Origin of the sequence: Streptomyces vilmorinianum, assembly GCF_005517195.1 — a bacterium.
GTDB lineage: Bacteria > Actinomycetota > Actinomycetes > Streptomycetales > Streptomycetaceae > Streptomyces > Streptomyces vilmorinianum.
Genome location: NZ_CP040244.1, coordinates 1,694,556 through 1,804,697, shown reverse-complemented (window position 1 = coordinate 1,804,697; position 110,142 = coordinate 1,694,556). Strand labels below are relative to the sequence as shown.

At 72.3% G+C, this 110,142-nt stretch carries 114 protein-coding genes, 1 other RNA gene, 4 pseudogenes and 1 riboswitch (2 of these 120 running past the window's edge); of the genes and pseudogenes, 66 read left to right on the top strand and 53 right to left on the bottom strand.

All coding sequences use genetic code 11. From position 1 onward, the window contains the following. The 3 genes from FDM97_RS08470 to FDM97_RS08460 form a co-directional block, all read left to right on the top strand. Positions 1–1,743: the 3' portion of a PIG-L family deacetylase gene (locus FDM97_RS08470; RefSeq protein ID WP_254705535.1), read on the top strand. Its footprint begins 288 nt before the window's first position; only the last 1,743 of its 2,031 coding nucleotides appear in the window; its start codon lies off the left edge, out of view; it ends in the stop codon at positions 1,741–1,743. 84 nt (positions 1,744–1,827) lie between these two features. Beyond that, entirely contained in the window at positions 1,828–2,328 is a 501-nt protein-coding gene (locus FDM97_RS08465) for a pyridoxamine 5'-phosphate oxidase family protein (RefSeq protein ID WP_137989638.1), read from the top strand. A 21-nt stretch (positions 2,329–2,349) separates the two neighbouring features. Beyond that, positions 2,350–2,781, top strand: a complete 432-nt coding sequence (locus tag FDM97_RS08460) for a VOC family protein (protein WP_137989636.1) — start codon at positions 2,350–2,352, stop codon at positions 2,779–2,781. A 19-nt stretch (positions 2,782–2,800) separates the two neighbouring features. Here FDM97_RS08460 and FDM97_RS08455 read toward each other — a convergent pair whose 3' ends face one another. From FDM97_RS08455 to FDM97_RS08445, 3 genes are all read right to left on the bottom strand, one after another. Further along, the gene (locus FDM97_RS08455; RefSeq protein WP_137989634.1) at positions 2,801–3,313 is read right to left on the bottom strand and encodes a GNAT family N-acetyltransferase; all 513 of its coding nucleotides are present in this window, start codon (positions 3,311–3,313) and stop codon (positions 2,801–2,803) included. A gap of 67 nt (positions 3,314–3,380) precedes the next feature. Continuing rightward, positions 3,381–4,100: a hypothetical protein gene (locus FDM97_RS08450; protein WP_137989632.1), complete on the bottom strand. Its 720-nt coding sequence runs from the start codon at positions 4,098–4,100 to the stop codon at positions 3,381–3,383. A 510-nt stretch (positions 4,101–4,610) separates the two neighbouring features. Further along, positions 4,611–5,972: a glutamine synthetase family protein gene (locus tag FDM97_RS08445; RefSeq protein ID WP_137989630.1), complete on the bottom strand. Its 1,362-nt coding sequence runs from the start codon at positions 5,970–5,972 to the stop codon at positions 4,611–4,613. Between the two features lie 212 nt (positions 5,973–6,184). Here FDM97_RS08445 and FDM97_RS08440 point away from each other — a divergent pair, with 212 nt between their 5' ends. The 5 genes from FDM97_RS08440 to FDM97_RS08420 all read left to right on the top strand — a co-directional run bounded on the left by FDM97_RS08440 (position 6,185) and on the right by FDM97_RS08420 (position 10,443). Beyond that, positions 6,185–6,565, top strand: a complete 381-nt coding sequence (locus FDM97_RS08440) for a hypothetical protein (protein WP_137989629.1) — start codon at positions 6,185–6,187, stop codon at positions 6,563–6,565. A 73-nt stretch (positions 6,566–6,638) separates the two neighbouring features. Beyond that, positions 6,639–7,292: a DUF3105 domain-containing protein gene (locus FDM97_RS08435; RefSeq protein ID WP_175439064.1), complete on the top strand. Its 654-nt coding sequence runs from the start codon at positions 6,639–6,641 to the stop codon at positions 7,290–7,292. Between the two features lie 2 nt (positions 7,293–7,294). Then, positions 7,295–7,969 carry a DUF305 domain-containing protein gene (locus FDM97_RS08430; RefSeq protein ID WP_137994727.1) on the top strand — a complete coding sequence of 225 codons (675 nt, stop codon included), beginning with the start codon at positions 7,295–7,297 and terminating at the stop codon, positions 7,967–7,969. A gap of 126 nt (positions 7,970–8,095) precedes the next feature. Further along, entirely contained in the window at positions 8,096–8,515 is a 420-nt protein-coding gene (locus FDM97_RS08425) for a CBS domain-containing protein (protein ID WP_137989627.1), read from the top strand. Between the two features lie 167 nt (positions 8,516–8,682). Continuing rightward, complete coding sequence (locus FDM97_RS08420; RefSeq protein ID WP_137989626.1) at positions 8,683–10,443, top strand: NAD+ synthase; 1,761 nt, start codon at positions 8,683–8,685, stop codon at positions 10,441–10,443. On the opposite strand, the pseudogene FDM97_RS36345 reads toward FDM97_RS08420, so the two are convergent. After that, positions 10,409–10,594: pseudogene (locus FDM97_RS36345) on the bottom strand (MFS transporter); the annotation flags it as partial. The gene FDM97_RS08420 and the pseudogene FDM97_RS36345 sit on opposite strands and share 35 nt — an antisense overlap. Positions 10,595–10,667: 73 nt before the next feature. Next, positions 10,668–11,714 carry an endonuclease/exonuclease/phosphatase family protein gene (locus FDM97_RS08410; RefSeq protein WP_137989625.1) on the bottom strand — a complete coding sequence of 349 codons (1,047 nt, stop codon included), beginning with the start codon at positions 11,712–11,714 and terminating at the stop codon, positions 10,668–10,670. Between the two features lie 307 nt (positions 11,715–12,021). On the opposite strand from FDM97_RS08410, the gene panB reads away from it, so the two are divergent. The 3 genes from panB to FDM97_RS08395 all read left to right on the top strand — a co-directional run bounded on the left by panB (position 12,022) and on the right by FDM97_RS08395 (position 14,912). Beyond that, entirely contained in the window at positions 12,022–12,885 is an 864-nt protein-coding gene (panB, locus tag FDM97_RS08405; protein WP_137989624.1) for a 3-methyl-2-oxobutanoate hydroxymethyltransferase, read from the top strand. 174 nt (positions 12,886–13,059) lie between these two features. Further along, positions 13,060–14,052: an ATP-binding cassette domain-containing protein gene (locus tag FDM97_RS08400; RefSeq protein ID WP_137989623.1), complete on the top strand. Its 993-nt coding sequence runs from the start codon at positions 13,060–13,062 to the stop codon at positions 14,050–14,052. After that, positions 14,049–14,912 (top strand): ABC transporter permease, encoded by an 864-nt coding sequence (locus FDM97_RS08395; protein WP_137989622.1) that lies wholly within the window; start codon positions 14,049–14,051, stop codon positions 14,910–14,912. The genes FDM97_RS08400 and FDM97_RS08395 overlap by 4 nt, the downstream gene beginning before the upstream one ends. Positions 14,913–14,925: 13 nt before the next feature. On the opposite strand, the gene FDM97_RS08390 is transcribed toward FDM97_RS08395, so the two are convergent. Then, the gene (locus tag FDM97_RS08390) at positions 14,926–18,930 is read right to left on the bottom strand and encodes a BTAD domain-containing putative transcriptional regulator (RefSeq protein WP_137989621.1); all 4,005 of its coding nucleotides are present in this window, start codon (positions 18,928–18,930) and stop codon (positions 14,926–14,928) included. 98 nt (positions 18,931–19,028) lie between these two features. Between FDM97_RS08390 and FDM97_RS08385 the strand changes: the two genes are divergently transcribed. Beyond that, entirely contained in the window at positions 19,029–19,823 is a 795-nt protein-coding gene (locus FDM97_RS08385) for a site-2 protease family protein (RefSeq protein WP_137989620.1), read from the top strand. 33 nt (positions 19,824–19,856) lie between these two features. On the opposite strand, the gene FDM97_RS08380 is transcribed toward FDM97_RS08385, so the two are convergent. Beyond that, positions 19,857–20,255, bottom strand: a complete 399-nt coding sequence (locus tag FDM97_RS08380; RefSeq protein WP_137989619.1) for a VOC family protein — start codon at positions 20,253–20,255, stop codon at positions 19,857–19,859. On the opposite strand from FDM97_RS08380, the pseudogene FDM97_RS08375 reads away from it, so the two are divergent. Continuing rightward, positions 20,255–21,088 (top strand): annotated as a pseudogene (locus tag FDM97_RS08375) (helix-turn-helix transcriptional regulator); the annotation flags it as partial. The gene FDM97_RS08380 and the pseudogene FDM97_RS08375 overlap by 1 nt on opposite strands. A 16-nt stretch (positions 21,089–21,104) precedes the next feature. Here FDM97_RS08375 and FDM97_RS08370 read toward each other — a convergent pair. Continuing rightward, complete coding sequence (locus FDM97_RS08370) at positions 21,105–21,524, bottom strand: MerR family transcriptional regulator (RefSeq protein ID WP_137989617.1); 420 nt, start codon at positions 21,522–21,524, stop codon at positions 21,105–21,107. Between the two features lie 123 nt (positions 21,525–21,647). Between FDM97_RS08370 and FDM97_RS08365 the strand changes: the two genes are divergently transcribed. Both FDM97_RS08365 and FDM97_RS36820 read left to right on the top strand, forming a co-directional pair. Beyond that, a complete protein-coding gene (locus tag FDM97_RS08365; RefSeq protein ID WP_137989616.1) occupies positions 21,648–22,364 on the top strand; it encodes an SDR family oxidoreductase in 717 nt (238 codons plus the stop codon). A gap of 76 nt (positions 22,365–22,440) precedes the next feature. Beyond that, a complete protein-coding gene (locus FDM97_RS36820; protein WP_284440285.1) occupies positions 22,441–22,575 on the top strand; it encodes a hypothetical protein in 135 nt (44 codons plus the stop codon). A 257-nt stretch (positions 22,576–22,832) separates the two neighbouring features. On the opposite strand, the gene FDM97_RS08360 is transcribed toward FDM97_RS36820, so the two are convergent. Both FDM97_RS08360 and npdG read right to left on the bottom strand, forming a co-directional pair. Beyond that, entirely contained in the window at positions 22,833–23,036 is a 204-nt protein-coding gene (locus tag FDM97_RS08360) for a hypothetical protein (RefSeq protein ID WP_137989615.1), read from the bottom strand. 65 nt (positions 23,037–23,101) lie between these two features. Then, a complete protein-coding gene (npdG, locus tag FDM97_RS08355; protein ID WP_137989614.1) occupies positions 23,102–23,800 on the bottom strand; it encodes an NADPH-dependent F420 reductase in 699 nt (232 codons plus the stop codon). A gap of 103 nt (positions 23,801–23,903) precedes the next feature. Between npdG and FDM97_RS08350 the strand changes: the two genes are divergently transcribed. Both FDM97_RS08350 and FDM97_RS08345 read left to right on the top strand, forming a co-directional pair. Further along, positions 23,904–24,506: a hypothetical protein gene (locus FDM97_RS08350; protein ID WP_137989613.1), complete on the top strand. Its 603-nt coding sequence runs from the start codon at positions 23,904–23,906 to the stop codon at positions 24,504–24,506. A gap of 62 nt (positions 24,507–24,568) precedes the next feature. Continuing rightward, a complete protein-coding gene (locus FDM97_RS08345) occupies positions 24,569–25,876 on the top strand; it encodes an MFS transporter (protein WP_137989612.1) in 1,308 nt (435 codons plus the stop codon). Positions 25,877–25,907: 31 nt separating this feature from the next. On the opposite strand, the gene FDM97_RS08340 is transcribed toward FDM97_RS08345, so the two are convergent. Both FDM97_RS08340 and FDM97_RS08335 read right to left on the bottom strand, forming a co-directional pair. After that, the gene (locus tag FDM97_RS08340) at positions 25,908–26,354 is read right to left on the bottom strand and encodes a hypothetical protein (protein ID WP_137989611.1); all 447 of its coding nucleotides are present in this window, start codon (positions 26,352–26,354) and stop codon (positions 25,908–25,910) included. Then, on the bottom strand, positions 26,344–26,895 hold the full coding sequence (locus tag FDM97_RS08335) for a copper-binding protein (RefSeq protein ID WP_254705534.1): 552 nt from the start codon (positions 26,893–26,895) through the stop codon (positions 26,344–26,346). The genes FDM97_RS08340 and FDM97_RS08335 overlap by 11 nt, the downstream gene beginning before the upstream one ends. 159 nt (positions 26,896–27,054) lie before the next feature. On the opposite strand from FDM97_RS08335, the gene FDM97_RS08330 reads away from it, so the two are divergent. Then, positions 27,055–27,636 (top strand): RNA polymerase sigma factor, encoded by a 582-nt coding sequence (locus tag FDM97_RS08330; RefSeq protein ID WP_137989610.1) that lies wholly within the window; start codon positions 27,055–27,057, stop codon positions 27,634–27,636. After that, positions 27,633–28,328, top strand: a complete 696-nt coding sequence (locus FDM97_RS08325; protein WP_137989609.1) for an anti-sigma factor family protein — start codon at positions 27,633–27,635, stop codon at positions 28,326–28,328. Before FDM97_RS08330 ends, FDM97_RS08325 begins: the two co-directional genes overlap by 4 nt. 10 nt (positions 28,329–28,338) lie before the next feature. Here the strand turns inward: FDM97_RS08325 and FDM97_RS08320 are convergent, their stop codons facing one another. After that, complete coding sequence (locus FDM97_RS08320; RefSeq protein ID WP_137989608.1) at positions 28,339–28,569, bottom strand: hypothetical protein; 231 nt, start codon at positions 28,567–28,569, stop codon at positions 28,339–28,341. A 58-nt stretch (positions 28,570–28,627) separates the two neighbouring features. Between FDM97_RS08320 and map the strand changes: the two genes are divergently transcribed. Next, positions 28,628–29,485, top strand: a complete 858-nt coding sequence (gene map, locus FDM97_RS08315) for a type I methionyl aminopeptidase (protein WP_137989607.1) — start codon at positions 28,628–28,630, stop codon at positions 29,483–29,485. A 115-nt stretch (positions 29,486–29,600) separates the two neighbouring features. Further along, complete coding sequence (locus FDM97_RS08310; protein ID WP_137989606.1) at positions 29,601–30,251, top strand: biliverdin-producing heme oxygenase; 651 nt, start codon at positions 29,601–29,603, stop codon at positions 30,249–30,251. On the opposite strand, the gene FDM97_RS08305 is transcribed toward FDM97_RS08310, so the two are convergent. From FDM97_RS08305 to FDM97_RS08290, 4 genes are all read right to left on the bottom strand, one after another. Continuing rightward, positions 30,241–30,957, bottom strand: a complete 717-nt coding sequence (locus tag FDM97_RS08305; protein WP_137989605.1) for a PhzF family phenazine biosynthesis protein — start codon at positions 30,955–30,957, stop codon at positions 30,241–30,243. The two genes, FDM97_RS08310 and FDM97_RS08305, sit on opposite strands and share 11 nt — an antisense overlap. Further along, positions 30,935–31,675: a hypothetical protein gene (locus FDM97_RS08300; RefSeq protein ID WP_137989604.1), complete on the bottom strand. Its 741-nt coding sequence runs from the start codon at positions 31,673–31,675 to the stop codon at positions 30,935–30,937. The genes FDM97_RS08305 and FDM97_RS08300 overlap by 23 nt, the downstream gene beginning before the upstream one ends. Before the next feature lie 80 nt (positions 31,676–31,755). Continuing rightward, complete coding sequence (locus FDM97_RS08295) at positions 31,756–33,291, bottom strand: HtaA domain-containing protein (RefSeq protein WP_137989603.1); 1,536 nt, start codon at positions 33,289–33,291, stop codon at positions 31,756–31,758. A gap of 33 nt (positions 33,292–33,324) precedes the next feature. Continuing rightward, complete coding sequence (locus tag FDM97_RS08290) at positions 33,325–34,725, bottom strand: HtaA domain-containing protein (protein WP_137989602.1); 1,401 nt, start codon at positions 34,723–34,725, stop codon at positions 33,325–33,327. Positions 34,726–34,867: 142 nt separating this feature from the next. Between FDM97_RS08290 and FDM97_RS08285 the strand changes: the two genes are divergently transcribed. The 7 genes from FDM97_RS08285 to FDM97_RS08255 all read left to right on the top strand — a co-directional run bounded on the left by FDM97_RS08285 (position 34,868) and on the right by FDM97_RS08255 (position 42,623). Then, positions 34,868–35,836, top strand: a complete 969-nt coding sequence (locus FDM97_RS08285; protein WP_137994725.1) for a heme/hemin ABC transporter substrate-binding protein — start codon at positions 34,868–34,870, stop codon at positions 35,834–35,836. A 359-nt stretch (positions 35,837–36,195) separates the two neighbouring features. Further along, the gene (locus FDM97_RS08280; protein ID WP_137994724.1) at positions 36,196–37,239 is read left to right on the top strand and encodes a FecCD family ABC transporter permease; all 1,044 of its coding nucleotides are present in this window, start codon (positions 36,196–36,198) and stop codon (positions 37,237–37,239) included. After that, positions 37,236–38,099 (top strand): heme ABC transporter ATP-binding protein, encoded by an 864-nt coding sequence (locus tag FDM97_RS08275; RefSeq protein WP_137989601.1) that lies wholly within the window; start codon positions 37,236–37,238, stop codon positions 38,097–38,099. The genes FDM97_RS08280 and FDM97_RS08275 overlap by 4 nt, the downstream gene beginning before the upstream one ends. A gap of 165 nt (positions 38,100–38,264) precedes the next feature. Continuing rightward, positions 38,265–39,419 carry an iron uptake system protein EfeO gene (gene efeO / locus FDM97_RS08270; RefSeq protein ID WP_137989600.1) on the top strand — a complete coding sequence of 385 codons (1,155 nt, stop codon included), beginning with the start codon at positions 38,265–38,267 and terminating at the stop codon, positions 39,417–39,419. Positions 39,420–39,433: 14 nt separating this feature from the next. Then, entirely contained in the window at positions 39,434–40,750 is a 1,317-nt protein-coding gene (gene efeB, locus FDM97_RS08265) for an iron uptake transporter deferrochelatase/peroxidase subunit (RefSeq protein WP_254705533.1), read from the top strand. A 27-nt stretch (positions 40,751–40,777) separates the two neighbouring features. Then, positions 40,778–41,758 carry an iron uptake transporter permease EfeU gene (efeU, locus tag FDM97_RS08260; RefSeq protein WP_137989599.1) on the top strand — a complete coding sequence of 327 codons (981 nt, stop codon included), beginning with the start codon at positions 40,778–40,780 and terminating at the stop codon, positions 41,756–41,758. Next, positions 41,661–42,623: an SCO2278 family lipoprotein gene (locus FDM97_RS08255; protein ID WP_137989598.1), complete on the top strand. Its 963-nt coding sequence runs from the start codon at positions 41,661–41,663 to the stop codon at positions 42,621–42,623. Before efeU ends, FDM97_RS08255 begins: the two co-directional genes overlap by 98 nt. 32 nt (positions 42,624–42,655) lie before the next feature. Here the strand turns inward: FDM97_RS08255 and FDM97_RS08250 are convergent, their stop codons facing one another. After that, positions 42,656–43,414, bottom strand: coding sequence for a bifunctional DNA primase/polymerase (locus FDM97_RS08250; RefSeq protein ID WP_137989597.1), 759 nt, complete (start codon positions 43,412–43,414; stop codon positions 42,656–42,658). Between the two features lie 115 nt (positions 43,415–43,529). Next, positions 43,530–44,195 (bottom strand): TetR/AcrR family transcriptional regulator, encoded by a 666-nt coding sequence (locus FDM97_RS08245; RefSeq protein ID WP_137989596.1) that lies wholly within the window; start codon positions 44,193–44,195, stop codon positions 43,530–43,532. 146 nt (positions 44,196–44,341) lie between these two features. Between FDM97_RS08245 and ddaH the strand changes: the two genes are divergently transcribed. After that, a complete protein-coding gene (gene ddaH / locus FDM97_RS08240; RefSeq protein ID WP_349775378.1) occupies positions 44,342–45,166 on the top strand; it encodes a dimethylargininase in 825 nt (274 codons plus the stop codon). A 33-nt stretch (positions 45,167–45,199) separates the two neighbouring features. On the opposite strand, the gene FDM97_RS08235 is transcribed toward ddaH, so the two are convergent. Together FDM97_RS08235 and FDM97_RS08230 are read right to left on the bottom strand one after the other, a co-directional pair. Beyond that, the gene (locus FDM97_RS08235; protein ID WP_137989595.1) at positions 45,200–46,183 is read right to left on the bottom strand and encodes a small ribosomal subunit Rsm22 family protein; all 984 of its coding nucleotides are present in this window, start codon (positions 46,181–46,183) and stop codon (positions 45,200–45,202) included. A 371-nt stretch (positions 46,184–46,554) separates the two neighbouring features. Then, positions 46,555–47,814, bottom strand: coding sequence for a Bcr/CflA family multidrug efflux MFS transporter (locus FDM97_RS08230; protein WP_137994721.1), 1,260 nt, complete (start codon positions 47,812–47,814; stop codon positions 46,555–46,557). 65 nt (positions 47,815–47,879) lie between these two features. Here FDM97_RS08230 and FDM97_RS08225 point away from each other — a divergent pair, with 65 nt between their 5' ends. Next, the gene (locus FDM97_RS08225) at positions 47,880–48,881 is read left to right on the top strand and encodes a Gfo/Idh/MocA family protein (protein WP_137989594.1); all 1,002 of its coding nucleotides are present in this window, start codon (positions 47,880–47,882) and stop codon (positions 48,879–48,881) included. Here the strand turns inward: FDM97_RS08225 and FDM97_RS08220 are convergent. Continuing rightward, complete coding sequence (locus FDM97_RS08220; protein ID WP_137989593.1) at positions 48,868–49,101, bottom strand: hypothetical protein; 234 nt, start codon at positions 49,099–49,101, stop codon at positions 48,868–48,870. The two genes, FDM97_RS08225 and FDM97_RS08220, sit on opposite strands and share 14 nt — an antisense overlap. A gap of 134 nt (positions 49,102–49,235) precedes the next feature. Between FDM97_RS08220 and FDM97_RS08215 the strand changes: the two genes are divergently transcribed. Next, entirely contained in the window at positions 49,236–49,991 is a 756-nt protein-coding gene (locus tag FDM97_RS08215; protein ID WP_175439063.1) for an SDR family oxidoreductase, read from the top strand. 89 nt (positions 49,992–50,080) lie between these two features. Here the strand turns inward: FDM97_RS08215 and FDM97_RS08210 are convergent, their stop codons facing one another. Together FDM97_RS08210 and FDM97_RS08205 are read right to left on the bottom strand one after the other, a co-directional pair. After that, a complete protein-coding gene (locus FDM97_RS08210) occupies positions 50,081–50,404 on the bottom strand; it encodes a nuclear transport factor 2 family protein (RefSeq protein ID WP_137989591.1) in 324 nt (107 codons plus the stop codon). A gap of 62 nt (positions 50,405–50,466) precedes the next feature. Continuing rightward, a complete protein-coding gene (locus FDM97_RS08205) occupies positions 50,467–51,258 on the bottom strand; it encodes a hypothetical protein (protein WP_137989590.1) in 792 nt (263 codons plus the stop codon). A 162-nt stretch (positions 51,259–51,420) separates the two neighbouring features. Here FDM97_RS08205 and FDM97_RS08200 point away from each other — a divergent pair, with 162 nt between their 5' ends. After that, entirely contained in the window at positions 51,421–51,735 is a 315-nt protein-coding gene (locus tag FDM97_RS08200) for a MazG-like family protein (protein ID WP_137989589.1), read from the top strand. 251 nt (positions 51,736–51,986) lie between these two features. Here FDM97_RS08200 and FDM97_RS08195 read toward each other — a convergent pair whose 3' ends face one another. Then, positions 51,987–52,340 (bottom strand): hypothetical protein, encoded by a 354-nt coding sequence (locus tag FDM97_RS08195; protein WP_137994720.1) that lies wholly within the window; start codon positions 52,338–52,340, stop codon positions 51,987–51,989. Between the two features lie 16 nt (positions 52,341–52,356). Further along, positions 52,357–53,613, bottom strand: coding sequence for a helix-turn-helix domain-containing protein (locus FDM97_RS08190; protein ID WP_137989588.1), 1,257 nt, complete (start codon positions 53,611–53,613; stop codon positions 52,357–52,359). A gap of 182 nt (positions 53,614–53,795) precedes the next feature. Between FDM97_RS08190 and FDM97_RS35710 the strand changes: the two genes are divergently transcribed. The 7 genes from FDM97_RS35710 (at position 53,796) to FDM97_RS08160 (ending at position 57,743) form a co-directional block, all read left to right on the top strand. After that, positions 53,796–53,963, top strand: coding sequence for a hypothetical protein (locus FDM97_RS35710; RefSeq protein ID WP_175439062.1), 168 nt, complete (start codon positions 53,796–53,798; stop codon positions 53,961–53,963). Next, complete coding sequence (locus FDM97_RS08185) at positions 53,960–54,166, top strand: hypothetical protein (RefSeq protein WP_121832497.1); 207 nt, start codon at positions 53,960–53,962, stop codon at positions 54,164–54,166. The genes FDM97_RS35710 and FDM97_RS08185 overlap by 4 nt, the downstream gene beginning before the upstream one ends. Before the next feature lie 79 nt (positions 54,167–54,245). Next, positions 54,246–54,506 carry a putative ATP-grasp-modified RiPP gene (gene tgmA, locus FDM97_RS08180; protein WP_137989587.1) on the top strand — a complete coding sequence of 87 codons (261 nt, stop codon included), beginning with the start codon at positions 54,246–54,248 and terminating at the stop codon, positions 54,504–54,506. Between the two features lie 5 nt (positions 54,507–54,511). Continuing rightward, complete coding sequence (tgmB, locus tag FDM97_RS08175; RefSeq protein WP_137989586.1) at positions 54,512–55,471, top strand: ATP-grasp ribosomal peptide maturase; 960 nt, start codon at positions 54,512–54,514, stop codon at positions 55,469–55,471. Beyond that, positions 55,468–56,631: an ATP-grasp peptide maturase system methyltransferase gene (tgmC, locus tag FDM97_RS08170; RefSeq protein ID WP_137989585.1), complete on the top strand. Its 1,164-nt coding sequence runs from the start codon at positions 55,468–55,470 to the stop codon at positions 56,629–56,631. Before tgmB ends, tgmC begins: the two co-directional genes overlap by 4 nt. A 17-nt stretch (positions 56,632–56,648) precedes the next feature. Further along, positions 56,649–56,942 carry a DUF6087 family protein gene (locus FDM97_RS08165; protein WP_137989584.1) on the top strand — a complete coding sequence of 98 codons (294 nt, stop codon included), beginning with the start codon at positions 56,649–56,651 and terminating at the stop codon, positions 56,940–56,942. An 84-nt stretch (positions 56,943–57,026) separates the two neighbouring features. Next, positions 57,027–57,743 (top strand): hypothetical protein, encoded by a 717-nt coding sequence (locus tag FDM97_RS08160; protein WP_137989583.1) that lies wholly within the window; start codon positions 57,027–57,029, stop codon positions 57,741–57,743. Positions 57,744–57,932: 189 nt separating this feature from the next. On the opposite strand, the gene rnpB is transcribed toward FDM97_RS08160, so the two are convergent. Beyond that, positions 57,933–58,337: RNase P RNA component class A (rnpB, locus tag FDM97_RS08155), an RNA gene on the bottom strand. Positions 58,338–58,366: 29 nt separating this feature from the next. Next, positions 58,367–58,564, bottom strand: a pseudogene (locus tag FDM97_RS08150) (Uma2 family endonuclease); the annotation flags it as partial. Between the two features lie 96 nt (positions 58,565–58,660). Here FDM97_RS08150 and FDM97_RS08145 point away from each other — a divergent pair. Further along, positions 58,661–59,425, top strand: coding sequence for a MerR family transcriptional regulator (locus tag FDM97_RS08145; protein WP_137989581.1), 765 nt, complete (start codon positions 58,661–58,663; stop codon positions 59,423–59,425). Next, positions 59,422–60,222, top strand: coding sequence for a hypothetical protein (locus tag FDM97_RS08140; RefSeq protein ID WP_137989580.1), 801 nt, complete (start codon positions 59,422–59,424; stop codon positions 60,220–60,222). The genes FDM97_RS08145 and FDM97_RS08140 overlap by 4 nt, the downstream gene beginning before the upstream one ends. 1 nt (position 60,223) lies before the next feature. Here FDM97_RS08140 and FDM97_RS08135 read toward each other — a convergent pair whose 3' ends face one another. Beyond that, positions 60,224–61,669 (bottom strand): ribonuclease catalytic domain-containing protein, encoded by a 1,446-nt coding sequence (locus FDM97_RS08135; protein ID WP_137989579.1) that lies wholly within the window; start codon positions 61,667–61,669, stop codon positions 60,224–60,226. 96 nt (positions 61,670–61,765) lie between these two features. Here FDM97_RS08135 and yaaA point away from each other — a divergent pair, with 96 nt between their 5' ends. Then, a complete protein-coding gene (gene yaaA, locus FDM97_RS08130) occupies positions 61,766–62,530 on the top strand; it encodes a peroxide stress protein YaaA (protein WP_137989578.1) in 765 nt (254 codons plus the stop codon). A gap of 182 nt (positions 62,531–62,712) precedes the next feature. Here the strand turns inward: yaaA and FDM97_RS08125 are convergent, their stop codons facing one another. After that, positions 62,713–63,120 (bottom strand): VOC family protein, encoded by a 408-nt coding sequence (locus FDM97_RS08125; RefSeq protein WP_137989577.1) that lies wholly within the window; start codon positions 63,118–63,120, stop codon positions 62,713–62,715. A gap of 126 nt (positions 63,121–63,246) precedes the next feature. Further along, positions 63,247–63,801 (bottom strand): ABATE domain-containing protein, encoded by a 555-nt coding sequence (locus FDM97_RS08120; RefSeq protein ID WP_137989576.1) that lies wholly within the window; start codon positions 63,799–63,801, stop codon positions 63,247–63,249. 103 nt (positions 63,802–63,904) lie between these two features. Between FDM97_RS08120 and FDM97_RS08115 the strand changes: the two genes are divergently transcribed. The 3 genes from FDM97_RS08115 to eda all read left to right on the top strand — a co-directional run bounded on the left by FDM97_RS08115 (position 63,905) and on the right by eda (position 66,051). Continuing rightward, positions 63,905–64,198, top strand: a complete 294-nt coding sequence (locus FDM97_RS08115; RefSeq protein ID WP_137989575.1) for a hypothetical protein — start codon at positions 63,905–63,907, stop codon at positions 64,196–64,198. 26 nt (positions 64,199–64,224) lie between these two features. Further along, positions 64,225–65,310 (top strand): DNA alkylation repair protein, encoded by a 1,086-nt coding sequence (locus FDM97_RS08110; protein WP_137989574.1) that lies wholly within the window; start codon positions 64,225–64,227, stop codon positions 65,308–65,310. Between the two features lie 72 nt (positions 65,311–65,382). Next, the gene (eda, locus tag FDM97_RS08105) at positions 65,383–66,051 is read left to right on the top strand and encodes a bifunctional 4-hydroxy-2-oxoglutarate aldolase/2-dehydro-3-deoxy-phosphogluconate aldolase (RefSeq protein ID WP_137989573.1); all 669 of its coding nucleotides are present in this window, start codon (positions 65,383–65,385) and stop codon (positions 66,049–66,051) included. Here eda and FDM97_RS08100 read toward each other — a convergent pair. The 6 genes from FDM97_RS08100 to FDM97_RS08075 all read right to left on the bottom strand — a co-directional run bounded on the left by FDM97_RS08100 (position 66,048) and on the right by FDM97_RS08075 (position 71,789). After that, a complete protein-coding gene (locus tag FDM97_RS08100; RefSeq protein ID WP_137989572.1) occupies positions 66,048–66,458 on the bottom strand; it encodes a WD40 repeat domain-containing protein in 411 nt (136 codons plus the stop codon). The genes eda and FDM97_RS08100 overlap by 4 nt on opposite strands. A gap of 201 nt (positions 66,459–66,659) precedes the next feature. Further along, complete coding sequence (locus tag FDM97_RS08095) at positions 66,660–67,517, bottom strand: GNAT family N-acetyltransferase (RefSeq protein WP_137989571.1); 858 nt, start codon at positions 67,515–67,517, stop codon at positions 66,660–66,662. A gap of 81 nt (positions 67,518–67,598) precedes the next feature. Next, a complete protein-coding gene (locus FDM97_RS08090) occupies positions 67,599–69,107 on the bottom strand; it encodes a bifunctional RNase H/acid phosphatase (protein WP_137989570.1) in 1,509 nt (502 codons plus the stop codon). Continuing rightward, positions 69,107–69,850, bottom strand: coding sequence for a zinc ribbon domain-containing protein (locus FDM97_RS08085; RefSeq protein ID WP_217510283.1), 744 nt, complete (start codon positions 69,848–69,850; stop codon positions 69,107–69,109). The genes FDM97_RS08090 and FDM97_RS08085 overlap by 1 nt, the downstream gene beginning before the upstream one ends. Beyond that, entirely contained in the window at positions 69,847–70,665 is an 819-nt protein-coding gene (locus tag FDM97_RS08080; protein ID WP_137989569.1) for a Nif3-like dinuclear metal center hexameric protein, read from the bottom strand. The genes FDM97_RS08085 and FDM97_RS08080 overlap by 4 nt, the downstream gene beginning before the upstream one ends. An 83-nt stretch (positions 70,666–70,748) precedes the next feature. After that, the gene (locus FDM97_RS08075; RefSeq protein WP_137989568.1) at positions 70,749–71,789 is read right to left on the bottom strand and encodes an ABC transporter substrate-binding protein; all 1,041 of its coding nucleotides are present in this window, start codon (positions 71,787–71,789) and stop codon (positions 70,749–70,751) included. 248 nt (positions 71,790–72,037) lie between these two features. On the opposite strand from FDM97_RS08075, the gene FDM97_RS08070 reads away from it, so the two are divergent. After that, the gene (locus tag FDM97_RS08070; protein ID WP_175439061.1) at positions 72,038–73,150 is read left to right on the top strand and encodes a hypothetical protein; all 1,113 of its coding nucleotides are present in this window, start codon (positions 72,038–72,040) and stop codon (positions 73,148–73,150) included. Between the two features lie 599 nt (positions 73,151–73,749). On the opposite strand, the gene FDM97_RS08060 is transcribed toward FDM97_RS08070, so the two are convergent. The 3 genes from FDM97_RS08060 to FDM97_RS08050 are packed head-to-tail and all read right to left on the bottom strand — an operon-like array spanning position 73,750 to position 76,656. Next, positions 73,750–74,697: a 3-oxoacyl-ACP reductase gene (locus FDM97_RS08060; RefSeq protein WP_137989565.1), complete on the bottom strand. Its 948-nt coding sequence runs from the start codon at positions 74,695–74,697 to the stop codon at positions 73,750–73,752. 14 nt (positions 74,698–74,711) lie between these two features. Continuing rightward, on the bottom strand, positions 74,712–75,788 hold the full coding sequence (locus tag FDM97_RS08055) for a Zn-dependent alcohol dehydrogenase (protein WP_137989564.1): 1,077 nt from the start codon (positions 75,786–75,788) through the stop codon (positions 74,712–74,714). Between the two features lie 13 nt (positions 75,789–75,801). Continuing rightward, entirely contained in the window at positions 75,802–76,656 is an 855-nt protein-coding gene (locus FDM97_RS08050; protein ID WP_137989563.1) for a MaoC/PaaZ C-terminal domain-containing protein, read from the bottom strand. Positions 76,657–76,933: 277 nt separating this feature from the next. Here FDM97_RS08050 and FDM97_RS08045 point away from each other — a divergent pair, with 277 nt between their 5' ends. The 4 genes from FDM97_RS08045 to FDM97_RS08030 are packed head-to-tail and all read left to right on the top strand — an operon-like array spanning position 76,934 to position 80,321. Beyond that, on the top strand, positions 76,934–77,845 hold the full coding sequence (locus FDM97_RS08045; protein WP_137989562.1) for an ABC transporter ATP-binding protein: 912 nt from the start codon (positions 76,934–76,936) through the stop codon (positions 77,843–77,845). Further along, positions 77,842–78,561: an ABC transporter permease gene (locus tag FDM97_RS08040; RefSeq protein WP_432816200.1), complete on the top strand. Its 720-nt coding sequence runs from the start codon at positions 77,842–77,844 to the stop codon at positions 78,559–78,561. Before FDM97_RS08045 ends, FDM97_RS08040 begins: the two co-directional genes overlap by 4 nt. Before the next feature lie 12 nt (positions 78,562–78,573). Next, positions 78,574–79,719 (top strand): sensor histidine kinase, encoded by a 1,146-nt coding sequence (locus FDM97_RS08035; RefSeq protein ID WP_137989561.1) that lies wholly within the window; start codon positions 78,574–78,576, stop codon positions 79,717–79,719. Beyond that, complete coding sequence (locus FDM97_RS08030) at positions 79,716–80,321, top strand: response regulator transcription factor (RefSeq protein WP_137989560.1); 606 nt, start codon at positions 79,716–79,718, stop codon at positions 80,319–80,321. The genes FDM97_RS08035 and FDM97_RS08030 overlap by 4 nt, the downstream gene beginning before the upstream one ends. Before the next feature lie 19 nt (positions 80,322–80,340). Here the strand turns inward: FDM97_RS08030 and FDM97_RS08025 are convergent, their stop codons facing one another. The 4 genes from FDM97_RS08025 to FDM97_RS08010 all read right to left on the bottom strand — a co-directional run bounded on the left by FDM97_RS08025 (position 80,341) and on the right by FDM97_RS08010 (position 85,775). Further along, complete coding sequence (locus FDM97_RS08025) at positions 80,341–81,774, bottom strand: MFS transporter (RefSeq protein ID WP_137989559.1); 1,434 nt, start codon at positions 81,772–81,774, stop codon at positions 80,341–80,343. A gap of 76 nt (positions 81,775–81,850) precedes the next feature. Continuing rightward, positions 81,851–83,041: a lipid-transfer protein gene (locus tag FDM97_RS08020; protein ID WP_137989558.1), complete on the bottom strand. Its 1,191-nt coding sequence runs from the start codon at positions 83,039–83,041 to the stop codon at positions 81,851–81,853. 15 nt (positions 83,042–83,056) lie between these two features. Next, the gene (locus FDM97_RS08015; protein WP_137989557.1) at positions 83,057–85,324 is read right to left on the bottom strand and encodes an acyl-CoA dehydrogenase; all 2,268 of its coding nucleotides are present in this window, start codon (positions 85,322–85,324) and stop codon (positions 83,057–83,059) included. A gap of 64 nt (positions 85,325–85,388) precedes the next feature. Beyond that, positions 85,389–85,775 carry a DoxX family protein gene (locus FDM97_RS08010; RefSeq protein ID WP_137989556.1) on the bottom strand — a complete coding sequence of 129 codons (387 nt, stop codon included), beginning with the start codon at positions 85,773–85,775 and terminating at the stop codon, positions 85,389–85,391. 194 nt (positions 85,776–85,969) lie between these two features. On the opposite strand from FDM97_RS08010, the gene sigJ reads away from it, so the two are divergent. Together sigJ and FDM97_RS08000 are read left to right on the top strand one after the other, a co-directional pair. Then, positions 85,970–86,902, top strand: coding sequence for an RNA polymerase sigma factor SigJ (sigJ, locus tag FDM97_RS08005; protein WP_137989555.1), 933 nt, complete (start codon positions 85,970–85,972; stop codon positions 86,900–86,902). A gap of 79 nt (positions 86,903–86,981) precedes the next feature. Then, entirely contained in the window at positions 86,982–87,431 is a 450-nt protein-coding gene (locus FDM97_RS08000) for a DUF4259 domain-containing protein (protein WP_137989554.1), read from the top strand. 7 nt (positions 87,432–87,438) lie between these two features. Here the strand turns inward: FDM97_RS08000 and FDM97_RS07995 are convergent, their stop codons facing one another. Next, positions 87,439–88,653 carry a glycosyltransferase gene (locus tag FDM97_RS07995; RefSeq protein WP_284440284.1) on the bottom strand — a complete coding sequence of 405 codons (1,215 nt, stop codon included), beginning with the start codon at positions 88,651–88,653 and terminating at the stop codon, positions 87,439–87,441. A gap of 235 nt (positions 88,654–88,888) precedes the next feature. On the opposite strand from FDM97_RS07995, the gene FDM97_RS07990 reads away from it, so the two are divergent. After that, a complete protein-coding gene (locus tag FDM97_RS07990) occupies positions 88,889–89,521 on the top strand; it encodes a class I SAM-dependent methyltransferase (RefSeq protein WP_137989553.1) in 633 nt (210 codons plus the stop codon). Here the strand turns inward: FDM97_RS07990 and FDM97_RS07985 are convergent. After that, entirely contained in the window at positions 89,443–90,354 is a 912-nt protein-coding gene (locus FDM97_RS07985; protein WP_254705532.1) for a globin domain-containing protein, read from the bottom strand. The two genes, FDM97_RS07990 and FDM97_RS07985, sit on opposite strands and share 79 nt — an antisense overlap. Before the next feature lie 230 nt (positions 90,355–90,584). Here FDM97_RS07985 and FDM97_RS07980 point away from each other — a divergent pair, with 230 nt between their 5' ends. From FDM97_RS07980 to FDM97_RS07960, 5 genes and pseudogenes are all read left to right on the top strand, one after another. Then, positions 90,585–91,496, top strand: a complete 912-nt coding sequence (locus tag FDM97_RS07980) for an N-acetylmuramoyl-L-alanine amidase (protein WP_137989552.1) — start codon at positions 90,585–90,587, stop codon at positions 91,494–91,496. Between the two features lie 90 nt (positions 91,497–91,586). Further along, positions 91,587–92,462, top strand: coding sequence for a DUF5336 domain-containing protein (locus FDM97_RS07975; RefSeq protein ID WP_137989551.1), 876 nt, complete (start codon positions 91,587–91,589; stop codon positions 92,460–92,462). Positions 92,463–92,567: 105 nt separating this feature from the next. Continuing rightward, positions 92,568–93,626, top strand: coding sequence for an LLM class F420-dependent oxidoreductase (locus FDM97_RS07970; RefSeq protein WP_137989550.1), 1,059 nt, complete (start codon positions 92,568–92,570; stop codon positions 93,624–93,626). A gap of 74 nt (positions 93,627–93,700) precedes the next feature. Continuing rightward, positions 93,701–93,973 (top strand): hypothetical protein, encoded by a 273-nt coding sequence (locus FDM97_RS07965; RefSeq protein WP_137989549.1) that lies wholly within the window; start codon positions 93,701–93,703, stop codon positions 93,971–93,973. Beyond that, positions 93,871–94,364, top strand: a pseudogene (locus tag FDM97_RS07960) (pectinesterase family protein); the annotation flags it as partial. The gene FDM97_RS07965 and the pseudogene FDM97_RS07960, both read left to right, overlap by 103 nt. Before the next feature lie 46 nt (positions 94,365–94,410). Here the strand turns inward: FDM97_RS07960 and FDM97_RS07955 are convergent. The 3 genes from FDM97_RS07955 to FDM97_RS07945 all read right to left on the bottom strand — a co-directional run bounded on the left by FDM97_RS07955 (position 94,411) and on the right by FDM97_RS07945 (position 97,608). Next, positions 94,411–95,487, bottom strand: a complete 1,077-nt coding sequence (locus FDM97_RS07955) for a prenyltransferase (protein WP_137989548.1) — start codon at positions 95,485–95,487, stop codon at positions 94,411–94,413. After that, a complete protein-coding gene (locus tag FDM97_RS07950) occupies positions 95,484–96,215 on the bottom strand; it encodes a class I SAM-dependent methyltransferase (RefSeq protein WP_137989547.1) in 732 nt (243 codons plus the stop codon). The genes FDM97_RS07955 and FDM97_RS07950 overlap by 4 nt, the downstream gene beginning before the upstream one ends. A gap of 67 nt (positions 96,216–96,282) precedes the next feature. Further along, a complete protein-coding gene (locus FDM97_RS07945) occupies positions 96,283–97,608 on the bottom strand; it encodes a glycosyltransferase family 4 protein (RefSeq protein ID WP_137989546.1) in 1,326 nt (441 codons plus the stop codon). A 229-nt stretch (positions 97,609–97,837) separates the two neighbouring features. On the opposite strand from FDM97_RS07945, the gene FDM97_RS07940 reads away from it, so the two are divergent. Continuing rightward, positions 97,838–98,464 carry a TetR family transcriptional regulator gene (locus FDM97_RS07940; protein ID WP_137989545.1) on the top strand — a complete coding sequence of 209 codons (627 nt, stop codon included), beginning with the start codon at positions 97,838–97,840 and terminating at the stop codon, positions 98,462–98,464. Positions 98,465–98,505: 41 nt separating this feature from the next. Here FDM97_RS07940 and FDM97_RS07935 read toward each other — a convergent pair whose 3' ends face one another. From FDM97_RS07935 to FDM97_RS07925, 3 genes are all read right to left on the bottom strand, one after another. After that, complete coding sequence (locus FDM97_RS07935) at positions 98,506–99,048, bottom strand: hypothetical protein (protein WP_254705905.1); 543 nt, start codon at positions 99,046–99,048, stop codon at positions 98,506–98,508. A gap of 83 nt (positions 99,049–99,131) precedes the next feature. After that, positions 99,132–99,365 (bottom strand): ferredoxin, encoded by a 234-nt coding sequence (locus FDM97_RS07930; RefSeq protein ID WP_137989543.1) that lies wholly within the window; start codon positions 99,363–99,365, stop codon positions 99,132–99,134. Further along, a complete protein-coding gene (locus tag FDM97_RS07925) occupies positions 99,365–100,834 on the bottom strand; it encodes an aldehyde dehydrogenase (RefSeq protein WP_137989542.1) in 1,470 nt (489 codons plus the stop codon). Before FDM97_RS07925 ends, FDM97_RS07930 begins: the two co-directional genes overlap by 1 nt. Positions 100,835–101,540: 706 nt before the next feature. Between FDM97_RS07925 and FDM97_RS07920 the strand changes: the two genes are divergently transcribed. The 7 genes from FDM97_RS07920 to FDM97_RS07890 all read left to right on the top strand — a co-directional run bounded on the left by FDM97_RS07920 (position 101,541) and on the right by FDM97_RS07890 (position 109,592). Then, a complete protein-coding gene (locus tag FDM97_RS07920) occupies positions 101,541–102,581 on the top strand; it encodes an MBL fold metallo-hydrolase (RefSeq protein ID WP_137989541.1) in 1,041 nt (346 codons plus the stop codon). A gap of 19 nt (positions 102,582–102,600) precedes the next feature. Beyond that, positions 102,601–102,759: riboswitch (cobalamin riboswitch) on the top strand. Positions 102,760–102,819: 60 nt separating this feature from the next. Continuing rightward, positions 102,820–104,079 carry a terpene cyclase/mutase family protein gene (locus tag FDM97_RS07915; RefSeq protein WP_175439060.1) on the top strand — a complete coding sequence of 420 codons (1,260 nt, stop codon included), beginning with the start codon at positions 102,820–102,822 and terminating at the stop codon, positions 104,077–104,079. After that, positions 104,076–104,750: an SCO2322 family protein gene (locus FDM97_RS07910; RefSeq protein ID WP_137989540.1), complete on the top strand. Its 675-nt coding sequence runs from the start codon at positions 104,076–104,078 to the stop codon at positions 104,748–104,750. The genes FDM97_RS07915 and FDM97_RS07910 overlap by 4 nt, the downstream gene beginning before the upstream one ends. After that, the gene (locus FDM97_RS07905; protein WP_137989539.1) at positions 104,747–105,838 is read left to right on the top strand and encodes an energy-coupling factor transporter transmembrane component T; all 1,092 of its coding nucleotides are present in this window, start codon (positions 104,747–104,749) and stop codon (positions 105,836–105,838) included. The genes FDM97_RS07910 and FDM97_RS07905 overlap by 4 nt, the downstream gene beginning before the upstream one ends. After that, the gene (locus tag FDM97_RS07900) at positions 105,835–108,045 is read left to right on the top strand and encodes an ATP-binding cassette domain-containing protein (protein ID WP_137989538.1); all 2,211 of its coding nucleotides are present in this window, start codon (positions 105,835–105,837) and stop codon (positions 108,043–108,045) included. The genes FDM97_RS07905 and FDM97_RS07900 overlap by 4 nt, the downstream gene beginning before the upstream one ends. After that, positions 108,042–108,884, top strand: coding sequence for an ECF transporter S component (locus tag FDM97_RS07895; RefSeq protein WP_254705531.1), 843 nt, complete (start codon positions 108,042–108,044; stop codon positions 108,882–108,884). Before FDM97_RS07900 ends, FDM97_RS07895 begins: the two co-directional genes overlap by 4 nt. A 306-nt stretch (positions 108,885–109,190) precedes the next feature. Continuing rightward, positions 109,191–109,592, top strand: coding sequence for an aggregation-promoting factor C-terminal-like domain-containing protein (locus FDM97_RS07890; protein WP_137989537.1), 402 nt, complete (start codon positions 109,191–109,193; stop codon positions 109,590–109,592). Between the two features lie 138 nt (positions 109,593–109,730). On the opposite strand, the gene FDM97_RS07885 is transcribed toward FDM97_RS07890, so the two are convergent. Further along, on the bottom strand, positions 109,731–110,142 hold the final stretch of the coding sequence (locus FDM97_RS07885) for a steroid 3-ketoacyl-CoA thiolase (protein WP_137989536.1). The gene runs 758 nt beyond the window's last position; 412 of the gene's 1,170 nt are visible here — the last part of the coding sequence; its start codon lies off the right edge, out of view — the gene reads right to left on this strand; the stop codon is at positions 109,731–109,733.

Genomic DNA, 110,142 nt, shown 5'->3' with positions numbered 1-110,142 from the left:
GACGGCATCAACGCCCGGTCGCACGCCCCCCACCGGCCCGCGCCCGACAAGGCCGGATTCGCCGCGGCCCGGCAGAACGGCATACGCGCCGCGTACGCCGAGATGGCCACCGGCAGCCGCACCAGCCCCTGGGATCGGATCTCCATCCCCACGGCCGGCGGCGGGGCGGCCGAGCTGGACGTCCTGCGCGCCAAGCCGCAGGTCAACCTCATCTGGCTGCAGATGCGCGAGGCGGGCGCCATCAGCGCCAACCGCCCGCACAGCCTGAACGGGCTGTGGAACGGCAGGGTCCCGGTGCTCGAGTCCCAGCGCGCCACGGGCACCCCCGTCGCCGCGGACTTCACGTACACCAGGGAGCAGGTGATCGACACCCTCGTCGGTCTCCTGGAGCGGATCCGTCCCACCTTCGTCCGCATGCAGGACCCGACCCCGGGCCGGAACCCGAAGACCGGGAAGTACACGGACCACCAGGACCACCTCTACGGCGCCCGGTTCGCGCAGGCGGCCCTCGCGCGGTACGCGGCGACCTCGGGACGCCCGCACTTCGGGGTCCAGAACTACCTCGGGTACCCCACCGGTTCGCTGCCGCACACCCTCGACCCCGCGTCCGCCGACGCCAAGCTGCGCACCCTGAAGACGTACGCCTGGATCGACGGCGTCAACGACTGCGCGGACCCGGCCGGGTGCGGCGACCTCAAGGTGTCCGGCCGCCCCTCCGGGCGCGGCTGGACCCAGACCGTCCGCTACGCCCGGGGCACCTCCACCTCCTGGGTGCAGCGCGACGCCACCGGGGGGCTGCACGCCTTCTCGGTGCTCGACGGGCGCCTCGCGGTGTGGACGAGGCCCGCGGGCTCGGCCTCGGAGTGGCAGGGTCCCGTGCTGCTCCAGGGCGAAGGGCTGGACAGCGGCGTGACCTCCGTACGGCTCCCGGACGGCCGGATCGCGGTGTTCGGCACGCGGACGACGATCGGCGACGGGCCCGAGGCGTACCGCCGTGAGGTGGTGACGACCGAGCAGTCCCTTCCGGGCGGCGCGTTCGGGCCGTGGCGCTCGCTCGGCACCCCGGAGAAGAACGACGCCCGCGGGACCTCCGACATCAGCGCCCCGGCGGTGGCGGTGGACGGGTCCGGCCGGATGACGGTGGTGCTGCGCGACAGCCGGCACCGGCTGACGGGGCGCGAGCAGCAGCGGGCCGGCGGCGACTGGGGCCCCTGGCGGGCGCTGGGCGGCACGAACGTGTACGGCGACCCGGTGGCCACCACGGACACGGCGGGCCGGGCCCATGTCTTCGCCGGCACCGCGAAGACCGTCCTCACCTGGTCGCAGCAGCGCGCCGGCGGGCCGCTGGCCGGGCCGCGGCAGACCGGTCTGCCCGCGACGACGCTGGCGCTGAGCGCGGGCCCCGCCCCGGACGGGCGGGGGATACGGCTCTGGTTCCGCAAGCCGGCCTCGGGCGACCTGCGCACGGCCGACCTCGCGGACGGCAGGGTCGTCTCCCCGGTCACCGAGCTGGCGGGCGGGGTCGCCGGCTTCGGCCCGGTGGTGAGCGGCGGCGACAAGGGAATGCTGGCGGTCCGCTCCCGTACGGGCGTCCTGGCGACGGCCCCGTCGCCGAACGGGGGCACCCGGCCGCTGTGGTCGCTGGAGAACTTCCTGTTCTCGGGCGCTCCCGGAGGGTCCGTGGACGGAGTGGCGGCGATGGGTCTGGACGGAAAGCTGCACTGGACGCCCGCGGTGCGATGAGTTCCGGGTCCGGGCAGGGTCTTCCTCACGGCACGGTTTTCCGCCGCACCTGAACCCGACCGACCGGACCGGAAGAGGACCGCCATGACCCCGGAGACCGCCCTGGACCCCCGCTACAGCGACCCGAAGGCCCAGCCGGCCGAGTGGTCAGCGGCCGCCGCCCGGCTGGCCGAGGCCGAGGTCTTCTGGCTGACCACCGTCCGCCCGGACGGCCGCCCCCACGTGACCCCGCTGATCGCGGTCTGGTCGCAGGGCGCACTGCACTTCTGCACCGGCCCCGACGAGCGCAAGGCACGCAATCTGGCGGAGAACCGGGAGGTGGTCCTCACCACCGGGACCGCCTCGCTCGGCGAGGGTTTCGACGTGGTGGTCGAGGGCGAGGCCGTCCGGGTGACGGACGAGGAACGGCTGCGCGCGCTGGCCGGGGCCTATGTCGACAAGTACGGGCCGGATTGGCGATTCGACGTGCGGGAGGGTGCGTTCGTGGGCGACGGTGGAACCGCCCTGGTGTTCGCCGTCGCGCCCCGTACGGCCTTCGGCTTCGCCAAGGGCGAGCCGTTCGGCCAGACCCGCTGGCGTTTCTGAGGCCCCCGGAGGAGACCCCCCATGAACCTGACGCTCGAAGTCGTGCTCGTGCCCGTGACCGACCTGGACCGGGCGAAGGAGTTCTACGGCGACAAGTGCGGCTTCAAGATCGACCTGGACGACGAGGTCGCGCCGGGCATCCGCATCATCCAGGCGACGCCGCCCGGCTCACGCTGCTCCATCGCGATGGAGAGCGGCATGCCGTCGATGCCCGGCACGAAGGCGATGGCCCCGGGCACGCTGCACGGCCTCCAGCTCTGCGTCACGGACATCGAGGCGGCCCGCAAGCAGCTGATCGAGCGGGGCGTGGACGTCACCCCGATCCGCCACGTCGGCGCGACGGGCTGGGAGGACGGCAAGGGCGACACCTGGAACTCGTTCATGTCCTTCGAGGACCCGGACGGCAACGGCTGGCTGGTCCAGGAGGCGCCTTCGGAGCTGTCGGAGCGCTGAGCGCGTGTGGGGACGGGCGTCAGGGCGTGAACTCCACCCGGTAGTACCTGACCCGCTCGTCCTCCCCCGCGTACCGCATCCCGACGGCCTCCATCACCTGCTGCGAGGCGACGTTCCCGAGGTCGGCGTCCCCCTTCGCGCCGGCGACCCCCTGCGCACGGGCCAGCCCGAGCAACGCCCGCAGCGCCTCGGTGGCGTACCCGCGCCCCCGTACGTCCGGAATCAGCCCATACCCCACGGTCACGAACCGCTCCCCGTCCGGCGGCCCGTGAAACCCGATCCCCCCGACGGCGACCCCGTCCTCCCGCCGCCGTATCTCGTACGCCCGGAACGCCCCGGGATCCCCATGCGCGACCCACCCGTCGAGAAACCCCCGCGCCCCGGCGACATCCCCATCGGTGGGATACCCCTGGGCCCACCGATCGCACGGCCCGGGGACCTGGGCGACGATCCGCCCGGCCTCGGCGACGGTCAGCGGGTGCAGCAGCAGCCGCTGGGTGACGAGGGGCGCGGCGGTGCCGGTGATCTCCATCGGGGCAGTCTCGGACGGCGGGGACGGAGCGTCAACGGGCTTTCCGGCCACCGCGCGAGCGCGCCGCTCAGCTCCGGCGCAGACGCTCGGCGACGGCGGCGCGGGCTGCCGCAGTGCGTATGCCTCGATAGTGCAGCCGCGACTTCTGCCGGTAGCGCCAGGGCAGGGCGTCCACCCACCCGTCCACCGCACGGAAATGCCGCAATGCCTCCTGGTGCCTTCCCTGTTCGTGCAGGCAGTAGGCGACAAGGTGCTGGACGCGGGGCAGGGCAGGGTGTCCCTCGGCATGCGCCATGTCCTCCAGCGCGGCGTCGACCATGGCCCGCACCCGCGGAGAGGCACAGCTGTACGAGTAGTCGTCGCCCAGGGTCGTCTCGTACCAGGCGAACAGGGGCAGCGCGGCCAGCAGCGTGCCCGGCGGTGCGCCGGCGGCGGCCTTCTCCGCGAACTCCCGCGCCAGCTTGTGCGAGCCCCGCCACTTCTGGCTCCAGTACTGGATCGCGCTGTAGTGGGCGTCGAAGTGGTGCGGTGCGCGCCGGGTGACCTCGTCCCAGAGGTCACGCATCATGTCGTGCGGGTACCCGAGACCGAGGGCGGGCCAGATCTCAACGGTGTGCGGAGTCGGGTCGTCGGGGTTGAGCCTGGCCGCGGTGGCCAGGTCCTCACGCGCCTTGAACAGCGCCCGGTGGAACAACCGGAACCGGTACTCCGCGGTCGCGCTCGCGAAGTAGGGGCCGCGCAGCCGCCATGCGTGGTGCACCCGGGCCTGCGCCCGTACGAGTGCCACATCCGGGTCGCCGGGGCGCGCGCTCCCATGCCCGCACCCACAGCGGCCACCACCAGCTCCCGGCCCGCGCCAGCCGCTGGGTGTAATGGGCGCGCCGCTCCCAGTCCTGTCCCGCCTCCGCCAACAGCCGCGCGGCCGGGCGCCAGATCCCGATGCCCGCGAGCACGACGGCCCGCCACAGGGCTGGGTCGGGCCCGGCGAGCAACTTGCTCTGCGGACGCAACGGGAACATCCCGAACCAGAGAGGCGTGCCTATGAAGAGCAGCGCGGTGCAGACATGGGCGAAGGTCACGCGTGGGTCCTGTCCAGTGAAACGGTTCTTGGAGCGGCGCGTTCCACCGGAACCGAATCGAGTGCCTCGGGACGAGCCGTGCGTGGGGGGGGTCAGGGGAGTATGCCGTAGGCAAGATCGGCGGAACAAGAGCGTTCCCGTCCGCCGACCTCGGCGGGACGCGAGAACGGGTCCGGTCCGCAGCGGACTGCCGCGGACCGGACCCGTTTCGACACCTACTACAGCACCGGCAGGTTCTTGCGCAGTTCGAAGGCCGTGACCTCGGAGCGGTACTCCTCCCACTCCTGCTTCTTGTTGCGGAGGAAGAAGTCGAAGACGTGCTCGCCCAGCGTCTCGGCGACCAGTTCGCTCTTCTCCATCAGGGCGATCGCCTCGCCCAGGTTCTGCGGCAGCGGCTCGATGCCCATCGCGCGGCGCTCCGCGTCCGAGAGCGCCCAGACGTCGTCGTCGGCGCCGGCCGGGAGTTCGTAGCCCTCCTCGATGCCCTTGAGGCCCGCCGCGAGCAGGACCGCGTAGGTCAGGTAGGGGTTGGCGCCGGAGTCGATGGAGCGGACCTCGACCCGGGAGGAGCCCGTCTTGCCCGGCTTGTACATCGGGACGCGGATCAGGGCCGAGCGGTTGTTGTGGCCCCAGCAGATGTACGAGGGGGCCTCGCCGCCCGCGCCCGCGCTGCGGGCCGAGCCGCCCCAGATGCGCTTGTAGGAGTTGACCCACTGGTTGGTGACGGCCGAGATCTCGGCGGCGTGCTTGAGCAGGCCGGCGATGAAGGAGCGGCCCACCTTGGAGAGCTGGTACTCCGCGCCCGACTCGTAGAACGCGTTGCGGTCGCCCTCGAAGAGGGAGAGGTGGGTGTGCATGCCCGAGCCCGGGTACTCCGAGAACGGCTTCGGCATGAACGTGGCCTGCACGCCCTGCTCCAGCGCGACCTGCTTCATGACCAGGCGGAAGGTCATGATGTTGTCGGCCGTGGACAGCGCGTCGGCGTAGCGCAGGTCGATCTCCTGCTGGCCAGGGGCGCCCTCGTGGTGGGAGAACTCCACCGAGATGCCCATCGACTCCAGCATGGTGATGGCCTGGCGCCGGAAGTCCATGCCCACGTTCTGCGGGGTGTGGTCGAAGTAGCCCGAGTTGTCGGCGGGGGTCGGCTTGGTGCCGTCCAGCGGCTTGTCCTTCAGCAGGAAGAACTCGATCTCGGGGTGGGTGTAGAAGGTGAAGCCCAGGTCCGAGGTCTTCGCGAGGATGCGCTTGAGGACGAAACGCGGGTCCGCGAAGGACGGGGAGCCGTCCGGCATGAGGATGTCGCAGAACATCCGGGCCGTGCCCGGGGCCTCCGCGCGCCAGGGCAGGATCTGGAAAGTGGCCGGATCCGGCTTGGCGATCATGTCTGATTCGTATACACGGGCGAAGCCCTCGATGGCGGAGCCGTCGAAGCCGATACCTTCGTCGAATGCCTGCTCAAGCTCGGCGGGGGCCACGGCCACCGACTTCAGGAAGCCGAGCACGTCGGTGAACCACAGGCGTACGAACCGGATGTCACGCTCCTCGAGCGTCCGGAGCACAAATTCCTGCTGCTTGTCCATTTCCACACCCATCTTTGCTGGTCAGGCCGCCTGTTCCCACCGCCTCGGGCATATCGGGGGGCACCTGAGCATCCCACCACATGGTTTCGCGCACGTTGCACACCCATAGTGCCTGCCCTGGTGTGACACAGGTAACGCGGGACGGGCCGATTCCGTGCGTGTGTTCCCCCGACTGTCCCCTCCCGGCCCTTCGGCCACTACGATCTCCGCTCATGGGGGGCCCTCCACTCGTACGCCTGTCCCGGCGCGCGCGTCCCATGGCACTGGCGAGTGCCGTGGCGACGCTCCTCGCCGCGCTCTTCGTCTGTCTGGGTGCCGGCTCCCCCGCCGCCGCCCACGACGAGGCCGAGCAGGCCCACCATCAGCGCACCGCCGGCGTGGCGGAGTACGCCTGCCCGTACGACCGTGGCGACTGCTCCCTGTTTCCCTCGCTCAGCCCGGCGGTGCTCACCGCGCCGCCGCTCGACCCCCCGCCGCACGCGGAGGGCCGGATCCCGGGCCTGGGAACCTCGTACGACACCGGCCGGGTGACCCGCCCCGGCGCGCAGCCCCGTGCGCCGGACCTGTACGTCCTTCAGGTCCTGAGGACATAGCCGCAGGACCGCCTCCGCTCCGCCCCCACGGCGCACGACGCGCCACCCCACATCCGAGAAGGACGACATCACCATGGCCGCCAACCGCTCCGCCACCGCCGACCGCCGCGCCCGAATAGAGGAGATGCGCCGCGCCGAGCAGGCCCGCGAGCGCCGCAACCGCATCCTCACGATCAGCATCTCCGCCGTGGTCGTGCTGAGCCTCGTCGGCTTCGGCGGTTACGTGCTCAACAAGCAGTCCGAGAAGAAGGAGCAGCAGGAGGCCGCCGCGAAGGCCCCCATCAAGGACGAGCAGTCCTGGGACGCCAAGAAGCTCGGCCGCAACCACGTGACGACCCCCGTCACGTACGAGATGAAGCCCCCGGTCGGCGGCGACCACGACCAGGTCTGGCAGAACTGCGACGGCGACGTCTACACGACGAAGATCGCCGAGATGAACGCCGTGCACTCCCTGGAGCACGGCGCGGTCTGGGTCACGTACAGCAAGCAGGCCGCCGAGGCCGATGTGAAGAAGCTGGCCGAGAAGGTCGGGAAGACCCCGTACACGCTGATGAGCCCGGTGGACGACCAGGCCGGCGCGATCATGCTGAGCGCCTGGGGCAAGCAGGTGTCCGTGGACAGCGCGAGCGACCCGCGCGTGGACGCGTTCTTCACCAAGTACGTGCAGGGCCCGCAGACCCCGGAGCCGGGCGCGGCCTGCACGGGTGGCGTCGGGGCCGCGCAGTGAAGCTGACCCGTACGCACGGGGCGTCGATCACGGCCGTCGTCCTCGCGCTGCTCTTCGCCGGGGGCGCGGTCACGTTCGCCTCCGCGGAGCGGGAGGAGGCACCGGCGGCGTCCGCGACGCCGGCCTCGGACTCGGCGGACGCGGGCTTCGCCCGTGACATGTCGGTCCACCACCAGCAGGCCGTCGAGATGTCGTTCATCGTCCGGGACCGCACCCAGGACGAGGAGGTGCGCCGGCTGGCGTACGACATCGCCAACACCCAGGCCAACCAGCGCGGCATGATGCTGGGCTGGCTGGACATGTGGGGGCTGCCGAAGGTCGTGTCCGGCGCCGAGCCGATGGCCTGGATGGGCGCGAGCGGGCACCACGGGGCTTCCGGGCACGGCGAGACCGGCGACGCCGCCGACCCCGCCGACACGGCGCTGATGCCGGGCATGGCGACCAAGTCGGAGCTGGAGCGGCTGCGCAAGGCGAGCGGCAAGGAGGCCGAGATCCTCTACCTCCAGCTGATGACCGACCACCACAAGGGCGGCGTCCATATGGCCCAGGGCTGTGTGGAGAAGTGCTCCGTGGTGCTGGAGCGGAACCTCGCGCAGGGCATGGTCGACGCCCAGGAGTCCGAGATCACGCTCATGACCGAGCTGCTGAGGAAGCGGGGCGCCACGCCGCGCGGCTGACGCCTCCGTCCGTACGGAGCGGCCCCCGTGACCCCAGCGGTCGCGGGGGCCGCTGCGTACGCGCACAATGGGTGACGCTCGGGGACGACGTACGTACGACGACGTTCTACGGAGGTACGACACCCCATGACCACGGCGAAGGACATCATGCACCCCGGGGCCAAGTGGATCCCCCGGCACGAGACCCTCGACCGCGCCGCGCAGATGATGCGCGAGCTCAATGTCGGCGCCCTGCCGATCGCGGACGAGAACGAACGGCTCTGCGGCATCATCACGGACCGCGACATCGTGGTCGGTTGTGTGGCCATGGGCCACGATCCGTCGAAGATCACCTGCGGGGAGATGGCGCAGGGCACGCCCCGGTGGATCGACGCGGGCGCGGACGTCGAGGCGGTCCTGGACGAGATGGAGAGCCACCAGATCCGCCGTCTGCCCGTCATCGAGAACAAGAAGCTCGTCGGCATGATCAGCGAGGCCGACCTCGCCCAGCATCTGTCGGACGAGCAGATCAAGGCGTTCTGCGCGAGCGTCTACGCGTCCTCCTGACCGAGACACCCGCAGCATCGTCGGACGGCCCGGCCGCTCGGACGCCCCGCGGAGGGCGCCGAGCCGCCGGGCCGTCCCCGCCGGGCCGCCGGGCCCTCTTCCTCGGAGCCGTACCGTACCCCTGAACCCCCAGGACATAGTGTCGGTCTGACGATTACACTGAGCGCGTGCCTCAACTACGCCTCGCTCTGAATCAGATCGACTCGACCGTCGGCGATCTCGCCGGAAACGCCGAGGCGATCGTCCACTGGACCCGGCACGCCGCCGAGCAGGGCGCGCATCTGGTCGCGTTCCCGGAGATGGTGCTGACCGGCTACCCCGTCGAGGACCTCGCGCTGCGCTCGTCCTTCGTCGAGGCGTCCCGGACCGCCCTGCGGGCGCTCGCGCGGCGCCTCGCCGCCGAGGGCTTCGGGGAGCTGCCGGTGATCGTCGGCTATCTCGACCGTTCGGACCACGCCGAACCGCGGCTCGGCCGGCCCGCCGGATCCCCCGAGAACGCGGCCGCCGTGCTCCACGGCGGCGAGGTGGTGCTGCGCTTCGCCAAGCACCACCTCCCCAACTACGGCGTCTTCGACGAGTTCCGCTACTTCGTCCAGGGCGACACCATGCCCGTCTTGCGGGTCCACGGCGTCGACGTGGCCCTCGCGATCTGCGAGGACCTGTGGCAGGAGGGCGGTCGCGTCCCGGCCGCCCGCAGCGCCGGCGCCGGGCTGCTGGTCTCGATCAACGCCTCGCCGTACGAGCAGAACAAGGACGACACCCGGCTCGAACTGGTCCGCAAGCGCGCCCAGGAGGCGGGCTGCACGACCGCCTATCTCGCGATGATCGGCGGCCAGGACGAGCTCGTCTTCGACGGCGACTCGATCGTCGTCGACGCGAACGGCGAGGTCGTCGCGCGCGCCCCGCAGTTCTCCGAGGGCAGTGTGCTCCTCGATCTCGACCTTCCGGCCGCCTCTCCCGACGCACCGGACGGCGTCGTGGACGACGGGCTGCGGATCGACCGGGTGGTCCTCTCCGAGGAGCCGCTGCCCGCGTACGAGGCGGAGCTGACCGGCGGGTACGCGGACCGGCTCGACGACGACGAGGAGGTGTACTCGGCGCTGGTCGTGGGCCTGCGCGCGTACGCCGCCAAGAACGGCTTCCGTTCCGTCCTCATCGGCCTGTCCGGCGGCATCGACTCGGCGCTCGTCGCCGCCATCGCCTGCGACGCGGTCGGCGCGCAGAACGTGTACGGCGTCTCGATGCCGTCCAAGTACTCCTCCGACCACTCGCGCGGCGACGCGGCCGAGCTGGCCCGGCGCACCGGGCTCAACTTCCGTACGGTCTCGATCGAGCCCATGTTCGACGCGTACATGGGCGCGCTCGGCCTCACCGGCCTCGCGGAGGAGAACCTGCAATCCCGGCTGCGCGGCACGATGCTGATGGCGATCTCCAACGAGGAGGGCCACATCGTCCTCGCGCCGGGCAACAAGTCCGAGCTGGCGGTGGGGTACTCCACGCTGTACGGCGACTCCGTCGGCGCGTACGGGCCCATCAAGGACGTCTACAAGTCGACCGTGTTCCGGCTCGCGCGCTGGCGCAACCGGGCGGCCGAGGAGCGCGGCCAGACCCCGCCGATCCCGGAGAGCTCGATCACCAAGCCGCCGAGCGCCGAGCTGCGCCCGGGGCAGGTCGACACCGACTCGCTGCCGGACTACGACGTGCTGGACCGGATCCTCGCGCTGTACGTCGACCGCGACCAGGGCAAGGACGCCATCGTCGCGGCCGGCTTCGACGAGGAGCTGGTGACGCGGACGCTGCGGATGGTGGACATGGCGGAGTACAAGCGGCGCCAGTACCCGCCGGGCACCAAGATCTCGGCGAAGGGCTTCGGCAAGGACCGCCGGCTGCCGATCACGAACCGCTGGCGCGAGACGACGAGCCACTGACCTCGCGCCCGTGCCCGTCCGCGAGGGGGCTTCCCGCCACGAGGCGGGAGGCCCCCTCCGGCGTACGGTCGAGCAGTCCTGCCACCGCGGCGATCGCCAGGCCGACGACGGCCAGACTCGCGCCGACGAGCGTCGGGGAGGTCCAGCCCCAGCGGCCAGCTCTCAGGTGGAGGGTGACCCCGGGCTACCCGGGGGTGACGGGGAGGTTTCGTCCCCTGCCCGATTCAGAGCCGGACGCGGGCCGCGATCGGCAGGTGGTCGCTCTTCGTCTCCGGCAGCGTCCACGACGAGACCGGCGCCACGCCCTTCACCATGATCTGGTCGATCCGCGCCATCGGGAACGAGGCCGGCCAGCTGAAGCCGAAGCCGTCGCCCGAGGCGCCCTGGGTGGAGCGCATCTGCGCGGTGACCGCGTTGAGCGAGCGGTCGTTCATGGTGCCGTTGAGGTCGCCGAGCAGGACGATCCGCTGGTGCCGGTCGTGCGCGATCGCCTCGCCCAGCGCGTTCGCGCTGTTGTCGCGCTGGTTGGCCGTGAAGCCCGCGTGCAGCCTGACCCGTACGGACGGCAGGTGGGCCACGTACACGGCCACGTCACCCTTGGGCGTGGCGACGGTGGCGCGCATGGCGCGGGTCCAGCCCATGCCGATGTCCACCGGCTGCGGGTCGGCCAGCGGGTACTTGCTCCACAGCCCGACCGTGCCCTGCACGGAGTGGTACCTGTACGTGCCGGCCAGGCCCCGCTCGTACACCGGGACCATCTCGCCCTTGAGCTCCTCAAGGGCCACCACGTCCGCGCCGGACGCGGCGATCTGACGGGCCGTGCCCTCGGGGTCGGGGTTGTCGGCGTTCACGTTGTGCGTGGCGACGGTGAGGTCGCCGCCGGAGCCCGACTTGTCGGTGATCAGCCCGCCGAAGAGGTTGAGCCAGACCACGGCCGGCAGGAGCAGGGCGATCAGCGCGGTCGCCGAGCGCCGCAGCAGCGCCAGGACGAGCAGGACCGGCACGAAGAGGCCCAGCCAGGGCAGGAAGGTCTCGGTGAGGCTGCCCAGGTTGCCGATCCGGTTGGGGATGTCGGCGTGGAGGACCATCAGCAGGGTGAGCAGCACCGCGCAGAAGGCCAGGACGATCCCGCGGCGCCAGATGCCCCGGTCGCCGCGCCAGCGCTCGAACACCGACCGGAACCGGGACCCGGGTCCGGACCCGGATCCGGACCCGGAGCGCTCGTTCTTCGCGCCGCCGTTCTCGGTCTCCGCCATGTCCACCCGCGCCATCGTTCCGTCCTCACTGCCTTGCTCCGCGACCCGGCATCGACCCTAGGTGATGCCTGACCCGCCGTACTGCCACGGGGGACGACACAGCGGCGCGGCGGGTTCCGGGAGGTGACGCGGGACCGGACAGCTGTGACAGAACGCGCACATTCGTACGTACGTATCCCCCGGTGTCCCGCCACCCATCCGCCGCCGCCGTGTGAACAGCGCCACTTCGGCCCACTTCCCCCGCCACAGCGGGAAGTGCCACCATGGACGTGGTCCGGGGACGCCGTCAGGGCGCCTCGAGATGACGAAGGAGCCGTTCACCATGACGCTTCAGCCTGCCCCGAAGCAGGCCCCCGACAGCAGCAAGGCGCTGTACGGAGGCAAGGGCACGCGCCGTATCACCGTCCACGACATCGCCGCCGCCAAGACGCGCGGCGAGAAGTGGCCCATGCTCACCGCCTACGACGCGATGACCGCGTCCGTCTTCGACGAGGCCGGCATCCCGGTCGTGCTCGTCGGCGACTCCATGGGCAACTGTCACCTCGGCTACGACACCACCGTGCCCGTCACGATGGACGAGATGACCCTCCTGTCGGCCGCCGTCGTACGGGGCACCAAGCGCGCCCTCGTCGTCGGCGACCTCCCCTTCGGCTCGTACCAGGAAGGGCCCGTCCAGGCCCTGCGCAACGCCACCCGGCTCGTCAAGGACGCGGGGGTCGGCGCGGTCAAGCTGGAGGGCGGCGAGCGTTCGCTGCCGCAGACCGAGCTGCTCGTCGAGGCCGGGATCCCGGTCATGTCCCACCTGGGTCTGACCCCGCAGTCCGTCAACACCATGGGCTACCGGGTGCAGGGCCGCAGCGACGAGGCCGCGCACCGGCTGCTCAGCGACGCCAAGGCGGCCCAGGACGCGGGCGCCTTCGCGCTCGTCCTCGAACTCGTACCGGCCGAGCTGGCCGCCGAGGTCACCCGCTCCCTGCACATCCCGACCATCGGCATCGGCGCCGGTCCCCACACCGACGCGCAGGTCCTCGTCTGGACCGACATGGCCGGTCTGACCGGCGGCAAGGTGCCGCGCTTCACCAAGCAGTACGCCAACCTCCGCGAGACGCTCGGCGACGCCGCGCGGGCCTTCGCCGAGGACGTCACCGGCGGGGCGTTCCCCGCCGAGGAGCACACCTTCCACTAGCCACAGTGGTACGGAACGACAGCCCGCCGACATCCCCCATCGGCGGGCTGTCGGTGTCTGTCCGCGCCTGTCGGTGGCCCCTGTCGGTCGTCTGTCGGTGTCTGTCCGCGCCTGTCGGTCGTCTGTCGGTCGGATGTCGGTGCGTTGTCGGTGGCGGCTGGTCTAGTGGGGGCCATGACGCGATCCGCACACAACGCCGTCGAGGTACGAGGCCTCGTGAAGCACTACGGCGAGACGAAGGCCCTCGACGGGGTCGACCTCGATGTCCGTGAGGGCACGGTGCTCGGGGTGCTCGGGCCCAACGGGGCCGGCAAGACCACCCTCGTCCGCTGCCTGTCCACCCTGATCGTCCCGGACTCCGGGACCGCCACCGTCGCCGGGTACGACGTGGTGAAGCAGCCCCGCCAGCTCCGCAGGACCATAGGGCTCACCGGCCAGTACGCCTCGGTCGACGAGAAGCTCTCCGGCTGGGAGAACCTCTACATGATCGGGCGGCTGCTCGACCTCTCCCGCAAGGACGCCCGGCGCCGCGCCGATGAGATGCTGGAGCGGTTCTCGCTCACCGAGGCCGCCAAGCGGCCCGTGATGAACTACTCCGGCGGTATGCGCCGCCGGCTCGACCTGGCCGCCTCGATGATCGGGCAGCCCGCCGTCCTGTATCTGGACGAGCCGACGACCGGCCTCGACCCGCGTACCCGCAACGAGGTCTGGGACGAGGTCAAGCGGATGGTCTCCGAGGGCGTGACCGTCCTGCTCACCACCCAGTACATGGAGGAGGCCGAGCAGCTGGCCTCCGAGCTGACCGTCGTCGACCGGGGCCGGGTCATCGCCAACGGCAAGGTCGACGAGCTCAAGGCCCGGGTCGGCGGCCGCACCCTGAAGGTCCGCCCCGTGGACCCGGCCGACCTGCCCGCCATGGCCGCGGCGCTGCGCGATTCCGGTCTTGACGGCATCGCCGGCTCGACGGTCGTGCCCGACGAGGGCGTGCTGTACGTGCCGATCCTCAGCGACGAGCAGCTGACCGCCGTCGTGGGCCTGCTGGGCGCGCGCGGCTTCGGCATCGCCCACATCGGCACGCATCTGCCCAGCCTGGACGAGGTGTTCCTGGCCATCACGGGCGAGAAGGCGTCCGTTTCCGACACGATCCCCGAGGAGGTCGCCGCATGAGCGCCACGACGACCGCACAGCTCACCAAGGTCCCCGCCGACGCGCCGGGGCCGTCCGGGCCGCAGCGCGCGCCCGGTGGCGAGGGCCGGATCGGCCTGCGGGCCAACCTCCGCCACATCGGCGCCCTGGTGCGGCGCAACGCGCTGCAGATCAAGCAGGACCCGGAGTCGATGTTCGACGCCGTCCTGATGCCGATCATCTTCGTCCTGCTGTTCGTGTACGTCTTCGGCGGCGCGATCTCCGGCAAGGGCAACAACGAGGCGTACGTCAACTACGTGGTCCCGGGCCTGATGGCGATGATGGGCATGAACATCGCCATGGCCGTCGGCACGGGTGTGAACGACGACTTCAAGAAGGGGGTCATGGACCGGTTCCGGACGATGCCGATCGCCCGGTCCTCCGTCCTCATCGCGAAGATCGTCGTCGAGATCGGCCGCATGCTGATCGCCACCGCGATCCTGCTCGGCATGGGCTTCCTGCTCGGTCTGGAGATCAAGACCTCGGTCCTGGACCTCTTCGCCGCGATCGGTCTGTCGATGGTGTTCGGCGCCTCGCTGATGTGGATCTTCATCCTGCTGGGGCTCGCCCTGAAGACGCCCCAGGCCGTCCAGGGAATGGCCATGCTCGTCCTGATGCCGCTGCAGTTCGGCTCCTCGATCTTCGCCCCGCCGACCTCGATGCCCGGCTGGCTGGAGAGCTTCACCGACTACAACCCGCTCTCGAACCTCGCCGACGCCGCCCGCAATCTGATCAACGGCGGCCCGGTCGCCGAGTCGGTGTGGTGGACCCTCGGCTGGGCCGTGGCGATCACGGTCGTCACGGCGCCGCTCGCGGTCGCCAGGTTCCGCAAGAAGACCTGAGCCGTACGGGGGTTCAGGACTCGGCGCGCCCGTTGATCGCGTCGGCGCTGTCGAGCAGGGCGGCGGCCTCCTCCAGGGAGAGGCCGCCGCCCTCGGCGTACGCGGCCTCGAACGCCTCGTCGCCGAGCACGGACCGGGACAGCCGGGTCGCCTCCTCGAAGGCCTCTCGCTCGAGCGGGGAGGGCAGATGCCCCTCCGGGAGCAGCCCCGGCCGGGCGCCGAGGAGGCGGGCCCCGATCACCGCGTCGGCGCCGCCGAGACCGCTCAACGCCCAGGCCGCGGTGACCAGATGGGCCGCCGGCATCTGCGGGGCGACCGCCGTCGACAGGGCGCCCCTCGAACGCTTCAGGGCCTCCCGCGCGTGCGGGAGCGCGGCGGCGTACCGCCCGTCCAGGTTGTCCAGCCAGGCCATGCTGCCGAGGGTGAACCCCTCGAAGATGGACAGGGTGACGGAGTCGAACTCCCGCATCAGCACGGTCAGATGTTCGCGCGCCTCTGCGGTACGGCCGGTGCGGCCGAGCAGGATCGCGAGGAAGATCCGGGCGGCGAGCATCGGCTCGTGCCCGGGGTGACCGGTCTCCAGGACCTCGCGCAGGATCGCCTCGCCCTCGTCGGGCCGGCCGAGCGCGGTGAGCATGTCGCCGTAGCGGGCGCGCAGCAGGGCCGTCTGGGACTGGGCGCCGATCCGCTCGGCGTAACCGATGGCGGCGGCGAAGTCCTCGGCCGCGCCCTCGAAGTCGCAGCGTTTCTCGCGGGCCTCGCCGCGCGAGGAGAGCGCCTCGGCGGCGCCCCAGTCGTCGTCGAGACGGACGAAGATCCTCAGGCTCTCGTCGGCGTCGGCGCTCGCCGCGCCGGCCGAGTCGGCCCGGTTGGCGAGCATGTTGGCGCGCAACTGGAGGGCGTTGGCGAGCTCCCAGTCGTATCCGTGGGTGCGGCACGCCTCGACGGTGGCGTCGAGGCACTCGCGCATCCGCCCCACGTCGCCGGTGAGCAGTACGGCGAAGACGGAGAAGAAGCCGGGCAGCCGGCAGGTCTGCGGCAGCCCCGGCCGGTACAGGGCGGTGATCCGGCGCAGCCGCTCGCCGCCCTCGGGGGTGGTCCACCGGCCGGTCTGGTAGTCCATGTTGAGCAGCTCGATCAGCCGCACCCCACGGCGGGCCTCCCACAGCTGCTCGTCGTCGAGCGGCGGCGGGGCGGCGGTGCAGGGCTCGAAGAGCGGGACGACGGGCGGCGCGTCCGGCCCGAAGGGGTCGGGGCCGAGGGCGGCGACGGCCTCGGCCCAGTGCAGGGCGTCGGCGCGCAGGTCACGCATCTGCCAGTACCAGAGGAGGCAGTGGACGAGCACGAGGGCCTCGTGCTCGTCGCGGGCGGCGACGGCGCGGCGCAGGGCGGTGCGCAGGTTCTCGTACTCGGTGCGGAACCGGGCGACGGCTGTGGCCTGCCGGGCGCCGCGGAGCTCGGGGTCGGTGGCGCGGGCGAGTTCGCGGTAGTGGACGAGGTGGCGGTGTTCGGCGGCGGCGCGGTCCCCGGCCTCGTCGAGGCGTTCGGCGGCGTACTCGGCGACGGTCTCCAGGAGGCGGTAGCGCATGTCACCGCCGTCGGCGGGTGCGGCGACGACGAGCGACTTGTCGACGAGGGAGCCGAGGACGTCGAGGACGCCGTGGGCGTCGTGGGCGTCGTGGGCGTCGTGGGCGTCGTGTGCGTCGGCGGCGCAGACGGCCTCGGCCGCCTCCAGGTCGCAGCCGCCCGAGAAGACCGACAGGCGGCGCAGGACGGCGCGTTCGGCGTCGTCGAGGAGGTCCCAGGACCAGTCGACGACGGCGCGCAGGGTCTGCTGGCGCGGCAGGACGGTCCGGGCTCCGGAGGTCAGCAGGCGGAAGCGGTCGTCGAGCCGGTCGGCGATCTGGCGCGGGGTGAGCATCCGCAGCCGGGCCGCCGCCAGTTCGATGGCGAGGGGAAGACCGTCCAGGCGGCGGCAGATCTCGTCGGCCGCTTCCGGGTCGTCCTCGATCCGGAAACCGGTTCTCGCGGCCGCCCCGCGGTCGGCCAGGAGACGCAGTGCGGTGTCCTGGGGCAGCGGCCCGAGCGGGCGGACCGACTCGCCCGGCACGCCCAGCGGTTCGCGGCTGGTCGCGAGCACCGTCACGCCCGGGCAGCGGGCCAGCAGGGTCTCCGCGAGCTCCGCCGCCGCGCCGACGACGTGCTCGCAGTTGTCGAGCAGCAGGAGCATCCGCCGGTGGGCGCAGTGGTCGACGAGCCGCTCCAACGGGTCGTCGGCGCTGCGCAGTTCCTCCGCTCCCGCGCCCCGCAGCACGGTCTCGCGCGCACCGACGGCGCCCAGCGCGGCCTCCGCCACCGCGTCCGGGTCGGTGACCGGCGCCAGCTCGGCCAGCCAGACCCCGTCGGGCCAGCTCCCGCCCACGGCTCCGCGCTCGGCCGCCTCCTGCGACAGCCGGGTCTTCCCGGCGCCGCCGGGCCCGAGAAGGGTGACGAGCCGGGCACGGCCCAGATCGTCACGGAGCGCGTCGAGGTCCTCCTCGCGCCCGACGAAACTCGTGAGCCGGGCACGGAGATTCCCGAGCGGCCGCCCTGGGACCCGCGCCGGCCCGCTGGGCGCGGGGGTGGCCGGGGCGGGGGTTGATCCGCCGGGAACGCCGAGTGCGGGCGCGGCGGGCGCGGTGGCCGGTCCACCGGGTACGGCGTCGGGCGCGGGGGCGGGTGCGGCGGCGCCGGGTACGGCGGCGGGCGCGGGGGCTGGTACGCCCGAGACGGCCGGCGTGGCCGATACGCCGGGAACGACAGGCGCGGGGGTGGTCGGCGCGGAGGTCGGTCCGCCGGCAGCAGCCGGCGCGGGCCCGGGCGGCGCGGAGGTCGGTACGCCGGAGACGCCCGGCGTGGCCGATACGCCGGGAACGACAGGCGCGGGGGTGGTCGGCGCGGAGGCCGGTCCGCCGGCAGCAGCCGACGCGGGCCCGGGCGGCGCGGAGGTCGGTACGCCGGAGACGCCCGGCGTGGCCGGTACGCCAGGGACGACAGGCCCGGGGGTGGTCGGCGCGGAGGTCGGTACGCCGGCAGCAGCCGACGCGGGCCCGGGCGGCGCGGAGGTCGGTACGCCGGAGACGCCCGGCGTGGCCGGTATGCCAGGGACGACAGGCCCGGGGGTGGTCGGCGCGGAGGTCGGTCCGCCGGCAGCAGCCGGCGCGGGCCCGGGCGGCGCGGCGGGTGCCGAGGGTGGTCCGTCGGGAGAAGCCGGGGCGGGACCGCCCGGCGTGGCAGGGGTCGGGGGGTGCGGGGTCAGGAGTTCCGTGTGGAGGGTGCGGAGGGCCGGAGAGGGGTCCGTGCCCAGGCGGGTCGCGAGGTTCCGGCGGAGCGTCTCGTACGCCAGCAGCGCCTCCGCCGCCCGCCCCGTGTCGCGCAGCGCCCGGATGCGCAGGGACTGGAGCGGTTCGTCCAGCGGGTGCGCCTCGCAGAGGGCGGCCAGCTCGGGGAGGACCGAGGCGCCCTCCCCCAGCGCGAGGGCGGCCGCGATGCGGGCGCGCCGGGCGTCCAGGCGGCGGGCCTCCCAGCGGGCGGCCTCCGCCGTACGGTCCGGGAGGTCGGCGAGCGCGGGCCCGCGCCACAGCTCCAGCGCCTCGTCGAGGAGCTTCGCCGCCCGCGCCGGGTCGCCCGCGTCGAGCGCCCGTACCCCCTCCTCCGCCAGCCGCTCGAACACGTACAGGTCCACGTCCTCGGGACCCGCCGCCAGCCGGTAGCCGCCCTGGGCGGAGATCACGGCCTCCCGGCCGAGCGCCCGCCTCAGCCGTCCGACCAGGGCCTGGAGCGCCGCGGCCCCGTCGGCCGGCGGTTCCCCGTCCCACACCTCGTCGACGAGGACGGCGACCGGGACGGTCCGCCCGGCCCGCAGCGCGAGGACGGCCAGCAGGGCCCGCAGCCGGGGACCCCCGAGGGCGACGGGGGTGCCGTCGGGACTGCCGCCGGGGGCGTGGGCCTGGGTGGGGCCGAGGACGGAATAGCGCACAGGCCCTATTCTCCGTGAGCCGGGGATCCTCGCAGGAACTCACCCCCGCCCCGGCACGTTCCCCGCACACACCCGCCGCGCCCCAGGGAGTCCCACCGATGTCGACGGCCACCGCACGCAGTCACGAGCGCAGGATCAGCCCGGTCTTCCTGGCGATCCTCGCCGTCATGGCGGTCACCGGCTGGGCGGTGTGGACCGGCTTCGCGGCCTCCCCCGGACTGGCGATCTTCCTCTTCGTGACCTCGGCGTGGGTCGTCTCGCTCTGTCTCCACGAGTACGCGCACGCCCGCACCGCCCTGCACGGCGGGGACATCACGGTCGGGGCGAAGGGCTATCTCACACTCAACCCGCTCGCCTACACCCACGCCGTGCTGAGCATCATCCTGCCGGTGCTCTTCGTGATCATGGGCGGTATCGGTCTGCCGGGCGGCGCGGTCTTCATCGAACAGGGCCGGATCCGGGGCCGCTGGAAGCACAGCCTGATCTCGGCGGCGGGCCCGCTCGCCAACGTCCTGTTCGCGATCGTGTGCACGGCGCCGTTCTGGCTGGACGCGCTGGACGGCGTCCCGCTCGCCTTCCGGTACGCGCTCGCCTTCCTGGCGTTCCTCCAGGTGACGGCCGCGCTCCTGAACTTCCTGCCGGTGCCGGGCCTCGACGGGTACGGGGTCATCGAGCCCTGGCTCTCGTACAAGGTGAAGCGGCAGATCGAGCCGTACGCGCCGTACGGCTTCTTCATCGTGATCGCGCTGCTCTTCGTCCCGGCGATCAACGGGGCGTTCTTCGACACGATCGACGCGCTGATGCGGGCGCTGGGCGTGCCGGAGCTGTCCCGCTACTGCGGCTCGAACCTCTACCGCTTCTGGCAGGAGCAGCCGGAGTTCTGCGAGCTCTAGGCCTGGGCCCCGCGTGAGCGGCTGTGCGTGGCGTCAGCGTGCGAACTTTTCGACGGCCGCCGGGGTGACGGGGGTGAAGAAGTTGACGAGGTTGCCGTCGGGGTCGCGGAACAACAGCGACCGGTTGCCCCAGGGCATCGTGGTGGGCTCGTTGACGAAGTCGGTGACGAAGCCGGTCAGGTTCTGGTGAACGCGGTCCACGTCGTCGACGAGGAACTCGGTGATCACGCTGTGGTTGTCCGCCGGGCGGGCAGAGCCCGGGGCGAACAGCGGGACGGTGTGGGTGCCGGCGATCGCGAGGGTGGCGCCCGCGGTCTTGAGTTCGGCGAAGTCCTCGGTGGCCCGTATCGCCTGCATCCCTGTGGCTCGCTCGTAGAACTCGACGAGGCGTGCGACGTCGCTGGTGATGATGCGGATCGAGACGAAGTCCATCGGTGCGCGGCCGCTACGGCGGGTACCGGCTGGCTCCCGGGTACCGCTTGCCTCCGCTCATGCTCAGCGACGACGAGGCGCTGGCCGTGCTGCTCGGCCTGGTCGCCGGCCGCCGGGCAGGGCTGACGACGGCGGAGCGCACGGCAAACGAGACGGCATCGGCGAAGATCCGGCGGGTGCTGCCCAAGCACATCGCCCGCCGGCTCGACGCACTCCTGGAGGCTCTCGACTTCACGGATCAGCCCGGCGAGTTGGACCACCCGGACGCTGGGGTCTTGCTCACGATCGCCGATGCAGTGCGCCACCGCCGACCGGTCTCGATCCGCTACACCGACCGCGACGGACGGCACAGCGAACGCACACTGCACGCCTACGGGATCGTCGCCCATGCGGGCCGGTGGTACGTCACGGGCAGGGACGCCGAGATCGGCGAGGACCGAACCTTGCGGCTCGATCGCATCGCAGACGCGAGGACCCTGCCCGGCTCATTCGAAGCGCCCGTGGGTCCCGGCCCGGCACAGCGCGTGTTGTCAGCGTTCACCACGGCCGAGTACCGGCATGAGGTGACCTTGCGGATCCACGGGACGGTTGAGCAGATCCGCGCCCACCTTCCCATCAGCGTCGCGAACCTGGAGGAGCACGAGTCCGCAGCCGGCGAGGACCCGGCGGCCGAGCGCTGGCTGCGCGTCGAGCTACGGGCGCAGCAGCTCGACTGGTTGCCTCGGATACTCGCCTCACTCGACCGGCCGTTCGTCATCGAGCGCCCCGACGAACTACGCGACCTCGTCATCGCGCTCGCCGATCGCCTCACGTCCTACGCCCGCCAAGCCTGACAGCGAGGAGCCAATGTCACGAGTGGGCGTTTTGTCCTACCCGCGCCCCACTCGTGTCCTGATCGAGCGAGGCCGGGCACGATTCGGTGTCGGGGTGCGGGTGCGTGGCGAGTCCGATCAGTACGTTGAGCCTTCGGCTCGCGGCCTGCAGCTCGGCGGTCTTCGCTTCGATGCGGGCGCGCTCGTGGAGCAAGCGGTCCAGTAGCTCTGGGCCCACCGAGCGGGCGTCGATGGCGGGCAGGAGTGTGGCGATCAGGCGGCTGCCGAGACCGGCGCTGTAGAGCTGCTGGATGAGCTTCACCCGGTCGACGGCCGCCTCGGGGTAGAAGCGCTGGCCGCCGGACGTGCGCTGGGGACTGAGCAGGAGTTGCTCCTCGTAGTAGCGAAGGGCCCGTGTGCTGACTCCGGCCCGATCGGCCAGTTCGCCGATGCGCATTGCGACTCCTTCCGCTCGTGCTGTCGCCGCCCGTCGACTTGCACTTCACGTCAACGTCAAGTTCTAGCGTAGGCGACACGGAGCGGGATTGGACCGTACGCCCGCCCGAGAAAGGGAATGACCATGGACATAGCCGGTTCCACCGCACTCGTGACCGGGGCCAACCGAGGAATCGGTCGGCGCTTCGTCGAGCATCTGCTGGAGCGCGGAGCCGAGAAGGTGTACGCGACCGCTCGCCGCCCGGAGTCGATCGGCATCCTGGACCCGCGGATCACGCCGCTTTACCTGGACCTGCTGGACGAGGAATCGATCTCAGCGGCGGCCGTAGCGGCGCGGGACGTCACGCTGCTGGTCAACAACGCCGGCATCAGCACCGGCGCGCACCTCCTCACCGATGACCTGGACATGGTCCGGCAGGACCTGGAGACACACCTTTTCGGCACCCTGAGAGTCATCCGCGCCTTCGCCCCGGCCCTGGCCTCCAACGGCGGGGGCGCGATCGTCAACATCCTCTCCGTGCTTTCGTGGGTGGCCACCGCCGAAGGGTCGGGCTCGTACTCGGTGGCCAAGGCTGCGGAGTGGAACATGACCAACGGCGTGCGCATCGAACTCGCCGGCCAGAAGACCCTCGTCCAGGGCGTACACCTGGGGGCTGCGGACACCGACATGATGGCGGGACGCGACGCACCCAAGATCGACCCTGCGGATGTCGCACGCGCCGCCCTCGACGGCGTACAGGCAGGAGCCATCGAGGTGCTGGTCGACGACCCCAGCCGCTTCGTCAAGTCCGCCCTCGCCGGCGACCCGGCGCTGCTGTACGGCCAGCCGTCGGGCAACTGACCGTACTCCGCCGGACCTGTCGTCGGACGATCGTTTGACGACAGGCAGGGCCCTTCCTCCACACGGAGGGGCCGCGGTGGCGAACCTGGTCCACAAGCACCTGTTCCACCTCGTCTGCCAGGCCGCCGTCGACGCCATGGAGACCGGCGACGAGGACATCACTCTCGAACGCCTCGCCAGCATCCGCGTCGGGCACAACGACGACATCTGACCGGTGCCCGCCCGAGACGGGCACGCTCATCACACGGGCCGATCGGGGGGCTCGGCGGTCAGCCGACCCAAGCCGCCGAAGGCCACCCCAGGCCGGTCGATGGCGGCCACCTGGGGGGAGCTACGTAGGTCACCCGTACGTCATCGACCCGCCGAGGCGTCGCTCCGGCCGGAATCGCAACCGCGGCACCAACCTCATGAGACGGCACAGCTAGGCCTGGGCCTAGCCCAGGGCCTGGGCCTGGCCCTGGCCCTGGGCTAGGCCTGGGGCTGCGCCTCGGCCTCGGCATCGGCCTCGGCTTCCACCTTGGCGCGGCGAATGTAGTACCAGGCCATGTTGGAGGAGAGGCCGGCGAGCAGCACCCAGATCACGCCGAGCCAGCTGCCCGCGGCGAAGGAGACGACGGCCGCGGCGACGGCGAGGGCGCAGACGACGAGGGCGTACAGAGCGAGGCGGGGCATGGGGGTCGGCTCCTGTCCGGGTACGGCTGATGTGCCCGTCCAGTGTCCCCCATGCCCGAGGGCTCCTATACGTCGGTGACCCGCAGGCCCGCGTGGGCCTTGTAGCGGCGGTTGACCGAGATCAGGTTGGCGACGAGCGACTCGACCTGGTGGGCGTTGCGCAGCCGGCCGGCGAAAACGCCGCGCATCCCGGGGATGCGGCCGGCGAGCGCCTGGACGATCTCGACGTCGGCGCGCTCCTCGCCGAGGACCATCACGTCCGTGTCGATCTCGTCGATCGAGGCGTCCTGGAGCAGGACGGCGGAGAGGTGGTGGAAGGCGGCGGCGACCCGGGACTCGGGCAGCAGGGCCGCGGCCTGCTCGGCGGCGGAGCCCTCCTCGGGCTTGAGGGCGTAGGCGCCCTTCTTGTCGAAGCCGAGCGGGTTGACGCAGTCGACGACGAGCTTGCCCGCGAGTTCGGCGCGCAGGGACTCCAGGGTCTTGGCGTGCCCGTCCCACGGGACGGCGACGATGACGATGTCGCTGCGGCGGGCGCACTCGGCGTTGTCGGCGCCCTCGACGCCGAGGCCCAGCTCGTCGGCGGCGGTCTGGGCGCGCTCGGCGGCGCGGGAGCCGATGATCACCTTCTGGCCGGCCTTCGCGAGGCGGTACGCGAGACCGCGGCCCTGGTCGCCGGTGCCGCCGAGGACGCCGACGACGAGACCGGACACGTCGGGGAGGTCCCAGGGGTCCCTGGGGGCGGGCTTGCTGTCAGTCGTAGTCATGGCCTCGACATTACTGGCCGGTCGTCTCCGTCCGTGTCCCGTACGGGTGGAACCTCGGCAACCGGCCTCGCGCGGGCGTCCGGCTGCGGCAGGATGCGGCCCCATGGATGCCGTACGGGTCGCGCTGCTGCGGGAAGTGCTCGCCGGGACGGAGTGGCCGCGGGCGGCCCGCCGCTTCGCGGGCTCCCTCCGGTCCTCCGTCGTGCCGCACGGGGGCGGGCTGCTCCTGGTGGGGACGGAGGGGTACGAGCCGTGGCATCTGGCGGCGCACCTCGTGGACGAGGCGGCCTGGTCGGGGCAGCCGGAACTGGCGCCGACGCTGGTGCGCCACCACGTGCGGCCGGGCGAGCCGGCCCACCTGGCGGTGGGGCTCGGCCGCCTGGAGTCGGCGCGGCGCGGGGCGACCCTGCTGATGGTGGCGCCGGAGCGGCCCGACGCCGGGCTCCTGGAGCGGGTCCACGACGCCCGCAGGGCGGGGGCGACGGTCCTCTCCCTGGACGACGGCGACCCGGAGGTCCACGGCCTGGCCCACGAGGCGCTGACGGTGGGCGCGGACGCGGAGGTCGACCTGGACACGGTCCAGCACCTGGTGAGCGCGGCGGCGGGCGAGAACAGCCTGCCGGGGCCGCGGGGCCGCAGTCGTTTCCGCGACCGTCTCTCCCGCCTGGCGGACCATCTGACGGCACCGCCACCGACGCGCTGGTAGCCGGGAGTCGGGGGCGAAATTCGCTTGCGGTGTGACCGGGCGCGATCGGAGCATGGCGCCTCGTGTCCTTGAAACTCTCCGCCGTTCTGCCCGATCTGGCGCCGTGGCGTTCGTCCCGTGACTTCCGGCTGCTCTGGGTCCAGGGGCTGGTCACCTACTTCTCCAGCGCCGTGGCGATGATCGCGCTGCCGCTGCAGATCAAGGAGATGACGGGGTCACCCCTCGCGGTCGGCGCGATGGGCGCCGTCGAGCTGGTCCCGCTCGTCGTCTTCGGGCTCTACGGCGGCGCGCTCGCCGACGCCGTCGACCGGCGCAGGGTGCTGATCGCCACGGAGGCCGGGCTCGGGCTGCTCGCCCTGCTCCTGCTGCTCAACTCGCTGCCGGCCGAGCCCATGCTCTGGCCGCTGTACGTCGTCGCGGCCGGTGTCTCCGCGCTCGCCGGTCTCCAGCGCCCCGCCCTGGACTCCCTGCTCGCCCGGATCGTGCCGCACGACCAGCAGACCGCCGCGGCCGCGCTCAACTCGCTGCGCTGGCAGATGGGCGCCATCGCGGGACCGGCGCTCGCGGGCCTGCTGGTGGCGTACGCCGGTCACGCCCCGGCGTACGCCGTGACGATCGCCGGCTTCCTCGTCTCCGTCCTGCTGTGTCTGCGGCTCGCCCCCGCGCCGCCGGCGCACGACGCGGACAAGCCGTCGCTGCGCGGGATCGTGGAGGGAGCGCGGTACGCCTGGTCGCGGCCGGTGCTGCTCGGTACGTACGTGATCGACCTCGCCGCCATGCTGTTCGCCTTCCCGAACACGATCTTCCCGTTCCTGGCGGACGAGCTGGACGCGGACTGGTCGCTGGGCCTGATGTACGCGGCGGGCTCGGTCGGCTCGCTCGTGCTCGGCCTGACCAGCGGCTGGACCTCGAAGGTCCGCAGGCACGGACTCCTGGTGGTGTTCGGGGCGGCGGCCTGGGGGCTCGCGATCGCGGCCGCGGGCTGGTTCTCGAACGTCTGGCTGGTGCTGCTCTGCCTGGGCTTCGCGGGCGCGGGCGACATGCTGAGCGGCCTGGGCCGCTCGACGATCTGGAACCAGACCATCCCGGAGGAGCTGCGCGGCCGGCTGGCCGGCATCGAGGTCCTCTCGTACAGCGTCGGGCCGCAGCTCGGCCAGGTCCGCGCGGGTGCCATGGCGGGCTGGACGGGGACGCGGGCGGCGATCTGGACGGGCGGCGTGGCCTGTGTCGCCTCGGTGGGGCTGCTGTGCGCCGCCCTCCCGAAGCTCCTCGGCTACGACTCCGCCACGGACGAGGACGCCCTGCGCCGCAAGGCGCAGCGGGAGGCGGAGGACGCACAGCAGTCCCGGGCGGTGCAGCCGTCGGCGTGACGCGCCGCGACTCCGCCGTCTCCACCGCCCCTCATGTCGGCGGGCGGCGCGGGAGGCCTGAGCGGCGCGGGAGGCGGACGCGGGCGAGCAGGGCGAGCGCCGTCAGGACGACGATGCCCGCCGACTCGACCACGAGGGTGGGCCGGACCAGTTCCGCGTCGAGCGTCTCCTCGAAGCCGAAGAGTCCGGTGGTGAGGCTGAGGACGAGCGCGGCCAGGGTGCCGGCCGTGAAGAGTGCGGTGAGGGCGGCCACCGCGCCGACGTGGCGGGCGGGCGCGACCAGCAGCGCCAGTGCCAGCAGGCAGCCGCCGATGCCGTTCAGCAGGAAGAGCACGCCGATGGTGGCCAGATCCCGGTAGCCGCCGTCCCAGAGGTGGAGGTGGATCGCGGCCATCGCGGCGGTCAGCCCGGCTCCGGTCAGGCGCAGGGCGATCGCGGCGACCGCGGAGACCCCGGAGACCGCGCGGTCAGTAGCCATTGCCCGGGGAAGGAGTCTCGTTCACGGGCGCTTCGGCACCGCCGACGGTGATCTCCGTCTTCATCCCCTGGTCCTTGTGCCCGTCGACGGGGCAGTAGACCTCGTACGTCCCCGACCGCAGGGTCACGCGGAGGGTGGCGGAGGCGCCGGGTTCGAGCGTCTCGGTGTGGTTCTCACCACCGGGGCCCACGATCTCCAGGGCGTGGTCGCGCCCACCGGTGTTCTTGGCGACGAAGTCGTAGACGCCCGGCTCGAACGTCTGCTGCGACAGCGTGACGCGGAAGTCGGCCAGATCCGCGTTCACCTGCGTCACTCCCGTCTCGGCGGTCCGGTCCGGGGGCGTGGGCGTGGGCGTGGTCGAGCCGTCACCGTCTCCTCCCCCGCCGCAGGCGGCGAGCACGGCGGTCAGGCCACCGGCCGCGAACCCGAGCACGATGCGGTGCCGGGTGCGGACGCGTGTCCCCGTCGTGGCTGTCGTGGCTGTCGTGGCTGTCGTGGCCGTCGTGGCTGTCGTGCCTGTCGTGGCCGTCGTGGCTGTCATGGCTCGGCCCTCCGCGGATGTTCCGTACGGCAGGGGATACGGATGAAACCCGCCGAGGGATTGCCGAAGGATCGCCCGGACGCGGAGGAGGAGAATGAGGACGTGACCTCCCGTCGGTCCGGGGCAATCCCTTCGGGGAGCCGGACCGTATCCACTGGTATGCAGCGCATGGGCCTCCCTCTCGGACGCGCACCGGACGAGGCGCTGCTCTCCGGCCTGACGACGGGCGATCCGGAGATCTCCGTGGCGTTCGTGCGCCGCTTCCAGCGCACCGTCTTCGGCGTCGCCATCGCCGTCGTCGGCGATCCCCAGCTCGCCGAGGACATCGCACAGCAGACCTTCGAGCGGGCGTGGCGGCATGCGCAGGTCTACGACTCCCGCCGCGGCTCCGTGAAGACCTGGCTGACGACCATCGCGCACAACCTCGCGATCGACGCGGTGCGCGCGCGGCGAGCCAGTCCGGTCGCGCCCGAGGACCTCGACACGCTGCTCGACATCGTGACCGACACCCCCGAGCAGCGGGCACTGGCCGACGAGACCGCCGACCGGATACGGACCGCGGTGGCGGCGCTGCCACGGGAACAGGCCCGCGCGCTGGTGATGGCGGGGATCTACGGGATGACCGCCCAGCAGATCGCCGACTTCGAGCACATTCCGCTGGGCACGGCGAAGACGCGGATCAGGACCGCGATGGGCAAGCTGCGGACGACCCTGAGCGCCGAGGGGACGGTCCGGCCATGAGCGACATGACCTGCGAGCGGCTGCGGGAGCTCGGCGCCGAGCTGGCGTTGGGGATCCTCCCTGCCCAGGAGCGGGCCCGGGCGGTCGCCCATCTGGACCGCTGCCCTGGCTGCCGGGAACACGTCGAGCAGCTCACGCTCGTCGGTGACGGCCTGCTCGGTCTGCTGCCCGGCACGGAGCCGCCGGTCGGCTTCGAGACCCGCGTCACGAAGCGGCTGGCCCCGTCCCGTCCGGAGCCGGGTCCTCGACCGTCGCGACGCCGGCGGCTCCGGCTCGCCGCCGCGGCGGCCGCCGCGGCCCTCGCGTTCGGCTTCGCCGGCTGGGCGGTCGGCACGGCTGTCGACGCCGGCCCCGCCCCCACCTCACAGGTCCAGGAGCAGGGGACGCTGCTGGAGGCCGCCCTCGTCTCGGGCGGCCACGAGGTGGGCCGGATCTTCACCCACTCCGGTTCGCCGGGCTGGGTCTACATGTCCGTCGACCTCGAAGGGGGCGGCGACGCCACGGTCCGCTGCCGCCTCGAACGCGCCGACGGCAGCACCATCGGAGTGGGCTCGTTCACGCTCGATGACGGGTACGGCCACTGGGGTGCGCCGGTCACCGGCGTGGACCCCACGACCGTGACCGGCGCCCAGCTGCTGGCCGCGGACGGTTCCGTCCTCGCCACCGCGCACTTCCCGCCCCCGAAGGGCTAGCGACAAGCCCCTAGTCCGGCGGCTCGTCCAGCTTCGGGGTGTCGTGCCACTTCGGGTCGGTCTCCCACTCCAGGTTGCGTTCCTCCGCCGTCTGCATCGCGTGGGACGCCTCCTCCCGGGTGGCGTACGGGCCGAAGCGGTCCTTGGCCGGGCACTCCGGGCCCTCCTCGACCTTCTTGTGCTGCAGGCAGTAGTACCACTCGCCGGGTTTGCCCACCGTGCGCTTCTTGAACAGGGCCATCGTCGGCTCCTTCCTCTGTCGCCATGCTGCCCCAGACGCGGTCGTTAGACTCGCTGACATGTCTGGCCAGTCGCTGCTCGTACCGGGGGAGCTCTCTCCCCACCGCTCCGTTCCGGGAGCCATCCGTCGTCCCGAGTACGTCGGGAAGCCCGCCCCCACCCCGTACACCGGGCCCGAGGTGCAGGACTCCGACACCATCGAGCGGATGCGGATCGCCGGCCGCATCGCCGCGCAGGCGATGGAGGAGGCCGCCAAGCACATCGCCCCGGGTGTCACCACGGACGAGCTGGACCGGGTCGCGCACGAGTTCATGTGCGACCACGGCGCGTACCCCTCCACCCTCGGCTACCGCGGCTTCCCGAAGTCGCTCTGCTCCTCGGTCAACGAGGTCATCTGCCACGGCATCCCCGACTCCACCGTCCTCAAGGACGGCGACATCGTGAACCTGGACGTCACGGCGTACATCAACGGGGTCCACGGCGACAACAACGCCACCTACCTGTGCGGGGACGTCGACGAGGAGTCCCGTCTCCTGGTGGAGCGCACCCGCGAATCTCTCAACCGGGCGATCAAGGCGGTCAAGCCGGGCCGTCAGATCAACATCATCGGCCGGGTCATCGAGTCGTACGCCAAGCGCTTCGGCTACGGCGTCGTACGCGACTTCACCGGGCACGGCATCAACTCCTCGTTCCACTCCGGCCTGATCATTCCGCACTACGACTCCCCGCACGCCACGACCGTGATCCAGCCCGGCATGACGTTCACCATCGAGCCGATGCTGACGCTGGGCACGCACGAGTACGACATGTGGGACGACGGCTGGACGGTCGTGACCAAGGACCGCAAGCGGACGGCGCAGTTCGAGCACACGCTCGTCGTGACGGACACCGGGGCCGACATTCTCACGTTGCCCTGAGCCCCGACCGGGGTAGCGTCTTTACCGACAGGTCGTCGGGAACCAGTTGACTTAGGTAAGCCTAAGTAGCAGGATCTCAGCAGGTTCCCGTCCCCCTCGGTCCCGGAGGCACGCCTTGGACACGCCTTTCTCGACGCTCATCCGCACCGCCTCGCACGAGCAGCACACCGAGGCCGAGACGTCGACCTTCATGAGCGACCTCCTCGGCGGGCGGCTGGCCGTGGACGCCTACACGCGGTACACGGAGCAGCTCTGGTTCGTGTACCGCGCCCTGGAGGAGGGCGCGGAGGCCCTGAAGAGCGACCCGGTCGCCGGGCCCTTCATACAGCCGGAGCTGTTCCGCACCACCGCCCTGGAGCAGGACCTCGCCCACCTCCGCGGTCCGGAGTGGCGCGCCGGGCTCTCCCCGCTGCCCGCCACGGCCGCGTACGCCGCGCGCGTGGCGGAGTGCGCGCGCGAGTGGCCGGCCGGCTATGTGGCGCACCACTACACCCGCTACCTCGGCGACCTGTCGGGCGGCCAGATCATCCGCGACAAGGCCGAGCGCACCTGGGGCTTCGCGCGCAAGGGCGACGGCGTCCGCTTCTACGTCTTCGAGGAGATCGCGAACCCGGCCGCGTTCAAGCGGGCGTACCGGGAGCTGCTCGACGGGGTCGACGCCGACGACCTGGAGAAGCAGCGGATCATCGACGAGTGCAAGCGCGCCTTCGACTTCAACGGCGCGGTGTTCAGGGAGCTGGGCGGCGAGTTCCCGCTCAGCGCGTGAGCGTCAGGGTCCGCTCAAGGCGGACCCGTCCGCCCAGCTCGATCACGCCGTCGGGGCCGGGGGCCGTCAGGATCTGCGAGCCCCGGCCCTGCGTGATGTTCAGGGCCCGGCCCAGCTCGGCGGTGAGCAGCAGGGCAGCCGCGCCCGTCGCCTCGTCCTCGTCGATACCGTCCCCGCGTCCCGGGAACGCCCGCGCCCGGATCCGGCCGGCCGCCTCGTCCTCCCAGGCCCAGGCGTAGATCCTCCCCCTAGGACTTCGTCCTGGGGGGACCCCCACGCCGGGCTCGGGCACGTCCAGCGCGTCGACCTCGGCAACCGAGTCGTACCGGCACAGGGGCCACGGCGGGGCCCACTCGGCGCGGGCCTCGATCCAGGTGAACTCGCCGTCCCCGCGCACCCAGACCTCGCCGGCCTGCGGGCAGATGACCTCCAGGTCGAGGAGCCAGGCCGCGCCGACCAGCGGATGACCGGCGAACGGCAGCCGCACACCGGGCGTGAAGATGTCGACGTCCCCGCGCTCCGGGTCGTCCACGAACACGGTCTCACTGAAGCCGAGTTCCTTGGCGAGAGCCTGCCGGGACGCCTCGTCGGGATGCGTGCGCCCGTCGCGTACGACGCCGAGGGCGTTGCCGTACCGGCCGTCGCCCGCGCAGAAGACCCGCAGGACGTCGATGTCGGTGGCTCTACTCGTCACGGTCGTGTTCATGGCGGAATTCAAGCATCCACCGGTCCCACTCGTCGGCCCCACCCGGAATCGGCCAGGCGAACGTGCGAGCTTCGTCGTACGGGAGGTCCACGACGGTCCAGCCGTACCGCTCCGCCACGTCGGCACGCTGCCGTTCGGGGTCGGGCCCGGCAAAGCCGCGTTCCGGCATCCCCTCGAAGTACGCGGTTGACCGAGGCGGTCGTCTCTGCCGGCGACTGCCCGTCCTCCGCGCGGGCCGGCACGGTCGTGCGCGGGTCCTGCCCCTCGGCGAGCGCGGCCGGCGCGCGGTCGTGGCCGTCGGGGTGACGCCGTTCCAGCTGTCGTTCCGGTCCAGCTGTCCGTCCGGCCACGCCGTCAGGAAGTCGCCGCGCCAGACGTACGGCGGGAACATCTCCCTGCGGCTCAGCACCCAACGCCCCGCGTGCAGCGCGCCTTCGTCGGCGGCCTCCAGCCAACCGGCGTACCGGCGGGGCCGGTCCGGCCCCCGCCGGGACTCGTCCGCGCGTATCGGCGGCAGCGGCGAGCGGTACCCGGCACGGTGGTGGAGCCGTACCCCGCCGCGGTCCTCGTCGACCCGCGCGAGCAGGACCGGCCGGTCGCCCTGGCGGAGCCGCATCCGGCGGCTGTCCGTCATCTCCGTGCGCAGCGGCGGCGGTTCGAGCGGGCCGTCGGCGCGCAGGGCGACGGGGCCGGGGAGGTCTTCTCGGCGCGGGCGCATGGTCCGCACGCCGGCCGGGCAAGCGGCAGGGCCGCACCGCCGTTTCCGGGGTGCGGCCCTGCCTGTGGGGGGTGGCTGTCTCAGGACTCCGTCGAGCGGCGCCGGACGGCGAGGACGACGGCCGCGCCCGCGAGGGCCGTGGCGCCGGCCGCGCCGAGCAGGGTGCCGGTCGGTACGCCCGCGCCGGTGGCGGCGAGGGAGCCGGAGCCGCCGACCGTGCCGCCGGTGGTGGTGGACGATCCGCCCGTGGTCGAGCTGCCACCGCTCGTCCCACCAGTCGTCGTCCCGCCGGTCGTGGTCGGCAGCGTGGCGTCCTCGTCCACGGAGAGGGCCACGGTCACCGGGTCGATGGCGGTGCCCGGCCGGTAGAAGGCCTCGCCGTTCGGGCCCGCGAACTGGGCCGCGCCGTCCTTCGTCAGCGTGGCCGGGATGTTCGCGAGGGTGACGACACCGTTCTTCGCCGTGTAGTCGGCCTTCGAGAGGTCGAGGTCGGCGAAGGTCACGTCGTTCTTCGTGCCCTTGGCGGTGGTGACGTCGGCGACGAGCGTGCCGGCCGAGCCGTCGGCCTTCACCTTCACGTCACCGACGCTCCAGTCGATGCCGTGCGCGGCGCACTCGAAGCGGAGGGTGCCGTCGAAGGCCGCGTCGGCCTTGCGGGTGTTCGCGTCGAGCCGGCCCGAGCCGAAGGCGAAGTCGTACACCGAGCCGTTCCTCGTCGCGCCGCCGGTCGCCGTCGCCGTGCCTCCGCAGGTGTCCACGACGTACGTGCGCCAGGACTCCTTGACGCCCCAGGTGAGCTTGCCGTTCACCACGGACGGGGTGCCCGTGGTCGGCTGGGCGGTGGGCTGCGTGGTGGGGGCGGTGGTCGGAGGCGCCGTGGTCCTCGTCGGAGTCGGCGTGGGGGTCGGGGTGGGGGTCGGGGTGGGAGTGGGGGTCTTCGTCGGCGTGGGGGTCGGGGTCGGCGTGGGGGTGGTGGTGCCGCCCGGCTTCACCGTCAGCGTCGCGGGGTCGAGCGCGTCGCCCTCCTTGTAGAAGCCCGCGAAGGCCTCCGCCCCGCCCTTGGTCAGCTTCGCCGGTATGTCCTTGAAGACCATCGCGCCGCCCGCGCCCTGGCCCGGTCGCACCCCGGTCATGTCGAGGGCGGCGATGGCGATGTCGTCGCGGGTGACGAACTTTCCGTCGTCGCCCCTGGTGACCACGTCGGCGGTGATCTCGCCGGTCGGCGCGGAGGCGCCCTTGGTGGTCAGCTTCACGTCGGAGAGCGTGATGTCGAGGACACCGCCGTGGGCCTCGAAGTGGACGCCGCCCTTGAAGGCGTTGGCGGTGGCGTGCGTCCCGGTGTCGTACGTACCGGTGCCGTCCACGAAGGTGAAGACGCCGTTGTCGGCCGCCTGCTTCGCGCCTCCCTCGACCGTGGTCCTCCCCTGGGCCATCGGCGAGGCGAGGTACCTGCGGAAGGACTCCTTGAAGCCCCAGTCCAGCGTCCCTTCCTTCAGCTCGATGACGGGGGCGCCGTCCGCCGCGAGGGCGGGCAGGGCGAAGACGCTCGCCCCGAGGGCCGCCGCGGTGGCGACGGCCGCGGCGAGGGTGAAGGGGCGGCGGGTGGGTGTGGCCATGGTGGGTGGTCTCCTGGGCGAGGCGGATCGGGGTCAGTGGGAGGGAGAGGTACGGCGACGGCGTACGGCGGCGAACACGGCGATCGCGGCGGCCAGAAGCACGCCCGCGCCGATGGCGAGGTACGTGACCGTGCCGGGCGAATCGCCCGCGGCGGCCGTCTTCGCGGCGGCCCCCGAAGCGGAAGCCGAAGCGGAGGCCGAAGCCGTGGCCGAGGGCGAGGGCTTGGCGTCGCTGCCCAGGTCCGGCAGCGCGGGCAGCTGGGCCTTCGCGTCGACGGCGACGGCCAGAGAGACGGGGTCCATCTCCGTCCCGGCCTTGTACATCCCGCCGAACGCCTTGGCGCCGCCCTCCGTGAGGGTCGCGGGCGCCTCGGTCAGTGCGGCGAGGCCGTTCCTTGGCGCGAAGTCCCCGGCGGCGAAGGTGATCAGGGGCACGGCTTTCTCGGTCGTGCCGCCACTGGTGACATCGGCGCTGAGCGTGCCCTTGCCGCCGGTCACCTCGACCGCGACCGCGCCGAGCGCGAGGTCGATGTGGGTACCGGTGAAGCGGACGGTGCCCGCGAAGGTGGCGGCGAGGGTCTGCTTCCTCGGGTCGTACGTGCCCTTCCCCTGCGGGAAGCGGAAGAGCGCGCCGCCGTCCTGGGCGCCGCCCGACAGGGTCCACTTGCCCTGGGCGACGGAGCCGGTGACGTACTCGCGGAAGGTGCGGCGCACGCCCCAGTCGACGGCGGCGTCCCGGAAGGTTCCGGAGGCGGCCGGTGAACTCGCCGACGGTTCGGGGGACTTGGTGGCCGTCGGCGCGGCGGCCGGCGCCTTGACGTCGACGGTGAGGCTGATCGGGTCGAGCGGCGTCCCGGCGGTGTAGTAGCCGGCGAAGGCCTGCGCGCCCCGCGAGGTCAGGGTCGCGGGCACGTGGGTGAGCGAGATCGGGCTGCCGCCGCCGCGCATGTCGATGCCGGACAGGTCGAGCGAGGCGAGCGGGACCTGGGCGGAGGTCGTGACCGTCCCCGTCTCCTTGGCCTTGCTCGCCATGTCGGCGTACAGCGTGCCGCGTCCGCCCTCGATCCGTACGCGGGGCCGGCTGATCGTCAGATCCAGTTCGTGGGTGCCGTCGGTCCTGCGGTGGCCGAGGAAGTGCACCCCGCCCGTGAAGCCGGCCTCGAAGGCGCCGCTCGCGGGGTCGTAGGAGCCCTGGGCGGAGTGGAAGCGGAACTGGCTGCCGCCGACGGTGGCGGCGCCTCCGGTGAGGTTCCAACTGCCGTGTGCGATGGGGCCCGTGACATAGCTCTGGAAGGAGGATTTTATTCCCCAGTCGAGTCTGCCACCCTGCACGGTACGGTCCGCGGCCTGGGCGGCGGCGGCCGGGAGCAGGGGCCCGAGGAGCGCCGCGAAGAGCGTGACGGCGAGCGCCCGGGCCGGTCTGGACAGCAGCATGAAAACCCCTCCGAGGGCCAACGCGGGCTAGCAAGTGAGGTAAGGCTAACCTAAGGTATCCAGAGCCGAAACGACAGACTGCTGCCCAGAACGAACAGGACGGTGCTTCCCCGTGCAGAGATCTCGCCTCGCGGGCGTGCTGATGCCGGCACTCGCCCTCGCCCTCGTGGCGACCGGCTGCGGCGACGGAAGCACCCCGCCCCGGAAGGCGCCCACGGCGCAGGCCGCCCCCGACCGCGTCGAGCCCCTCGCCGATGCCCCGGAGCCCCGACTGCCCGGCACCGTCGACTCGGCCGACGGCCGCAAGGTGACCGTCACCTCCACCGAGCGGATCGTCCCGCTGACCGGCTCCCTCAACGAGATCGTCTTCACCCTCGGCCTGGGCGAGCGGGTCGTCGCCCGCGACATCACCGCCACCTTCGAACAGGCCGCGAAACTCCCCGTGGTGACCCGCGCGCACGACGTCTCCGCCGAGAGCGTGCTCTCTCTGCGGCCGACCGTCGTCCTCGCCGACACCTCCACCGGGCCGGCCGAGGCGATCGAGCAGATCCGCGACGCGGGCGTCCCGCTGGTCGTCGTGGCGCCCGCGAAGCAGCTCGCGGACGTCTCCACCCGGATCGAGAAGGTCGCGGCGGCGCTCGGCGTACCGAAGTCGGGCAGCGCGCTGAAGCAGCGCACGCAGGACCGGATCGCCGCCGTGCGGAAGACGATTCCCGCGCACGGGGACAAGCCGCGCGTGGCCTTCCTCTACGTCCGCGGATCGGCGGCCGTCTACCTGCTCGGCGGGGCGGAGTCCGGGGCGAGCTCCCTCCTGGAGGCGGCCGGAGCGGTCGACGCGGGCAAGGAGTCCGGCCTGAAGAAGGACTTCACCCCGATCACCAGCGAGGCCCTGGCCGCCGCCGCGCCCGACGCGATCCTCGTCATGAGCAAGGGCCTCGCGTCGGTCGGCGGCGTCGACGGCCTGGTGAAGATCCCCGGCGTGGCCGAGACGCCGGCCGGGATGGATCGCCGGGTCGTCTCCGTCGAGGACGGCGTGCTCCTCAACTACGGCCCGCGGACCGACGAGGTGCTGCGCTCCCTGGTGACGCAGCTGTACGGGGCGTCGAAGTGACGGCGGTCGACGACTCGATGACGCCGGGTGGGGCGTCGCTGTCCGACGCCACGGACTCCGTGACGGGCGCACCGGACTCCCCCTCGGGGCCCACGTCGGACCGGGCGGACAACGCGCCCACGCTGCGGCCTCCGAGCCGGGGCGCCGGGGACACATCCACATCGGAGCGGGCGGTCGGGGACACGTCCGCACCGCAGGCTCCGAGCCGGGGCGCCGGGGACGAGTCCGCACCGGAGCTCCCGAGCCGGGGCGCCGGGGACGAGTCCGCACCGCAGGCTCCGGGCCGGGGCGCCGGGGAAGAGTCCGCACCGGAGCTCCCGGGCCGGGGCGCCGAAGACGGGGCCGGGGCCAGGGCCGCCATCCAAGGCCGCAGGCGGCGCGGCACAGCCGCCACCCTCACCCTCGTACTCCTCGCCGCCCTGCTGCTCCTCGCGCTGCTGTCCGCCGGGATCGGGGCGTACGAGATCCCGCTCGGGGACGTGCTCGCCTCCGTCCAGCACCGCCTCGGCCTCGGCGGCCACGCCCTGGAACGCTCCGCCGAGAGCGTCCTGTGGAACATCCGGCTGCCCCGGGTCGTCCTCGCGATCCTCGTCGGCGCCTCGCTCGGCTGCGCGGGCGCCCTGATGCAGGGCGTGTTCGGCAATCCGCTCGCCGAGCCCGGCGTGATCGGCATCTCGGCCGGCGCGGCCGTGGGCGCGGTCGGGGCGATCGCCCTCGGCCTCAGCTTCCTCGGCAACTGGACGGTGACCGTCTGCGCGTTCGCCGCCGGGCTCGCGACCGTGCTCCTCGTGTACGCGATGTCCCGTGCGGGCGGCCGTACGGAGGTGGTGACGCTGATCCTCACCGGTATCGCGGTGAACGCGTTCGCGGGGGCGCTCATCGGGCTGTTCATCTTCTTCGCGGACAACGCGCAGATCACCCAGATCACGTTCTGGCAGCTCGGTTCGCTCGCCCAGGCCACCTGGCCCAAGGTCCTCGCCGTCCTGCCCTGCGCTCTGGCCGGGCTGGCCGTCGCCCCGTTCCACGCCCGCAAGCTGGACCTCCTCGCGCTCGGCGAGCGGCCCGCCCGGCACCTGGGTGTCGACGTCGAGCGGCTGCGGATCGTCCTGATCCTGGTCGTGGCGCTGCTCACGGCCGCCGCGGTCGCGGTGGCGGGGATCATCACCTTCGTCGGCCTGCTGGTCCCGCATCTGCTGCGGATGGTGAACGGGCCGGGCCACCGCTTCCTGGTCCCGGGCAGCGCGCTCGGCGGCGCGGTGGTCCTCGCGGCCGGCGACCTGGCGGCCCGCACGGTCGCGGCCCCGGCCGAACTCCCCCTGGGCGTCCTGACCGCCCTCTTCGGCAGTCCCTTCTTCTTCTGGCTGCTGCGCAGGACCCGTCGTAGGCAAGGTGGTTGGGCATGAGCTCCGTTCTGTTCCGCGGTCTTCTGGGCCGGCGTACGCGCGAGCGCCCCGCGCCCGTGCCCGCCGGGGAGGTCGTCGCCGAGGCGCGGGAGCTGCATGTCGGGCTCGGTGGGCGGGAGGTGCTCGGCGGGGTGGACATCGGTGTACGGGCCGGTGAGGTGCTGGCCCTGGTCGGGCCCAACGGGGCCGGGAAGTCGACCCTGCTGGGCGCGCTCGCCGCCGATCTCGCACCCACCGGGGGCGAGGTGCGGATCTGCGGCCGGCCCGCCGCCGGCTGGTCCGCGCCCGAACTCGCCCTGCGCCGGGCCGTCCTGCCGCAGTCCGCCGCGCTCGCCTTCCCCTTCCCCGTCGCCGAGGTCGTCCGGATGGGCCGGGCGCCATGGGCCGGGACCGGGAGCGAGGACGAGGACGAGGCCGCCGTCGCCGAGGCGATGGCCGCCACCGAGGTGGAGGAGTTCGCCGCCCGCCCCTTCTCCGCCCTCTCCGGCGGCGAGCGCGCCCGCGTCGCCCTGGCCCGCGTACTCGCCCAGCGCACCCCGCTGCTCCTGCTCGACGAGCCGACCGCGGCGCTCGATCTGCGCCACCAGGAACTGGTGCTGCGCGTCTGCCGTGAGCGTGCGGCCGCCGGTGTCGCGGTCGTGGTCGTGCTGCACGACCTCGGTCTCGCCGCCGCGCACGCGGACCGTGTCGGGGTGCTGCACGGCGGCCGGATCGCCGCCGACGGGCCGCCGGTCGAGGTCTTCGACGAGGAGCTGCTGAGCCGGGTGTACCGGCAGCCGGTGGAGGTCCTTCCGCATCCCCGGACCGGCGCGCCCCTCGTCGTACCCCGAAGGGCGAAGCGGACAATTCCCCCCACTTGACCTGTCGTTGACCTCCCCATGGGTGGGTCATGAAGTCCCTGTGATCCCCCTGTGTCCCCCGCGCGGAACGTGAGAGCCGAATCACTGAACGGGCGGGTATGACCCAGGTAAGGCTCAGTTAAGTTAGGTCCGCCTCAGTCCGCCCCGCCCTTTCCTGGAGCCCCTATGCGAGCCGTCCGCCTCTCCGTCGCCACCGCCGCCGCCACCGCGGCGGCTCTGACCGCCGTCACCGGCTGCGCCGAGAAGAGCGACGCCAAGGGCGGCGACGGCGCCGTCCAGGTCGTCGCCAAGGACGACTCGTGCGAGGTCTCGAAGAAGGAGTTCCCCGCCGGGCACGTGAAGCTCGCCGTCGAGAACCGGGGGACGAAGGTCACCGAGGTCTACATCCTGTACCCGGACGACCGGATCGTGACCGAGCGCGAGAACATCGGCCCCGGCACCAAGGCCACCATCACCGCCGAGGTCAAGGCCGGTGCGTACGAGATCGCCTGCAAGCCCGGCATGAAGGGCGACGGCATCCGCCAGAAGGTCACCGTCACCGGTGGGGCCGCGGCCGCCGAGCGCTCCCCCGAGATGGACGCCGCCGTCGCCGCCTACCGCCAGTACGTGCAGGCGCAGGCGGACCAGACCCTGCCGAAGGTGAAGGTCTTCACCGACGCCGTGCGCGCCGGTGACATCGAGGCCGCGAAGAAGGCGTACGCCGACTCCCGTATCGGCTGGGAGCGCACCGAGCCGGTCGCCGAGTCCTTCGGCGACATCGACCCGAAGGTCGACGTCCGCGAGGACGGCCTGGAGGAGGGCCAGGACCCGGCGAAGGACTGGACCGGCTGGCACCGCCTGGAGAAGGCGCTGTGGCAGGACAAGAAGATCGGCGACGCCGAGAAGAAGCTCGCCGACACCCTCGACAAGGACCTCGCGGACTGGGTGAAGCGCGTCGGCAAGGCCGACATCACCCCGACCTCGATGGCCAACGGCGCCAAGGAGCTCCTGGACGAGGTCGCCACCGGCAAGGTCACGGGCGAGGAGGAGCGTTACTCCCACACCGACCTGGTCGACTTCAAGGCGAACGTCGAGGGCGCCCAGAAGTCCTTCGAGCTGCTCAAGCCGGTCGCCTCGAAGAACGACCCGAAGCTCGTCGCCGAGCTCGACAAGCAGTTCGCGGCGCTGAACACGCTCCTCGACAAGTACCGCACGGACAAGACCGGCTACGTCTTCACCTCGTACGACAAGGTCGGCAAGGAGCAGCGCAAGGAGCTGTCGGACGGCGTCAACGCGCTGGCCGAGCCGCTCTCCAAGCTCGCCGCCGCGGTCGTGAAGTAGCAGGGGATCCCACCATGTCCGAAGCGAACGACACGAACGACACGAACGAGACCACCGCGACCACCGCGAACTCCGCAATCACCCCGAACTCCGCGGCCTCTGCGACCACCGCGACCTCGCGGCGCACCGTTCTCGGCTGGGGAGGCGCCGGGCTCGCGCTCGGTGCCGCCGCGGCCGGCGGCGCCGTCGCCCTGGCCCGTACCGGGGACACCACCGCGCCCGTCGCCGACAGCGGCTCGGCCGTCCCCTTCCACGGCCCCCACCAGGCCGGCATCGCCACCGCCGTCCAGGACCGGCTGCACTTCGCCGCCTTCGACGTGAAGACGAAGGACCGTGCCGAGCTCGTCCAGCTCCTGAAGGACTGGACCCGCGCCGCCGAGCGCATGACGGCCGGTCACGAGGTCGGCGAGGGTGCCTACGGCGGCCTTCCGGAGGCCCCGCCGGACGACACCGGCGAGGCCCTCGGCCTCAAGCCGTCCCGGCTCACCCTCACCATCGGCTTCGGGCCCTCCCTCTTCGACGGGCGCTTCGGGCTGAAGGACCGCCGGCCGGGCGCCCTGGTGGAACTGCCCAAGTTCCCCGGCGACAACCTGGACCCGGCCCGCAGCGGCGGCGACCTGTGCGTCCAGGCCTGCGCGGACGACCCGCAGGTCGCGGTGCACGCCATCCGCAACCTCGCCAGGATCGGCTTCGGCAAGGTCGCCGTCCGCTGGTCGCAGCTGGGCTTCGGCAAGACGTCGTCGACGACGCCCGAGGCGCAGACCCCGCGCAACATGATGGGCTTCAAGGACGGCACCCGGAACATCGCCGGCACCGACACCGCCGCGCTCGACAAGCACGTGTGGGCCGCCGGGAAGGACGGCTCCGCGTGGATGGCGGGCGGCTCGTACCTCGTCGCCCGCCGGATCCGGATGAACATCGAGACCTGGGACCGCACCTCGCTCCAGGAGCAGGAGGACATCTTCGGCCGCGACAAGCGCGAGGGCGCGCCGGTCGGCAAGGCCAAGGAGCACGACGAGCCGTTCCTGAAGGCCATGAAGCCGGAGGCGCACGTCCGTCTCGCGCACCCGGACTCCAACAACGGGGCCACGATCCTGCGCCGCGGCTACTCCTTCACGGACGGGACCGACGGCCTCGGCCGTCTGGACGCGGGCCTGTTCTTCCTCGCGTACCAGCGGGACGTCCGTACCGGCTTCATCCCGGTGCAGACCTCGCTGGCCCGCGCGGACGTCCTCAACGAGTACATCCAGCACGTGGGTTCGGCCGTCTTCGCCGTCCCGCCGGGCGTCCGCGACACGGACGACTGGTGGGGCCGGGCGCTGTTCGCGTAGCCCCGTGGAGACAGAGGAGGGGAAGCCGTGTTCGGCAACTATCTGATCGGCCTGCGCGAGGGCCTGGAGGCCAGTCTGGTCGTCTGCATCCTCGTCGCGTATCTGGTGAAGACGAAGCGCCGCGACGCCCTGAAGCCGATCTGGCTGGGCATCGGGGTGGCGGTCGGTCTCGCGCTGGCCTTCGGCGCCGGGCTCGAGTTCGGCTCGCAGGAGCTGACCTTCGAAGCGCAGGAGCTGCTCGGCGGTTCGCTCTCCATCCTCGCGGTGGTCCTGGTCACCTGGATGGTCTTCTGGATGCGGCGTACGGCCCGCCATCTGAAGGCGGAGCTGCACGGCAGGCTGGACGCGGCCCTCCAGGTGGGCACGAGCGCGTTGGTCGCCACCGCCTTCCTGGCGGTGGGCCGCGAGGGCCTGGAGACCGCGCTGTTCGTCTGGGCGTCGGTGCGGGCCTCCTCGGACGGTACGTCCGCGCCGCTGATCGGTGTGCTGCTCGGTATCGCGACGGCGGTGCTGCTGGGCTGGCTGTTCTACCGGGGCGCGCTCCGGATCGATCTGGCGAGGTTCTTCACCTGGACCGGCGGCATGCTGGTCGTGGTGGCGGCGGGTGTCCTCGCGTACGGCGTGCACGACCTGCAGGAGGCGCGCTTCCTCGACGGGCTCGCGAACAAGGCCTTCGACGTCTCGGCGACGATCCCGCCGGACAGCTGGTACGGGACGCTCCTGAAGGGCGTCTTCAACTTCCAGCCCGATCCGACGGTTCTTCAGGTCACGGTGTGGGCGCTCTATCTGATCCCGACGCTCGCGCTGTTCCTGGCCCCGGTAGGGTCAGGTCCGTCCGTGCCGGTGGAGGAGCAGAAGGCGACCGATGAGAAGGCTGAGGCGACCGTCGACGCGACCGTCGAGAGGACTCGTGGCGACGACGGCGGCGACCGTGCTGGCGCTGACGGCGAGCGGCTGCGTGACGGTGCACGGCGAGCGGGAGCTGCTGCCGGCGGCGACGAAGGCTGAGGCCGAGCAGGCCCTCAAGGACTTCACCGACGCGTACAACAAGGCGGACAAGGCGCATGACCCGGCTCTCGACGCGGCCCGGGTCACGGGCCCGCTCGGGGCGATCAACCAGGCGGGGCTGAAGTCCCGTTCGATCACCAGTCCGGGCGGGAACCCGGATCACCGGCCGCTGGAGCTGACGGACGCGAAGTTCATCCTGCCCAAGAAGGCGGGGTGGCCGCGCTGGTTCGTCGCGGACACCGACTCCAACCGGGACACCGACCAGGGCAGCGCCGACAACCGCTGGTTCCTGGTCTTCGTGCGCGGCGGCTCGGACCAGCTGTGGGAGGTCGCGTATCTGGCGATCCTGACGCCGGACGAGATCCCCGTGTTCAAGACGGACGGCGAGCACGCGGTGCCGGTCCCCGCGGACTCCGCGGAGCTCGCGGTCGCCCCCAAGGACCTGGGCTCGCGGTACGTCGCCTTCCTCGGGGGCGGCGAGCAGGGCCAGTTCGCGGCGGGAACGCACACCACCGTGTGGCGGGAGGAGCGGCGGAAGAACGGCAAGCGGGTGGGTCTGGCGACGCAGTACGTCGACCAGGTCACCGACGCCGGAGACTTCGCGCCGCTGGCACTGGCGACCGAGGACGGCGGGGCGATGGTCTTCTTCGCGACGCGCTACTTCGAGCAGCAGACCGCGGCGCAGGGCTACCGGCCGAAGGTCAGTGCCGATGTGAAGGCCTTGATGACGGGCGAGGTGAAGAGCACCGTCACGAAGGAGTGGGTGTCGAGCCAGGTGGTGCTCGTGAAGCCGGCGGGTGCGGAACGGGACGGGGTCACGATCGCGGGCCGGCTCCAGGGTGTGACGGCGGCGAAGGGCTCGTAGCACCTTCGTCACGGGCCCCCGGTGGGTGGCACTCAGCGCCAGGCGATCTCGTGCTCGTCCTGCCGCTCCTCCCGCTCGGCGGCGTGCCGTGCGCAGGCGTCGGTGAGGGTCTCGAGCAGGTTCAGCGGGTCGGGCAGGGCGTGCTCGGGTCCGCGGACCCAGGTGACCTCCGGATGCTCGTCCTCGTCACCGATGAGCCGGGCCGGCGGTACAAGCACATAGCTGCCGCGGCAGTGCCAGCGCAGCCCCGGGTGCTCGTCCATGGTCTCCGGATGGCAGTCCAGCTCGCAGGGCCACCACTCGTCCTCGTCCTCGGGGGTGCCGCGCGTCGCCGTGAAGAAGAGCATCCGGCCGCCGTCGCCCGCGCTCTCCGCGGACTCGGCGACCGGTCCGACGTCGACGCCCTGGTCGAGCAGCCGCTCGAGCGCGGCGCGGCCGGCGTCCAGGGGGACGTCGAGGACGTCGTGGACCATGCCGGTGGCGGTGACGAAGTTCGCCTCGGGCTCGTTGCGCGCCCAGCGCTCGATCTGGGGACGGTCGGTGGTCGACTGGGTCTGCCAGGCGAACGAGACGGGGTGCCGGGCGGGGGTGGGACAGCCGATGCGTTCACAGGAACAGCGGTAGCCGACGGGGTACGCGGCGGGGGCCAGGGGAAGTCCGGCGTCGGCGATGGCCAGGAGCAGCTTCTCGCGGCGGTTGTCGTCGTCGGCGGCGGTGCGCTTGGGACGCCTGCGCAGCCATTGCCCGAGTTTGCTCCCCGTGCCGCGGTAGCGGCCGATACCGTCGCCCATCTATCCCCTCACACCTGCGCTCGTCACACCTGCGCTCGCCCGTTCGGCTCTGCCCATGGTCGCATCTTCCCGCGCTCCAGGTGACCGGAGTCCCCAACCGGGGTACGTGACGGGGTCACGCCCTGGACGTGAGTCCGCGCAGCGCGTAGTCGACGAGGGTGTCGGCGTAGGCGTGGGTCAGCGGCTTGGTGCGCAGCAGCCAGCGGTGGTTCAGGGGGCCGACGAGGAGTTCGAGGGCGATGCGGGGGTCGACGGCGGGGTCGATGTCCCCGGCGGCCTGGGCGGCCTCGATCCGGCGTACGTAGTGCTGGAGCTGGGGTTCCAGGAGCCGCTCCACGAACTGGGCGCCGAGCTCGGGGTTGACGATGCCCTCGGCGGCGAGGGCGCGGGAGGGGCCGTCGTACGTCGGATCGTTCAGCTCGTCGACGGTGGCGCGCAGGACGTACTTCAGGTCGGCGGCGAGGTCGCCGGTGTCGGGGATCTCACTCTCGGCGTCGCCGCCGAGCGCCTCATTGGCCCGGTCGGCGAGGTCGAGGAAGGCGTCGAGGAGGACGGCGGCCTTGGAGGGCCACCAGCGGTAGATGGTCTGCTTGCCGACGCCGGCGCGGGCGGCGATGCCCTCGATGGTCGTCTTCGCGTAGCCGGCCTCGGCGACGAGGGCGAGGGCGGCGTCGTAGATGGCGCGGCGGGAGCGTTCGCTGCGGCGGGAGGCGTCGGGGGTCTTGGGTGCGGGGCTCTTGGAGGCGGCGGCCTTGGGCGCGGGGGCCTTGGGTGCGGGCATGGGTCCAATCTAGCAGTGGGCGAGACGCGGCGTCTCGCCTCCTGATGTTCGGTGGAACCACCCGAACGGTTCACTGCGCGGAGGCGGTGGAGGGCGGACCATGGGCTCCGTCCGACGACTGTTCTTCCGTCCGTGAGGAGCCCTCATTGCGCCTGACTCCGCGCGAGGCCTCGCCCCGCCGTTATCTGATGTGCCCACCCACGCACTTCGAGGTGACGTACTCCATCAACCCCTGGATGGACCCCACGAAACCGGTCGACCTGCCGCTCGCCCTCGCCCAGTGGGAGGACCTGCAGGCCCGATACCGCTCGCTCGGCCACACCGTCGAGCTGCTGGACCCGCATCCGGGCCTGCCGGACATGGTCTTCGCCGCGAACGGCGCGACCGTGGTGGACGGCCGGGTGCTCGGCGCGAGGTTCGCCTATCCGGAGCGTACGGACGAGGCGGCGGCGCATCTGGACTGGTTCCGCGGGAACGGTTACGCGGAGGTACGGGTACCGGAGCACGTGAACGAGGGCGAGGGCGACTTCGCGGTGACCGCGTCGTGGATCCTGGCCGGCCGCGGCTTCCGCTCCAGCCCGCTCGCGCACCACGAGGCGCAGGAGTTCTTCGGCCGCCCGGTGATCGGCCTGGAACTGGTGGACCCGCGCTACTACCACCTGGACACGGCGCTGTGCGTCCTGGACGCGGAGGGCGACGAGGTCATGTACTACCCCGGCGCCTTCTCCCCCGGCAGCCGGGCCGTCCTGGCCCGGCTCTTCCCCGACGCCCTGCTCGCGACGGAGCGCGACGCGGCGGCGCTCGGCCTCAACGCGGTGAGCGACGGCCGTCATGTCCTGCTCCCCCAGGCGGCGGTGGGCCTGTTCGCGCCCCTCCGTGACCGGGGCTTCGAGCCGCTGGGCATGGATCTGACGGAACTCCTCAAGGGCGGCGGCAGCGTGAAGTGCTGCACCCAGGAGCTCCGCCCCTGACACCGCCCGGGGCGGCCCCTGCCACCGGTCGGGCTATTCCGGGGGCCAGGGGTCGCCCCACGCCGCGTCCCTCGCCGCCTTGTAGAGGGGCCCGTGACGCTTGGCGACCGTCTCGCGGGTCAGGCCCGTCTCCTCCGGGCCGCACAGGTCCAACAACACCTGCCCCTTACGGATCTGGGGCTTCCGGGTCACCCGGGACACGGCCGGCACCACGGGGAACCTGGTCGCCGCGACGTAGCTGAACTTCTCGTCCTCGTACGGCAGCGAGCCGCCCTTCACCTGCCGGTGCAACGAGGACCTGCTCACGCGCGTCGCGAAGTGGCACCAGTCCGCGCCCGGCTCGATCGGGCACGCGCCACTGTGCGGGCACGGGGCGGCCACGGTCAGCCCCGCCTCGACGAGGAGCGAGCGGGCCGCGATGATCCGCTCGTAGCCGTCGGGCGTGCCGGGCTCGACGATCACGACGGCCTGCGCGACGCGCGCCGCCTCGGCCACGAGCGCCCGGCGGTCGGCCTCGGTCAGCTCCTTCAGGACGTACGAGACCGTCACGAGGTCCGTGTCGTCGAGCTTCAGGGCCCCGCTGATCCGGGCCCGCCGCCACTCGGCGTCGAAGACGCCGTCCGCCAGCTCCCGCCCCAGGGCGAGCGCGGGCTCGGCCCAGTCCAGGACCGTCGTCCGGGCCGTGGACTCCCACGCCTCGGCCACCGCCCAGCTCGCCGCTCCCGTGCCGCCGCCGATGTCGGTGTGCGTGGCCGGCTCCCACGCGGGCGCCGCGTCCCGCAGCGCGTCGAGCGCCGCCCGTACCGCCTCGAACGTCGCCGGCATCCGGTACGCGGCGTACGCGGCGACGTCGGAGCGGTCGCGCAGGACGGGGGCGTCGGTCGGGGTGGTCCCCCGGTAGTTGGCGATCAGCCGCTCGACGGCCTGAGCGGCCTGGCGCGGCGGCAGCCCGTCGAGAAGCCCGGCGAGGGAGGCGCGCAGCGTGTCACCGGAGGCGAGGGAGGGAGAGGCATTCACCTCCACATTTTAGGCGCGCCACCGATCCCGGCCGGTGCCGCGTCCCCCGCCACCGCCCCGACCGGTGGTCGGCTCCACGCCGCCCGCATCGGGGCCGCAGGATCGAACATCGGACCGGACCGCGACACCGCCCCGAGCCGCCGGGCTGAGCCACAGACCGCACCCGGCGCCGAAGCCGAACCGCCGGACCGAACCGCCGGGGCCCGGAGGGCCGTCCGGCCGTCGGGCCGCGCGACCGCAGCGGCGATCGCCCCGAGCCGCGGCGGGCGACGGCCCGCACGCGGCGCCGCCGGCATGGTGCTCGCCGCCCTCGGCCGTGAGGCCGTGATCGCGCTCCTCGCCGCCGGCTGCCGGGCGTCAGGCGTCAGGCGTCAGGCCCGGGGCTGCCAGGGGCGGCACAGGACCAGGAAGCAGCCGAGCGCGGTGACCGCGCACGCCAGCTGGACCACTGCCATCGGCACGGCGGTGGCCTCACCCGCGATGCCGACGAGCGGTGAGGCGATCGCCCCGATGAGGAAGGACGAGGTGCCGAGCAGCGCGGACGCGGAGCCCGCCGCGTGCGGGGTCCGCATCAGGGCCTGGGCGTTGGTGTTGGGCATGGCCAGACCCATCGCCGACATGAGGACGAAGAGACCGGCGGCGACCGGGGCCAGGCCCACCTTCCCGAACACCCCGGAGGTCATCAGGACCAGCGCCACAGAGGCGAGCAGGATCACGCCGAGGCCCGTGCCCAGCGCCTTGTCCAGGCTGACCCGCCCGACCAGCAGCTTGCCGTTGATCTGGCCGACGGCGACGAGGCCGACGGAGTTGAGGCCGAAGAGCAGGCTGAAGGTCTGCGGCGAGGCCCCGTAGATCTCCTGCACGACGAACGGCGAGGCGGAGATGTACGCGAAGAGCGCGGCGAAGGCCAGGCCGCCCGCCAGCATGTAGCCGGTGAAGACCCGGTCCGCGAGCAGCCCGCGCATCGTGCGCAGCGCCTCGCCGACCCCGCCCGCGTGCCGCCGCTCGGGCGGCAGGGTCTCGCCGAGGAACCTCCACACCACCACCGTGAGCAGGACGCCGATGACGGTGAGGACGTGGAAGACGCCCCGCCAGTCGGTGATCCGCAGGATCTGGCCGCCGATGAGCGGGGCGATGATCGGGGCGACGCCGGAGATCAGCATCAGGGTGGAGAAGAACCGGGCCATCTCGACGCCGTCGTACAGATCGCGGACGACGGCCCGGGCGATCACGATGCCGGCCGCGCCCGCCAGGCCCTGGAGCAGCCGGAAGCCGATGAGCAGTTCGACGGAGGGGGCGAGCGCGCAGACGGCGGTGGCGGCGACGTACACGAGCATGCCGACGAGCAGCGGCCGGCGGCGTCCCCACTTGTCGCTCATGGGGCCGACGACGAGCTGGCCGAGAGCCATGCCGGCGAGGCAGGCGGTGAGCGTGAGCTGGACGGTCGCGGCGGGTGAGCGCAGCGACTCGGTGACCTCCGGCAGGGCCGGCAGGTACATGTCCATGGAGAGCGGCGGCAGCGCCGTCAGACCGCCGAGGACAAGAGTGACGAGCAGCCCGACGCGGCGGGCGGCGGCCTTCGGTACGGCGGATATGGGGTCCTGGGTGGTGGTCCGGCCGCTCTCCGGCATCGACAGCTCCATTTCGTTGAATCCTTCCCTATGCTCTCAGCTCGTCGAGAGAAGGGGTGGGGCACATGGGTGGGACCGTGCGGTGGGGCGTGCTGGCGACGGGCGGGATAGCGGAACGGTTCACCGCCGACCTGCGGTCCATGCCGGACGCGGAGGTGGTGGCCGTGGCGTCCCGTACGGAGGCGTCGGCGAAGGCGTTCGCGGATCGCTTCGGGATATCCCGGGCGTACGGGGAGTGGGCCGCGCTCGTCGCGGACGAGGACGTCGACGTGATCTACGTGGCGACACCGCACCATGCGCACCGGGCGGCGGCCGGGCTCGCCCTGGAGGCGGGCAAGGCGGTCCTCTGCGAGAAGGCTCTCACACTCAACGCCCGTGAGGCGGAGGAACTGGTCACGCTCGCCCGGGACCGTGGTCTCTTCCTGATGGAGGCCATGTGGATGTACTGCAACCCGCTGATCCGGCGGGCGGCTGAGCTGGTCCGGGACGGGGCGATCGGCGAGATCCGTACCGTACAGGCGGACTTCGGGCTCGCGGGCCCGTTCGCGCCGGACCACCGGCTGCGCGATCCGGCGGTGGGCGGCGGGGCTCTGCTCGATCTCGGCGTCTATCCGGTGTCGTTCGCACAGCTACTGCTCGGCGAGCCCGACTCCGTCCAGGCGCACGCCCTGCTCTCGCCGGAGGGCGTCGATCTGAACACGGGGATGCTGCTCGGCTGGGCCTCCGGGGCGTCCGCCCTGCTGTCCTGCTCGATCGTGGCGGACACGCCGCTGACCGCGTCCGTGACGGGCTCGGAGGGCCGGATCGACTTCCCGCGCGGCTTCTTCTTCCCTGAGCGGTTCACGCTGCTGCGCAACGGACAGGAGCCGCGGGAGTACGTGAACGAGGACGATCCGCACTCGCTGCGGCACGAGGCGGCGGAGGTCATGCGCTGTCTGCGGGCGGGCGAGACGGAGTCGCCGCTCGTCCCGCTGGACGGTTCGCTGGCGGTGATGCGGACGCTCGACGCGGTACGGGACCGGATCGGCGTCCGCTATCCGTCCGAACTGGCGGTCACGCCGGCTTGAGCCCCGGGTCTCCCGCCTCCGTGACGTAGGACGCGGCGGTGGTGACCGGGGCGCCCGGGGTCGTCACGGCCGCGACCGTACGGAAGTCGGCGCGGGCGCTGTCCTCGCCGAGCGCGATCGTCACATAGCCGCGCCGCCCGGTGACGGTGAGGAAGCGGCGGCGGCCGAAGTGGCGGGCGGCGGCGCGGAGTTCGTCGCCGTGCTGGTGAACGTATGTCATGTACGCCTCCCCAGGCGGATGTTGTCCGTCCGGTATTCGAGGGGGCGGGACGACCTCACGTTGTCGGGTACAGAACATCCACGTGTCGGACGGATGAGTTCATGGGGCACACGTCTGCCGTACGCTGCGCGCCCATGAGTACTGAGTCGCGCGTCGCAGTGGTGACGGGAGCGGGTTCGGGCATCGGCCGCAGCGTGGCGCGTGCCCTGGCGGAGGCGGGCTGGTCGGTGGCGCTGGCGGGCCGCCGGCGGGAGCCGCTGGAGGAGACGGCGTCGTCCATCTCGCCCGGGGACGCCCTCTGTGTCCCGACGGACGTGACGTCACCGGAGGCGGTGACGGCCCTCTTCGATGCGGTACGGGACCGGTTCGGCCGGGTCGACCTGCTCTTCAACAACGCGGGCACGTTCGCGGGCGGCGGCGTCCCGGTCGAGGACCTGGACCACGAGACCTGGCGCTCGGTGGTGGACGTGAACCTGACGGGCGCGTTCCTGTGCGCGCAGGCGGCCTACCGGGCGATGAAGGAGCAGTCCCCGCAGGGCGGCCGGATCATCAACAACGGCTCGATCTCGGCGCATGTGCCGCGCCCGCACTCGATCGCGTACACGGCGACGAAGCACGCGATGACGGGCCTGACGAAGTCGCTGTCCCTGGACGGCCGCCCGTACCGGATCGCCTGCGGTCAGATCGACATCGGGAACGCGGCGACGGAGATGACGGCGCGGATGCAGACGGGGATCCTGCAGGCCAACGGGGAGCTGGCGGCGGAGCCGGTGATGGACGCGGCGGACGTGGCGGCGACGGTGGTGCACATGGCCGGCCTGCCACTGGAGGCGAACGTGCAGTTCGCGACGGTGATGGCGACGGCGATGCCGTACATCGGGCGAGGCTAGGGGAGCCCGGAGACGGGGCCGGAGACGGGGCCGGAGACGGGGCGGGAAACGGGGCCGGGGCCCGCGAGGGGCCCCGGCTCGACCGAGGGCTACGCCTGCCCGGTCTCGAAGCGGGCGATCTTCCCGCCCTCGACGACGAAGCGCCAGCGGGTCCGCATCTCGCCCCAGGTGTCGTTGCGGAAACGGGCGACGAGCGAGTGCCCGTCGTCCTTGACGGACTCGATCTCCATGTGGCCGCGCGAGGAGAAGATCTCCTTCTCGGTCCACTCCTCGAGGTTCCGGTCCGACCCGTCGTCGGACATGGAGGCGCCGGGGGCCAGGGAGGCCTGGAAGGCGACACGGTCATTGGCGTTGAGCGCGCTGACGAAGGCGCGCACGGCGGGGTCGCTGAGCTTGTCCACGGGGATGGTCATGGCTTACCCGTACACCGGGCGCCCCGGATCCCCGTGGACCTCGGCCGGGAATGTGGCGCGCGTCAGTGGACGGACTCGGCCACCTGGGCGAGCAGGCCCCCGGCCTCCGCCTCGGTCAGGACGCGTTCCAGGACCAGCTCTCCGGTCATCCCGGGGAAGAACCGGCCCGCGTCCCAGGAGCGCCGGTACGGGGCGGGATCCACGACCGCGACGCGTACGCCGTCCACGACGGGGATGTCGGACGGGTTGCCCTCGTTCCAGATCCACTCCCCGTCGGCGCCGACGAGGTTGAAGGACCCGGTCGTCGGAGTCGTCCCCGGCTGGTCCCTGCACTGGGCGACGGCCTTCGGGGACGGCGCCTCACCGGCGTCGGCGAGGAGGGTGTGCAACTGGAAGTTGTCGCCGATCCCGGACATGCGCGACAGGAATCCGGCGCCGGTCGCACGCTCCAGGGCCACCAGCGGCTCGTCGTCCAGGACGGCGACGGCGTAGGAGAGGCACTTGAACGTCTCGCCGGAGGCCTCCTCCACGCGTGCCGCGACGGCCCTCAACTCCTGCTTTCCGGCAGCCTTCAGCCGTACGTCCTTGGAGTTGAGCATCGCGACGCAGGCCATCTCGTACTGCGGCAGGGCCTGCCAGGCCATGACCGGCTCGAACCCGACCCGTTCGACGTCCTCGTCGGTCAGCTCCTCACCCTCGTGGGCCGGCAGCTCGCCACGGCCCGCGTCGCGCCAGCGGGCGCGGAACACCTCCGCCGCCTCGAACGCGTCCCGCGCCCCCGCGAACACGGCGGGCGCACAGGCGGCGGCGTCGGCGCCCCGCTCCACACAGGCTCCGACTATGACGGCGACCACCCACCGCGGCCCCGGGGGCACGTCGGCGAGGAGCGCCGCCAGCCGGGGCCCCGGCCTCCCCCAGCTCCTCGGCCCGGGCCCGGCCGAAGGCCTGGAGCCGCCCACGCCCGAATATCATGCGCGCACCCTACCGAGGGCGTTGAGCTGGCAGTCTTCAGCCTCATGACCGAACCCTGGAGCACCGTCGACCGCCTGGCCGCCTGGATCGCCGCGCATCACACCCTCCCGCCCGAACAGGACGTCCTGCTGCGTGTCCTGAAGCTCTCGGAGGAGGTCGGCGAGGTGGCGGAGGCGGTGATCGGCGCGACCGGTCAGAACCCCCGCAAGGGCATGTCCCACACGTGGCAGGACGTCGAGTCCGAGCTGTGCGACGTGATCATCACGGCGATGGTCGCCCTGCGCACGCTGACACCGGACGCGGCGGAGGTGTTCGCGGGGCACCTGCGGCGGGTGGCGGAACGGTCCCTGGAGGAGTGAGGGGTGAGGAGTGAGGCGTGGGGAGTGACCAGCTGACGGCGCAGCGAGAAGCCCCCACCGGGCGGTGATCCCGGCGGGGGCTTCTCGGAGTCGGAGGGCAGACGAGCCGGGCTGTACGCCGGGGACTGTCGGCGCAACGCTATGACCTGCATAAACGTGCAGGGATGGTGCTTCCGTGGCTACTTTGATGGCTACTTAACAAGACGTCCCCGCCCGGATCGGCCCGGACGGGGACGTCGTCACTCCTGAGATCAGACGGCCCCTTCAATGCGTTCGAAGATGTCCGCGTCCGTCTCCCGCTGCCAGACCGGCAGGTCGGACCAGTCGGCAACATACCCGGGCTTCGGGTTTTCGAAGTGCCTGAACATCTGGGCGGTCCAGCAGATCGCGACGAATCGACCCTTCTGCTCACGGGTGAGCCGGGCCGCATGCCCGCCGCTGACCTCGATGAAGTCGCGCACCTGCCCGTACACGGCGGTGGCGGCTTCGCGCTCCCACGCGGGTGTCTCGTCCCACGGCGTGACGTAGCCGGGCTTGGGCTCGCCGGGGTAGTGCTTGTTCACACCGTCGATCCACGCCTCGCGGAAGATCCGGCCGTCATTCATGCGCGTGTCCCTCTCGTCATGCGGTGCGCGGAAGCGCCGCGATTCGGTGATCAAGAGTCGAGACTCGGTCATCGGACATGAGCGGGGCAAGACGCCCCCGAAGCCCGTCCAGCTTCTTGCCGATGAATCCCGAATTCGACCGGTCGGCCAGTCCGAGTGCTTGCTCCGCGTAGTGCACGATCTGGTCGACGTCCCGCCTGTGCGCCCCGAGCACGGCGAGGTCGCTCAGAACAGCGGCACGGCGACGCAGGGACAGAGGCTGGGCAAGGGCCGTGGTGAGCGCTTCCTCGGCGAGATCAGGGCGGCCCAGTTGGAGGTAGCAAGCTCCTCGCTCCTCTGCCAGGCGGGAGCCGTCGAAGCGGAGCCAGCCGCCGTTGTGGGAGTGAGCGCCGTCGAGGGCGTGCACTTTCTCTGCTTCGTCAAGAGCCCGGTTGCATGCGTCGAGGTCGCCCACGGCGGCGTACGCCTGCGCCTGGACGGCCGCGACCCAGTGACGGGTGGAGAGAGTGTCGTCGCCCCTCCGGGCGATGTGGAAAGCTGCCGCGAGTAGGGGCTGGGCGGCGTGCGCGCGGCGCGCGTACAGCTCGACGTACGCGTGGCGGGTCATGGCACAGGCCCACAGGTCGTGGGCGCCACCGGCGTAGGCCGCGTTGGCGGCCAGTGTGTAGCACTGCGCGGCGTCGGTGTACCTGTTGGCGTCGAAGAACAGCTCACCGACGAGCTGGTAGACGTCGGCTGTCATCCGACACAATCGGGACCGCTCCACAGCAGTACGGGTCTCGGTCAGCCCCTTCGCCATCACATCGAGCTGTGCGCGCACCGCAGGGAAGACGACCTGCTTGGAATCTGATAGCGCGTAGACATGCCAGAGGCTGCGGGGTAGGGCGTCCCCTGTCTCCAAGAGCGTCGATACTGCCCGCCCTCGGGCGGCCTCACCGTGATCGGGAAGAGCGACCAGCGCACCCGTAACGGCGAGCAGGCCCAGGACTTCGCGGCGCTTCATGTCGTCATCATCACCATGGAGGAGGGGTGGAGCAGCGGAGAGCCCGGCTGTCTCGGCCGGCTGTTCGTCGGAGAGAAGGGCTTCCAGCTCGGGGAGGGTCACTCCCAACAGCTCTGCGATCTTCGGCCGTTGGTGGGGACGCGGGGTGGCGCGACCACTTTCCCAACGGACCACGGTGGACGCGGCCACCGAGAGCGCTTCTGCGAATTCCTCCTGAGAGTAACCCCGGGCCGCGCGCCGTTCCGCAAAGTGCTTACGCCTCGACGTCATAGGTCTCCCCTCACGAGAACCCTTTCACGCACTCATACCCGCCACGTGCCAACGCCTGGAAAACGCCTGGGTATTGCGCGAGGTCCGCTCTGGGAGAAGGTAACGGATCGTCGTTCACTGGTCACACGCCGCTCGGAGGCCGAAGGACCCTCCGGGCAGCTCCCACTGAGAGGAGCGACCCCGTGACGACCTCCGGACTGCCCCGCAGGAACCCTGGCGCCAGTGGCCGAACGTACACACCGCCGGAGCCCCGGCCTGGTGCGCCGAGCCGGGCTCTGCGGGTACGGGCGGCCGGCGGCTGGGAGAGGTTCATGCGCCGCGTCGAGGCCCGGCAGGAGCCGGAGGAGTGAACCCGGTCGGTTCCGACGGCTACGAGCATCACCCGCTCCTGGACACGCGTGTCCGTGACATCGCCTCGCGCGGGGAGGGTGTGCTCGTCGCCGTCACACACGAGCTCCACAGCCACGGCACGGTCCGCATCGCGCACATCCGGCCCGCGTCCGGAGTCGAGTGGACGACCGCGGCCGACAACATCCAGGCCGCCCGCCCCTGAGCCGCGGCCCGCAGATCGCCGTCCGCGTCTCCTGGCGCAGACGAATTCCGGCACCACACCCTTCAACACAAGGAGTCTCATGACCACCTCTGTCGAACTCTCCTCCCCCACGCGGCCGTGGGGTGCGGGCCGACTGGCGCCCTACCCGACGGTCGTCCGCCGACCCCACGCCACGGTCGCCATCGACCCCACGACGCAGCTCGGGGTGTTCCGCGACCGCGTCGGGCAGGTGGTCGAGATGGGCAAGCACGGCACCAGCTCCGGCACCGAGACCTCCACGACGACGAACTCGGACTCCCAGAACGACCAGGGTCACGATCAGGACAGCACGCAGGACTGATGACCATGACCGAGGAGAGGCCGGTTCTGGTGGCCACCGAGGCGGACGACATCACCGCCGACATGGTGATCACCGAACTCAACCGGCGCCATGTGCCGGTGGTCCGGTTCAACCCCGCCGACATCGGCAAGGACCTCACGGTCTCGGCTCGGTTCGGCACCTGCCCGGCCCCGGTGGTCGGGCAGGTGCGCACCCCGTCGAGAACCGCTGATGTGACCCAGGTCCGGTCGGTGTACTGGCGCCGCCCGGAATGGCCCACGTTTCCCCACCTGTCCGCTGACGACTCCCGGTTCGCGGCGGCACAGGTCCGCTACGGACTCGGTGGCACCCTCTACGCCCTGGGCGGCCCGCTCTGGGTCAACCACCCGCTGCGCATTGCCGCGGCCGACTACAAACCCGCGCAGCTCGTTCTCGCCCAGCAACTCGGCTTCACCATCCCTCCCACCCTTGTCACCAACGCCCCGGACGAGGCCCGCGAGTTCGTCCAGGCTCAGAGGCAGGCGATCTTCAAGACGCTGCGATGGACCCCCTACACGCGTGACAGCGTGCCGGTGACGGGATGGGCTTCCCCTGTCACCCCCGACGAGATCGACGACAGCGTTCGGGTCGCGCCCCACCTGTTCCAGGCCCGCGTGGACAAGGTCGCCGACGTTCGCGTACTGCTCGTAGGCCGGCATACGTTCGCCGTACGCATCGACTCCGACCTCCTGGACTGGCGCAAGGACTACAGCGCACTGACCTACACCGTGGAGCACCTTCCCGACCGGGTGGACCAGGCGCTGCGCGCCTACCTGGACCGACTGGATCTGGTGTCGGGAAGCTTCGACCTCGCGGTCGACCGGGCGGGGGACTACTGGTGGCTGGAACTGAATCCCAACGGACAGTGGGGGTGGCTGGAGACCGAGACCGGCCTCCCGATGTCCGCTGCCTTCGCCGACCTACTCGCACAAGGAGACCGCCGATGACCGACCCGGCATCCGAGCGACGCCGCATGGCCACCGTGCTCGTGAACGAAGGCGTCCTGAAATCCCCCTGGCTGCGTGCGGCCGTCGAGACCGTCTCCCGTGAGCGGTTCCTCTGCCCAGGAGTGTTCCTGGACGAGGGGCGGACCTGGCGGCCCGTCACCGCCGCCGACACGGACCCGGACGAGTGGCTGAAGATCGCATACAGCATCGACACCCTCACCACCCAGCTCGACGGCCACCTCACCGCCGACCAGGCCGGCGAACCCGTCGTGGGCGTGCCCACGTCCTCCTCGACCGCCCCGGCCACCGTCGTCGGCATGATCGAGACCCTGGACCTCACGGTGGGTCACCGAGTCCTGGAGATCGGTACGGGCACCGGTTACTCCACAGCTCTGATGTGCCACTACCTCGGCGAGGACAACGTCACCACGGTCGAGGTGGACACACAGGTGGCCACCCGGGCGGATGCTGCTCTCGAAGCCGCCGGCTTCTCGACGTGGACGGTGACGGGCGACGGGCTCCTCGGCCACCCGTACCGGGCACCGTACGACCGGGTCATCGCCACCTGCGCGGTCCGCCGCATCCCGTACACGTGGATCAGGCAGACGAGGCCCGGAGGCGTTGTCCTCGGTACGGTCGGCTCGTGGCCGTGGGGAACCGGCCTCGCGAAACTCGCCGTCGGCGATGACGACACCGCCGAGGGCTCGATCGTCGGGCGCTCCTCCTTCATGCAGGCGCGGGCCCAGGTAGTGGCCCCCGTGGCTGGCGATCTCTCCGCCTGGACCGCGTACGTGGACAGTGAGCGGCCCGCTCTGCTGTCCCCTCTCGTCCTTGAGGAATGGATGCCCGCCTTCCTGGCACAGTTGGCCGCGCCCGGCACTCAGTTCGTCCGCGCGACGGACGGTGACGGGTCGCCCTTGCGGTACCTATTCGATCCGGAGAAGGAGTCGTTCGCCGAGTTCGTCGTCGACGGCGAGAGCTGGACCGTCCGCCAAGGCGGGCCCGTGGCCTTGTGGGACGACGTGGAACGTTCCCTCGTCGCCTGGCAGGACGCCGGGGCGCCGGAGATCGACTCCGTACGGCTCCGTGTGACGCCCGCGTCCCACCGATACTGGATCGACCAGGTCCCCTCCCTACGCTGGGAGCACCGGATCGCCTGACCCACTACGCTCCGGACATGGACGACGAACCGCTCTCCCAATGGGCCGAGCGTCGCGACGCGAGGATCGGGCAGCTCCGCGCCGTCCCCCTCGTGACCGGCGACGGCCCGAGGGCATCGCATCTGAACCCCGATGCGCCCCGTGCGATCCAGCGGTGGAACGGCCATCTGTGGGAGGCGCACGGCTTCGCGGCGAATCTCGCGGAAGCACGGCGCATCCTGTTTCCCCACGCCGAGGCTGCCGCCACTCCTGAGGCGTCACCGAAGCTCGGCCCCGGGACCGGCAGACATCGGAAACCTCCGACGCCTTGATATCTCGGCGGGAGAGTAGCGGCCCATGCCATACCTCTGAAATCTGCTCCCACCTGGTAGACCACCGACGGCACAATGACGCCCGTGAGCAACGACATATCCGATGACCCATGGGCCCAGCGGGTGTATCTGACGTGGCTGGCCCGCGACACTCGCTACGCCCTGGCCGCCCTGACCGCCCTGATCGCGTATGCGCAGAACACTCCGGCCCCGCCAGCCGCCTGGGTCTGCTTCGAGGACTTCCTTTCCTTCCTCGGAAAGGTCTCCCGGACTCTATGGCCCGCCCCTGGGAAGGGTCCGAACGGGACCGAGAAGGGCTTGGAATGGCGGATGAAGCGAGGTCCGTTTCTACGAGAGATTCTTGAGGTGGAGGCCTCGTCCCCGCTGAAGGCCCGCGAAGTCCGAAACGGAAGCGAGCACTTCGACGAGCGCCTTGACGAGTGGATCATCAGCCTGCCTCGCCCCACCGTCGAAGAGTGGCAGGCGGACACCAAGCCCACATTCCCAGCTCCTCCCATGCGCCTCATAAACGTAGAGACGGGAACGCTCCAAGTCGCCGACGCGGACCTGGATCTGCGTTTCATGGCTGAGGAACTTCAGCGACTCCTGATCAAGATCGAGGAGCTTGAGCCCTCAGCGGCCGTACTCCCCGCTGACATGGCGGCTCTGCTGGCCACCTCGCACCCTGTTCCGATCATCCCGTTCGACGCGCCCGCGCAGAACCCTGGCGGCATTCAAGCCTGGCTTGACGAGCAGAATTCCACCGACCCCGAGACAGCAACGGAAGACACCGAGACGTAGACACCTAACACGGAGGGCCTCCCGGCGCAGCCAACGCCCACACCAAGCCGCCCAGCGTGGCTACTTTCATGGCTACCTTCGTAGCCGCAAGGTCCGGTTTGAACCGGTACGGACGGGGTAGAGCAATGCCCACGATTCCGTAAGAAAAGGCCCCTGACCTGCGATATCGCGGGCCAGGGCCCTGTGGGGCAGACGAGTCGGGCTGTACGCCGGGTTCTGTACCCCGGGACCTCGCGGTCGTCGGGGTGACGGCCATCCATCTAGGACCGGCGTTGCCGCCGGCCTCGTGCGGTCTACCCGCGAACTCGGGCGGGCAGCCCTCAAGCGTTCGCGCAGAGCCGCCTGTTGCCAAGCGGCCCCTCTTGACCTTGCTCCGGGTGGGGTTTACCTAGCCGCCTGAGTCACCTCAGGCGCTGGTGGTCTCTTACACCACCGTTTCACCCTTACCGAGGACCGAGGTCCCCGGCGGTCTGTTTTCTGTGGCACTGTCCCGCGGGTCACCCCGGGTGGCCGTTAGCCACCACCCTGCCCTGTGGAGCCCGGACGTTCCTCGGGAGGATCCGAGGATCCCCACGCGGCCGCCCGCCCGGCTCGTCTGCCGTACGGTCATGCTACCTGGCGTTTCAGACGAAGTCGGCCGTCTCCAGGTCGAGGCCGAAGGGCTCGGGGAGAGGCAGTGGCTTGCCGAAGGGTGCCAGGTCCCGCCGCGGGTACTCGCCGTCCTCCGGGTCGCTGAAGAGCGTCACGGTGGACGTGTCGCGGTCCACGAGCAGGTGGAGCGGGACGGCACCCCAGGCGTGGCAACGGCGCGCCGCGTCCCTGTGATCGGGGTCGTTCCCTCGATCGTGGCACATGATCAGGGCGGGGCGGCGGACCACGCTTGACCTTGTCGCAGCGTCAGGGTTTGTACTGGGGTCATGCGAATCGGCGAGATCGCCGCGCTCGTCGGGGTCACCCCCCGGGCGGTGCGGCACTACCACCATCTGGGGCTGCTGCCCGAGCCCGCACGGCGGGCCAACGGCTACCGGGAGTACGGGATCCGGGACGCCGTGCTGCTCGCCCGGATCCGGCGGCTGACCGAGCTCGGGCTCGGGCTCGACGAGGTGCGGGACGTGGTCGCCGACGACGAGGGGCGGGAACTGGTGCAGGTGCTGGAGGAGCTGGACGCCGATCTCGGGCGGCAGGAGGCCGTCATCCGCGAGCGGCGGGCGCGGCTCGCCGAGCTCCTCGGGGAGGCGCGGGCCGGGCGGCTGACCGCCGAGGGGCCGGTGTCGGCGGAGCTGGCCGGGCTGTTCGCGGGCCTGGGCGAAGTCCCCGAGTCGCCGATGGCCGCCAAGGACCGGGAGGTGCTCGCCCTGCTCGACACCGTGGCGCCGGACGAGGAGCGGGCGAAGCTCATGAACACGATGCGCACCATGACCGAGGACCCCCGGGCCGTCGCGCGCGCTCACGACGTGTACGCCCGGCTCGACGCCCTCGCCGACGCCGACCCGGCCGACCCGCGGGTGGCGGAGGCCGCGCAGGCGCTCGCCGACCTGCTGCCGGACGAGGTGGTGACCGACCTCGGCGGGCAGGGCCTGCCGCAGGGGCGGTTCACCGAGATGTTCTTCGGTGACTTCTCCCCCGCCCAGACCGCCGCCGTCCACCACGCCCTGATCCTGGTCCAGGAGCGTTGCCGATGACCGCCGCGATCCGGCTTCTGCGCGGGCTCGCGTACGCCTTCCTCCCCGCCGAGCTCGTTCTCCTGGTCTGCCTCGTCGCCGGCGTACGGATACCCGCGCCCGCTCTCGCCTCCGCCGAGGTGGCGGGCCTGCTGCTCCTCGTCGTGAGCGGTGCCGTGTTCCTCCGGCTCCGGCGGCGCGGGCTCTCCGCGCGGGAGGCCCTCGGGGAACTGGTCCCCGAGCCCGCGCTCCGGCTGATCGGGCACGAGATGCGGCTGATGGCGAGCCTCGGGCTGTGGGTGGCGCGCCGCCGGCACGGCGTACGCGCGGGCGCCACGGCCTTCCCGCACGCCCGCGACCAGGCCGCCCTCATGTACGGCTTCGCGTTCGTGTGTCTCGTCGAGACCGTCGCCATGTCGTACCTGCTCGCCGGCCTGCCGATCGTCCACGCGATCGTGCTGGTCCTGGACGTGTACACGGTCCTGTTCGTGCTCGGCCTGCACGCCGCCTCCGTGACCCGGCCGCACGTCCTCACCCCCGGGACCCTCCGGCTGCGGCAGGCCGCGCATGTCGACCTCCGGATCCCGCTGGAGAAGATCGCCGCGGTCCGGCACGAACTGCGCTTCTCCCACGAGAAGGCCGACGGCGAGCTGAATCTCGCCGTCGGCGCTCAGACCTCCCTCACCATCGAGCTCACCGAGCCCGTCGACGCGCCCCGGCTCCTCGGCGCGCCCCGGCCCGTACGGATCGTGCGCTGTCACGCCGACGACGCCCGCGCGCTGCACCGGGCGCTGGCGCGGGCCGTCGCCGACGCGTGACTCACTCCGGCACGTGCTTGAAGAGGACCTTGTCCCTGTCCGGGGCCGCGGGCTCCGCCTTCGTCAGCTTCGCCTTCACCCGCGTCCCTTCCTCCAGCAGCCCCTGCGGGCTCTTCACCGTGCCCACCACGGCCGGATCCTTCAGATGCACGACACCGTTCTTCTTCGTGCTGTCCCTCACGTCGATCACGAACCCGTCGAAGACCTGGCCGACCCGGTCCTTCAGAAGCGCCGCCTCGACGACGTTCATGCTCTCCCGGTCGACCTCCTTGCCGCGCCCCTTGTCCATGTCGGCCGGCAGATTCGTCAGTGCGTCCTTCACCCACGCGGGTGGCGCCTGGCCGTCGACGGCCGCCAGACAGAGCTCGCCCACATAGCGGTCGACGAGGCGGCGCAGGGGCGCGGTGCAGCTGGTGTACTCGTCGGCGATGGCGGAATGGACATGGGGGTCCGGAAGGGTCCCGTCCTTGAAGTGGATGTACGCGGCTTTCCGGAACAGGCCGGTGGCGTCGAGGAGGAAGGCGGCGTGCCGGGGAACCGCCGGATCGAGCGAGCGGATGAGCTCCGCGTACGACATGTGGTGCGGCCAGTCGATCTCCAGCGCCTTAGCGGAGCGGCGCAGCTTCTCGACCCCGTCCTGGGCGGCGCCGAGGGTGCGCAGGATCCCGATGCCCGCGCCGATCATCAGATCGGCGGCCGCCATGCCGGCGAGCAGGGAGATCTGCTCGTTCCAGCCGTCGACCGCGTTGGGGGCGTGGTAGACGAGGGTGTACGAGTCGCCGGTCTGGACGACCTCTTGGTCGGGGAGGTTGAGGGAGACCCCGCCGCGTTCCACCTCCAGCGCCTCGCGGAGCGTGCCCACGGTCTTGAGCAGGGCGAGCGGTTCCTCCGCCGTGCCCGCGTCGATCAGCTGCTGGGCGCCGGCGTAGTCGAGCCTGAGGCGGCTGCGGACGCGCGCACGGCGTACGTCGACGGCGACCTGGGCGCCGTCGGCGTCCAGGTCGAAGCGCCAGAGCAGGGCGGGCGCGGTGTGGTCGGGAAGCAGGCTGGCGGCGCCCTCGGAGAGGACCGGCGGGTGCAGCGGGATCTTCTCGTCGGGGAAGTAGAGGGTCTCGACGCGCCGGTGGGCCTCCTTGTCGACGGCGCCGCCGGGGGTGACGAACGCGGCGACGTCGGCGATGGCGTAGTGGACGCGGTAGCCGCCGCCCGGCCGACGGGCGAGGTGTATGGCCTGGTCGAGGTCGCGGGAGCCCGGCGGGTCGATGGTGAAGAGAGGGATGTCGGTGGCGTCGTGGTCCGGCAGCCGTGGGGACGCCGCGGCCGCCTCGGCCTCGGCGAGGACGGCCGGCGGGAAGCCTGCCGGAACGTCCATCCGGGTCCTCAGTGCGCGCAGCGCGGCCCGCAGGTCCTCGGCTGCGCCGGTCACGTGAATGTGGCGGCGGGGCATGGACCGAGCGTAGGGCGGGGAGCCGGACCCGGCACTTTGTAGGCTGAACGTTCTGGGGCCGCACCCCCAGCCCCGTACGTACGAAGGAGAACCACCGTGCTCGTGCTGTTGCCGCCGTCGGAGGGTAAGGCCGCGTCGGGGCGCGGGGCGCCGCTCAAGCCGGAGTCCCTGTCGCTGCCGGGCCTGGCCGAGGCACGGGCGGCGGTCCTGGACGAGCTCGTCGAGCTGTGCGCGGCCGACGAGGAGAAGGCGCGCGAGGTGCTCGGTCTGAGCGAGGGGCTGCGCGGCGAGGTCGCCAAGAACGTGGAGCTGAGGACGGCGGGGGCCCGGCCGGCCGGCGAGATCTACACGGGGGTGCTGTACGACGCCCTTGGCCTGTCCACGCTGGACGCGGCGGCCCGGAAGCGGGCGCGCGCCTCGCTCCTGGTGTTCTCGGGCCTGTGGGGCGCGGTGCGGGTGGACGACCGGATTCCGTCGTACCGCTGCTCGATGGGGGTGAAGCTGCCGGGGCTCGGGGCGCTGGGCGCGCACTGGCGCGGTGCGATGGCGACGGTGATGCCGGAGGCGGCCGGGGACAGTCTCGTCCTGGACCTGCGGTCCTCGGCGTACGCGTCGGCGTGGAAGCCGAAGGGCGAGGTGGCGGCGCGGACGGCGACGGTACGCGTGCTGCACGCGCCGACCCGGAAGGTGGTCAGCCACTTCAACAAGGCCACGAAGGGGCGGATCGTCCGCAGCCTGCTGGAGGCGGGGGCGCAACCGCGGGGGCGCGAGGAGCTGGTGGAGGCGCTGCGGGATCTGGGCTACGTGGTGGAGGAGGGGAAGGCGGGGGTGCTCGACGTGCTGGTGGACGAGATCCACTAGGCCGTTTCCTGTGGATGACCCTGCGGACCGGATGACCCTGCGGACCGGATGACCGCCGACCAGATGACCGCGGACCGGATGACCGCCGACCGGATGACCGCGGACCGGATGAAGACGGCGCCGGCCGGGGCCTCTTGACGTGCCCCGGCGGCGTGCCGGTGGGCGCCGGTCAATGACACGCATCAACCAACGGCCTGGTCCTGCGGTGCCAGGGTGCGCAGGACGTCGAACTCGTTGCCTTCGGGGTCGGCCATGACCACCCAGTTCCGGTCCGGGCCCTGGCCCACGTCCGCCCTGGTGGCGCCGAGGCCGAGCAATCTGGTCACCTCGTCCTCGGTGCTGCCGTCGATCGGGCTGACGTCCAGGTGAAGCCGATTCTTGACGGCCTTGCCCTCGGGCACCTGGATGAACACCAGGGTGGGCGGCATCTGGCGGGCGCGAACGTCCTCGACGGTCGGCACCCAGGAGCCGATCTCGACCTTGCCCTCGCTCCGCTCGATCACCTTGAAGTCCAGGACCTCGCACCAGAAGGCCGCGAGCCTCTCCGGAGAACGGCAGTCAACGGTCAACTCGGTGAACCTGCTTGTCATGTCTCTCCCAGATAGTTCGGACGGGGCTCAGAGTAGGCCGCCCGCCCGACAGATCCGAGCATGGAGTGCGGTCGCGAGGGAGCCCAAGTCCGGTGTCACCACCTGATTTCGCGTTCCCTCGTCTCATCAGCTGTGGGTTCCCGTTTCTCGTGGCTGGCGCCGGGTGGACCTCGCCCGGTTGCCGCAGCCGAGGGAGCACCACGCCTGGTCACGGCGCCTGGCCAGGAAGAACATGCCGCAACTGGGGGCGTGGCAGCGCCTCACCCGCTGACGGTCCGGACCCGCGGCCAGGACGAGCGTCTCGCGGGCGACGACGGCCTCGGCGCCGCCGCCGTGTTCCTGCTGTGCGAGCAGGCCGTCGCCGGTCACTCGGAAGACGACGGGGGCGGACGAGGCGAGTTCGTTCAGGCGGCTCCGCAGGCTGTCGCTGAGCGGACGCTGTCCGGCTGTCGCGTCCAGCGCGTCGCGGACCAACCCACGCAGCCGCTCCAGCTCCTCCAAGGAGAGGGCGGCCAGTCCGCGGTCGGCGGCGCGGGCGCGCCATCGCCTGGTGAGTTCCCGATCGGCGAGGAAGTCGACGTCGCCGCGTCCCGGGCCTGCTCCGATGACGACGGTGTTGGCCAGGTCGAGGACCGGGTCCTCGCCGATCCACGGCATGTCCTGCAGGTCCCGGATGGTCATGCCCTCAATCTACTGGATTCAGGTCAGCGAACCCGTGATAACTTCAACTCACGGATTTAATCCATCAACTCCGTGAGTCACGTGATCGACGAAGGGTGATGCCATGAGCGCAACCATCGAGTACGTCAGGTTCGACACCGACGACCCCGCCGCCCTCACCGCCCACCGAGAGCAACTCGTCGAACTGCTCAAGGAGCGGTACGGCGACGGCTTCCAGGGCGCACACCTCGCCCAGTTCGACGACGGCACCGTCCTGGACTTCATCGTCTGGTCGTCCGCCGCCGTCGCCGAGCGCGCGGCCAAGGAGATGCCGACCGACCCCCGGGCGCAGGGCTTCTTCAGCCGAATCGGCACAGTGCACGAGATGCGGCACGCTCAGGTACTGCACACCGCATAGCCCCCGAGATCAAGGAGAGTGACGCCGTGCCCTCGGCAGACGAACTACTCAGCGCGGACACCGTCGCCGACCTCGCCCGATGCCTTACGCGAGCCGGTGACGGGATCACGGCGCACGAGACCCGGGGGTGCGGCGCCGTCCTGGACGGGCTGAGCTTCACCGAGCGTGTCACCCTGATCAGAAATGCCGTCCTGGCTGATCTTCCTGCGGACTACCCGGCCTTCGCGAACGTGGTGCGCGCCGCACTGCGGGACGGCGATTTCACCGGATGGATGATCTTCCCTGTCACCGAGGCCGTCACTGTACGGGGCGGGGACGCCTTCGAACCGGCGCTCGCCCTGCTGGCGGAACTCACCCCGCGCCTGACCGCGGAGACCGCCGTCCGGCCCTTCCTCCGTGCCGACCTGGAACGCGCGCTCCGGGTCATGACGCCGTGGACCGCACATCCCGACCCCCACGTCCGCCGACTGGCCAGTGAGGGCACGCGGCCGAGACTGCCCTGGGCACCCCGGCTCCCGGAGCTGATCGCGGATCCGACACCCGCACTGCCCCTGCTCGACGCGCTGTACCGGGACGACTCCGAGTACGTCCGCAGATCAGTGGCCAACCACCTCAACGACATCAGCCGCGACCACCCCGATATCGCCGCTGGTGTCGCGGCGCGCTGGCTGAGCGACCCGGCACCGACGACGACCCGGTTGGTACGGCACGGCCTGCGGACCCTGATCAAGTCCGGCCACGCCGGGGCCCTTACGCTGCTCGGCCACTCCCCGGACATTCCCGTCGCTGTCGAGGGCCCGCACATCCACGCCTCAGAGATCCGGATCGGCGACGATCTGCTGTTCGACTACTCGGTGACCAACACGCACGATCAGACCGCTCACCTCGTCGTCGACTACGTCGTCCTCCATATGAAAGCCAACGGAACCCGCACCCCCAAGGTCTTCAAACTCACCACGCGGTCCCTGGCGCCCGGCGAGACGTGGCGCGCGACACGCAGACACTCCTTCAAGCCGATCAGCACGCGGCGCTACCACCCAGGTGTCCATCTGGTGCGGCTCCAGGTCAACGGCCGATCCCACGGGGAAGCCTCGTTCACGCTGCACTGCTGAGGGCAACCGCCTCACGTTGCACCATACGCAACGCTCATTGCGTGTACTGCAGGGCGCGGGCAGGATGAGGGCATGAGCTCCGTGCCGCGCCCCTCCGTTCTCGGGCTCGCCCCCGCGGTCCCCGTCATCCCCGTCGTCGTGATCGAGGACGCCGCCGACGCCGTACCTCTGGCGCGCGCGCTGGTCGCGGGCGGCCTGCCCGCCGTCGAGGTGACGCTGCGGACCCCTGCCGCGCTCGACGCCGTCCGGGCGATCGCCGCCGAGGTCCCGGACGCGGTCGTCGGCGCGGGCACGGTCGTCTCGCCGGCCGGTGTCGCGGACGCGGTCGGGGCCGGGGCGCGCTTCCTGGTGAGTCCCGGCTGGACGGAGAGCCTGCTGGACGCCATGAGCTGCTCGGGCGTGCCGTTCCTGCCGGGCGTCTCGACCACCTCGGAGGTCGTCGCGCTCCTCGAACGCGGGGTGAGCGAGATGAAGTTCTTCCCGGCGGAGGCGGCGGGCGGCGTCCCGTATCTGAGGTCGCTCGCGGGGCCCCTCCCCCAGGCCCGGTTCTGCCCGACGGGCGGCATCTCCCTGGACTCCGCCCCGTCGTATCTGTCGCTGCCGAACGTCGGCTGCGTCGGCGGTACGTGGATGCTGCCCGCCGACGCCCTCGCGGCCCGCGACTGGGCGCGGGTCGAATCACTGGCGAGCGGGGCGGCGGCCCTGCGCACCACCCCCCGCCAGGGCCGCCAGGGCCGCTAGGGGCAGGTCTTCTCGTACGTCAGCCCCGGCGCGTATGTCCGCCAGTCCTTCTCCGTGAGACCGCCACCGGCGACCTCGCAGGCCCGGCCGAGGGTGTCGGCGCCGAGTTCGGGGAAGTCGTCCAGATCCCACACGTAGACGCTGCCGCCGTCCGACGTGAGGAGGTACCGGCCGTTCGGAGTGAACCGGGCCCGATCCGCGTTCTGCCGGTGCGGGGAGAGCGTGGCGACCCGGTGGGACAGACTCCGCTCCTGAACCGCCCACATCACGAAGTCCCCGTCCTGGTCGGCTCCGACCAGGAGGTTTCCCTGCGGGTGGAACTCGAACGAGATGAAGCGATCCTCCTCACCGGAGGCCTGCCCGACCTTCCGTGGGTGGCGGGGGTCCGCGACCTCCCACAGGGCCATGGGCGCCTTGCCGCCCCTGGTCGCCAGCGTGCGGCCGTCCCGAGAAGCGCGTCGGCCGCGAGCCCGCCCATGGCCCCGGGCGGGAGATCGGCGGTCTCGGCGGCGGCCCTGACACGGCCGCGCAGTTGCGGCTCGGCGCTCAGCGAGGGCTGTAACTCGTGGGCCCCGTCCGCCCCTTCACCCTGAACCGTAGCGTACGGGTCACCCGTGCTTGGTGAACTCCATCCCGACATGATCCGTGACGGGACGGTAACCCAGGCGCTGGTAAAGGGAGTTGCTGGTGGGGTTGGACAGGTCCGTGAAGAGCAGGACCTGCCGCGCGCCCGCGTCCAGGGCCGCCCGGCTGACGGCGCTGGTGATGGCGCCCGCGTAGCCGCGACCGCGGAGCCCCGAGGGGGTGTACACGGGGGAGATCCGGGCCTGGCCCGCGACGATCGGTGAGATGCCCGCCATGGACACGGGACCGTCGCCGGTCTGCCAGAAGTGGAGACGGCCTTCGGCGACGCGGGGCTCGATGTTCGGTGTGTAGTCGACGTCGGTGCTCTCGCCGATGTCGCCGGCGAAGTCCCGCATCCACGCGGCGGCGCGGGGGATGTCCTCGGCTGTGGCGGTCCGGGCCCTGCCCTGCGGCGCGGGGTCCGGCGGGGTGAGCTGGCCGAGCCGGTACAGCCGCATCCTGCGGGTGGTCGTCCACGCGCGGCCCGACTCCCCGCACAGTTCGGCGGCGAACGCCTCGGCCGTCTCCTCCTCGCCGCGCACACTGGTCACGGCCGCGGGCCCCGCCCCCTCCCCCGCGTCCGGCAGGGCATGGACGAGGGCGCGGGCCGCCTCCACGGGCATCGGTCCCAGCGCCGGCTCGTGGGGCAGCGTGAACAGGAACGCGCCGGTGACCCTCCCGTCCGCCTCGGTCCACCATCCGTACCGCGCGGACGCGAGGGGCCGGCGCCGCGCGCCCTCGCTGAGCGTGAGCAGCACGGTGTTGCGGGCGGGATCGGCGGCGAAGTGGTCGTGGGCGGCCGCGCGGAACGCTTCGGCGTCCTCGGTGATGTGCCAGGTCATGGCCTTGATGGTGCTACGGGGGAGGGGGCGGGGTCACGGTGTTTTCGTGACCCCGCCCCCTCCTCCTGGTGCCCGTCCGGGTCACCTCAGGTGCGAGGTGTCGTTCAAGAGCCGTACGGAGGCGTTGCCGTCCGCGTAGTACGCCACGGCCGACAGCGAGGCCGCCGAGAGCTCCATCCGGAACAGCGACTCCGGCGGGGCGCCGAGCGCGAGCCGTACCAGGGTCTTGATCGGCGTGACGTGCGTGACGAGGAGGACGGTGCGGCCCGCGTACTGAACCGCCAGCCGGTCGCGGGTGGCCGAGACGCGCCGCGCGACGGTCGCGAAGCTCTCGCCGCCGCCGGTCGGGGCGGCCTTGGGCGAGGCGAGCCAGGCGTCGAGGTCCTCGTCGTACCGCTCCCGTACCTCCGCGAAGGTCAGCCCCTCCCAGGCGCCGAAGTCGGTCTCGCGCAGCCCCTCCTCGATCCGCACATCGAGGCCGAGGCGGGCGGCGACGGTCTCCGCGGTCTGGAGGCAGCGCTTGAGCGGCGAGCTGACGATCTCCTGGATCGTGCCGCGTGCGGCGAGCGCGGCGGCGACGGCGTCGGCCTGCCGCAGCCCGGCGGCGGACAGCTCGGGGTCGCTGCCCCCGCTGCCCGAGAACCGCTTCTCGGGGGTGAGCGCGGTCTCGCCGTGGCGGAGCAGGACGAAGGTGGCGGGGGTCCCGAGGTCGGGCGCGCCCCAGCCGGGGGCGGTACCCGTGGTGGTCGGGGTCCGGGCACCCGCGGGCCCGGCGGCAGCGGCTCCGGCTCCGGCCGCACGGGCCGCCGCCCGAGCGTGGCCCACGTGCGCCACGACGCCCGCCTCGGCCTCGAAGTCCCCGCTCGCCACCGACCCGGTGGCGGCGGACTCCCGCTCGGCCGCTCCCGCCGCGGCCAGCGAGGCGCGCGCCTGGGCCGCGATGGCCTCGTCAGCGGCGAAGAGGCCGTCGTCGGTCTGTGCCGCAGCGGCGGCGGGACGCCCCGCAGCCGTACCAGCACCAGCACCAGCACCCACGCCCGAGAGCGCGGCGCGGGCGCGCGCCGCGCCCGCCGTCGCATCGCCGGGAGGTCCCGAGGGCGGCGGCGGCGCCGCGTTGCGCGCGGCCGAGGCGTCCAGGGCCGCCGAGGACGCCGACGGCTCCCACTGCTTGCCGCGCTTGCCCGCGTCCATCGCCTCGTTCGCGAGACGGTCGGCGTGCTTGTTCCGCTCGCGCGGGATCCACTCGTAGCGGACCCGGCCCGCCGGGAAGACCCGGGCCGCCTCCGCCGCCAGCGGCTTCATGTCCGGGTGCTTGATCTTCCAGCGGCCGGACATCTGCTCGACGACCAGCTTGGAGTCCATGCGGACGTGGACCACGGCGTCGGGGAACAGCTCGCGCGCCGCCTTCAGACCGGCCACCAGGCCCTTGTACTCGGCGACGTTGTTCGTGGCGACGCCGATGTACTCGGCGCGCTCCGCGAGCGTCTCGCCGGTCGCCGGGTCCAGGACCACGGCCCCGTACCCGGCGGGCCCCGGGTTGCCCCGGGAGCCCCCGTCCGCCTCGACGACGACTTCCCTCGTGGCCGTCATTACAGGCCGGACTCCGACGTACGGACGAGGATCCGACGGCAGTTCTCGCACCGCACGACCGCGTCGGCCGCGGCCGCCCGGACCTCGTTGAGCTCGGTGATGTTCAGCTCGATGTGGCAGCCCTCGCACTTGCGCTGGTACAGCCGCGCCGCGCCGACCCCACCCTGCTGCTCGCGCAGCTTCTCGTAGAGCTTCAGCAGGTCGGCCGGGACGGAGCCGGCCACGAGCTCGCGCTCCTTGCCGACCGACGCCGCCTCCCGGTCAAGCTCGGCCTGCGCCGCGTCGCGGCGGGCGGTCGCGTCGTCGGTCTTGGCCTGGACGGCGGAGGCCCGCTCGGTCAGCTCGGTGACCCGCTCGGCGGCGGACTCACGGCGCTCCATGACCTCGAGGACGATGTCCTCCAGGTCGGCCTGGCGCTTGGCGAGCGAGGTGATCTCGTGCTGGAGGTTCTCCAGGTCCTTCGGGGAGGAGACGGCGCCCGAGTCGAGACGCTGCTGGTCCCGTGCGGAGCGCTGGCGCACCTGGTCGACGTCCTGCTCCGCCTTGGTCTGCTCGCGGGCGCAGTCGCTCTCCTCCGTCTGCGCGGCGACGAGCAGGTCGCGCAGCTGGGTGAGGTCCTTGGTGAGCGACTCGATCTCGGCGTGCTCGGGCAGGGACTTGCGCTTGTGGGCGAGCTGCTGGAGACGGACGTCCAGTGCCTGGACGTCGAGAAGTCGGATCTGGTCGGCGGGCGCGGCGTTCAGTTGGGGGCTCCAGGGGAGGTGTGGTGGGAGGACCAAGGGTCGGTGACCGTCTTCGAGACGTGGACGCGCAGGTCCCAGCCGTGGCGGTCGGAAATCTCGTCGAGCTGGGCGGCGGCCTGCTCGCACCAGGGCCATTCGGTGGCCCAGTGGGCGGCGTCGACCAGGCCGATCGGCGCGCGCTGGGTGGCCTCGGAGACCGGGTGGTGGCGCAGGTCGGCGGTGAGGAAGGCGTCCACGCCCGCGGCCCGTACGGCGTCGAAGAGGCTGTCGCCGGAGCCGCCGCTGACGGCGACCCGGCGGACGGTCATCTCCGGGTCTCCGGCGACCCGGATCCCTTGCGCGGTGGCGGGCAGCCGCTTCGCGGCGCGGGCCGCGAACTCGGCGAGCGTCTCGGGGTGGTCCAGCTCGCAGATCCGGCCGAGGTTGTTCTCGGGGACCAGGGGGCCGGTGATCCGCAGGTCGAGGGCGCCGGCGAGGGCGTCGGACACCCCGGGGTCGGCGGTGTCCGCGTTGGTGTGCGCCACGTGGAGGGCGATGTCGTGCTTGATCAGCGTGTGCACGACGCGGCCCTTGAAGTGGGAGGCCGCGACCGTCGTCGTACCGCGCAGATAGAGCGGGTGGTGGGCGACGATCAGGTCGGCGCCGAGCGCGATCGCCTCGTCGGCGATCTCCTGGACGGGGTCGACGGCGAACAGGACACGGGTGACCTCGGCGTCGGGGTCGCCGCAGACCGTGCCGACGGCGTCCCACTGCTCGGCCCGCTCGGGCGGCCAGAGAGCGTCGAGCGCGGCGATGACTTCAGACAGACGGGGCACGGAGGAAAGGCTACCTGGCCTCCGTGCCTCGTCGTCCTGCCCTGTGGACAACCCTCGCGGACAGCCCTCGGGCGGTTCTTCTCCTACTTCTTCACGAGGTCGGCGCGCAGGTCGTCGAGGACGCGGTCCGCCGCCGTCACGCCGAGGCCGAGGTACCAGGTCTCGTCCGCGACGTCCTTCGCCTGGCCGGCCTTGACCGCCTTGAGGTTCTTCCACAGCGGGTTGGCCTGGGCGGTGTCACGCTTGGTGGCCTTCGGGTCGCCGTAGACGCCGGTGAAGATCCAGTCGGCGTCGGCCTGGTCGATCTTCTCGGGGCTGATCTCGGCGGCGAGCTCGTCGATCTGCTGGTTCGCGGGCCGCGGCAGGCCGGCGTCCTCGAGGATCGTGCCGATGAAGGACGCCTTGGCGTAGAGGCGGATCTTGCCCGGCAGGTAGCGGACCATGGAGATGGTCGGCTTGTCGGGGCCGATGTCCGCGCCGAGCTGCTTCGCCTTGGTCTCGTACGCGGCGAGCTTCGACTGCGCGTCGGCGGTCTTGTCCAGGGCCGCGGCGTTGAGGAGGTAGTTCTCCTTCCAGGTGAAGCCGGGGCGGATGGAGAAGACGGTGGGGGCGATCTTCGAGAGCTCGTCGTACTTGTCCGCGGCGCGCAGCCGGCTGCCGAGGATCAGGTCGGGCTCCAGGTTGGCGATCGCCTCGAGGTTGAGGTTGTTGATGGTGCCGACGGACTTGGGGGTGCCCGCCTCGTTCTTCAAGTACGTGGGAATGCCATCGTCTCCCTCGGCGGGGGCGTAGCCGACCGGCTTGATGCCGAGCGAGACGACGTTGTCGAGCTCGCCGACGTCGAGGACGACGACCCGCTTGGGGGCGGACTTGATCTCGGTCTTGCCGAGGGCGTGGGTGAGGGTGCGCGGGAACTGGCCGGGCTTGGCGTCCGTGCCCATCGCCGCGGTCTTGGCCGCCGCGTCGCCGAAGTCCTTGCCGCCCGCGGCGACGTCCTTCCTGGCGCCGCTCTCCTTCTTTTCCGAGGTGGCGGCCGGTGCGTCGTCGCCGCTTCCGCAGGCCGCGAGGGAGAGCGCGGCGGCGAGGGCGACGGCGGCGGCGGTGCCGCGGCGGCGGAGGGACATGAGGGTTCTCCTGTCACGGGTACGGGGACGGGCGGCTCTCAACCGGTACGGAGGGCGTCTCCGTACCCGGAGTCACAGACTCCACTTAGGGTCGCCTTACCTTACGTAACGCTCACCCCTCCAGCACAACCGGCCCCCTCGCCTCAGCAGAATCGATTCACGGCCACCCTTATGTGTGAAGTGACCGGGCTCGTGTTGTTCGGCAGGAAGTGCGAAAACTAGCTTCGATGGCCGGAGGTGACGAGTCGATGACAGCCTGTGCCATCGAGACAGCGACGGAAGACGGCGGCGCGGTATCGCCGTCGCGATTCACGATCACGGCGAACGGGGCGTACGCGGCGCGGCTCGCCGGCGCGGGGGACGCCCTGTACGCGGAGCGGTGGACCCTGGACGGGCCGGAGCCGTACGCCGTACCCCTCCCGCTCGACCAGCCGGAGGAGCCCCATACGCAGCTGCTGCCGCTCGCTGACGGGCGGGTGCTGATCGGGCGGGCGGTGGACGGGCACCGGCACACGTTCTCCCTGCTGTACCCGACGGGACCCGGGACGGGGGAACTGGCCCTGGGAGCCGTCGAGTCCGAGGACCTCACCCTGCTGCCGCCCTCCCCCGACGGCATCTGCGCGTACGCGATGTGCGTCGGCGCGGACACCACCACGATCTGGCTGGTGGCGGGCGGGGCGTTCGGCCCGGAGCAGGTCGCGGAGGTCAAGGGCCGCTGCACGGGCGGGGTCTGGCTGGACCGTACGGGACGGATGCTCGCCCTCGACCGGCGCCTGGACGACGGCCCGGTGAAGGCGGTGGCGGTCGACCTGGAGCGGGGCGGCGAGGTGACGCCGCTGCTCCAGATCACGGAGGACAGCAACGACCGGCTGCTGATGGCCGACCCGGACAGCGGGCTGCTCCTGATCCGCTCGGACGCGCCGTCACCGGGGCACGACCGGCTGGGCTGGGGCGTCCTCGGTAGCCTCCTGCCGATCCGCTTCCCCGACTGCCTGCGGCTCGACGACGCGGCGGTGACGCCGTTCGCGGTGCAGCCGGGCCAGGTGCTGCTGCCGGAGAGCTCCTCGGTCGCGCTGCGGATCGACGCGGCGGCGGGGAGCTGGGTCGGGATGTGGCGCCCCGCGGGCCGCCGGATGCACCAACTGGCGGTGCCCGCGGGGTGGCTGGCGGGGTCCGGGGTGTGGACGGCGGAGGGCGTGCTGCGGCTGCCGTACGCGACGGAGGAGACGCCCTGCGGTCTCGCCGGCCTGGAGGTACCCCCCGACCCGGAACCGGCCCCGCTCGAGCCCGTGGAGCCCCAGGTGTGCCGGCCGGTGCCGCTGCAGCAGGCTCCGCTCGCCGGCCGTAAAGCCGCTGGCTAGACTCTTGGATCGCACGCAAGAGAGATCCATACGGGGTGAGTTACAGCATGTCGCAAGCAAGCACGGACGGCGCGCAGCCGCACGGCTCCGGAAAGCACCGCGGGGAGTCGGCGCCGTCGGAGGACACCTCGTCCTCCCCTCACGGCCGCCACCGCCGCGACTCGGAAGCGCGGTAACACGACACCGGCCCTGGGGGTTTCCCCGGGGCCGTTTCCGTCACCGCGACACGGAACGGCGGTACCGCTGCACCCGCCCTGGGGGTTTCCCCGGGGCCGTTTCCGTTCCCCACCCGCTGGACGACCTCGCACGGGGAGCCGCGCCCTGTGGGTGCGGGGCTCCTGGGGGCGGACGCGCCCGCAAGGGCGCCGTCCGTTGTGCCCACCCGTTCCGCCCCAGCGGAACAAATGCCCACAACGGGGGGTGGGGGGCGGGCCGGCGGCCCGGAGCCGCCGCCTCGCAGGGCGGGGGGCTCGGGGGGTTGCCTCGCGGCGCGGAGCTGCCGCGCAGTTTGGGGGGGGCGGGGGCTGGGCCCCCGGTCTCGTCAGGGTTTCGGGGAGGGGTGGGGTGGGGTGGGGGGAATCCCACCCCACCCCTCCACCTCAGGCGTCGCCCCGCTTCAGGCCCAGGATCTCCGCCGCCGCGAACGTCTCCCCCGCCGGGCGGCCCGCGTAGTGCGGGGACAGCAGCCCGTCCAGTTCCTCGTACGTGAACGCGTCCTTCGTCGTGTCGAACTTCGCCGCCACCCTCGGCCGGTCCACGATCGCGACCATCCCGCCGTGGACGACCAGCAGTTGGCCGTTGACGCCCGCCGCCGCCGGGGACGCCAGGTACCCCACCACCGGCGCCACGTGCTCCGGGGCCAAGGCGTCCAGCTCACCCGCCCCCGGCTCCGCGAAGCCGGCGAAGACGTCCTCCGTCATCCGGGTCCGCGCCCGCGGGCAGATCGCGTTCGCCGTCACGCCGTACTTGGCGAGCGCCAGCGCCGTCGACGTCGTCAGGCCCACGATCCCGCCCTTGGCCGCCGCGTAGTTCGGCTGACCCGCCGAGCCCGCCAGGAACGCCTCCGACGAGGTGTTGACGATCCGGCCGTACACCCCGGACTCCCCCGCCTTCGCCCGGCCCCTCCAGTGCACCGCCGCGAAGTGGGTGGTGTTGAAGTGCCCCTTCAGATGGACCCGGATCACCGAGTCCCACTCGTCCTCGCTCATCGAGAAGACCATCCGGTCGCGCAGGATCCCCGCGTTGTTGACCAGGATGTCCAGCTTCCCGAACTCGCCCACCGCCAGGTCGACCAGGCCCCGAGCGGTCTCGAAGTCGGCGACGTCGCCGAGGTGCGCCACCGCCCGGCCGCCCGCCGCGCGGATCTCCGCGGCGACCTCCTCCGCCGGCGCGGCCGACGCCTCGCCGGAGCCGTCCCGCCCCGGCTGCCCGTAGTCGTTGACGACGACGGCCGCGCCCAGGCGGGCGAGCTCCAGCGCCTCGGCGCGCCCCAGGCCGCGGCCGGCGCCGGTGACGATCGCGGACAGGCCCTCCAGAGGGAGTGACATGTGTCGTGGTCCTCTCAGATCTCGATGCAGGTACGCAGCGCGACACCCGTCCGCATCTGCTCGATCGCCTCGTTGATCCCGGAGAGCGGCACCCGGTGGGTGATCAGCGACTCCAGGTCGATCCGGCCCGCCCGCCACAGCGCGATGGCCCGCTCGTACGAACGCAGCACGTCACCGCCGCCGTACATCGAAGGCAGGATCCGCTTCTCGTCGAAGAACAGCTCGAACATGTTGAGCTGCAGGTGGTCGTCGAGCGCGCCCGCGCCGACCACGCAGAGCGTGCCGCCGCGCCGGGTCGTCTCGTACGCCACGCGCGCGGTGGCGGACTTTCCGACGACCTCGAAGACGTAGTCGAAGCCCTCGCCCGCGGTGATCCGCTGCTTGGCGTCGGCGAGCGCGTCGGGGGCGACCGCCTCGGTCGCGCCGAAGCGCAGGGCCGCCTCGCGCCGCGACTCGACGGGGTCGACGGCGACGATCTGGGCGGCTCCCTGGAGTTTGGCACCCTGGATCGCGGAGATGCCGACGCCGCCGCAGCCGATGACGGCGACCGAGGAACCCGCCTCCACCTTCGCCGTGTTGATGGCCGCGCCGAGCCCCGTGGTCACCCCGCAGCCGATGAGGGCGGCGATGTCGAAGGGCACGTCGTCGGGGATCGGGACGGCGCAGCCGGCGTCGACGACGACCTCCTCGGTGAAGGTGCCGGTCCCGGCGAAGCCGAAGACCTCCCCTCCGGGCCTGCGGAAGTTGGGGGTGCCGGCGTTCATGAAGCCGGCCAGGCAGAGCTGGGTCTGGCCGCGCTTGCAGGCGGGACAGACCCCGCAGGCGGGCAGCCAGCACAGCAGCACCCGCTGCCCCTCGCCGAGCCCGGTGACGCCGTCGCCGATGTCGAGGATCTCGCCCGCGCCCTCGTGGCCGGGGATGAACGGCGCGGGCTGCGGGAGCACGCCGCTCATGGCGGAGACGTCGGAGTGGCACAGTCCGGTCGCCCTGACCCGGATCCTCACCTTGCCGGGGCCGAAGCCCACCGCCTCGACGTCGTCGAGGACCTCGAGTTTGTCCTGGCCGATCTCGTGCAGTACGGCTGCGCGCATGGTGCGGCTCCAATCACGAATGTTCGACGAGGGTGTCGGCGAGTACGGGGGCGTCGTCGCGCTCGGCCGCCGTGACCGACACCTGGACGCGGCCGTCCCCGGTCCACATCCGGATACGCAGGGTCTCGCCGGGGAAGACGACCCCGGCGAAGCGGGTGCGGTACGAGCGGACACGGGCGACGTCCCCGCCGAGCACCGTGTCCACCACCGCCTTGAGGGTGATGCCGTACGTGCAGAGCCCGTGCAGGATCGGCCGGTCGAAGCCGGCGAGCTTGGCGAACTCGGGGTCGGCGTGCAGCGGGTTCCAGTCGCCGGAGAGCCGGTAGAGCAGCGCCTGGTCCTCCCGTACGGGACGCTCGACGGTCCTGTCGGGCGCGCGGTCGGGAAGGTCGAGCCGCTCGGAGGGGCCGCGGTCGCCGCCCCATCCGCCCTCGCCCCGTACGAAGATCTGCGCGTCGCTGGTCCACAGCGGGCCGTCGTCGTCCGCCGCCTCGGAGCGCAGGACGAGGACGGCGGCCTTGCCCTTGTCGTGGACGGCGGCGACGCGGGAGGTGCTGACGGCCCTGCCCTGGACGGGGATGGGCCGGTGGAGCGTGATCGACTGGCCGCCGTGCAGGACGGCGGCGAGGTCGATGTCGATGCCGGGCGCGGAGAGCCCGCCGACGACTCCCATGCCGGCTCCGGCGACGGTGGCGAAGCTGGGCAGGACGTGGAGCCTGGATTCGAGGGTGTAGCGGAGTTCGTCGGGATCGGTCGCGGGGGTGCCGGCCCCCAGTCCCAGGTGGTAGAGCTGGACGTCCTTGTGGTCCCAGCGGATCTCGGCGCTGCGGGGCTCGGCGGCGACGGCCTCGGCGGCATCAATGGGCATGAGGATGCTGCTCCTTGGGGTGTGGAAGACCTCGGTGCGACCGTCCGCACCGTCGGCCGCACCGAGGCCGTGCGGGACCGTCCCGTACGCGCCCGTTCCGTTCTAGAACGCGTTCTAGGTCGGTGATCCTCATGTATAGCCGAGCGCGGATGAGTTGAGAACCCCTGACGGTACGTCAGTTGGGGCCGGGTGGGGACGGGCCTCGGGACATTTGTCACGGGCAGGTCCGTACATTCACGCCTGCCGGGGGACGGGGCCGGATTCGTAGCGTGAAGGCATGACGAACGAGCCTGCGGTCACCTTCGAGGCCGCGACGAAGAGCTTCGGGACGGTCCGCGCCGTCGACGGCATCGACCTGACCGTTCAGCGGGGCGAGACGGTCGCCCTGCTCGGGCGCAACGGCGCCGGGAAGTCCACCACCATCGCACTGCTCCTCGGCCTCGACGCACCCGACGGCGGCCGGGTCTCCCTCTTCGGCCGGGCACCCGCCCGCGCTGTCGCGGCCGGCCGGGTCGGCGCGATGCTCCAGGAGGGCCGCCCGGTCCCCCGGGTGACCGTGCGCGAGCTGGTCTCCTTCGTCGCCTGTACCTACCCGGTGCCGCTGCCCGTCGCCGAGGCCCTCGCCCTGGCCGGTCTGACCGAGCTGGCCGGCCACCGTGTCGACCGGCTGTCCGGCGGCCAGGTGCAGCGGGTCCGGTTCGCCGTGGCGCTGGCCGGGAACCCCGAGCTGATCGTCCTCGACGAGCCGACCGCCGCCCTGGACGTCGAGGCCCGCCAGGCCTTCTGGGACGCGATGCGCGGCTACGCCCGGCGCGGCAACACGGTCCTGTTCTCCACCCACTATCTGGAGGAGGCGGACGCCCACGCGGATCGGATCGTCGTCGTCGACCGCGGCCGCGTCCTCGCCGACGGCACGAGCGAGACCCTCAAGCGTGCGGCCGGCGGCAGCCTCGTCTCCTTCGACCTGGCCGGCGGCCCCACCGAGGAGCTTCCCTTCCTCCCCGGTGTCACGTCCGTCGAGATACGCGGCGACCGCGCCCGGCTGCGTACGGACGACTCCGACGCCACGGTCCTCGCCCTCGCGGCGAGGAACGCGATCCGCGGCCTGGAGGTCGCCCCGGTCTCGCTCGACGACGCCTTCCTGACCCTGACGCGCACCACCGCCACGACCCTGGAGACGACCCGATGATCACCGAGTACGTACGGCTCGAAGTCCGCCGGACTCTGCGCGACACCGGCTTCGTGATCTTCGGGGTGGGGATGCCGGTCCTGATGTACCTGCTCTTCACCAACCTCGGCACGGACGGGGCCGCGTGGAAGACCGCCTCCATGGTCGGCATGGCCGCGTACGGCGCCCTGGGCGCCGCCCTCTCGGTCGGCACCGGGGTCGCGGAGGACAAGTCCCTCGGCTGGCTGCGCCAGTTGCGGGTCACGCCGATGACCCCACGCCAGGTGGTGACCGGCCGCGCCCTGACCGGCTCGGTGATCGTCCTGCCCGCCATCGCCGCCGTCCTCCTCGCCGGCGCGCTCGTCAACGGCGTCCGGATGGAGACCTGGCAGTGGGCCGGTGTCGCCCTCGTCCTCTGGCTCGGCTCGCTCCCCTTCACCCTGCTGGGGATAGGCAACGGCTACCGCCTCACCGCGCAGACGACGGGCGTCGTGAACGTGGCCTGCAACCTGGGCCTCGCGGTCGTGGGAGGCCTGTGGTTCCCGGTGGAGCTCTTCCCCGCCTGGCTGCGCACGCTCTCCTCGTACACCCCGACCAACCGCTTCGCCGAGCTGGGCCGGGCACTGGCGGAGGGCACCGCGCCGGGCGTGGCGGCGATCGCCGTGATCGGGCTCTGGGCCCTGCTGTTCGGTTCGTACGCGGTCGTCTCGTACCGTCACTCCGCGAGGACGGCGTAAGGAGGGGGGACCATGCGCAAGAAGGGAAGCGGGCGGTGGGCACCGGAGGGGATGGGTCCGCCCAACGGACTGTCGATGCTGCCCTGGCTGCTCATGGGCATGGGCGCGGTCTCCCATCTCCTCCAGGGCGAGGTGTCCAACCCCTGGCTCACCGGCCTGGGACTGCTCGCCTTCAACTCCCTCTACATCGCGGTCGTCTTCCGTGCCTTCGACAGGAGGAAGCGTGAAGCGGCCGCCACCTGGTGGCTGCTGGCCGCCATGGCCGTCGTCACGCTCGCTCTCGGCATCGCCTACGGCGGCCCGTACCTGCTGTACTTCCCCCTGCTCGGCCTCGCCGCCGGTTCGGTCACCCGTGGGCGCCGGCTGCCCCAGGTGGTGTTCCCGCTCTGCGTCACCGCGGCCGTGGTGTCGGGAGTACGGGACGGCTGGGACGCGATCAACGTGGCCTACGGCACCTTCATCTCGGCCATGGTGACCGCCGCCATCTTCGCCCTGTCCGAGACGGTCCGGGAGCTGTGCGAGACCCGGCAGGAGCTGGCGCGCACAGCGGTCGAGAAGGAGCGGCTGCGGTTCTCCCGCGATCTGCACGACCTGCTCGGCCACACCCTGTCCGTCATCGTCGTGAAGTCGGAGGCCGCCCGCCGGCTCGCCCCGCGCGACATCGACGCCGCGCTCGCTCAGGTCGCCGACATCGAGTCCGTCGGCCGCCAGGCGCTCACTGAGATCCGCGAGGCGGTCACCGGCTACCGCGAGGGGTCCCTGGGGGCCGAGCTCGACCGGGCCCGCGACGTGCTCTCCTCGGCCGGGATCGAGCCGGTGGTGCGCCGCTCGGGACCGCCGCTGGAGCCGCGGACGGAGGCGCTGCTGAGCTGGGTCGTCCGCGAGTCGGCGACCAACGCCGTGCGGCACAGCGGGGCGACACGCTGCGAGATCGAGGTCGCAGGCAGTCCCGAGCGGGTCCGGCTGACCGTCACCGACGACGGCCGGGGCGCCGCCGGCTCCGGCACCGCGGGCAGTGGTCTCGCGGGCCTCCGCGAGCGGGTCGCGGCCGCAGGCGGCACCCTTGACTCGGGGCCCGCGCCGCGCGGAGGGTTCCGGGTCGCCGCGGAACTCCCCGTGGAGGCCCCGGCGTCACGGGAGTGGGAGCCCACGGGATGATCAGAGTTCTGCTCGCCGAGGACCAGGGCATGATGCGCGGGGCCCTGGCCCTGCTGCTGGGCATGGAGCCGGACATCGAGGTGGTCGCCCAGGTGGGCCGGGGAGACGAGATCGTGGACGCCGCGCTGCGCAGTCGTCCCGAGGTGGCGCTTCTCGACATCGAACTCCCCGGCCGCTCCGGGCTCGACGCCGCCGCCGACCTCCGCGACGAGGTTCCCGACTGCCGGGTCCTGATCCTCACGACCTTCGGCCGGCCCGGCTATCTGCGGCGCGCGATGGAGGCGGGGGCGGCCGGGTTCCTGGTGAAGGACGGCCCGGTGGAGGAGCTGGCCGTCGCCATCCGCGCGACACTCCGCGGCGAGACGGTCATCGACCCGGCCCTCGCGGCGGCCGCCCTCAGCGCGGGCCCGAACCCGTTGACCGCCCGCGAACGCGATGCCCTGGCGGCCTCCGTGGACGGGGCGACCATCGCCGACATCGCGGCGAAGCTGCACCTGTCCGAATCGACGGTCCGCAACTACCTCTCCTCCGCCATCGGCAAGACGGGCACCCGTAACCGCATGGAGGCCGTCCGGGCCGCGCGGCAGCAGGGCTGGCTCTGAGGAAGGGGTGAGGAAGGGATCAGTCCCCGCGCGACGGCCTCGGCAGCCACACCAGCATCAGGACCGCTCCCGCGACCAGCACCCCCGTCGCCGTACGGAAGGCCAGGGCGTAGCCCGCCGTCAGGGCCTCGGGGCTGGTGGCGCCGCCCGTCCGCGCCGCCGCCACGGTGGAGAAGACGGCCAGGCCCAGTGCGCCGCCCATCGTGCGGAAGGTGTTGACGAGGCCGGAGACGAGGCCCGCGTCGGCGGAGGCGGCGCTCGATGTGGCGAGGGTCGCGAGAGGGGTGATGAGCAGGCCCATGCCGGTCATCATCAGGATGCCGGGGCCCAGGATGATGGTGAGGAAGGTGCCGTCGGCGGTCATGGTCGACTGCCAGCCGAATCCGGCCGCGGCGACGAGGGCGCCGAGGACCGCGATGTTCCGGGCGCCGGCCACCGGCATCAGACGGGGCGCCAGTGTGGAGCCGACGATGGCGCTGACCGAGCTGGGGACGAGGGCGAGACCGGCCTGGAGCGGCGTGTAGCCGAGGACGTTCTGCGCGTACACGGTCATGAAGAACCACATACCGAAGGAGGTCGAGGCGCACACCAGGATCGCCACGTTGGCGGCCGAGACCGTCCGCGAGCGGAACACCTTCAGCGGCATCAGCGGGGCCGTCGTGCGCGCCTCGACGGCGACGAAGACCCCGAGGAGCGCCAGGCCGCCGAGCAGCGGGGCCAGCGTGGCCGGGGCGCCCCAGCCCGCCTCCTCCGTCTGCACGATGCCGTACGCGACGGCGGCGAGGCCGCCCGTGGCGAGGACCGCGCCCGGCAGGTCGAGCCGCCGCCCGCCCCCGAGGCGGCTCTCGCGCAGCGACAGCGCGGCGCCGATCAGGACCAGGACACCGATCGGGACGTTGATCAGGAGCACCCAGCGCCAGGAGAGCAGGTCCACCAGCGCCCCGCCGACGAACCCGCCCGCCGCGCCACCGGCCGCGCCGACCGCCGTCCAGGTGCCGATCGCCCGGGTCCGCGCGGACCCGGCGGGGACGGCGCCGGTCACGATGGTGAGCGTCGCGGGTGAGAGCACCGCGGCGCCCAGCCCCTGCACGGCGCGGGCGGCGACCAGCTGCCAGCCCTCCTGCGCGAGCCCGCCCGCGACGGAAGCGGCCGTGAACAGCCCGAGGCCGAGCAGGAACATGCTCTTGCGCCCGAAGAGATCGGCCGCCCGGCCGCCGAGCAGCATGAACCCGGCGAACGCGATGGAGTACGCGTTGAGGACCCATTGCAGTCCGGTGGCCGAGAGCCCGAGGTCGGCCCGCATCGACGGAAGGGCGACGTTCACCACCGAGACGTCGAGCACCACCAGGAACTGGCCCGCACACGCGGCGAGGACCACGAGCCAGGTGCGCGGAGGGCGGCGCGGGGAAGGGGACCGTGTGGCGGCTGACTCGGCTGACTCGGTGTGGGCCATGCGTGTGATGGTCGCAGACGCCCCGTGCCCCGTACATCGGGATTCGGTCCTACGACCGGCGGTCCGCGACCGCGGACTAGGACCTGCGGAGCATGGTCACCACCGCCGCCCCGCCGAGCCCGATGTTGTGCGCGAGCCCGACCCTCGCGCCCCCGACCTGACGTGTGCCGGCCTCGCCCCGTAGCTGCCAGACGAGTTCGGCGGCCTGGGCGAGACCGGTGGCGCCCAGCGGGTGGCCCTTGGAGATCAGTCCGCCCGAGGGGTTCACGACCCACCGCCCCCCGTACGTCGTGGCACCCGACTCGACGAGCTTGCCCGACGCGCCCTCCTCGCACATGCCCAGGGCCTCGTACGTCAGGAGTTCGTTGATGGAGAAGCAGTCGTGGAGTTCGATCACGTCCACGTCCTCGATGCCGAGCCCCGACCTCTCGTACACGGCCCGCGCGGCGGCACGGGACATCGGCCGGCCCACGGCGTCGATGCACGAACCCGAGGCGAAGGACTCCTCGGTGTCCGTCGTCATCGCCTGACCGACGATCTCCACGGCCCGCTCGTGCAGCCCGTGTTCCACCACGAACCGCTCCGACACGACCACCGCCGCCGCCGCACCGTCCGAGGTCGGCGAGCACTGCAGCTTCGTCAGCGGCCGGTGGATCGTCCTGGCGGCCAGGATCTCCTCGACCGAGTACACGTCCTGGAACTGGGCGCGGGGGTTGCCGGCCGAGTGCTGGTGGTTCTTCGCCCCGACGGCCGCGAGCTGGACCTCCGTCGTCCCGTACCGCTCCATGTGCTCCCGGGCCGCGTTCCCGAAGATCTGCGCCGTCGGCGGCGACATCTCGAAGCCGTGGGCGGCGGCCATGATTCCGTAGTGCCGGGCCACCGGCGAGGTCTTGAAGTCTCCCCCGTCCGACCCCCCACCCAGCGCGCCGCGTGCCATCTTCTCGAAGCCCAGCGCCAGGACGCAGTCGCTGATCCCGCCCTCCACGAACTGCCGGGCCATCATCAGCGCCGTCGACGCCGTCGCGCAGTTGTTGTTGACGTTGTAGACGGGGACGCCGGTCAGGCCGAGTTCGTACGCGGCGCGCTGCCCGGCCGTCGACGCCTGGAAGCAGTAGCCGACGGGCACCTGCTGCACCTGCTCGTACGAGATCCCGGCGTCGGCGAGCGCCGCCGTCCCCGCCTCCTTGGCCATGTCCCAGTACTGCCAGTCACGTGTCTCGGGCTTCTCGAACTTCGTCATCCCGACGCCGACGATGTACGCCTTCATTCCGCGACAACCCCCTCAGTCTCTCGGCAGGCCGAGCAGACGCTCGGCGACGACATTGAGCTGGACCTGCGTGGTGCCGCCCGCGATGGTCAGGCAGCGGGACATCAGCAGCCCGTGGACGGCCCGCTCCCCCGTCCCCTCCCGTACCGCGCCCTCGGGACCGAGCAGTTCGAGCGTGAGCTCGGCGACCTTCTGCTGGTGGACGGTCTGGACGAGTTTGCGGACGCTGGCGCCCGCGCCGGGTTCGAGCCCCGACACCTGGAGCATCGTCGTCCGCAGCCCGATGCAGGCGAGCGCGTGCGCCTCGGCGGCGAGCGCCCCGATCCGTACCCGTACGGAAGCGTCGGCGTCGGCGTCGGCGTCGGCGTCGGCCACGCGGGCGATCAACGCCTCCAGGCCGCTGTCGAAGGCGACCTGGTCGGCCATGTGGACGCGTTCGTTGCCGAGGGTGTTGCGGGCGACGCGCCAGCCCTCGTTCACCTCGCCCACGACGGCGTCGGCCGGCAGCAGCAGGTCGTCGAAGTAGACCTCGTTGAAGAGCGAGTCGCCGGTGATCTCCTTCAGCGGCCGGATGTCGATCCCCGGCGTCGTCCTCATGTCGACGAGGAAGTACGTGAGCCCCTTGTGCCTGGGGGCGTCGGGGTCGGTCCGGGCGAGCAGGATGCCGTGGTCGGCCGACTGGGCGGCGCTCGTCCAGACCTTCTGGCCGTTGATCCGCCAGCGGCCGTCCTCGGTGCGCTCCGCCTTCGTCCGCAGGGAGGCCAGGTCGGACCCGGCGCCGGGCTCGGAGAACAACTGGCACCACAGCAGCTCACCGCGCAGGGTGGGGCCGAGATAGCGGGCCTGCTGCTCCGGGGTCCCGTGCGCGAGGAGGGACGGTACGACCCAGGTGGCGATGCCGAGGCCGCTGAGCCGGACTCCCGCCGCGTCCAGCTCCCGCTGGACGGCGAGTTGCTGGAGCGGTTCCGCGCCCAGGCCGTGGGGCGGGGGCAGGTGCGGGGCGGCGTAGCCGGTGGCGGCGAGGGCCCGGCGCGCGGCTGCCGGGTCGAGCCCGGCGGCGGGTGCGATCGCGTCCCGGGCTGCGGCGCGGAACTCATCGGCCTCCGGCGGGAGTTCGAGGCGCAGCTCGCGCCGGGCCCCGCCGTCCGCGAGGCGGGCGGCGTGCGCGCGGTGGGTGTCGCCGGATCCGAGGAGCTGGCGGGCGACGAGGGCGCGGCGCAGCGTGATGTGGGCGTCGTGCTCCCAGGTGAAGCCGATGCCGCCGAGGATCTGGATGCAGTCCTTGGCGCAGCTGTAGGCGGCGTCGAGCGCGGTGGCGGCGGCGAGCGCGGCGGTGAGGGACCGCCCCTCTCCGCGGGCAGTCGGGGCGGTCCCGGCGGTCCCGGCGGCGCGGGCGGTCCCGGCGGTCCCGGCGGTCCCGGCGGTCCCGGCGGCGCGGGCGGCTCGGGCGGCGTCCCAGGTGAGGGCGCGGGACTGCTCGACGCGTACGAGCATGTCGGCGCAGAGGTGCTTGATCCCCTGGAACTGCCCGATGGGCCGCCCGAACTGCTCGCGCACCTTCGCGTAGGCGACCGCCGTCTCCAGTGCCCGCGCCGCGTTCCCGCAGGCGTCGGCGGCGTAGAGCACGGCGGCGAGATCCGGTACGAGTGCGGTGTCGACGCGCAGGACCCGATGGCCGGGCACGTGGACCTGGTCCGCGGTGACCTCGGCGGTCGGCCGGGTGGGGTCGGCGCACTCGTGGACCCGTACGGAGAGGGAGTCGGCGTCCACGGCGGCCCAGACGGTGCCGCGCGCGGTGGTCGCCGCCAGGATCAGCAGGTCGGCGTGGGCGGCGCCGAGAACGGGCGGCGCGGTCCCGTCGAGGAGGAGCCCGCGCCCGCCCTCGGTCTCGACCGCGGTCAGCCCGCCGGGCGCGAGGGCGACGGCGCCGATACGGGTGCCGCCGGCGAGGTCGGCGACGAGGTCGGCGAGCCCGGCGCGGTACAGGATCTCGGCGGCGAGGACGGAGGCCGGATACGGCCCCGGCAGCAGGGCCCGCGCGGCCTCCTCCAGGACGACGGCCAGATCGACGAGATCGCCGCCCCCGCCGCCGTACTCCTCGGGAAGGTGGAGGCCGAGGAGCCCCTGCGCGGCGAGGTCGTCCCAGTGCGCGGGTCGTCCGGTGACGGTGTCGGGCGGGGCGTCGAGGAGTTTGCGTACGTCCTCGGGAGGCACGGCGCGCGTGAGCCAGCCGCGCACGGACCTGGACAACTCCCGCTGTTCTTGCGTGATGGCGATGCCCATGCGCGGCAGACTAGAACACGTTTCATTCTGACGGAAGGTCAGAAACCCGGGAAGTTCACCCCGGTCAGCCGACGAAGGACTCGGGGCCGAAGCGACCCCACGCCACGAAACCCGCCAGGACGACATAGACCAGGTCCACCACCATGAGCGTGATCTCGTGACGCCGGAAGCGGGTGATCGCCGCACCCAGCATGAGGAGCACCAGACCGAGGGCGGCCAGGGGCACCAGAACCGGCGCGATGTCGAGCACGGCGGGCAGGATCAGACCCACCGCGGCGAGCACCTCGAGGGCTCCGATGGCCTTGATCCCGCCGGCGCTGAAGTCCTCGGTCCACGCCGCGCTCGGACCGAAGGAGGCGATCTTCTCCTTCGACATGATCAGCTTGCCGGCGCCACTGAACAGGTAGGCGGCGGCCAGCAGTCCGGTGACGATCCACAGAGCGATGTTCATGAGGTCTCTCCTGCTGCTTGTGCGTACGCTGTCACCCCTCTAGGACAGAGCGGCCCGGCACCCTGTGACAGCGGCGCATGTGACGTGCGTCTCCCGCGCCCATTCATGATCCACAGACCGGCGCCTTGGATACCCTGCGGGAGGCGGGGAGCCCGACCGGGCAGCGTGGTGGGCGAGTTGGCGGGAGGGGTTCCGTGCGGGGATCGACGGAGGAGACGGGCACGGCCGGGTACCGGCCGCTGCTGTTCTCCATCGCCTACGGAATGACCGGATCGGTCGGCGACGCCGAGGACATCGTGCAGGACGCGTTCCTCGGCCTGACCCGGGCGCACCAGGCCGGGACCGTGATCGCCGCTCCGAAGGCGTATCTGACCACGGCGGTCACGCGGCTGGGGATCAACCACCTGAGTTCGGCGCGGGTACGACGGGAGACCTACGTCGGCGAGTGGCTGCCCGAGCCGGTCGTCGTGACCGTCGACAGGCCCGGACCCGCCGAGCACGCCGAACTGGCCGACTCCCTGTCCATGGCGTTCCTCGTGCTCCTCGAGGCCCTCTCGCCGATGGAGCGGGCGGTGTTCGTGCTGCGCGAGGTGTTCGGGTACGGCTACCCCGACGTGGCGGCGATCACCGGGAAGACCGAGGCCAATTGCCGTCAGATCTTCGCCCGCGCCAGACGGCGCATCGACGCCGGAAGGACGACGGCCGACAGTGCGCCGCCCCGCGAGCGGCGGGCGGAAGGCGACGAACTCGCCCGCAGGTTCTTCGAGGCCACCGAGGGCGGCGACATCCACGCGCTGCTCGGCATGCTCGCGCCCGACGTGGCGCTCTACGGGGACGGCGGCGGCAAGGCGCGGGCGATCGGGAAGCTGCTGACCGACCAGCAGCGCGTCGTCAAGCTGCTCGTCTTCGGGCTCCGCAAGGTCCGCAAGCTCGGCGCCTCCCTCCGGCCGGCCCGGGTCAACGGCCGGCCGGGCGCCGTGCTGCGCGACGCCGAAGGGCGGGTGGCCAGCGTGATCGAGCTTGACATCGCCGACGGCGTGATCCGCTCGATCCATTCGGTGGTCAACCCCGACAAGCTCGGCCACCTCGGACCGGTGTCCGACATGGCGCGCCTGCCGGAGAAGTGATCCGCCCGCACCCGACTGTCAGTGCCACCTGCCAGGATCCCTCCCGTCGGAACGGACATCGACGGGGAGAGAACGCACCATGGGCACGTGGGACATCGGCCACTTCGACAGCGACACCGCCGCGGACTTCTCGGGGGATCTGGACGACGCGCCGGAGGGCGAGCGGGCCGGGCTGCTGCGCGACCGGCTCCGCGAGGTGGCCGGGACGGGTGACGCGTACCTGGACAGCGACATCGCGGTGGAGGCGGCCGTCGCCGCGGCGGCGCTGATCGCGGCGCAGTGCCCGGGCGGCGAGCCGGTCACCACGCCCTACGGCCCCGACGAACCCCTGCCGGAGCTGCCCGTGGAGCTGCGGCCGCTCGCGGTGGAGGCCCTGGACCGTGTCCTCACGAAGCCGTCCGAACTCCTGGAGCTGTGGGACGAGTCGGACGGCGCGGGGCCCTGGAAGGAGGGCGTCCTGCGGCTGCGTACGGTCCTGGCGGCAGCGGCCGGGGAGGCAGCCGGAGAGACGGCGGCCTCCCTGGGCTGACGCGGCCTCAGCCGACCTCGTCGAGCAGCAGCCTCGCGGCCACCGTCGCCCCGTCGGTGCGGATCGTGGAGGCCACGGCGGTCGCTCGTGCGCGGGTCTCGGCGGCCAGGGCCGTCCCGAGCGCCGCCGACAGGGACGCGAAGGTCGGAGCCGGACCGTCGTGTGCCGCGCCGATGCCCAGGTCGGCCACCCGACCCGCCCAGTACGGCTGGTCCGCCCCCTGGGGCACCACCACCTGCGGCGCGCCGGCCCGAGCAGCGGTCGTCGTGGTGCCCGCGCTGCCGTGGTGGACGACGGCGGCCACCCGGCGGAACAGAGCCTGGTGGTTGACCTCGCCGACGACGAAGCAGTCGTCCTTGTCGTCGATCGGGGCCACGTCGGCCCAGCCGCGGGAGACGATGACGCGGCGGCCCCGCGCACGGCTCGCCTCGACGGCCACGCGGGCGACGTCCTTCAGGGAGCCCATGGGCATGCTGCCGAAGCCCACGTACACCGGCGCTTCGCCGTCCTCCAGGAACGCCACCAGCTCGGCCGGGAGCGGGCGTTCGTCGGTCCGGATCCACGCGCCGGTCTGCACGACGTCAAGGTCGGCCGGCTGCCTCGGGTCCAGGGTCGGGTCCGTGGCCAGCCACGGCCGGTCGGTGAAGGCGTAGTCACGGACGTTGTCCACCGGTGGCAGACCGGCCGACGCCCGTCGGGTGTTGAGCAGCTCGCCGAACATCGCGTTCGCGATCTCGGCGTCCAGATCCCACAGCGCCTCGTTGTCGGTCACGTCCGCCGGCAACGGCTGACCCCGCCGCCCGGGCGGCCTGCGGTACGGCGACGGCAGGACGACCGGCGTGTGACTCACGTGCACGTAGCGCATGCCCAGCTTCTCGGCCACCGACCGCGCCCCGGTCGTGACCGGCAACGGGCCGCCCGCCACCAGTGCGTCGCATCCCTCGGCCGCCGCGGCGACCGTCTCGAACTGCGCGGCCATCAACTCGGCCGCACGCTGCGCCAAACCCACCGCCGACCCCGGCGTCACCGAGCTCACCATCGGGCGCACCGGCTGCCCGGTCGGCACCAGCGGCACCCCGACCCCGGCCAGCAGCTCCGCGAACTCCTCGTCCGGCGGCGCGCACACCCGCACCTCCGCGCCGAGTGCCCGCAACCGCGCCGCGAGCCCCACCATCGGCTCGACGCTTCCGCGCGCCCCGTACGTCGACACCACTACTCGCACTGTGCGACTCCCCGTTTCCTCCGTGCCCAGGCTCCGGCCTGGATGCGTGATTCTGCGGCACGACCCGGGTCTTGCCGCAAGCCCCCCGGTCCGCTATACGTTGAGAGTGGCAAGGAGTGGGTGACCTCCTTGCCTTTGTCTTTTGGACGGTGTGGTCCGCGTGCGACGCGTAGGGCACCATGGCTGCTCACACCCGCATACCCGCCAGTAGCACCGCCAGCAGGAGGACCCCGCGATGGCCGCAGCGCCCGCCCCCGAGATCCTTGACGCCTTCGAGGCAGCCAAGGGCTTCATGCCCGTGAAGGAGGGGCTCGCGCTGTACGAGGCCGCGGCCGAGGCGGCGGAGCTCGGCCTGCCGCTCCTCGAGGTCGGCACGTACTGCGGGCGCTCCACGATCCTGCTGGCCGACGTGGCCCGCCGGGCCGGGACGGTCGCGGTGACCGTGGACCACCACCGGGGCAGCGAGGAGCAGCAGCCGGGGTGGGAGTACCACGACGCGACCGTCGTCGACCCCGAGGTCGGCCTGATGGACACCCTGCCGACGTTCCGCCGGACGCTCCGCAAGGCGGGCCTGGAGGAGCACGTCATCGCGGTCGTGGGCCGCTCGCCGCAGGTCGCGAAGGTCTGGGCCGGCGAGCTCGGCTTCGTCTTCATCGACGGCGGCCACACCGACGAGCACGCCACCAACGACTACGAGGGCTGGGCGCCCAAGGTCGCCGCCGGTGGCCTCCTCGTCATCCACGACGTCTTCCCGAACCCGGAGGACGGCGGCCAGGCCCCGTACCGCATCTACCTCCGCGCGCTGGAGTCCGGCGACTTCGAGGAGATCTCGGTCACCGACTCCCTCCGCGTCCTGCGCCGCCGCTGACGCGGGGGGCCGAGCCGCAGGCTGTCTCCGGCCCTGGTGTGCTCCACCAGGGCCGCACTCACCCCGCCCGGTCCGGTCCGCCGGACGTGGAACTCCAGCAGGCTCTCCGACCCGGGGACGCGGTACGCCGGGTACCACCGCCAGGCGTGCGGCAGCAGGGGTGACTCGACCGTCACGTCCTGTCCCTCCCGGAGCGGATAGGGCTCGCCCGTCCTGACCCGGAGGATTGCCAGCTCGGCGCCGATCCGTTCGTGTCCGGTGACCGTCGCGTGCCAGTACGGGGGCTCGGCGAGGGCCCGGTCCGCGCCCGCCACCATCGCGTCCACCGCGAACCGCAGCATCCGCAGCCACGCCTCCTCCGCCTCGGCGCACCAGTCCTGTCCCGCCTGTCGACGCAGCGCCTCGCACAGCGCCTCCTCGAAGGCCTCGTACTGCGCGGGCCAGACCCCCAGCTTGCGGTGCTCACCGCCGAGTCGCCCCAGCATGACGGTCAACTCGTCCGGGCGGTGCAGGTGGTCGATCAGATGCTGGAACATCCGCCCCAGGTGCTCTCGCTGGAAGTCCAGCGACTCGGGGAAGAGCCGGCGCAGGTAGGGCCTGCGCCGGAACATGCTCGCGTACAGGTGTGTGATCAGCGCGTCGAACGGCAGCAGCGGCTCCAGGTGCCGTCGGATCATCTGCTGGTCGGCCGCCGCGGCCGCACCGTCGTAGGAGTTCCCGGCCTCGCCCGGTTCACCTGCCGAGGATCCCGGTGTGAGGATCTGCCGGCGCAGCCGCATCGCGTGCTGGCGGGCCAGCAACGTGTCGTACTCGTTGGTCCCACTGATCTGCATGCGGCGAAGGCTAACGATGTGTCACATGGCCCTCCGGTATGGCCTGTTCGGCCCTGTGAGGCAGGGCCGTTCGACCCTGGTGGAGCGGAAGAAGGGCGGGGCGCGACAGCGACGTTCCGCCAGTGCGCGATGCCTCGCCATCGCGCACCTTCCCCATACCCCCCACAGACCCTTCACAGTCGCCTCGCGTCGACGGACCATTCGGCGGCGGCTGCCACTAGAGTCGCAAGGTGCCGTACGACCACCGGAAAGACCACCGGAACACCCACCGGAAGATCCTCACCCTCGCGGGCTCCCTCGTCGCCTGCGCCGCCCTCGCCGGGTGCGGTGGGACCGCCGGGAGCGCCGGGACCGCCGGGACCGCCGGGACCGCCGGGAGCGTCACACCCCAGCGAACCGCCGACGCGAAAGCGACCGGCTCCCCCACCCCCGAGCCCACCCCCGAGCCCACCCGGGCCCAGGCCGCCCGCCCGCTCTCCGGGCGCACGATCGTCATCGACCCCGGCCACAATCCCGGCAATTTCCAGCATTCCCGGGAAATCAACCAGAAGGTCGATATCGGCACAGGCCGCAAGGAATGCGACACCACGGGCACGTCCACCGACGCCGGCTACACCGAGGCCGCATTCACCCTCGATGTTTCACACCGTCTGCGGGATCTCCTCAAGGCCCAGGGAGCGAAGGTCGTCCTCACCCACGACGCCGAGCGCCCCTTCGGCCCCTGCATCGACGAGCGCGCGCGGACCGGCAACACCGCCCGCGCCGACGCCGTCGTCTCCGTGCACGCCGACGGGTCCGCCACCGGCCACCGCGGGTTCCATGTGATCCTGCCCGCCCTCGTCACCTCCGGCTCCGCCGACACCACGAAGATCGTCGGCCCTTCCCGTACCCTCGGCGAGGACATCGCCCGGCACTTCGCCCGCGCGACCGGCTCCGCGCCCGCCAACTACCTCGGTTCCGGCACGGGGTTGGACGTGCGCAAGGATCTCGGGGGGCTCAACCTCTCGAACGTTCCCAAGGTCTTCGTCGAATGCGGCAATATGCGTGATCCGAAGGATGCCGCGCTCCTCACGGATGCGGCATGGCGCCAGAAAGCGGCGCAGGGGATCGCGGACGGCATCGGGACCTACCTCAAGGGGTAGAACCGACGGACGATAGATTCGCTCCGTACGATGGGGCCGCCCCCGTGCTCCGCGCCACCCCGACGAGACGACCCGACGAAGGACTCTTACGTGAATATCCGCTCCCTCACTCGAGGCGATGGCGTTCTGATCGGTGCAGCGGTGGTGCTGTTCATCGCCTCGTTCCTCGACATCAACGGCTGTGACGCCAGCGAGGCCATCTGCGACCAGGTCCCGTCCACGAACTCCTGGGAGTTCTCGCCCCTCGGCTGGGGCGCCGTCCTCCTCGGCATCGCCGGTGCCGCGCTGATCGTCGTCTCGCACGCACTGCCGCAGCCCCGCAAGGTCGTGGGCCTCGAGCTTGGACAGGTCGGTGTCGCGTTCACCGTGGCCTCGGCGTGGTCCATGCTGATGTGGGTGTTCGAGTCGAACAACGTGGGCGCCGGCCTCATCCTCGGCCTGATCGCCTCCCTGGTCCTCGCCGGTGCCGCCATCGCCGCCCCGCTGGTGCCCGCCCTCAAGGGCCCGCTGCTGAGCGCGCCGAAGCCGCAGGCCCCGCAGCCGTACGGCATGCAGCCGGGCCAGCCCGGACAGCCTGGCGTTCAGGGCGGCTACGGCTACCCGGGCGCCCAGCAGCCCTACGGCATGCAGCAGCCGCAGCCGGGCCAGCACGACCCCTCGCAGGGTGCCGGCCAGCCCTACGGCGCCCAGGCCCCGCAGGCCCAGGCACCGGCACCGGCCGCCGCCCAGCAGCCCACCCCCGCCGGCGCCCCCGCCGGCGCCCCCGCCGACTTCACGCCGTTCTGGTTCGCGGTCCCGGTCGCCCGCCCGCTGTACGGGGAGGACGGTTCGCCGACCCCGATCGCCGAACTGGCCCCCGGTACCTGGTACCTGGCGGTCGAGCAGCGCGGTCCCGGTCTGATCGCCCAGACCCAGGACGGCCGTCGCGGCGTCCTGCAGGACACGACCGGCATCCAGCGCGGCTGACTGTCCGGCCCGCACGACGGCCCCTCGCCCTTCCGGGCGGGGGGCCGTTGTCGTACAGTCCCCGGGAAGCAAGGAACTGACGGACCGTCAGGAAGGCCTCTCGCCATGCGTCTCGGACTCGCCCTCGGCTACTGGGGACGCGGCCCCTCCCCCGCCCACCTCGACCTCGCCCGTGAGGCCGAGCGGCTCGGGTACGACTCCGTGTGGACGGCCGAGGCGTGGGGCTCCGACGCGTTCACGGCGCTCACCTGGATCGCCGCGCACACCTCACGTATCAGGCTCGGGACCGCCGTCGCGCAGATGGCCGCCCGGACGCCCACCGCCACCGCGATGCACGCGCTCACGCTCGACCACCTCTCCGGTGGGCGGATGATGCTCGGGCTCGGGCTGTCCGGGCCGCAGGTCGTCGAGGGGTGGTACGGCCGGCCCTTCCCCCGCTCGCCGCTGACCGCGACCCGCGAGTACGTGGACGTCATCCGGCAGGTCCTGCGCCGCGAGGGACCCGTCGTGCTCGACGGGCGGTTCCACTCCCACCCGTACGCCGGAGAGGACGGCACGGGGCTCGGGAAGGCGCTCAAGCCCATCACGCACCCCCTCCGCGCGGACCTCCCCGTCCTCCTCGGCGCCGAAGGACCGAAGAACATCGCGCAGACCGTCGAGATCGCCGACGGCTGGCTGCCGCTCTACTGGTCCCCGACGCGGTACGAGGAGGTGTACGGGCTCCCCGCGGCCCTGCCGCCCGGCTTCCTGGTCGCGCCCATGGTCCGCGCCCGGCTCTGCGAGGACGTCGGCGAGGGGCTGCTGCCCGTCAAGGCGATGCTCGGCTTCTACATCGGCGGCATGGGGCCGAACAACACGCGTGCGCAGCACTCCACCAGGGGTGGTGGTCGGGCGACGGGCGGGCGCAACTTCCACGCCGATCTGATGGGGCGTATGGGATACGAGTCCGAGGCCCGGCACATCCAGGAGCTGTTCGCGGCCGGGCGGCGCGAGGAGGCGGTGCTCGCCGTGCCGGACGCCTTCGCGGACGAGATCTCGCTCGTCGGGCCGAGGGAGCGGATCGCCGAACGGCTGGACGCGTGGCGCAAGGGCCCGGTCACCGACCTGCTGGTCACGGCGCCGGACCCCGCCACCCTCCGCGTCCTCGCGGAGCTCAACTCCTGAGGAGCCAGAGGCAACCATTCCCCCGCCGGCGGCGACACGGAGGCGAACGATCCCCCACAGGAACGGAAGCCATCGTGAGCAACCACAGACGCAGGACGAAGCTGGTGGCCGGCATCCCGCCGGCCCTGGGAGCCGCGGCGGCCCTGGCCTACGGCGATGTCCTCAGCGTGTTCGGCGAGGACGCGCTGCCCGAGGCGTCGGCCGCCACCGCCCCCGCCTGGGCGACCGACACCGCCGACGGCTTCGCCTCGGCCGGGTCTACGTCACCGACTCGTACGTCATCGGCAACGTCGACCTCGTCTTCGGCGGGGCCACCGCCGTCATCGACCGGTCCGTCCTCACCCTGAAGAAGCGCTGGGACGGCACCTCGGCCGGGTACGTCACCGCGCCCTCCACGCCCGCCGGCATGAAGGGCTTCCTCACAACCGCTCCGTCGTGAACGGTGACGTGTCCGCCGGCAGCTTCTTCCTCGGCCGGCCCTGGCACGCGGGCGGCGACGCGACCCTGGACCCGCAGACCACCGTCCGCGACTCCACGCTCGGCGCGGCGGTCAAGGCCCGTCCCTGGACGGACATGGGCGGCTTCTCGTGGAAGGACGACCGGTTCGCCGAGTACCGGAACACCGGCGCAGGGGCGGGCACGGCGAGCGGCGACCGTCCGCAGCTGACGGACGCCCAGGCCGCCGCCCAGGAGGTCCGGGACTGGCTCGGGGACTGGAACCCGACGGCCGCCTCATGACGTACGTCCGGGCGCGGCTCAGCCGCCGGGCCGGGCCGCGCTCGGGTCACCCGCAGCAGTCGGGCTCCAGGCCCCTCGGCAGCCGTTCCCCGCCGAAGACCGCCACCGTCGCCTCGTCGCCGCCCAGCGCCGCCACGGCGAGCAGCAGCGAGCCGGCCGTCCAGGTCGTGAGCTCCTCGGGCCACACGGCCTTGTTGCCCTCGAAGACGTACCCGGTCCAGTACATGCCGCCCTCGGCGCGCAGGTGCTGGACGGACTGGAGGATGTCCAGGGCCCGGTCGGACTCGCCCGTCACCCAGAGCGCGAGGGCGAGCTCGCAGCTCTCGCCGCCGGTCACCCACGGGTTGGGCAGGACGCACCGTACGCCGAGTCCGGGGACCACGAAGTCGTCCCAGTGCGCGTCGATCCGGGCCGTCGCGGCCGGGCCGGTCAGCGCGCCGCCGAGGATCGGGTAGTACCAGTCCATCGAGTAGCGGGACTTGTCGAGGAAGCGCTCGGGGTGGCTGCGGATCGCGTGCCCGAGGGCGCCCGCCGCCAGCTCCCAGTCGGGCTGGGGCTCTTCGCGCTCGTCGGCGATGGCGAGCGCGCAGCGCAGCGCCTGGTGGATCGACGAACTCCCGGTGAGCAGGGCGTCGTTCACCGGCGTGCCGTCGGCCTCGCGCTTCCAGCCGATCTGGCCGCCCGGCTGCTGCAGCGCGAGGACGAACTCGACGGCCGCGTAGACGACGGGCCACATCCGGTCGAGGAAGGCGTCGTCGCCGGTGGCCAGGTAGTGGTGCCACACGCCGACGGCGATGTACGCGACGAAGTTGGTCTCCCGGCCCCGGTCGGTGACGTTCGCCGGGTCGCCGTCGTGGTACGCGGCGTACCAGGAGCCGTCGGCGTTCTGGTGCCGGGCCAGCCACGCGTAGGCGCGGGCGGCCGCGGCGTGCTCGCCTGCCGTGTCCAGGGCCATGGCGGCCTCGGTGTGGTCCCAAGGGTCGAGGTGGTGGCCCCGGAACCACGGGATCGCCCCGTCCTCGCGCTGGACGGCGAGTATCCCGGCGACGGTCTCGGCGGCCTGCTCGGCGGTCAGGACCCCGGGCAGGACGAGGTGTTCCGCGATCCGCTCGGGGCTCGTCACGCCTCCGCCTTCGGCAGGTGCGGCTTGGTCGCGTACGCCACGAAGCTCTTGCCGACGACGGGGTTGAGCAGCTGTTCGGCGACTCGGGTCAGGGCGGGCTTCTTCATGATGTCCCAGACCAGGAGCTTGTGGTACGCCCGTACCGGCAGCGCCTTGTCGTTGTCCACGCCGAAGGCGCACTTCAGCCACCAGTACGGCGAGTGCAGCGCGTGCGCGTGGTGGGTGCCGTACGGCCTCAGGCCGGCCTGGCGGATCTTGGCCAGGAGCTCGTCCGCCTTGTAGATGCGGATGTGGCCGCCCTCGACCTCGTGGTACGCGTCGGAGAGCGCCCAGCAGACCTTCTCGGGGCCGTAGCGCGGGACGGTGATGGCGATCCGGCCGCCCGGCTTCAGGACGCGGACCATCTCGGCGAGCACGCCCTTGTCGTCGGGGATGTGCTCCATGACCTCGGAGATGATCACGACGTCGAAGGACTCGTCGGGGAAGGGCAGGTTCAGCGCGTCGCCCTCCATCGCGGTGGCGGTCGCGCCGGCCGGGGCCTCGCCCGCCTCCTTCATCGCCGCGAACCACTTGGCGACCTCGCGGATCTCCTCGCCGTTCTGGTCGAGGGCCACGACCTGGGCGCCGCGCCGGTAGCACTCGAAGGCGTGCCGGCCCGCACCGCAGCCCAGGTCGAGCACGCGGTCGCCGGGGGCGAGCGGGAAGCGGGTGAAGTCGACGGTCAGCACGAGGTCTGCCCTTCCGGGTGGGTGGCGGTACGGGGGTGGGGGTGCGGGTGGGGCGTGGACGAGGCCGTCACCGGCGGGCCCCCTGGCGGGCGATTGCCTCGCGGTAGAGGTCCGCGGTGCCCTGGGCCGCGCGCGCCCAGGTGAAGTTCGCCAGGACCCGTGCGCGCCCCGCGGCGCCCAGGCGGGTCCGCAGCTCCGCGTCGCCGAGCAGCCGGCCGAGCGCCGCGGCCAGGGCGCCCGCGTCGCCCGTGGGCACGGCCAGGCAGGTCTCGCCGTCGGGCCCCGCGACCTCGGGGATCGCGCCGCCGGTGGTGGCGACGAGCGGGGTGCCGGTGGCCATGGCCTCGGCGGCAGGCAGCGAGAACCCTTCGTACAGCGACGGCACGCAGGAGACCTGGGCGGAGCGCACGAGGTCGACGAGCTCGGCGTCCGTGATCCCCTTGACGAACTCGACGGCGTCCTCGAGTCCGTACCGTTCGATGGCCCGCGCGACCGGTCCGTCCTCGGCGCGCTTGCCGACGACGACGAGGTGGGCGGCCGGGTTCTCGGTGCGGAGCTTGGCGAGCGCCTCGACGAGGTGGATCAGGCCCTTGAGGGGGACGTCCGCGCTGGAGGTGGTGACGATCCGTCCGGGGATCTCGGCGACGGACGGATCGGGGGACCACAGGTCGGTGTCGGCACCGATGTGGACGACCCGGATGCGGTCGTCGCGTACGCCGAGGTGGTCGACGATCTCCTGGCGGGAGGAGCCGGAGACGGTCAGCACGGACGGCAGGCGGCGGGCGACCCGCTTCTGCATGCGGGTGAAGGCGTACCAGCGGCGGACGGAGGCGCGGCGCTTCCAGTCGGCGGCGGCGTCGAGTTCGAGCTGCCGGTCGACGGTGATGGGGTGGTGGATCGTGGTGACGAGCGGGGCGCCGATCGCGCCGGGGCCGCCCAGGAGTCCGTAGCCCAGGGTCTGGTTGTCGTGGACGACGTCGAAGTCGCCGCGGCGGGCGGCGAGCATGCGCCGGGCCCGCAGGGAGAAGGTGAGCGGTTCGGGGAAGCCGCCGGTCCACATGGTGGCGACCTCGAGGGCGTCGATCCAGTCGCGGTACTCGTCGCGCTTGGGCGTACGGAAGGGGTCCGGCGAGCGGTAGAGGTCGAGGCTGGCGAGCTCGGTGAGCGGGACGCCCTCGTCGAGGACGGGGTACGGCTGCGAGCCGATGACCTCGACGTGGTGGCCGAGGCGGGCGAGCTCGCGCGAGAGGTGCCGGACATAGACACCCTGACCGCCGCAGAAGGGGTTTCCCTTGTACGTGAGGAGAGCGATCCGCAACGGACCGTCACCGTCGCCCGGGGCGCTCGGGGCGGCGCCCCGGCGGGGGCCTGCTTCTATGGCCTCAGCGGTCACTCGCGGCCCCCTTCGAGCTTGCGTTTCGCGGGAGCGTAACCGCTCGCGCTAATCTAGAACAAGTTTCAGACTTGATCGTTCTTGATCGTTCAAGGAGCACTGAATCTACCGGCAGGTAGTCCCGCTGTAAGAGCCGGATCAGGTGATTCGCGCCACGGCGGGAGCCCGGCCATACTGTCGCTCCCCTACCGCACGCACACCGCACGTCCACCGCACGGAACGGGACTCCATGACCGCGGAAGACAGACCCGCCTCGCCGCCCCTGACAGAGCGCCAGGAGGCGCGCCGTCGCCGCATTCTGCACGCCAGCGCGCAGCTCGCCGGGCGGGGCGGATTCGACGCCGTACAGATGCGTGAGGTCGCCGAGGCGGCCGGGGTGGCGCTGGGCACGCTGTACCGCTACTTCCCCTCCAAGATCCACCTGCTGGTCGCGACGATGCAGGACCAGCTCCAGCACATGCACACCACGCTGCGGAAGCACCCACCGGCGGGCGAGAACGCGGCGGAGCGGGTGGCGGAGACGCTGATGCGGGCGTTCCGGGCGCTCCAGCGCGAGCCGCAGCTCGCGGACGCGATGGTGCGGGCGCTGACGTTCGCGGACCGGAGCGTGAGCCCCGAGGTGGACACGGTCTCGCGGCTGACGACGGCGATCATCCTGGACGCGATGGGGCTCGAGCACCCGACGCCGCAGCAGCTGTCGGCGGTGCGGGTGATCGAGCACACCTGGCACTCGGCGCTGATCACCTGGCTGTCGGGGCGGGCCTCGATCGCACAGGTGAAGATCGACATCGAGACCGTCTGCCGGCTGATCGACCTGACGGCGCCCGAGCCCGTCGGAGGACCCGGGCGCGCCTGACCGCCCTCGGATCAGGACTTCCTGGATCAGGACTTCCTGGGTCAGGACTTCTTGTTCTTCTCCAGGTCGGCCTTGAACAGGGCCTCGCACTCGGCGCCGGTCTCGTTGGCGACGAACATCACCAGCTTCACGGGGCCGGCGCTGTGGTTGCTGGCCTTCACCTGCCAGTTGCTCTTGGCGAGGGTCTTGATCGTCGAGCCGTTCTGGTCGAGGCTCTGCCCCTCCTTCCAGCCGCCCTTGGTCAGCGTCGCGAGCGTGTCCGTGTAGGACTTCTTCGGGTCCGCGGCCTTCTCGGCGTCGGCCGTCCAGGTGACCATGCAGGCCTTCAGCTCGGCCGGGACCGCGTCGCCGGAGGCGTCCTGCGTGAAGCCCGCGGCCGTGGCGGCGTCCGTGATCTCCTTGGTCACCGCGGCCGCGTCCAGGTCGCCGCCGCCGGTCTCCGCACCGCCCCCGGTGGAACCGGCCGAGGAGCCGGCGGACGAGCCGCCGCCCTTGTTCTTGCCCGAGCCGCCGGAGCCGCCCGAGCCGCCCTCGCCGCAGCCCGCGACCAGCAGCACCACACCAGCGGCCGCGGCCACCCACATCGCCTTGCGCACAACTCTCCCAATTCCGGGCGCACGAAGGCCCTTTGCCCCCGTGATCAAGGGAGTAGTTTTGCACGTGGAAACTAGTCCTCGGGCGGGAAGACCGGCTCCCCGCCGTCGAGGAGGGTGATGAGGATGGCCTCCACGGGGCATCCCTCGGCCGCCGCGAGCACGTTCTCGTTCGCGTCGGACTCCGGTTCACGCGGGTGCGACTGACGGGCCGTGTCGAGACGGAAGCCGTCCGGGGCGTGGTTGACGCACATGCCGGAGCCGATGCACACCCCCCGGTCGACCTCCACGTGCCAGCGGTCGCCCATCACGCACCACCCGGGCCCTCGTACCCGGCCGGCAGGTGGACCATCTTGTGCTCCATGTACTCCCCGAAGCCCTCCGGGCCGAACTCCCGCCCCAGACCGGAGCTCTTGTAGCCGCCGAACGGTCCGAGCATGTCCAGGCTGAAGGTGTTGACGTTGAATGTGCCCGTCCGCACCTGGCGGGCGAAGTCGATGCCGTGCTCCACGTCCCCGGTCCAGACGCTGCCGCTCAGCCCGTAGTCGGAGTCGTTCGCGATCCGGAGCGCCTCGCTCTCCTCCCCGTACGGGAGAAGGCAGATGACCGGCCCGAAGATCTCCTCGCGGGCGATCCGCATGGTGTTGTCGACGCTTCCGAAGAGGGTGGGCTCGACGTACCAGCCGCGGTCGAGTCCGGCCGGACGGCCGCCGCCCGTCAGGATCTTGGCGCCTTCCTCCTGGCCCAGCCTGATGTAGTCGAGCGAACGCTGCTGCTGGCGTCGGGCGACCAGCGGGCCGACCTGGGTCGCCGGGTCGAGCGGGTCGCCGACCACCAGGGCGCCCGCGGCCGCGGCGAACGCCTCGGCGATCTCGTCGTACCGGCTGCGCGGCGCGAGGATACGGGTCTGGGCGACGCACGCCTGGCCGTTGTTCATCCAGGCGGCCGGCACGATCCCGGCGACGGCCGTGGCCACGTCGGCGTCGGGCAGGATCACGGCCGCGGACTTCCCGCCGAGTTCGAGGGTGACGCGGGTGAGGTTGCGGGAGGCGACCTCCATCACGCGCTTTCCGGCCGCGACCGATCCGGTGAAGGAGACCTTGTCGATGCCGGGGTGTCCCACCAGGTACTCGCTGGTCTCGCGGTCGGCGGGCAGGATGGACAGGACCCCTTCGGGGAGCCCGGCCTCGGTCGCGATCTCGGCGAGGATGTACGAGTCGAGCGGGGACTCGGGCGACGGCTTGAGCACCACCGTGCAGCCGGCGAGGAGGGCGGGCCCGAGCTTGGCGGCCGCGGTGAACTGCGGGACGTTCCACGGGACGACCGCGGCGACCACGCCCACCGGCTCGCGCCGCACCAGGATCGGCCCGAGGACACCGGCGCGCCGCCCCTCGTACGGGAAGTCGCGCGCGACGGTGATGGCCGCGTCCCAGACCATCATGGCGCCGAGGGCCTGGGCGAGCACGCTCCAGGAGTACGGGGAGCCGTTCTGCGCGCTGATCGAGCGGGCGATCTCCTCGTGGCGTACGGCGATGGCGTCCTTGATCCGGGTGACGACCTCGATCCGCTCCTCGACCGTCATCCGGGGCCAGGGCCCCTGGTCGAAGGCCTTGCGGGCGGCGGCGACGGCCCGGTCGACATCGGCCTGGGAGGCGTGCGGCACGCGGCCGATGACCTCCTCGGTGTGGGGCGAGATCACCTCGATGACGTCGCTGCCGAGCGGATCGGTCAACTCCCCGCCGATGAACAGCTTTCCGTGCTCCACAAGCTCGGTCATGCCTGCTGCCTCCCGCGCGTCGCGATATCCGGCCCGGCGTGCGTTATCTGACGCCGCATCAGAACTGATACCAGTTCCAGTCGCAGGAGTCCACGGGAAGGACCCGTCCTGAAGATCGACTTCGTGCGCACGGAACGGCCACAGAACCTCGACACGGCCGGGATAGCGTGATCGGCTCCAGGACGGACTCCGACGGGAGACGCATGAAGCGTGGCGGGAGCGGTGGGCGCCTGGCGGCCGGCGCGGCCGTGCTGACGCTGGCCATGTGCGCAGGCGTGGGGGCCGCGTTCGCGACGCTGGACGACGACGGCGTGACGGTGGACACCCAGGTCGCGCAGCCCCCGACCAGGGACGAGATGGTCCGCTCCTGGAGCGATCTCCTCACCCGGCACGGAGAGCGGATGCCCGACACCTCCACGATGAGCGACGAGGAGATCGAGCAGGGCTGGTTCCGGGACCGCGTCAGGCTCACGGACCGGCGGCCGACGACATGGGCGTCAACGTGTGCGCCTTCTGGCATTCCCGGCTCTTCGAGCCGGACTGCTGGTAGCCGCGCCCCATCAGCCCGACCGGTCCGTCCGGTCCGCCCGGTCCGCCCGGTCCGGCTGACGCTCAGTCCAAACCCTTTGCAGGGAAGTAGACTTGGGCGACCATTGGAACGCGTTCCAGTAATCGTGGTGATCGAGCGGCCGGAATCGGGGAATCGATGACGCAGGTGACCGAACACGGCGGAGGCGTCTGGTCGATCCAGGTCCCCATCCCCGACAACCCGCTCGGGCACACCCTGGTCCACCTCCTCGACACCGACCGCGGCCCCGTCCTCGTCGACACCGGCTGGGACGACCCCGCCTCCTGGAGCGAACTCGGCGCGGGACTCGCCGCGTTGGGCACGTCCGTACGGGACGTCCACGGGGTCGTCATCACCCACCACCACCCCGACCACCACGGCCTGTCGGGCAAGGTCCGCGAGGAGTCCGGCGCGTGGATCGCGATGCACTCCGCCGACACCGCCGTCGTCCGCCGCACGCGCGAGTCCGAGCCCGGCGCCTGGCTCGACTACCTCGCCCGCAAACTGGCCGCCGTCGGCGCCCCCGAGGAGCACACCGCCCCGCTCCTCGCCGCCCGCTCGGCCGGCCGGATGCGCACCCTGCCCGGACTGCGCTCCGCCCTCCCCGACCGCGAGATCGTCCCCGGCGAACTCCTCGACCTCGCGGGACGGCGACTGCGCGCGATCTGGACCCCCGGCCACACACCCGGCCATGTCTGCCTCCACCTGGAGGAGGAGCACCCCGCGCGACTGCCCGGCCGCGGCCGCCTCTTCTCCGGCGACCACCTGCTGCCCGGGATCTCCCCGCACATCGGCCTCTACGAGGACCCGGACGACGCGACCGTCACCGACCCCCTCGGCGACTACCTGGACTCGCTGGAGCGCATCGGACGCCTGGGCGTGGCCGAGGTGCTCCCCGCCCACCAGTACGCGTTCGCGGACGCCGCCGGCCGGGTCCGGGAGCTGCTCGACCACCACGAGGAGCGGCTGACCGGACTGCTCGCCCTGCTCGCTGCCGCCCCGCTCACCCCGTGGCAGCTCGCCGAGCGCATGGAGTGGAACCGCCCCTGGGAGCAGATCCCGTACGGCTCCCGGAACATCGCGGTCAGCGAGGCCGAGGCCCATGTGCGCCGCCTGGTGAAGCTGGGCCGCGCGGAGGCCGTGGCGGGCACGGACCCGGTCGCGTACGTCGCAGTGTGAGGCCGCTCCCACCCACGGGGCGTGGGGGGTACGGGCCGGTAGAGTGTGCGAGTCGTCATCACACCCGTACGGGGGGAAGCCGGTGCAAATCCGGCACTGACCCGCAACCGTGAGCCACCCCTGGTGGTCAGTCGGAATGCCCCGCCCGGGACGTGACCGCCGGCACCGTCGAGGAATACGGAGCCGAGCCTGGTGCCTTGAGCGTGCCGGTGCCCGGCCGCAGGAGAGGCCAGCACGCATGATCACCGTCCGCCGCGGCGCCGCCGCGTTCGCCGCCGCCGCCGTGCTCTGCACCGGCCTGGCCCCCGCCGCGACCGCCGCGCCCTCCCCGTCCGCCACCCCCGCGCCCGTGATCCCCTCCGGTCTCTACGGCACGAAGGACCCGACGTACGACGGCGTGTGGCGCCAGTCGGTCGCCCTCATCGCGCAGACGACCAGCGGAGTGCAGCCCGCCGAGCAGGCCGTGACCTGGCTGCGGGAGCAGCAGTGCGACAGCGGCGCCTTCGCCTCGTACCGGCCCGACCCCACCAAGCCCTGCGACCCGGCCACGATGCTGGACACCAACGCCACGGCCGTCGCCGTCCAGGCCCTCACCGGGGCCAGGCCGCGCAGTGCCGACCCCGAGGCGCAGGCCCGGGCCGCCACGGCCGGCGCGGGCTGGCTCAAGGGCGTGCAGAACAAGGACGGCGGCTGGGGCTACAACCCCGGCAGCCCCAGCGACGCCAACTCCACCTCGATCGTGATCAGCGCGCTCACCGCGCTCGGCGAGAAGCCGGGCGAGGTGAAGTCCGCCGAGGGCAGGACCCCGTACGACGCGCTGCTCGGCCTCGCCCTGCCCTGCTCCGCCAAGGACGGGGCGGGCGCGTTCGCGTACCAGCCCGACAAGAACGGCACGCTGCTCGCGAACGCCGACGCCACCGCGGCCGCCACGCTCGCCGGGCTCGGCAAGGGCATCACCGCGCGCGGGGTGAAGCCCGAGCAGACCCCCACCTGCACGGACCTGCCCAAGCCCACAGCGAACCGGGTCGCGCTCAACGGGGCCTCCTACCTGGCCGCCGCGCTGGCGAAGACCGGCCACCTGAACACTCCGCCGATGCCGGGCGCCGCCGACCCGACCGAGCTGCCCGACTACGGCAACACCGCGGACGCCGTCGTCGCGCTGGCCGCGACCGGCGCCACCAAGGAGGCGGCCGGGGCGCTGACCTGGCTGCAGCAGAACTCCGCGGCCTGGGCCAAGGAGGGCGGCCCCGCCGCCTGGGCCCAGCTGATCTTCGCCGCGAACGCCATGGGCGTGGACCCGCGCGCCTTCGGCTCGGTCGACCTCCTCAAGGAGCTGGGCGCCACCGGTCCCGCGCCGCAGAGCTCGCCGTCCGCCACCGCCTCGGCGAGCGAGAAGAAGGACGAGGGCTCCGGCTCCTTCGACCTGTGGTGGATCATCGGCATCGGCATGGTCGTCGGCGTCGGGATCGGCTTCCTGTTGAGCGGGCGCAAGAAGTGAGGGCCAGAGTCGTCGGCGCGGCGGCGGGCGTGGTCCTCACGCTGGCCGCCGCGTCTCCCGCGCAGGCCGGCGGATACCGGTACTGGTCGTTCTGGGAGAGCGACGGCGGCGGGAACTGGGCGTACGCGACGCAGGGCCCGGCGACCGCCCGGCCCGCGGACGGGGACGCGATCGGCTTCCGCTTCGCGGTCAGCGAGGACACGAGCGACGCCTCGCGGCCCGGCGCCGCCCCCGACTTCACGGCGCTCTGCTCCGGTACGGAGCGGAAGGCGGGCACCAAGCGGGTCGCGGTCGTCGTCGACTTCGGCTCGGCGGCGGACGCCCCGCAGGGCGAGACCCCGCCCGACCCGGCACGGAAGACCGGCTGCGCGCAGGTCCGCGAGGACGCGACGGCGGCGGAGGCGCTGGCCGCGGTGGCGAAACCGCTGCGGTACGACAGCGCGGCGCTGCTGTGCGGGATCGCGGGGTACCCGGCGAAGGGCTGCGGCGAGCAGGTGGCGGAGACCGACTCCGGCGCGAATCCCACGGCCGCGGCCACGGTCACGGCCACGGCCACCAAGGTGGCGGACGTCGACGGCGACGGGGGTCCCTCCGCCGGGATCGTCGTGGGCGGGGCGGCCGTACTCGCGCTGGGCGGCGCCGCGATCTGGAAGGCGCGCCGCCGCGCATGATCCGTGCCCCCGAGGCGAACCGCTCCAACGCGCTGCACGCGGGCGCCTGGTGGCTCTGGGCGCTGGGGCTGGCCGTGGCCGCCTCCCGTACCACCAACCCGCTGCTGCTCGGCCTGATCGTCGGCGTCGCCGGCTATGTCGTCGCCGCCCGCCGCACGGACGCCCCCTGGGCGCGTTCGTACGGGGCGTTCGTGAAGCTGGGCCTGTTCGTGGTGGCCCTGCGGGTGGTCTTCTCGGTGGTCCTCGGCTCGTCGATCCCGGGAACGCACGAGCTGTTCACCCTGCCCGAGGCACCGCTGCCCGAGTGGGCGCAGGGCGTGCGGATCGGCGGCCGGGTCACGGCGGAACAGGTGGTCTTCGCGCTGTACGACGGGGCCAAGCTGGCGACCCTGCTGATCTGCGTGGGCGCGGCGAACGCGCTCGCCAACCCGGCGCGGTTGCTCAAGTCGCTGCCGGGCGCGCTGTACGAGGCCGGGGTGGCCGTCGTCGTGGCGATGACCTTCGCGCCGAACATGGTGGCCGACGTGGTGCGGCTGCGCACGGCCCGGCGGCTGCGGGGGCGGCCGACGGGCGGGGTGCGGGCGGTGCTGCAGATCGGCCTTCCGGTCCTGGAGGGCGCGCTGGAGCGCTCGATCGCGGTGGCGGCGTCGATGGACGCGCGCGGATACGGGCGTACGGCCCAGGTGCCGGCGGCCGTGCGGCGGACGACGAACGTGCTGACGCTGGGCGGGCTGCTCGGGGTGTGCGCGGGCTCGTACGGTCTGCTGGCGGCGCAGGGCGCGGGGTACGGGCTGCCGCTGGTGGTCGCCGGTCTGGTCGCGGCGATGGCCGGGCTGCGGCTCGGCGGGCGCCGTGCGGTACGGAGCCGGTACCGGCCGGACCGGTGGGGGGTGCGGGCGTGGCTGGTGGCCGGCTCTGGGGTGGTGGTGGCGGCGCTGATGATCTGGGCGAACAGCTACGCGTACGAGGCGCTGCATCCCGGGGTCGTTCCGCTGGAGGCGCCGGAACTTCCGGTGTGGCCCGCCGTGTCGTTGCTGGTGGGCCTGGTGCCCGCGTTCGTCGCCCCTGTGCCGAAGGAGTCCGCGTGATCCGGTTCGAGAACGTCTCCGTGAGCTACGGGGAGGCCGGCGAACCCACCCTGCGGGACGTGAACCTGACCGTCCCGGAGGGCGAACTCGTCCTCCTCGTCGGCCCGTCGGGCGTCGGCAAGTCGACGCTGCTCGGCGCGGTGTCCGGGCTCGTCCCGCACTTCACGGGCGGGACGCTGACGGGCCGGGTCACGGTCGCGGGCCGCGACACGCGGACGCACAAGCCGCGCGAACTGGCGGACGTGGTCGGCACGGTCGGCCAGGATCCGCTCGCGCACTTCGTCACGGACACGGTCGAGGACGAGCTGGCGTACGGGATGGAGTCCCTGGGCCTGGCGCCGGAGGTGATGCGGCGCCGGGTGGAGGAGACCCTGGACCTGCTGGGCCTGGCGGAGCTCCGCGACCGGCCGATCGCGACGCTCTCCGGGGGCCAGCAGCAGCGGGTGGCGATCGGCTCGGTGCTGACCCCGCACCCCAAGGTCCTGGTCCTCGACGAGCCGACGTCCGCGCTCGACCCGGCGGCGGCGGAGGACGTCCTGGCAGTCCTGCAGCGCCTGGTCCACGACCTCGGAACGACGGTCCTGATGGCCGAGCACCGTCTGGAGCGCGTGGTCCAGTACGCGGACCAGGTGATCCTGCTGCCGGACGGGGCCATGGGGCCGCCCGCTGAGATCATGTCCGTCTCCCCGGTCCACCCACCGGTGGTGGCCCTGGGCCGCGTGGCGGGCTGGTCCCCCCTGCCCATGACGGTCCGCGACGCCCGACGCCGGTCGGGCGACCTGCGGGTCCGCCTGGAGGCCCGGCTGCGGGAGGGTGGCCCTGCGGGGCTCCTCCCCCACCCCGCCCCTTCCCGTAACCGGGGGCTCCGCCCCCAGACCCCCGCGCCTCAATCGCCGGCGGGGCTGAATGTGCGCGAAGCTACCGCCCAGCGGGGCCCGAGGGAGCCCGCGACGCCGGACAGCCAACCCCAGCGGGACGTAGCACCGGGGGCACCCGCAGAGCCGGACACCCAACCCGCGCGGCGCGAAGCCACCGCCCAGCCGGGCCCGGAATCACCCACCGGCCCGGATGCCGACCCCGCGCGGCGCGAAGCCACCGCCCAGCCGGGCCCGGAAACACCCACCGACCCGGATGCCCACCCCGCGCGGCGCGAAGCCACCGCCCAGCCGGGCCCGGAAACACCCACCGACCCGGATGCCCACCCCGCGCGGCGCGAAGCCACCGCCCAGCCGGGCCGGGAGGCACTCGCGAGGCCGAACGCCCAACCCCCCCGGCGCGAAGCTGCCGCTCAGCGGGGGCCGGGGGCGGCAGCCCCCGGACATCAACCGTCCACCAGCCCCCGGCAGCCCGCGGCGGAGCCGCCGATGGATGCTGCGGGGAAGGGGCGGGGTGGGGGAATTTCCCGGTTCTGGCGGCGGCCCCGCCCAGACGGGCCCGCCCCCACCGACGCGCTCGTCGACGTCCGTGCCCTCGGCGTCCGGCGTGGACGTGTCGAGGCGCTGCGGCGCGTCGACCTGACCGTCCGGGCCGGCGAGACCGTCGCCCTCATGGGCCGCAACGGCGCCGGGAAGTCGACGTTGCTCAGCGCGCTCGTCGGGATGGTCGAGCCCACCTCCGGCAGCGTTCTCGTCCGCGGCCGCGTCCCCCACCGCACCGACCCCCGCGAGCTGATCCGCCACGTGGGTCTCGTACCGCAGGAGCCCCGCGACCTCCTCTACGCGGACACGGTCACGGCCGAGTGCGCCGCCGCCGACGCGGACGCGTCCGCCGTGCCCGGGACCTGCCGGGCCCTGGTGTCCGAGCTGCTGCCGGGCGTGGCGGACGACACCCACCCCCGCGACCTGTCCGAAGGGCAGCGCCTCGCGCTCGCGCTCGCCGTCGTCCTCACCGGACGCCCCCCGCTCCTGCTCCTCGACGAGCCCACCCGCGGTCTCGACTACGCGGCCAAGGCCCGTCTCGTCGCGCATCTGCGCGAGCTCGCCGCCGCCGGCCATGCCATCGTGCTCGCCACGCACGACGTGGAGCTCGCCGCCGAGCTGGCGCACCGGGTCGTGATCCTCGCGGGCGGCGAGGTCGTCGCGGACGGACCGACCGCCGAGGTCGTCGTCTCCTCCCCCGCCTTCTCCCCCCAGGTCGCCAAGATCCTCGCCCCGCAGCCGTGGCTCACCGTCGAGCAGGTCGCCGCGGCGCTCCGGGAGGCGCCGTGACGTCCCGCCCCGTCCGGCTCGGGCCGCGCTCGGTCGCCGCGCTCGTCCTGATCTCGGTGATGGGTGTCATGGCGTTCGGCTGGCCGCTGCTCGCGGACTCCTCGGCGGCCGTCACCTCGCACGCCGCCGACGCCCCCTGGCTCTTCGCCGCCCTCCTCCCTCTGCTGGTCGCCGTCGTCGTCGCGACCATCTCGGACAGCGGCATGGACGCGAAGGCGGTGGCGATGCTGGGAGTCCTGGCCGCCGTGGGAGCGGCGCTGCGGCCGCTGGGCGCCGGGACGGCCGGTCTGGAGCCGATGTTCTTCCTGATGGTGCTGAGCGGCCGGGTCCTCGGCCCGGGGTTCGGGTTCGTCCTCGGGTCGGTGACGATGTTCGCGTCCGCCCTGCTCACGGGTGGGGTGGGCCCGTGGATGCCGTTCCAGATGCTGTCGATGGGCTGGTTCACGATGGGCGCGGGTCTGCTCCCTGGCCCGGAGCGGCTGCGGGGCCGGGCGGAGCTGCTGATGCTCGCCGCGTACGGCTTCGTGGCGGCGTTCGCGTACGGCACGATCATGAACCTGTACGGCTGGGCGATCGTCCCCGGTCTGGCCTCGGGCGTCTCCTTCGTGGCGGGCGATCCGGTGCACGAGAACCTGGCCCGGTTCGTCGCGTACGTCCTCGCCACCTCCCTCGGCTGGGACCTCGGCCGCGCCGCGCTCACCGTCGTTCTCACCCTCACCGTCGGCGGGACGCTCCTCAAGGCGCTCCGGCGGGCCACGCGGCGTGCGAACTTCGAGGCCCAGGTCACATTCGAGGCCCCGGAAGAGGCCCCCCACGGTGAGGCGCCCCACAGGACCTAAGTCACGTACTAACCGGAATAGGAGGGGTTCAGATCCTCCCAAATCACCCCATAGATGGCCTCTACCTGCGAAAACGTCATTGTTACGGACATCGGGACGTTCGCCGTCGGTTCGATGTCGCCTCGTACACGGGGTCGTTGCATCGCCGTATCGGTCCTGCTTCTCTGGTGGACGTCGCCAGGCCGCTGCCGCACAGCGCAGCGCCTCGGGCAGGCCGATTCCCCCAGTCTCCGGGACCCCCGGGCTCTGGTTCCGGCTTGCCTGAAACGCCCGGCGCACCCCGTGTCCCCGACGTTAGGTGCTTACGTGTTCCGCTCCATCGCCACTCGTGTCTCCACCCACAAGAAGACCTTCGCCGCCTCCGCAGCCGTGCTGCTGGGCGCCTCGGGTGCCGTGCTGGGTACGACGGGTACGGCCTCGGCCGCCACCCCGCAGGAGATCGCCCGACAGATCGTGCCGGCGTCGCAGTACGCGGCGTTCAGCAAGATCGTCGAGCACGAGTCCGGTTGGAACCACACCGCCACCAACTCCTCCAGCGGCGCCTACGGCCTGGTCCAGGCCCTGCCGGCCTCGAAGATGGCCTCGGCCGGCTCCGACTGGAAGACCAACCCGGCCACGCAGATCAAGTGGGGCCTGAACTACATGAACGAGCGCTACGGCTCCCCGAACGCCGCCTGGAACTTCTGGCAGGCCAACGGCTGGTACTAAGAGTCACCGCCGGCAGCCCACGCAAGGCCCCGCCCTCCTTCCGGAGGGGCGGGGCCTGCGGCGTTTCTCAGGCGCCGCGCAGCATGAGGGCGTGCGACCGGAGGTCGTCGAGCACCCGGAACCCCCGCCCACCCTCGTCTACAGCCGCTGGATGATGGTTCCGGTCGCCAGCGCCCCGCCCGCGCACATCGTGATCAGCGCGAACTCCCTGTCCGTACGCTCCAGTTCGTGCAGGGCGGTGGTGATCAGCCGCGCACCCGTGGCGCCCACCGGATGCCCGAGGGCGATCCCGCCACCGTTGACGTTGACCTTCTCCAGGTCCTGATCGAAGACCTGCGCCCAGCTCAACACCACCGACGCGAACGCCTCGTTGATCTCGACGAGGTCGATGCCCCTGAGCGACATCCCGGCCTTGCCGAGGACGGCGCGGGTCGCGTCGACGGGCCCGTCGAGATGGAAGTGCGGGTCGGCGCCGACCAGGGCCTGGGCGACGATCCGGGCGCGGGGGCGGAGTTTGAGGGCGCGGGCCATGCGCTTGGACGCCCACATG

Bases quoted from the DNA above. Each gene is read 5' to 3' on its own strand.
- FDM97_RS08250 (WP_137989597.1), bottom strand. From the start codon at position 43,414: ATGGGCGACGGTATCGGCCGCTACCGCGGCACGGGGAGCAAACTCGGG.
- FDM97_RS08210 (WP_137989591.1), bottom strand. From the start codon at position 50,404: ATGACCATCCCCGTGGACAAGCTCAGCGACCCCGCCGTGCGCGCCTTC.
- FDM97_RS08040 (WP_432816200.1), top strand. From the start codon at position 77,842: ATGATCACCGAGTACGTACGGCTCGAAGTCCGCCGGACTCTGCGCGAC.
- FDM97_RS08295 (WP_137989603.1), bottom strand. From the start codon at position 33,291: ATGGCCACACCCACCCGCCGCCCCTTCACCCTCGCCGCGGCCGTCGCC.
- FDM97_RS08015 (WP_137989557.1), bottom strand. From the start codon at position 85,324: ATGGGCATCGCCATCACGCAAGAACAGCGGGAGTTGTCCAGGTCCGTG.
- FDM97_RS08435 (WP_175439064.1), top strand. From the start codon at position 6,639: ATGGCCGCCAACCGCTCCGCCACCGCCGACCGCCGCGCCCGAATAGAG.
- map (WP_137989607.1), top strand. From the start codon at position 28,628: ATGTCTGGCCAGTCGCTGCTCGTACCGGGGGAGCTCTCTCCCCACCGC.
- FDM97_RS07915 (WP_175439060.1), top strand. From the start codon at position 102,820: ATGATCACCGTCCGCCGCGGCGCCGCCGCGTTCGCCGCCGCCGCCGTG.
- FDM97_RS07940 (WP_137989545.1), top strand. From the start codon at position 97,838: ATGACCGCGGAAGACAGACCCGCCTCGCCGCCCCTGACAGAGCGCCAG.
- FDM97_RS08095 (WP_137989571.1), bottom strand. From the start codon at position 67,517: ATGACCTGGCACATCACCGAGGACGCCGAAGCGTTCCGCGCGGCCGCC.
- FDM97_RS08035 (WP_137989561.1), top strand. From the start codon at position 78,574: ATGCGCAAGAAGGGAAGCGGGCGGTGGGCACCGGAGGGGATGGGTCCG.
- FDM97_RS08335 (WP_254705534.1), bottom strand. From the start codon at position 26,895: ATGACAGCCACGACGGCCACGACAGGCACGACAGCCACGACGGCCACG.
- FDM97_RS07930 (WP_137989543.1), bottom strand. From the start codon at position 99,365: ATGGGCGACCGCTGGCACGTGGAGGTCGACCGGGGGGTGTGCATCGGC.
- FDM97_RS08100 (WP_137989572.1), bottom strand. From the start codon at position 66,458: ATGGCCCTGTGGGAGGTCGCGGACCCCCGCCACCCACGGAAGGTCGGG.
- FDM97_RS07920 (WP_137989541.1), top strand. From the start codon at position 101,541: ATGACGCAGGTGACCGAACACGGCGGAGGCGTCTGGTCGATCCAGGTC.
- FDM97_RS08050 (WP_137989563.1), bottom strand. From the start codon at position 76,656: ATGCCCATTGATGCCGCCGAGGCCGTCGCCGCCGAGCCCCGCAGCGCC.
- FDM97_RS08330 (WP_137989610.1), top strand. From the start codon at position 27,055: ATGCAGCGCATGGGCCTCCCTCTCGGACGCGCACCGGACGAGGCGCTG.
- FDM97_RS08245 (WP_137989596.1), bottom strand. From the start codon at position 44,195: ATGCCCGCACCCAAGGCCCCCGCGCCCAAGGCCGCCGCCTCCAAGAGC.
- FDM97_RS08220 (WP_137989593.1), bottom strand. From the start codon at position 49,101: ATGACATACGTTCACCAGCACGGCGACGAACTCCGCGCCGCCGCCCGC.
- efeB (WP_254705533.1), top strand. From the start codon at position 39,434: ATGTCCGAAGCGAACGACACGAACGACACGAACGAGACCACCGCGACC.
- FDM97_RS08140 (WP_137989580.1), top strand. From the start codon at position 59,422: ATGACCGCCGCGATCCGGCTTCTGCGCGGGCTCGCGTACGCCTTCCTC.
- FDM97_RS08190 (WP_137989588.1), bottom strand. From the start codon at position 53,613: ATGACGTCGAGGCGTAAGCACTTTGCGGAACGGCGCGCGGCCCGGGGT.
- eda (WP_137989573.1), top strand. From the start codon at position 65,383: ATGAGCTCCGTGCCGCGCCCCTCCGTTCTCGGGCTCGCCCCCGCGGTC.
- FDM97_RS08030 (WP_137989560.1), top strand. From the start codon at position 79,716: ATGATCAGAGTTCTGCTCGCCGAGGACCAGGGCATGATGCGCGGGGCC.
- FDM97_RS08165 (WP_137989584.1), top strand. From the start codon at position 56,649: ATGGACGACGAACCGCTCTCCCAATGGGCCGAGCGTCGCGACGCGAGG.
- FDM97_RS08285 (WP_137994725.1), top strand. From the start codon at position 34,868: ATGCCGGCACTCGCCCTCGCCCTCGTGGCGACCGGCTGCGGCGACGGA.
- FDM97_RS08060 (WP_137989565.1), bottom strand. From the start codon at position 74,697: ATGTCACTCCCTCTGGAGGGCCTGTCCGCGATCGTCACCGGCGCCGGC.
- FDM97_RS08425 (WP_137989627.1), top strand. From the start codon at position 8,096: ATGACCACGGCGAAGGACATCATGCACCCCGGGGCCAAGTGGATCCCC.
- FDM97_RS08340 (WP_137989611.1), bottom strand. From the start codon at position 26,354: ATGGCTACTGACCGCGCGGTCTCCGGGGTCTCCGCGGTCGCCGCGATC.
- FDM97_RS08325 (WP_137989609.1), top strand. From the start codon at position 27,633: ATGAGCGACATGACCTGCGAGCGGCTGCGGGAGCTCGGCGCCGAGCTG.
- FDM97_RS08445 (WP_137989630.1), bottom strand. From the start codon at position 5,972: ATGGACAAGCAGCAGGAATTTGTGCTCCGGACGCTCGAGGAGCGTGAC.
- FDM97_RS08365 (WP_137989616.1), top strand. From the start codon at position 21,648: ATGGACATAGCCGGTTCCACCGCACTCGTGACCGGGGCCAACCGAGGA.
- efeO (WP_137989600.1), top strand. From the start codon at position 38,265: ATGCGAGCCGTCCGCCTCTCCGTCGCCACCGCCGCCGCCACCGCGGCG.
- FDM97_RS08360 (WP_137989615.1), bottom strand. From the start codon at position 23,036: ATGCCCCGCCTCGCTCTGTACGCCCTCGTCGTCTGCGCCCTCGCCGTC.
- FDM97_RS08225 (WP_137989594.1), top strand. From the start codon at position 47,880: ATGGGTGGGACCGTGCGGTGGGGCGTGCTGGCGACGGGCGGGATAGCG.
- FDM97_RS08000 (WP_137989554.1), top strand. From the start codon at position 86,982: ATGGGCACGTGGGACATCGGCCACTTCGACAGCGACACCGCCGCGGAC.
- FDM97_RS08465 (WP_137989638.1), top strand. From the start codon at position 1,828: ATGACCCCGGAGACCGCCCTGGACCCCCGCTACAGCGACCCGAAGGCC.
- FDM97_RS08090 (WP_137989570.1), bottom strand. From the start codon at position 69,107: ATGACGGCCACGAGGGAAGTCGTCGTCGAGGCGGACGGGGGCTCCCGG.
- FDM97_RS08120 (WP_137989576.1), bottom strand. From the start codon at position 63,801: ATGACCATCCGGGACCTGCAGGACATGCCGTGGATCGGCGAGGACCCG.
- FDM97_RS08215 (WP_175439063.1), top strand. From the start codon at position 49,236: ATGAGTACTGAGTCGCGCGTCGCAGTGGTGACGGGAGCGGGTTCGGGC.
- FDM97_RS08395 (WP_137989622.1), top strand. From the start codon at position 14,049: ATGAGCGCCACGACGACCGCACAGCTCACCAAGGTCCCCGCCGACGCG.
- FDM97_RS08275 (WP_137989601.1), top strand. From the start codon at position 37,236: ATGAGCTCCGTTCTGTTCCGCGGTCTTCTGGGCCGGCGTACGCGCGAG.
- FDM97_RS08455 (WP_137989634.1), bottom strand. From the start codon at position 3,313: ATGGAGATCACCGGCACCGCCGCGCCCCTCGTCACCCAGCGGCTGCTG.
- FDM97_RS08070 (WP_175439061.1), top strand. From the start codon at position 72,038: ATGACAGCCTGTGCCATCGAGACAGCGACGGAAGACGGCGGCGCGGTA.
- FDM97_RS08025 (WP_137989559.1), bottom strand. From the start codon at position 81,774: ATGGCCCACACCGAGTCAGCCGAGTCAGCCGCCACACGGTCCCCTTCC.
- FDM97_RS08075 (WP_137989568.1), bottom strand. From the start codon at position 71,789: ATGTCCCTCCGCCGCCGCGGCACCGCCGCCGCCGTCGCCCTCGCCGCC.
- FDM97_RS08290 (WP_137989602.1), bottom strand. From the start codon at position 34,725: ATGCTGCTGTCCAGACCGGCCCGGGCGCTCGCCGTCACGCTCTTCGCG.
- FDM97_RS08400 (WP_137989623.1), top strand. From the start codon at position 13,060: ATGACGCGATCCGCACACAACGCCGTCGAGGTACGAGGCCTCGTGAAG.
- FDM97_RS08230 (WP_137994721.1), bottom strand. From the start codon at position 47,814: ATGCCGGAGAGCGGCCGGACCACCACCCAGGACCCCATATCCGCCGTA.
- FDM97_RS08320 (WP_137989608.1), bottom strand. From the start codon at position 28,569: ATGGCCCTGTTCAAGAAGCGCACGGTGGGCAAACCCGGCGAGTGGTAC.
- tgmB (WP_137989586.1), top strand. From the start codon at position 54,512: ATGACCGAGGAGAGGCCGGTTCTGGTGGCCACCGAGGCGGACGACATC.
- FDM97_RS08125 (WP_137989577.1), bottom strand. From the start codon at position 63,120: ATGACAAGCAGGTTCACCGAGTTGACCGTTGACTGCCGTTCTCCGGAG.
- FDM97_RS08440 (WP_137989629.1), top strand. From the start codon at position 6,185: ATGGGGGGCCCTCCACTCGTACGCCTGTCCCGGCGCGCGCGTCCCATG.
- FDM97_RS08300 (WP_137989604.1), bottom strand. From the start codon at position 31,675: ATGCGCCCGCGCCGAGAAGACCTCCCCGGCCCCGTCGCCCTGCGCGCC.
- FDM97_RS08370 (WP_137989617.1), bottom strand. From the start codon at position 21,524: ATGCGCATCGGCGAACTGGCCGATCGGGCCGGAGTCAGCACACGGGCC.
- FDM97_RS08305 (WP_137989605.1), bottom strand. From the start codon at position 30,957: ATGAACACGACCGTGACGAGTAGAGCCACCGACATCGACGTCCTGCGG.
- FDM97_RS07985 (WP_254705532.1), bottom strand. From the start codon at position 90,354: ATGCAGATCAGTGGGACCAACGAGTACGACACGTTGCTGGCCCGCCAG.
- FDM97_RS08145 (WP_137989581.1), top strand. From the start codon at position 58,661: ATGCGAATCGGCGAGATCGCCGCGCTCGTCGGGGTCACCCCCCGGGCG.
- tgmA (WP_137989587.1), top strand. From the start codon at position 54,246: ATGACCACCTCTGTCGAACTCTCCTCCCCCACGCGGCCGTGGGGTGCG.
- FDM97_RS08410 (WP_137989625.1), bottom strand. From the start codon at position 11,714: ATGGCGCGGGTGGACATGGCGGAGACCGAGAACGGCGGCGCGAAGAAC.
- FDM97_RS08020 (WP_137989558.1), bottom strand. From the start codon at position 83,041: ATGAAGGCGTACATCGTCGGCGTCGGGATGACGAAGTTCGAGAAGCCC.
- FDM97_RS07925 (WP_137989542.1), bottom strand. From the start codon at position 100,834: ATGACCGAGCTTGTGGAGCACGGAAAGCTGTTCATCGGCGGGGAGTTG.
- FDM97_RS07935 (WP_254705905.1), bottom strand. From the start codon at position 99,048: ATGTGGGTGGCCGCGGCCGCTGGTGTGGTGCTGCTGGTCGCGGGCTGC.
- FDM97_RS08010 (WP_137989556.1), bottom strand. From the start codon at position 85,775: ATGAACATCGCTCTGTGGATCGTCACCGGACTGCTGGCCGCCGCCTAC.
- FDM97_RS07905 (WP_137989539.1), top strand. From the start codon at position 104,747: ATGATCCGTGCCCCCGAGGCGAACCGCTCCAACGCGCTGCACGCGGGC.
- FDM97_RS08380 (WP_137989619.1), bottom strand. From the start codon at position 20,255: ATGGACTTCGTCTCGATCCGCATCATCACCAGCGACGTCGCACGCCTC.
- FDM97_RS08045 (WP_137989562.1), top strand. From the start codon at position 76,934: ATGACGAACGAGCCTGCGGTCACCTTCGAGGCCGCGACGAAGAGCTTC.
- FDM97_RS08135 (WP_137989579.1), bottom strand. From the start codon at position 61,669: ATGCCCCGCCGCCACATTCACGTGACCGGCGCAGCCGAGGACCTGCGG.
- FDM97_RS07990 (WP_137989553.1), top strand. From the start codon at position 88,889: ATGGCCGCAGCGCCCGCCCCCGAGATCCTTGACGCCTTCGAGGCAGCC.
- FDM97_RS08115 (WP_137989575.1), top strand. From the start codon at position 63,905: ATGAGCGCAACCATCGAGTACGTCAGGTTCGACACCGACGACCCCGCC.
- tgmC (WP_137989585.1), top strand. From the start codon at position 55,468: ATGACCGACCCGGCATCCGAGCGACGCCGCATGGCCACCGTGCTCGTG.
- npdG (WP_137989614.1), bottom strand. From the start codon at position 23,800: ATGACTACGACTGACAGCAAGCCCGCCCCCAGGGACCCCTGGGACCTC.
- FDM97_RS07970 (WP_137989550.1), top strand. From the start codon at position 92,568: ATGCGTCTCGGACTCGCCCTCGGCTACTGGGGACGCGGCCCCTCCCCC.
- FDM97_RS08200 (WP_137989589.1), top strand. From the start codon at position 51,421: ATGACCGAACCCTGGAGCACCGTCGACCGCCTGGCCGCCTGGATCGCC.
- FDM97_RS08350 (WP_137989613.1), top strand. From the start codon at position 23,904: ATGGATGCCGTACGGGTCGCGCTGCTGCGGGAAGTGCTCGCCGGGACG.
- panB (WP_137989624.1), top strand. From the start codon at position 12,022: ATGACGCTTCAGCCTGCCCCGAAGCAGGCCCCCGACAGCAGCAAGGCG.
- FDM97_RS08195 (WP_137994720.1), bottom strand. From the start codon at position 52,340: ATGAATGACGGCCGGATCTTCCGCGAGGCGTGGATCGACGGTGTGAAC.
- FDM97_RS08055 (WP_137989564.1), bottom strand. From the start codon at position 75,788: ATGCGCGCAGCCGTACTGCACGAGATCGGCCAGGACAAACTCGAGGTC.
- FDM97_RS08460 (WP_137989636.1), top strand. From the start codon at position 2,350: ATGAACCTGACGCTCGAAGTCGTGCTCGTGCCCGTGACCGACCTGGAC.
- FDM97_RS08385 (WP_137989620.1), top strand. From the start codon at position 19,029: ATGTCGACGGCCACCGCACGCAGTCACGAGCGCAGGATCAGCCCGGTC.